Origin of the sequence: Streptomyces sp. DI166, assembly GCF_900091315.1 — a bacterium.
GTDB classification, from domain to species: Bacteria; Actinomycetota; Actinomycetes; order Streptomycetales; family Streptomycetaceae; genus Streptomyces; species Streptomyces fuscus.
The window spans coordinates 1-86543 of sequence record NZ_FLSP01000029.1 but is presented as its reverse complement, the minus strand read 5'-3'; the positions used below and the strand labels follow the sequence as shown (position 1 = coordinate 86543).

General features: G+C 71.6%; 72 protein-coding genes, 1 tRNA gene, 1 pseudogene and 1 riboswitch. Of the genes and pseudogenes, 43 read left to right on the top strand and 31 right to left on the bottom strand.

Annotated features, from left to right (window positions below; genetic code table 11):
- The first annotated feature begins 137 nt into the window (after window positions 1-137).
- From GA0115233_RS16630 to GA0115233_RS16565, 14 genes are all read left to right on the top strand, one after another.
- Window positions 138-1631: a serine/threonine-protein kinase gene (locus GA0115233_RS16630; RefSeq protein ID WP_255310228.1), complete on the top strand. Its 1494-nt coding sequence runs from the start codon at window positions 138-140 to the stop codon at window positions 1629-1631.
- Window positions 1624-2013, top strand: coding sequence for a hypothetical protein (locus GA0115233_RS16625; RefSeq protein ID WP_093721004.1), 390 nt, complete (start codon window positions 1624-1626; stop codon window positions 2011-2013). Before GA0115233_RS16630 ends, GA0115233_RS16625 begins: the two co-directional genes overlap by 8 nt.
- 124 nt (window positions 2014-2137) lie before the next feature.
- Window positions 2138-2794, top strand: a complete 657-nt coding sequence (locus GA0115233_RS16620; RefSeq protein ID WP_093721003.1) for a SurA N-terminal domain-containing protein — start codon at window positions 2138-2140, stop codon at window positions 2792-2794.
- A 232-nt stretch (window positions 2795-3026) separates the two neighbouring features.
- Complete coding sequence (locus GA0115233_RS16615; protein ID WP_093721002.1) at window positions 3027-4013, top strand: nucleoside triphosphate pyrophosphohydrolase; 987 nt, start codon at window positions 3027-3029, stop codon at window positions 4011-4013.
- Window positions 4014-4175: 162 nt separating this feature from the next.
- Window positions 4176-6284 (top strand): hypothetical protein, encoded by a 2109-nt coding sequence (locus GA0115233_RS16610; RefSeq protein ID WP_176711807.1) that lies wholly within the window; start codon window positions 4176-4178, stop codon window positions 6282-6284.
- Window positions 6281-7624, top strand: a complete 1344-nt coding sequence (locus GA0115233_RS16605; RefSeq protein WP_093721000.1) for a cytochrome P450 family protein — start codon at window positions 6281-6283, stop codon at window positions 7622-7624. Before GA0115233_RS16610 ends, GA0115233_RS16605 begins: the two co-directional genes overlap by 4 nt.
- A 207-nt stretch (window positions 7625-7831) precedes the next feature.
- Window positions 7832-8809 carry a LysM peptidoglycan-binding domain-containing protein gene (locus GA0115233_RS16600; protein WP_093720999.1) on the top strand — a complete coding sequence of 326 codons (978 nt, stop codon included), beginning with the start codon at window positions 7832-7834 and terminating at the stop codon, window positions 8807-8809.
- Between the two features lie 176 nt (window positions 8810-8985).
- A riboswitch (cyclic di-AMP (ydaO/yuaA leader) is annotated at window positions 8986-9166 on the top strand.
- 4 nt (window positions 9167-9170) lie between these two features.
- Complete coding sequence (locus GA0115233_RS16595; protein WP_093720998.1) at window positions 9171-9857, top strand: LysM peptidoglycan-binding domain-containing protein; 687 nt, start codon at window positions 9171-9173, stop codon at window positions 9855-9857.
- Between the two features lie 315 nt (window positions 9858-10172).
- Complete coding sequence (gene eno, locus GA0115233_RS16590) at window positions 10173-11459, top strand: phosphopyruvate hydratase (protein ID WP_093721013.1); 1287 nt, start codon at window positions 10173-10175, stop codon at window positions 11457-11459.
- Between the two features lie 95 nt (window positions 11460-11554).
- A complete protein-coding gene (locus GA0115233_RS16585; RefSeq protein WP_093720997.1) occupies window positions 11555-12031 on the top strand; it encodes an FtsB family cell division protein in 477 nt (158 codons plus the stop codon).
- Window positions 12032-12058: 27 nt separating this feature from the next.
- Complete coding sequence (locus tag GA0115233_RS16580) at window positions 12059-12589, top strand: DUF501 domain-containing protein (RefSeq protein ID WP_093720996.1); 531 nt, start codon at window positions 12059-12061, stop codon at window positions 12587-12589.
- Window positions 12586-13527 (top strand): Ppx/GppA phosphatase family protein, encoded by a 942-nt coding sequence (locus tag GA0115233_RS16575; protein WP_093720995.1) that lies wholly within the window; start codon window positions 12586-12588, stop codon window positions 13525-13527. The genes GA0115233_RS16580 and GA0115233_RS16575 overlap by 4 nt, the downstream gene beginning before the upstream one ends.
- 444 nt (window positions 13528-13971) lie before the next feature.
- Entirely contained in the window at window positions 13972-15354 is a 1383-nt protein-coding gene (locus tag GA0115233_RS16570; RefSeq protein ID WP_093720994.1) for an NAD(P)/FAD-dependent oxidoreductase, read from the top strand.
- A 193-nt stretch (window positions 15355-15547) separates the two neighbouring features.
- Window positions 15548-16837, top strand: coding sequence for an SAM-dependent methyltransferase (locus GA0115233_RS16565; RefSeq protein ID WP_093721012.1), 1290 nt, complete (start codon window positions 15548-15550; stop codon window positions 16835-16837).
- Window positions 16838-16890: 53 nt separating this feature from the next.
- Here the strand turns inward: GA0115233_RS16565 and GA0115233_RS16560 are convergent, their stop codons facing one another.
- Window positions 16891-19419 carry an ABC transporter permease gene (locus GA0115233_RS16560; protein ID WP_093720993.1) on the bottom strand — a complete coding sequence of 843 codons (2529 nt, stop codon included), beginning with the start codon at window positions 19417-19419 and terminating at the stop codon, window positions 16891-16893.
- Entirely contained in the window at window positions 19419-20189 is a 771-nt protein-coding gene (locus tag GA0115233_RS16555; protein ID WP_093720992.1) for an ABC transporter ATP-binding protein, read from the bottom strand. Before GA0115233_RS16555 ends, GA0115233_RS16560 begins: the two co-directional genes overlap by 1 nt.
- A 391-nt stretch (window positions 20190-20580) precedes the next feature.
- Here GA0115233_RS16555 and GA0115233_RS16545 point away from each other — a divergent pair.
- The 3 genes from GA0115233_RS16545 (at window position 20581) to GA0115233_RS16535 (ending at window position 23126) form a co-directional block, all read left to right on the top strand.
- Window positions 20581-20663 (top strand) — tRNA-Leu (locus tag GA0115233_RS16545).
- Window positions 20664-20852: 189 nt separating this feature from the next.
- The gene (locus GA0115233_RS16540) at window positions 20853-22028 is read left to right on the top strand and encodes a 4-hydroxybenzoate 3-monooxygenase (RefSeq protein WP_093720991.1); all 1176 of its coding nucleotides are present in this window, start codon (window positions 20853-20855) and stop codon (window positions 22026-22028) included.
- A 189-nt stretch (window positions 22029-22217) separates the two neighbouring features.
- On the top strand, window positions 22218-23126 hold the full coding sequence (locus GA0115233_RS16535) for a Bax inhibitor-1/YccA family protein (protein ID WP_093720990.1): 909 nt from the start codon (window positions 22218-22220) through the stop codon (window positions 23124-23126).
- A 68-nt stretch (window positions 23127-23194) separates the two neighbouring features.
- Here the strand turns inward: GA0115233_RS16535 and GA0115233_RS16530 are convergent, their stop codons facing one another.
- Entirely contained in the window at window positions 23195-23425 is a 231-nt protein-coding gene (locus GA0115233_RS16530) for a DUF4287 domain-containing protein (protein WP_093720989.1), read from the bottom strand.
- A 104-nt stretch (window positions 23426-23529) separates the two neighbouring features.
- Here GA0115233_RS16530 and GA0115233_RS16525 point away from each other — a divergent pair, with 104 nt between their 5' ends.
- The gene (locus tag GA0115233_RS16525) at window positions 23530-23841 is read left to right on the top strand and encodes a hypothetical protein (RefSeq protein WP_176711806.1); all 312 of its coding nucleotides are present in this window, start codon (window positions 23530-23532) and stop codon (window positions 23839-23841) included.
- A 3-nt stretch (window positions 23842-23844) separates the two neighbouring features.
- Here the strand turns inward: GA0115233_RS16525 and GA0115233_RS16520 are convergent, their stop codons facing one another.
- The 3 genes from GA0115233_RS16520 to GA0115233_RS16510 all read right to left on the bottom strand — a co-directional run bounded on the left by GA0115233_RS16520 (window position 23845) and on the right by GA0115233_RS16510 (window position 27269).
- Window positions 23845-24627 carry a hypothetical protein gene (locus GA0115233_RS16520; protein ID WP_176711808.1) on the bottom strand — a complete coding sequence of 261 codons (783 nt, stop codon included), beginning with the start codon at window positions 24625-24627 and terminating at the stop codon, window positions 23845-23847.
- Window positions 24628-24901: 274 nt separating this feature from the next.
- On the bottom strand, window positions 24902-26122 hold the full coding sequence (locus tag GA0115233_RS16515; protein WP_093720987.1) for an acetyl-CoA C-acetyltransferase: 1221 nt from the start codon (window positions 26120-26122) through the stop codon (window positions 24902-24904).
- Window positions 26123-26231: 109 nt separating this feature from the next.
- Window positions 26232-27269: an SGNH/GDSL hydrolase family protein gene (locus GA0115233_RS16510; RefSeq protein ID WP_093720986.1), complete on the bottom strand. Its 1038-nt coding sequence runs from the start codon at window positions 27267-27269 to the stop codon at window positions 26232-26234.
- A 157-nt stretch (window positions 27270-27426) separates the two neighbouring features.
- On the opposite strand from GA0115233_RS16510, the gene GA0115233_RS16505 reads away from it, so the two are divergent.
- A complete protein-coding gene (locus tag GA0115233_RS16505) occupies window positions 27427-28815 on the top strand; it encodes a cystathionine beta-synthase (protein ID WP_093720985.1) in 1389 nt (462 codons plus the stop codon).
- 312 nt (window positions 28816-29127) lie between these two features.
- Here the strand turns inward: GA0115233_RS16505 and GA0115233_RS16500 are convergent, their stop codons facing one another.
- The 10 genes from GA0115233_RS16500 to GA0115233_RS16455 all read right to left on the bottom strand — a co-directional run bounded on the left by GA0115233_RS16500 (window position 29128) and on the right by GA0115233_RS16455 (window position 41939).
- Window positions 29128-29559, bottom strand: coding sequence for a hypothetical protein (locus tag GA0115233_RS16500; RefSeq protein ID WP_093720984.1), 432 nt, complete (start codon window positions 29557-29559; stop codon window positions 29128-29130).
- A gap of 100 nt (window positions 29560-29659) precedes the next feature.
- Entirely contained in the window at window positions 29660-30967 is a 1308-nt protein-coding gene (gene dpgC / locus GA0115233_RS16495) for a (3,5-dihydroxyphenyl)acetyl-CoA 1,2-dioxygenase DpgC (protein WP_093720983.1), read from the bottom strand.
- Window positions 30967-31725, bottom strand: a complete 759-nt coding sequence (gene dpgB, locus GA0115233_RS16490) for an enoyl-CoA-hydratase DpgB (protein WP_255310225.1) — start codon at window positions 31723-31725, stop codon at window positions 30967-30969. The genes dpgC and dpgB overlap by 1 nt, the downstream gene beginning before the upstream one ends.
- Window positions 31726-31837: 112 nt before the next feature.
- Window positions 31838-32896, bottom strand: a complete 1059-nt coding sequence (gene dpgA / locus GA0115233_RS16485) for a 3,5-dihydroxyphenylacetyl-CoA synthase DpgA (protein ID WP_093721009.1) — start codon at window positions 32894-32896, stop codon at window positions 31838-31840.
- Window positions 32897-33028: 132 nt separating this feature from the next.
- Entirely contained in the window at window positions 33029-36964 is a 3936-nt protein-coding gene (locus GA0115233_RS16480) for a non-ribosomal peptide synthetase (protein WP_093720981.1), read from the bottom strand.
- A gap of 56 nt (window positions 36965-37020) precedes the next feature.
- The gene (locus tag GA0115233_RS16475) at window positions 37021-38265 is read right to left on the bottom strand and encodes an aminotransferase-like domain-containing protein (protein ID WP_255310224.1); all 1245 of its coding nucleotides are present in this window, start codon (window positions 38263-38265) and stop codon (window positions 37021-37023) included.
- Window positions 38266-38348: 83 nt separating this feature from the next.
- A complete protein-coding gene (locus tag GA0115233_RS16470; protein ID WP_093720979.1) occupies window positions 38349-38552 on the bottom strand; it encodes an MbtH family protein in 204 nt (67 codons plus the stop codon).
- Between the two features lie 223 nt (window positions 38553-38775).
- Window positions 38776-39510: a helix-turn-helix transcriptional regulator gene (locus GA0115233_RS16465; RefSeq protein WP_141689515.1), complete on the bottom strand. Its 735-nt coding sequence runs from the start codon at window positions 39508-39510 to the stop codon at window positions 38776-38778.
- A gap of 493 nt (window positions 39511-40003) precedes the next feature.
- A complete protein-coding gene (locus GA0115233_RS16460; protein WP_176711805.1) occupies window positions 40004-41290 on the bottom strand; it encodes an MFS transporter in 1287 nt (428 codons plus the stop codon).
- A 118-nt stretch (window positions 41291-41408) separates the two neighbouring features.
- Window positions 41409-41939, bottom strand: coding sequence for a PadR family transcriptional regulator (locus tag GA0115233_RS16455; protein WP_093720976.1), 531 nt, complete (start codon window positions 41937-41939; stop codon window positions 41409-41411).
- Between the two features lie 315 nt (window positions 41940-42254).
- Between GA0115233_RS16455 and GA0115233_RS16450 the strand changes: the two genes are divergently transcribed.
- The 5 genes and pseudogenes from GA0115233_RS16450 to GA0115233_RS16430 all read left to right on the top strand — a co-directional run bounded on the left by GA0115233_RS16450 (window position 42255) and on the right by GA0115233_RS16430 (window position 52525).
- On the top strand, window positions 42255-48533 hold the full coding sequence (locus tag GA0115233_RS16450; RefSeq protein WP_255310227.1) for a non-ribosomal peptide synthetase: 6279 nt from the start codon (window positions 42255-42257) through the stop codon (window positions 48531-48533).
- Window positions 48534-48536: 3 nt separating this feature from the next.
- The gene (locus GA0115233_RS16445; RefSeq protein ID WP_093720974.1) at window positions 48537-49373 is read left to right on the top strand and encodes a methyltransferase domain-containing protein; all 837 of its coding nucleotides are present in this window, start codon (window positions 48537-48539) and stop codon (window positions 49371-49373) included.
- Between the two features lie 150 nt (window positions 49374-49523).
- Window positions 49524-50998: pseudogene (locus tag GA0115233_RS16440) on the top strand (aromatic amino acid ammonia-lyase).
- Window positions 50995-51855, top strand: a complete 861-nt coding sequence (locus tag GA0115233_RS16435) for a MurR/RpiR family transcriptional regulator (RefSeq protein ID WP_093720973.1) — start codon at window positions 50995-50997, stop codon at window positions 51853-51855. Before GA0115233_RS16440 ends, GA0115233_RS16435 begins: the two are co-directional and overlap by 4 nt.
- An 88-nt stretch (window positions 51856-51943) precedes the next feature.
- Window positions 51944-52525 (top strand): hypothetical protein, encoded by a 582-nt coding sequence (locus GA0115233_RS16430; protein ID WP_093720972.1) that lies wholly within the window; start codon window positions 51944-51946, stop codon window positions 52523-52525.
- Window positions 52526-52540: 15 nt separating this feature from the next.
- On the opposite strand, the gene GA0115233_RS16425 is transcribed toward GA0115233_RS16430, so the two are convergent.
- The 5 genes from GA0115233_RS16425 to GA0115233_RS16405 form a co-directional block, all read right to left on the bottom strand.
- On the bottom strand, window positions 52541-52915 hold the full coding sequence (locus GA0115233_RS16425) for a hypothetical protein (RefSeq protein ID WP_093720971.1): 375 nt from the start codon (window positions 52913-52915) through the stop codon (window positions 52541-52543).
- Window positions 52916-52928: 13 nt separating this feature from the next.
- On the bottom strand, window positions 52929-53408 hold the full coding sequence (locus tag GA0115233_RS16420) for a roadblock/LC7 domain-containing protein (protein WP_093720970.1): 480 nt from the start codon (window positions 53406-53408) through the stop codon (window positions 52929-52931).
- A 19-nt stretch (window positions 53409-53427) separates the two neighbouring features.
- Window positions 53428-54282, bottom strand: coding sequence for a hypothetical protein (locus GA0115233_RS16415; RefSeq protein WP_093720969.1), 855 nt, complete (start codon window positions 54280-54282; stop codon window positions 53428-53430).
- The gene (locus GA0115233_RS16410; protein ID WP_093720968.1) at window positions 54279-54674 is read right to left on the bottom strand and encodes a hypothetical protein; all 396 of its coding nucleotides are present in this window, start codon (window positions 54672-54674) and stop codon (window positions 54279-54281) included. The genes GA0115233_RS16415 and GA0115233_RS16410 overlap by 4 nt, the downstream gene beginning before the upstream one ends.
- Window positions 54675-54843: 169 nt before the next feature.
- Window positions 54844-56256: a diaminopimelate decarboxylase gene (locus tag GA0115233_RS16405; protein ID WP_255310223.1), complete on the bottom strand. Its 1413-nt coding sequence runs from the start codon at window positions 56254-56256 to the stop codon at window positions 54844-54846.
- A gap of 122 nt (window positions 56257-56378) precedes the next feature.
- On the opposite strand from GA0115233_RS16405, the gene hutU reads away from it, so the two are divergent.
- From hutU to hutI, 4 genes are all read left to right on the top strand, one after another.
- On the top strand, window positions 56379-58043 hold the full coding sequence (hutU, locus tag GA0115233_RS16400; RefSeq protein WP_093720967.1) for a urocanate hydratase: 1665 nt from the start codon (window positions 56379-56381) through the stop codon (window positions 58041-58043).
- Between the two features lie 80 nt (window positions 58044-58123).
- Window positions 58124-59326, top strand: coding sequence for an allantoate amidohydrolase (locus GA0115233_RS16395; protein ID WP_093721007.1), 1203 nt, complete (start codon window positions 58124-58126; stop codon window positions 59324-59326).
- Window positions 59317-60657, top strand: coding sequence for a formimidoylglutamate deiminase (locus tag GA0115233_RS16390; protein WP_093720966.1), 1341 nt, complete (start codon window positions 59317-59319; stop codon window positions 60655-60657). Before GA0115233_RS16395 ends, GA0115233_RS16390 begins: the two co-directional genes overlap by 10 nt.
- 20 nt (window positions 60658-60677) lie before the next feature.
- The gene (gene hutI, locus GA0115233_RS16385) at window positions 60678-61850 is read left to right on the top strand and encodes an imidazolonepropionase (protein WP_093720965.1); all 1173 of its coding nucleotides are present in this window, start codon (window positions 60678-60680) and stop codon (window positions 61848-61850) included.
- A 12-nt stretch (window positions 61851-61862) separates the two neighbouring features.
- On the opposite strand, the gene GA0115233_RS16380 is transcribed toward hutI, so the two are convergent.
- A complete protein-coding gene (locus tag GA0115233_RS16380) occupies window positions 61863-63356 on the bottom strand; it encodes an RICIN domain-containing protein (RefSeq protein WP_093720964.1) in 1494 nt (497 codons plus the stop codon).
- 132 nt (window positions 63357-63488) lie between these two features.
- Window positions 63489-64394, bottom strand: coding sequence for an RNA polymerase sigma factor SigF (locus tag GA0115233_RS16375; protein WP_093720963.1), 906 nt, complete (start codon window positions 64392-64394; stop codon window positions 63489-63491).
- A 236-nt stretch (window positions 64395-64630) separates the two neighbouring features.
- On the opposite strand from GA0115233_RS16375, the gene GA0115233_RS16370 reads away from it, so the two are divergent.
- The 6 genes from GA0115233_RS16370 (at window position 64631) to GA0115233_RS16345 (ending at window position 69773) form a co-directional block, all read left to right on the top strand.
- A complete protein-coding gene (locus tag GA0115233_RS16370; protein WP_093720962.1) occupies window positions 64631-65008 on the top strand; it encodes an STAS domain-containing protein in 378 nt (125 codons plus the stop codon).
- A gap of 216 nt (window positions 65009-65224) precedes the next feature.
- Window positions 65225-65758 carry an ATP-binding protein gene (locus tag GA0115233_RS16365; protein ID WP_093720961.1) on the top strand — a complete coding sequence of 178 codons (534 nt, stop codon included), beginning with the start codon at window positions 65225-65227 and terminating at the stop codon, window positions 65756-65758.
- A 122-nt stretch (window positions 65759-65880) separates the two neighbouring features.
- Window positions 65881-66570 carry an LPXTG cell wall anchor domain-containing protein gene (locus tag GA0115233_RS16360; RefSeq protein ID WP_093720960.1) on the top strand — a complete coding sequence of 230 codons (690 nt, stop codon included), beginning with the start codon at window positions 65881-65883 and terminating at the stop codon, window positions 66568-66570.
- 52 nt (window positions 66571-66622) lie between these two features.
- The gene (locus GA0115233_RS16355; RefSeq protein ID WP_093720959.1) at window positions 66623-67435 is read left to right on the top strand and encodes a COG1470 family protein; all 813 of its coding nucleotides are present in this window, start codon (window positions 66623-66625) and stop codon (window positions 67433-67435) included.
- Entirely contained in the window at window positions 67432-68520 is a 1089-nt protein-coding gene (locus GA0115233_RS16350; protein ID WP_093720958.1) for a hypothetical protein, read from the top strand. Before GA0115233_RS16355 ends, GA0115233_RS16350 begins: the two co-directional genes overlap by 4 nt.
- The gene (locus tag GA0115233_RS16345) at window positions 68517-69773 is read left to right on the top strand and encodes a hypothetical protein (RefSeq protein ID WP_093720957.1); all 1257 of its coding nucleotides are present in this window, start codon (window positions 68517-68519) and stop codon (window positions 69771-69773) included. The genes GA0115233_RS16350 and GA0115233_RS16345 overlap by 4 nt, the downstream gene beginning before the upstream one ends.
- A gap of 64 nt (window positions 69774-69837) precedes the next feature.
- On the opposite strand, the gene GA0115233_RS16340 is transcribed toward GA0115233_RS16345, so the two are convergent.
- Window positions 69838-71334 carry an oligopeptide:H+ symporter gene (locus GA0115233_RS16340; RefSeq protein WP_093720956.1) on the bottom strand — a complete coding sequence of 499 codons (1497 nt, stop codon included), beginning with the start codon at window positions 71332-71334 and terminating at the stop codon, window positions 69838-69840.
- Between the two features lie 495 nt (window positions 71335-71829).
- Between GA0115233_RS16340 and GA0115233_RS16335 the strand changes: the two genes are divergently transcribed.
- Together GA0115233_RS16335 and GA0115233_RS16330 are read left to right on the top strand one after the other, a co-directional pair.
- Window positions 71830-72507, top strand: coding sequence for a response regulator transcription factor (locus GA0115233_RS16335; protein ID WP_093720955.1), 678 nt, complete (start codon window positions 71830-71832; stop codon window positions 72505-72507).
- A gap of 56 nt (window positions 72508-72563) precedes the next feature.
- Window positions 72564-73832 (top strand): ATP-binding protein, encoded by a 1269-nt coding sequence (locus tag GA0115233_RS16330; RefSeq protein ID WP_093720954.1) that lies wholly within the window; start codon window positions 72564-72566, stop codon window positions 73830-73832.
- Here the strand turns inward: GA0115233_RS16330 and GA0115233_RS16325 are convergent, their stop codons facing one another.
- Window positions 73833-74339 carry a GtrA family protein gene (locus GA0115233_RS16325; RefSeq protein WP_093720953.1) on the bottom strand — a complete coding sequence of 169 codons (507 nt, stop codon included), beginning with the start codon at window positions 74337-74339 and terminating at the stop codon, window positions 73833-73835.
- 188 nt (window positions 74340-74527) lie between these two features.
- Between GA0115233_RS16325 and GA0115233_RS16320 the strand changes: the two genes are divergently transcribed.
- From GA0115233_RS16320 to GA0115233_RS16310, 3 genes are read left to right on the top strand one after another with little or no spacing between them, the layout of a single operon-like run.
- Window positions 74528-75667 (top strand): 5-(carboxyamino)imidazole ribonucleotide synthase, encoded by a 1140-nt coding sequence (locus GA0115233_RS16320; RefSeq protein WP_093720952.1) that lies wholly within the window; start codon window positions 74528-74530, stop codon window positions 75665-75667.
- On the top strand, window positions 75664-76185 hold the full coding sequence (purE, locus tag GA0115233_RS16315) for a 5-(carboxyamino)imidazole ribonucleotide mutase (protein ID WP_093720951.1): 522 nt from the start codon (window positions 75664-75666) through the stop codon (window positions 76183-76185). Before GA0115233_RS16320 ends, purE begins: the two co-directional genes overlap by 4 nt.
- Entirely contained in the window at window positions 76182-77387 is a 1206-nt protein-coding gene (locus GA0115233_RS16310; RefSeq protein ID WP_093720950.1) for a dipeptidase, read from the top strand. Before purE ends, GA0115233_RS16310 begins: the two co-directional genes overlap by 4 nt.
- Here GA0115233_RS16310 and GA0115233_RS16305 read toward each other — a convergent pair.
- Complete coding sequence (locus GA0115233_RS16305; protein ID WP_093720949.1) at window positions 77318-78463, bottom strand: alkene reductase; 1146 nt, start codon at window positions 78461-78463, stop codon at window positions 77318-77320. The genes GA0115233_RS16310 and GA0115233_RS16305 overlap by 70 nt on opposite strands.
- 68 nt (window positions 78464-78531) lie before the next feature.
- Here GA0115233_RS16305 and GA0115233_RS16300 point away from each other — a divergent pair, with 68 nt between their 5' ends.
- Window positions 78532-78891, top strand: a complete 360-nt coding sequence (locus tag GA0115233_RS16300) for a MerR family transcriptional regulator (protein WP_093720948.1) — start codon at window positions 78532-78534, stop codon at window positions 78889-78891.
- 84 nt (window positions 78892-78975) lie between these two features.
- A complete protein-coding gene (locus GA0115233_RS16295; protein WP_093720947.1) occupies window positions 78976-80094 on the top strand; it encodes a dipeptidase in 1119 nt (372 codons plus the stop codon).
- Window positions 80095-80368: 274 nt separating this feature from the next.
- Here the strand turns inward: GA0115233_RS16295 and GA0115233_RS16290 are convergent, their stop codons facing one another.
- Both GA0115233_RS16290 and GA0115233_RS16285 read right to left on the bottom strand, forming a co-directional pair.
- The gene (locus tag GA0115233_RS16290; protein ID WP_093720946.1) at window positions 80369-80764 is read right to left on the bottom strand and encodes a VOC family protein; all 396 of its coding nucleotides are present in this window, start codon (window positions 80762-80764) and stop codon (window positions 80369-80371) included.
- A 19-nt stretch (window positions 80765-80783) separates the two neighbouring features.
- A complete protein-coding gene (locus GA0115233_RS16285) occupies window positions 80784-81143 on the bottom strand; it encodes a VOC family protein (protein ID WP_093720945.1) in 360 nt (119 codons plus the stop codon).
- A 99-nt stretch (window positions 81144-81242) separates the two neighbouring features.
- On the opposite strand from GA0115233_RS16285, the gene GA0115233_RS16280 reads away from it, so the two are divergent.
- Window positions 81243-81743, top strand: a complete 501-nt coding sequence (locus GA0115233_RS16280; RefSeq protein ID WP_093720944.1) for a CGNR zinc finger domain-containing protein — start codon at window positions 81243-81245, stop codon at window positions 81741-81743.
- 168 nt (window positions 81744-81911) lie between these two features.
- On the opposite strand, the gene GA0115233_RS16275 is transcribed toward GA0115233_RS16280, so the two are convergent.
- The gene (locus GA0115233_RS16275; protein ID WP_093720943.1) at window positions 81912-83255 is read right to left on the bottom strand and encodes a UDP-glucose dehydrogenase family protein; all 1344 of its coding nucleotides are present in this window, start codon (window positions 83253-83255) and stop codon (window positions 81912-81914) included.
- A 212-nt stretch (window positions 83256-83467) separates the two neighbouring features.
- Between GA0115233_RS16275 and GA0115233_RS16270 the strand changes: the two genes are divergently transcribed.
- On the top strand, window positions 83468-84625 hold the full coding sequence (locus tag GA0115233_RS16270) for an acyl-CoA dehydrogenase (protein WP_093720942.1): 1158 nt from the start codon (window positions 83468-83470) through the stop codon (window positions 84623-84625).
- Between the two features lie 199 nt (window positions 84626-84824).
- Here GA0115233_RS16270 and GA0115233_RS16265 read toward each other — a convergent pair whose 3' ends face one another.
- Window positions 84825-86000: a tyrosine-type recombinase/integrase gene (locus GA0115233_RS16265; protein WP_093720941.1), complete on the bottom strand. Its 1176-nt coding sequence runs from the start codon at window positions 85998-86000 to the stop codon at window positions 84825-84827.
- A gap of 208 nt (window positions 86001-86208) precedes the next feature.
- Window positions 86209-86543 (bottom strand): hypothetical protein (locus tag GA0115233_RS16260; RefSeq protein ID WP_107406436.1); only part of this gene is annotated, 335 nt, incomplete at its 5' end.

Here is an 86543-nt window from a genome sequence, read left to right as displayed (position 1 = left end):
GCGCGCATCGACCAGGTGCGCGCCGAGCTGGACGAGCTCAGTGACTACCTGCGCCACCACGACGGCAACGGCAGCGGCGACACCGAGGGCGGAAGGTGAGCGTGGCGACAGGACGGACCGTCGCCGGCCGGTACGAACTGTCCACGCTCATCGGACAGGGCGGCATGGGCCAGGTCTGGACGGCCTACGACCGGCGGCTCGACCGGCGCGTGGCGGTGAAGCTGCTGCGCCCCGACAAGGTCGCGGGCCAGGAGGCGGAGGAACTGCGCCGCCGGTTCATGCGCGAGTGCCGGGTGACCGCGCAGGTCGACCACCCCGGGCTGGTCACCGTGCACGACGCGGGCAGTGAGGGCGAGGAGCTGTTCCTCGTCATGCAGTACGTCGACGGCGCGGACCTCTCCGACCACCTCGCCGAGCACGACCCGTACCCCTGGCAGTGGGCGGTCGCGGTCGCCGCGCAACTGTGCGCCGTGCTGAGCGCCGTGCACGCCGTGCCGATCGTCCACCGCGACCTCAAACCGCGCAACGTCATGGTGAAGCAGGACGGCACCGTCACCGTCCTCGACCTCGGTGTCGCCTCTGTCATGGACGCCGACACCACCCGCCTCACCCACACCGGCACGCCCATCGGCTCGCCCGCCTACATGGCGCCCGAGCAGGCGATGGGCGGCGCGGTCGGCCCGTACACCGACCTGTACGCCCTCGGTGTGCTCATGCACGAACTGCTCAGCGGCGACGTGCCGTTCTCCGGCTCCACCGCGCTCGGGGTGCTGCACCGGCACCTGTACGAGCCCCCGCTCCCAGTGCGCCGGCTGCGCCCCGAGGTGCCCGAGGCGCTCGAAGCGCTCGTCCTGCGCCTGCTCGCCAAGGACCCGCAGCACCGCCCGTCGTCCGCGCAGGAGGTGTACGAGGACCTGGCGGCGCTCCTGCCCGCGCGCGGGACGCCCACCGGGGCGCCTCTGGACCCCACGCGCCCCTTCTTGCGCCCGCACGCCCCCTGGCCGGACCGCGCGCGCACTCCCGCGCCCCAGCCCGCCCCCGCCACCCCGGTCGCGCCCGCCGCCGAGAAGCCGGACGTCGCCCGCGCGGTGGACGAGGTCAAGCGTCTCCTCGGCGAGGGCCGCATCACCCAGGCCGTCGACATCCTCGGCGCGATCCTCCCGGTCGCCGCCGAGCAGCACGGCGAGCACTCGCCCGTCGTACGCACCCTGCGCAAGCAGTACGCGGCCACGCTCATGGACGACGGTCAGTACCGGCGCGCGCTGCCCGTCCTGCGCTCCCTGGCCGCCGAACGCGCCGCCGAGGCCGGCCACGCCGACCCCCAGTCCCTGCGCTTCCGCTACGACGCGGCCCAGTGCCTGGAACAGCTCGGCGACCCGGCGGCGGCGCTCAGCGAGTACCGGTCGCTGCTGCCGTACTACGAGAACCAGTACGTGTCCGGGGACCCCGAGCTGGCGCACGACGTGCGCCGCCGCATCGGCCACCTCCTGCTCGCCCTCGGCGACCGGGGCGCCGCCCACGAGACCCTCGTACGTCTGCTCCACGACGTGGAGCGCATCAAGGGCCCCGCCCACCCCATGGCGGCGGAGATCCGCCGGACGCTTCAGTGGCTGGGGCAGATGCGTGGCTAGCGAGGACGACGAGCGCCCGGACCCGGCGGAGCGCCGGGCGGCGATCGAGCGGATCATCGCCCCGCTGGACGCGAACATGCCCGACGCCGGGGACTTCGGCTTCGAGGCGATCCAGCGGCTCGGCAACCCCGTGCCGATGCTCGTGCAGAACGACGGCGAGGGGTGGCTGGAGCTCTGGCTGGAGCCGTTCGGGCAGGACTACTGGCTCCGGCCGGGGGAGGCGGTGTACGTCACCTCGTACGGGGTGTGGAACGACCACCCGTTCGAGACGGTCCACGAGCCGGGCCGGCTGACCGTCTGGGCCACCTCCTGGTTCGCCACGGTCGCCGACCGCGACGGCAACGAATTCCCTCCCGGCGCCCGGAGGGACGCCGACGGCTGATGTGCCGGTGCCCGAAGTCCTGGTGAATCGTTGGTCGAATGGGTTGGCCAGAGCTTGGCCACTGCCTACCATCGATCATCGCAAGACTTTGTGCACCGTCGCACAAGCTCCTCGGGAGGTTTCCTTGCACCGCCGCAACAGCCGCCGTCGCACCGCGCTCCTCCTCTCCGCCGCCATCGCGGCGGCGCCCGTCCTGACCGCCTGCGGAAACGATGCGCATCCGGGCGCGGCGGCCGTCGTCGGGGACCAGAGGATCACCGTCTCCCAGCTGGAGAACAGGGTGAACGAGGTGCGCGCCGCCCAGCGCGCGGCCGTGGCGGACGAGGCACAGTACGCCCAGACCGTGGCCCGGACCGGCAGCCTCACCCGCGACACCCTGCACGGCATGGTGCTGGAGCGGGTGCTGCACCAGGCCGCCCAGGACGCCGGCGTCACGGTCAGCCGCAAGGAGATCCAGCGGATGCGCAGCGGCCTCGAACAGCAGGTCGGTGGCGCCGAGGCGCTGGAGACGGCCTGGCTCCAGGAGTACGGGGTAGCCCCGAAGCACCTGGACGACAACCTCCGGCTCCAGCTGGAGGCGCAGAAGCTCGCCGCCAAGCTCGGCACCGACCCCAGCCGTCCGGAGTTCTGGAAGGCCCTGTCCGTGGCGTCCAAGAAGCTCGACATCGACCTCAACCCGCGCTACGGCACCTGGGACGTGGAGAAGAGCAGCCGCGCCGACGCCAAGACGCCGTGGGTGCGCGAGGTGACGGCGGCGGGTTCGGAACAGCAGCCGACGTAGGCGATCGGGTGCGGTGGTGCGGTGACGCCGAGCTGGCGGAACGGTACGCCGCACCCGCCATCCGCCGCCCGCGGTCCGCCATCAGCCATTCGCCGCCCGCCATCCGCCATCCGCCACCCGCGGTCCGGGCAGCGCAGGGCGCATCACACTCCGCAGTCATACGATCACACCCATCCCCCTGCCTGTGGACAACCGCCCAGACCCCGTCCACGCCGTGCGTTAGCTTCGAACCGTGAACACCACCAGCCCCGAAGCCGCCCCGGCCGCCACCGGCCGGATCGTCCTGCTCACCACCAGCCACCGCGTCGCCCCCGGCCTGCTCTCCTGGCCCGCCTGGCAGGCGCTGCGCTCCGCCGACAGCGTGCTGTGCGCGGACGGCGCGCACCCCCAGCTGCCGTACCTGCGTGAGGCCGGGATACGGGTGGTCGAGGCGTCCCCGACCGCGGAGGAACTGGTCGACGCCTGCGCCGGCGGACGCACCGTCGTGGTCGTGGCGACCGGAGAGGGCGAACCGGCACTGACCGACGGCCTCGCCCGGCTCGCCGGTTCCGGCCGGGTGTCCATGCCGGAGCTGGAACTGCTGCCCGCCTCCTACGACTTGCCCGGCGCCCGGCTCCTCGACCTCGTCCAGGTCATGGACCGCATCCGCGCCGAGTGCCCCTGGTCCTCGCAGCAGACCCACAAGGGGCTGGCCAAGTACGGCATCGAGGAGGCCTACGAACTCGTCGAGGCGATCGAGGAGGGCGACCGCGACGAACTGCGCGAGGAACTGGGGGACGTGCTCCTCCAAGTGGTCTTCCACGCCCGTATCGCCGAGGAGGACCCCGACGCCCCCTTCTCCATCGACGACGTCGCGGGCACGATCGTCAGCAAACTGATCCACCGTCACCCGCATGTCTTCGGCGACGAGACCGCCAGCACCCCCGAGGAGGTCAAGCAGCACTGGCTGCGCACCAAGGCGCAGGAGAAGCAGAGGGAGTCGGTCACCGACGGCATCCCCCTCGGCCAGCCCGGCCTCGCCCTCGCCGCGAAGCTGGCTTCCCGGGTCAGAACCGCAGGTCTGGACGTACCCCTGCCGAGCACCGACGGCATCGGCTACGAACTCCTCGCCCTCGCGGTGCGCGCCGAGGCCGAGGGCGTCGATCCGGAGGCGGCACTGAGAGCCGCGGGACGGGCCTACCGGGATGCTGTGCGGGCTGCCGAGGGGCTGGAAGGTTAGTACGGTTACGCACAGAGCTGGCTCTGGGGCACGGGGGCATACATGTCGGGCGTGTTGGACGATTTGGCGGCTGCGGCGGCCGGGGTTCTGGTGTCGTCAATGTGCTCCGAGGGCTGGGAGAGCGGGGCGAAGCGGGCGTTTGTCCACCTCTACAAGCGGGCCATGAAGCAGGACGTGAGCGCGGACCTGGAGGAACACCGGGGCGGCGTGTGCGGCGGGACACTGCCGCCGCGGGACGCCGCCCGGATCTGGCGGGACAGGATCCGTGAGGCGTTCACGAAGGAGATCATCGCCGCTGACGTCAACCGCTTCATCAGGGACTTCCGGCAGAGCGACATCACCTCCTGCCCGTCCTGCGAGAGCCGGGTGGAGCACCGCGACATCTACTGCGGGGAGTGCGGCGACGTCCTCGGCGCCGGTCCGACACCGGTGAGCGCCGGCTTTGTCATCCCGGAGGGGAACGGGCATGCGCCATCGCTCGGCGACCTGTTCGCCGACCTGCTCAGCAGCCCATTACCTCCTGGCCCCGACCCCGACCCCGGCCCCGGCCCCGACTCCGGCCCGGACCCCGACCCCGCGCCCACCTCACCCGAGCCCGCCCAACCCCCGTACGCCCAGGACCACATCGACTACCGGCACGCCCATGTCAACGGCCCCGTGATCGGCGTGCAGTACAACAACAACCACTACCCGTCCTCACCGCCCGCCCTCGCGGACTTCTGGCCCCGGCTCAGCGAGTTGCGGCGCGGCGCCGTCGGCATCCACCCCGTCAGCTGCTTCGACGACGAACCCCAGTTGCCGCCGTACGTCCCGCGCGACCGGGACCCCGAACTCGACCGGCTGGTGGCGAAGGGGTTGAAGGAGGGCGGGCTGGTCGTCGTCACCGGGGAGCCGCTCGCCGGGAAGACGGCCACCGCCTGGGCCGCGCTGGAGCGCAACGCCGGCCCGGACACCCGGGTGTTCATCGCCCACCCGGGCACGGATCTGCGGGAGCTGCCCGCCGCCCTGCGCGGACGGGACCGTACGGGAACGTACGTGGTGTGGCTCGACGACCTGGAGAGGCATTTCGACGAACCGGCGCTGGTGGCGCGTCCGTTGGCGCAGCTCCCCCATGAGGGCGTGCTCGTGCTGGCGACGATGCCGGACGCGGCGTACGACACGCACCGCTTCGGCAAAGACCAGACGGCGCGTGCGTTGCGGGGCGCCCGCACCGTGGATCTGACCTGCGAGTGGAGTAAGGCGGAACTCGCGCGGCTGTCGGAGGAAAGGGACCCGCGGCTCAAAGGCGCGTTCCGGTGGCGGATGTTCCTGGGGGTCACCCGGTTCCTGTCGGTGGGCCCCGACCTGTGGGAGGAATGGCGCCGGGCGAGTCGGCCCGGTGGGCGGGCCACCGCGCATCTGTTGGTGCGGGCAGCCATCGACGCCGCCCGCTGCGGGGCCATCACCAGCGGGCTCTCGGAAGAGACCTGGGACTTCCTGATCAACGTGCGCCAGATCTACGGAAGCGACGTCAGGCTGGAACTTCCTCTCCGGCAGGAGGACCTGGACTGGGCGAAGAGACCTCGGCTGGGGGTCTGCGGGCTGCTTGTGCCCGGGGACGAGGAGGGGACCTGGCGCGCGGCAGCCCCGCTGGTGGAGGACACGACGCGCTGCCCGGACTCGCCGCCCCTCACCTTGTCGGTGTGGGAAGCGGTGGCCTGGATGACGAAGCTGTACCGCTTGCCCGACCGCCACAGGGTGTTCTGCAGGGCCCTCCGCACCGTGCAGCACTGGGCCGAGACCGGCGAGGACCCCGCCGCCCCCGCACTCCTCGCCACACTGTCGACCTGGCTCGGTGACGGTTCCGAGGCGGAGCACTGGTGGCGCAGGGTGGGGGAGGCGGACGCGAGCCAGGCCCATATGCTCGGCCGCTATCTCCTCCTGGAGAAGGGCGAGTTGACCAAAGCGCTCCCCTATATACAGACGGCGGCCGAGGCGGGGAACCCCGACCCGGCGCAGGAGCTGGGCTTCCTCCTCCTGGTGCGCGCGCTGCACTGGCTCGGCGTGGCGGCCGAGCAGGGCAATGCCTCCGCGGCGCAACTCCTCCCCGCGCTCCGGACGGCACTGAAGGACGAGAAGCTCCAGGCCGCCCTGGCACACCCCGGCGCCACCGACCTGACGACGCCCGTCATCCCCGACCCGGCCCTGACGGCCGAGCATGCCATCCACCGAGCCCTCGACATCCTCCTCGACCGAGCCCCCGCCACCCCGCCGGATACCGTCAAGGAGTGACCAACCACTCCACCCCCGACAAGCACCGCGCAACCTCCCCCGACGGCCCCGCTCCGGCCTCCCCCCACCCCGCGCCCCACACCTCACCCGGCGAAACGGCCCCCACGCTCTTCACCTGGGACTTCGCCGCCAACCCCTACCCCGCCTACACCTGGCTGCGTGAGCACGCCCCCGTGCACCGGACCACGTTGCCCAGCGGTGTGGAGGCTTGGCTGGTCACGCGTTACGCCGATGCCAAGCAGGCCCTGGCCGACCAGCGGCTCAGCAAGAACCCCGAGCACCACGACGAGCCCGCGCACGCCAAGGGCAAGACCGGTATCCCCGGTGAGCGCAAGGCCGAGCTGATGACGCATCTGCTGAACATCGACCCGCCGGACCACACCCGTCTGCGCCGGCTGGTCAGCAAGGCGTTCACGCCCCGCAGGGTCGCGGAGTTCGCGCCGCGTGTGCAGGAGCTGACCGACCACCTCATCGACGGGTTCGCGGAGAAGGGCAGCGCCGACCTCATCCACGAGTTCGCCTTCCCGCTCCCCATCTACGCCATCTGCGACCTGCTTGGCGTCCCGCGCGAGGACCAGGACGACTTCCGGGACTGGGCGGGCATGATGATCCGGCATCAGGGCGGACCGCGCGGCGGGGTCGCCCGGTCCGTGAAGAAGATGCGCGGCTATCTGGCCGACCTCATCCACCGCAAGCGCGCCGCGCTGCCCGCCGAACCCGCCCCCGGCGAGGACCTGATCTCGGGCCTCATCCGCGCCTCCGACCACGGCGAACACCTCACCGAGAACGAGGCCGCGGCGATGGCGTTCATCCTGCTGTTCGCCGGGTTCGAGACGACCGTCAACCTCATCGGCAACGGCACCTACGCCCTGCTCACCCACCCCGACCAGCGCGCACGGCTCCAGGCCTCCCTCGCCAGGAAGGAGACGGACCTGCTGGAGACCGGAGTCGAGGAACTGCTGCGCTACGACGGCCCCGTGGAGCTGGCCACCTGGCGGTTCGCCACCCGCCCCCTGACCATCGGCGGCCAGGACATCGCACCCGGCGACCCCGTGCTGGTCGTCCTGGCCGCCGCGGACCGGGACCCGGCGCGGTTCGCGGACCCCGACACGCTCGACCTCGCCCGGCGCGACAACCAGCATCTGGGATACGGGCACGGCATCCACTACTGCCTGGGCGCCCCGCTCGCCCGGCTGGAGGGACAGACCGCGCTGGCCACGCTCCTCACCCGGCTGCCGGACCTTCGGCTCGCCGCCGAACCGGCCGATCTGCGCTGGCGCGGCGGGCTCATCATGCGTGGACTGCGCACGCTGCCGGTCGAGTTCACACCGAGCCGCTGACCGCTCGACCACAACTCGCCCACGCCGCAAGCAAGGGACGATACGGGCGGTACGCAAACATGACACGCACTCAAGTTTGTGATCTTCACGTGATCTGTGCGGCATTAACTTGTGACAAGTGATCGTCTGCCTATACGTTCACTCGTCAGCGCGACGCCTCGGTTCACGGGCGGCGCGCGGTCCCTGCTGTCTCCGAAAGGTCCCCGCATGCTCTCCGGGAACGGTCGTCACCGTCGCCCCCGCCAGGCTCCGGCCCTCTTCGTCGCGGCCGGAGTGACCGGCTCCGCAATCGCCATCCCGCTGCTCGGCGCATCCGGCGCGAGCGCCGCCGACGGCACCACCTGGGACCGGGTGGCGGAGTGCGAGAGCGGTGGCTACTGGAGCCAGGACAGCGGGAACGGCTACTACGGCGGCCTCCAGGTCACCCAGGAGAACTGGGAGCAGTACGGCGGTACGACGTACGCGCCCAGTGCCGACCAGGCCAGCCGCTCCCAGCAGATAGCCGTCGCCGAGCGCATCCTCGCCGACCAGGGTCTGGCCGCCTGGCCGACCTGTGGCCCGCTGTCCGGTCTTGAGGTCGATTCGGACGCGGCCGACGTCGACACGGGTATCGCCGAGGAAGAGTCCGCTTCGCCCGGCAACTCCGGTTCGTCCGGGTCGGCTGGTTCGTCCAACTCTTCCAGCTCATCCAGCTCGTCCGATCTGCTGGACTCCGTCGACGGCGGTTCCGTGAACGAGTCCGACTCTCAGGGTGCGGACAACTCCACCAAGTCGGACAAGTCCACCGAAGAGGTGGAATCGGGCGACTCGATGGAATCCACCGACCCCTCCAACTCGTCCGAGAGTGACCCCTCCCAGGAGTCCGAGGACGACCTCACGGCAACCCCGGGCCGGGGCAACTCGGACAACTCCGGCCAAACCGAGAGTGATTCCGCCCTCATCGAGACCGAAACGGGCGCCGGAACCGGCCGCCACCGCGGTGAGCCCGCCGACGAGAGCGCCGCCGACGCGTACGTCGTGCGGGACGGCGACAGCCTCGTCGGTATCGCCGACTCCTTTGAGGTGGACGGCGGCTGGCGCGGGCTCTATGCCGCGAACAAGGAGACCATCGGCGCCGACCCGGACCACATCGTGCCCGGTCAGACCCTTGATCTTGAGGGCGAAACGGTCGAAAACCAGCAGTAGTTGACGTCACGTTTGATGCTGAATGCCCGTTTTGGCGAGACTGTGGGATGAGTCTCAGAAGCCCTGATCGTCTTTGAAATTCCGCGGATCGCGTGTCTACGGTCAGGACCGCTCGCCAACACGAGCCCCGGCTGCCGCAACGCCGAATCCTGCCAGCGGCCGTACGGGAACAGTCGTCGCGTCAAGCGCCGTAGGCAGGAGCGGGGGACCCAAGGTAAGTGCCGGAACCGGCAGTTGAGGCAACTCGACCGCCGGCACCGGCTAGGGGTGAAGCCGCGCACCGCACGAGTGCGCGGCCGGGCAACTCAACCGGCCCGAACCCGACAGCTCACCTCGCAGGCGTCGGTGAGGGGATCGATCCATGCTGTTTTCCGGCAAGGGCAAGCACCGTCGTCCGTCCAAGGCCACTCGCGCCATCGTCATCGCCGGTGTCACCGGCGCCGCCGTCGCCGCCCCGCTGATGGCGGCCGGCAACGCCTCCGCCGCCACCGCCTCCGAGTGGGACGCCGTCGCCCAGTGCGAGTCCGGCGGAAACTGGTCCATCAACACCGGCAACGGCTACTACGGCGGTCTGCAGTTCTCCGCCTCCACCTGGGCCGCGTACGGCGGCACGCAGTACGCCGCCACCGCCGACCAGGCCTCCAAGGCCCAGCAGATCGCGATCGCCGAGAAGGTCCTCGCCGGTCAGGGCAAGGGCGCCTGGCCGCACTGCGGTGTGAACCTGTCGAGCACGCCGTACACCGGCGCCGCCGCCACCACCCCCGCGCCGCGGGCCACCGAGGAGCAGCCGGCCTCCCGCACCGCCGAGCGCCCGGCCCAGAAGACGCAGAAGGCCGAGAAGAAGGCCCAGAAGACCGTCACCACCCCGACCGGCAAGAAGGTCAAGAAGGGTGACGGCGAGTACAAGGTCGTCAAGGGCGACACCCTCAGCACCATCGCCGAGGAGCACGACGTCAAGGGCGGCTGGCAGAAGCTGTACAAGCTGAACAAGGACATCGTCGCGGACGCCGACCTGATCTACCCCGGTCAGCAGCTCCACCTCAAGTGATCCGATAGCCGGACCACAGGCCGCTCATACCGGCCTCCCCCATACTGGAGGCCCCCCGTGAGGGCCACCCCCGTCCCCACGGGCTCCCCGTCCCGGTGCGTGTTCCCCCGTACGCACCGGGGCGGGGCTTTTCTCCGTACCGGGGTCCCCTTCATTGCACCCGCCACCGATCCTTTGTTCCGTGAAGAAACAATGGGTACCGTCTGTCCTTGTCCACGGGACGGTCGGTCGGCTGGCCGAAGTCCCTCAGGCGGTTAGGCTCTAGTCGCAAGGCTCACGTGCCCCGCACCTTAAGCGTCACATCCCATGAAGGAGATGCTCGTGCCGTCCATCGACGTCGTCGTAGCCCGGGAAATCCTGGACTCCCGAGGCAACCCCACGGTCGAGGTCGAGGTCGGCCTCGACGACGGCAGCACGGGTCGTGCCGCCGTTCCCTCCGGTGCCTCCACCGGTGCTTTCGAGGCCATCGAGCTTCGCGACGGCGACCCGAACCGCTACCAGGGCAAGGGTGTCGAGAAGGCCGTCCTCGCCGTCATCGAGCAGATCGGCCCCGAGCTGGTCGGCTACGACGCCACCGAGCAGCGCCTGATCGACCAGGCCATGTTCGACCTGGACGCCACCGACAACAAGGGCTCCCTCGGCGCCAACGCCATCCTCGGCGTCTCGCTCGCCGTCGCCCACGCCGCCTCCGAGGCCAGCGACCTCCCGCTCTTCCGCTACCTGGGCGGCCCCAACGCCCACCTGCTGCCCGTCCCGATGATGAACATCCTGAACGGCGGCTCGCACGCCGACTCCAACGTGGACATCCAGGAGTTCATGATCGCCCCGATCGGCGCGGAGTCCTTCTCCGAGGCGCTGCGCTGGGGCACCGAGGTCTACCACACCCTCAAGAAGGTGCTGAAGGGCCGCGGCCTGTCCACCGGCCTCGGCGACGAGGGCGGCTTCGCCCCGAACCTCGGCTCCAACCGCGAGGCCCTCGACCTCATCCTTGAGGCGATCAAGGAGGCCGGTTACACCCCCGGCGAGCAGATCGCCCTGGCCCTCGACGTCGCCGCCTCCGAGTTCTACAAGGACGGCAAGTACCTCTTCGAGGGCAAGGAGCGCTCCGCCGCCGAGATGACGGAGTACTACGAGGAGCTCGTGGCGGCCTACCCGCTCGTCTCCATCGAGGACCCGCTGTTCGAGGACGACTGGGCGGGCTGGAAGGTCATCACCGACAAGCTCGGCGACAAGGTCCAGCTGGTCGGCGACGACCTGTTCGTCACCAACCCCGAGCGCCTCGCCCGCGGCATCGAGGAGGGCACCGCCAACGCCCTCCTGGTCAAGGTGAACCAGATCGGCTCGCTCACCGAGACCCTGGACGCCGTGGAGCTGGCCCAGCGCAGCGGCTTCAAGTGCATGATGTCCCACCGCTCCGGCGAGACCGAGGACGTCACCATCGCCGACCTGGCCGTCGCCACCAACTGCGGCCAGATCAAGACCGGCGCCCCGGCCCGCTCCGAGCGCGTGGCCAAGTACAACCAGCTGCTGCGCATCGAGGAGATCCTCGACGACGCCGCGGTGTACGCCGGCCGCTCGGCGTTCCCCCGCTTCAAGGGCTGATCACCGCCCAGGGGTAGCCAGTCGTACGTACGTCCCCGTACTCGGTCCCGTACCGTGTGCGGGGACGTACGCGTGTGGAACGGGAGGCGGGGCAGATGGCCGTGAAGGACCGGGACCGGTTCTCCACCGCGACCAGGATCAGGCTGCTCGGGGAGCAGACCGCGGCCCGGGTCTACCGCTCCCAGACCAAACGGCAGGCCCGCCGCTCCCGGCTGACCGGCCGCGCCGCCCTGCTCGCCCTCGTCGTCTGCTCCCTGGTCGTCGCCCTCGCCTACCCGATAAGGCAGTACGTCGCCCAGCGCGCCGACATCGCCGATCTGGAGCAGCAGCGGGAGCAGGCCCGGCAGCGGGTGGAGGACCTGCGCGACCTCAAGGCACGCTGGAAGGACGACGCGTACGCGGAGCAGCGGATCCGGGAGCGGCTGCACTACGTCATGCCGGGCGAGACCGGGTACGTCGTGATCGACCCGGACGCCGTCAAGCGCACCCGCACCGACCAGGGCGCCGCCGACCGCGCCTGGTACGCCAATGTCTGGGACGGGGTCGACAAGTCCGACGCCGCCGACCGATAGACAGAGACGAAAGACTGTAAAGACGTTATGGAAACGCCCCCGCCCACCACACCGCGCACCGAGCCCACCGACGCGGACGTCGCGGCCTTCCAGCAGCAGCTCGGCCGCCCGCCGCGCGGGCTGCGCGCCATCGCGCACCGCTGCCCCTGCGGCCAGCCGGACGTGGTGGAGACGGCGCCCCGGCTGCCGGACGGCACACCCTTCCCGACGCTGTACTACCTGACGTGCCCCAAGGCGAACTCCGCCATCGGCACGCTGGAGGCCGAGGGCGTGATGAAGGAGATGACGGAGCGGCTGGCCACCGATCCCGAACTGGCCGCCGCCTACCGCGCCGCGCACGAGGACTACATCCGGCGCCGGGACGAGATCGAGGAGCTGAAGGGCTTCCCCAGCGCGGGCGGTATGCCGGACCGGGTGAAGTGCCTGCACGTCCTGGTGGCGCACTCGCTGGCCGCCGGGCCGGGTGTGAACCCGCTGGGTGACGAGGCGCTGGCGATGCTGCCGGAGTGGTGGCGCAAGGGCGCCTGTGTAACGGGGATTCAGGAGGACGCCCGATGAGCCGTGTCGCCGCCGTCGACTGCGGTACGAACTCCATCCGTCTGCTGGTCGCCGACTGCGACCCGGCCACGGGCGAGCTGGTCGACCTGGACCGCCGGATGACCATCGTGCGGCTCGGCCAGGGCGTCGACCGGACCGGCAGGCTCGCGCCGGAGGCGCTGGAGCGGACCTTCGCCGCCTGCCGGGAGTACGCGGCCGCCATCAAGGAGCACGGCGCCGAGCGGGTGCGGTTCGTGGCCACCTCCGCCTCCCGGGACGCGGAGAACCGGGACGACTTCGTACGCGGTGTCATGGAGATCCTGGGCGTGGAGCCCGAGGTGATCAGCGGGGACCAGGAGGCGGAGTTCTCCTTCACCGGCGCCACCAAGGAACTGACCGGGCACGACCACCTGCCCAAGCCCTATCTCGTCGTCGACATCGGCGGCGGGTCCACGGAGTTCGTCGTCGGCGACGACCACGTGCGCGCCGCCCGCTCGGTGGACGTGGGCTGCGTACGGATGACCGAGCGGCACCTGGTGCGCGAGGGCGCCGTCAGCGACCCGCCGACCGCCGAGCAGATCGCGGCGATGCGCGCGGACATCGAGGCCGCCCTCGACCTCGCCGAGCGGACCGTGCCGCTGCGCGAGGCGCGCACCCTGGTGGGCCTGGCCGGCTCGGTGACCACGGTCTCCGCCATCGCCCAGGAGCTGCCCGAGTACGACTCCGCCCGTATCCACCACTCCCGGGTCTCCCTCGACCGGGTCCGGGAGATCACCGAGTGGCTGCTGCGCTCCACGCACGCCGAGCGGGCCGCCGTGCCCTCCATGCACCCGGGGCGGGTGGACGTGATCGGGGCCGGGTCGCTCGTACTGCTGGCGATCATGGAGCGGATCGGTGCCGAGGAGGTCGTCGTGAGCGAGCACGACATCCTCGACGGCATCGCTTGGTCGGTGGCGTAGCTCCCACTTGTTACTGCTCGGTAGCGTTCGCTTGAGCAGGTCATGTAGCGTCTGAGCGGGTTCGAGGGGTCCTTGAGAGCCCGTCGTTCGCGCTCCCGCGGAAAAGTTCGTGAAGTTCTTCACAAGGAATTGGGTCCGGCAGTGCCCCGTAAAGGGGCCGGTTGGCCCTTCCGGGGGGTCAACACCCCCTTGAACATGTTCAGAAGAGGTGCAGGGGTGTCCCGTCGGGAGCGGCTCTCCGGGAGTGTTTCGGACCCCTCACGGCGCCTTCGAAAGCAAGGAGAGGCAGCTCACGCGCCCTTGACAACGGTCGGCGCCGGGCGCCGGTTCCCTCTCATCGGCATGATGTGGATCACGCGGGCCGGGGAGGATAACACACCCCCTGCCCAAGCTTGTGAAGGGGCGCACGAGCCACCCCCCTGAGGCGGGTGGATACTCGATGGCATGAGCACCACGGAGCGTCCCAGGATCCTCGTAGTAGGCGGTGGGTACGTAGGACTGTACGCAGCTCGGCGCATTCTGAAGAAGATGCGCTACGGCGAGGCGACCGTCACGGTCGTCGACCCCCGGTCGTACATGACCTACCAGCCCTTCCTTCCCGAAACCGCCGCCGGCAACATCTCCCCGCGCCACGTCGTCGTCCCGCTGCGGCGCGTGCTGCCCAAGGCGGAGGTCCTCACCGGCCGGGTCACCACCATCGACCAGGACCGCAAGGTCGCCACGATCGCCCCGCTGGTGGGCGAGGCGTACGAGCTGCCGTTCGACTACCTGGTCATCGCGATGGGCGCGGTCTCCCGCACCTTCCCGATCCCCGGCCTCGCCGAGCAGGGCATCGGCATGAAGGGCATCGAGGAGGCCATCGGCCTGCGCAACCACGTGCTGGAGCAGCTCGACAAGGCCGACTCCACCACCGATGAGGAGATCCGCCGCAAGGCGCTCACCTTCGTCTTCGTCGGCGGCGGCTTCGCCGGCGCGGAGACCATCGGCGAGGTCGAGGACATGGCCCGCGACGCGGCCAAGTACTACACCAGCGTCTCCCGCGAGGACATGCGCTTCATCCTCGTCGACGCCGCCGACAAGATCCTGCCCGAGGTCGGCCCGAAGCTCGGCAAGTACGGCAAGGAGCACCTGGAGGCCCGCGGGGTCGAGGTGTACCTGTCCACCTCCATGGAGTCCTGCGTCGACGGCCACGTCGTGCTGAAGAACGGGCTGGAGGTCGACTCCAACACCATCGTGTGGACCGCCGGTGTGAAGCCGAACCCGGCGCTCTCCCGCTTCGGTCTGCCGCTCGGCCCGCGCGGTCACGTCGACTGCCAGCCGACGCTCCAGGTCACCGGCACCGACTACATCTGGGCCGCGGGCGACAACGCCCAGGTCCCGGACCTGGTCGGCCGCAAGGCCGGCAACGAGAACGCCTGGTGCCCGCCGAACGCGCAGCACGCGCTGCGGCAGGCCAAGGTCCTCGGCGACAACGTGGTGTCCGGCATGCGGGGCTTCCCGCAGAAGGAGTACAGCCACGCCAACAAGGGCGCCGTCGCGGGCCTGGGCCTGCACAAGGGCGTCGCGATGATCGTCGTCGGCAAGTTCAAGATCAAGCTCAAGGGCCGGCTGGCGTGGTACATGCACCGCGGCTACCACGGCCTGGCGATGCCGACCTGGAACCGCAAGATCCGGGTCTTCGCCGACTGGACGCTCGGCATGTTCCTCAAGCGCGAGGTCGTGGCGCTCGGCGCGCTGGAGTCCCCGCGCGAGGAGTTCTACGAGGCCGCCAAGCCGGCCCCGGCCGCCGTCGCGCCGAAGACCGAGGAGAAGGCCAAGGCCTCCTGACCTCCTGAGGTCGCCGAAACCCCGAAGGACCTTCCGCCATCCGTGGTGCGGGAGGTCCTTCGGCGTACCCGGGCCCGTGGGACACGTGTGCTCCAAAACGCCGACGGGGGACTGCGCAGCCGCCCTGTTGGTGTTTACGTGGGTACTTGGACATCAGGTATCCCCGTTCTCCTGGGTCATGGAGGTGTGCGCCATGGCAGACGCCGCGCCGCGGCTGATGGGCCTCGTCGAACAGTTGCTGGGAGTGCCGCTCCCCGTGCGCATCCGCGCCTGGGACGGTTCGCAGGCGGGGCCGCCGGGCGCGCCGGCGCTGGTCGTCCGCAACCGCCGGGCCGTGCGTCGGCTGCTGTGGAGGCCCGGCGAACTCGGCCTCGCCCGCGCCTGGGTGGCCGGCGACCTCGACATCGAGGGCGACCTCTACACCTGCCTCGATCTGCTCTCCGGTCTGATCTGGGAGCGCGGCGAGGACGCCCGCTCGCTCACCCAGGCACTGCGCGACCCCGAGGTCCGTGCCGCGGTCCGGGGACTGGTCGCCATGGCCGGGACCCCGCTGCCGCCCGCACCCCCCGAGGAGGAGGTCCGCCGCCGCGGCCACCTCCACACCAAGCGCACCGACCGCCGCGCCATCAGCCACCACTACGACGTCGGCAACGACTTCTACGAGATCGTCCTCGGCCCGTCCATGGTGTACTCCTGCGCCTACTGGCAGGGCCCGGACGACACCCTCGAAGCGGCCCAGTACGACAAGCTCGACCTGGTCTGCCGCAAACTCGGCCTGAGACCCGGCATGCGGCTGCTGGACGTCGGCTGCGGCTGGGGCTCGATGGCCCTGCACGCCGCCAAGGAGTACGGCGTGAGCGTCGTCGGCATCACCCTCTCCCAGGAACAGGCCGCCTACGCCCGCAAGCGCGCCGCCGACGAGGGGCTCACCGACCGCGTCGAGATCCGCGTCCAGGACTACCGCGACCTCAAGGACGGCCCCTTCGACGCGATCTCCTCCATCGGCATGGCCGAACATGTCGGCGCCCAGCGCTATCTGGAGTACGCCACCCATCTGCACGGGCTGCTGGAACCCGGCGGACGGCTGCTCAACCACCAGATCTCCCGCCGCCCGCAGCGCGACGAAACCACGTACCACGTCGACGAGTTCATCGACGCCTACGTCTTCCCCGACGGCGAGCTCCAGCCCGTCGGCGTCACCGTCGCCCAGCTGGAGCGCGCCGGGTTCGAGGTGCGGGACGTGGAGGCGATCCGCGAGCACTACGCCCGCACCCTGCGCCGCTGGGTGGCCCGCCTGGAGGCCGACTGGCCGCGCGCGGTACGGCTCACCAGCCCCGGCCGCTCCCGGGTCTGGCGCCTGTACATGGCCGCCTCCGCGCTCGCCTTCGAGCGCAACCGCATCGGCGTCAACCAGATCCTCGCGGTCCGCACCCCCGACTCCGGCGACTCCGGAATGCCCCTGCGCGCCCGCACCTGGAACTGAACGCCGAAGGGCCCCGCCTCCGTGCGGAAGCGGGGCCCCGGGCACTGCCGGAGCTACTCCGACTTGATCGCCGCCAGCATGTTCAGCCGCGCCGCGCGCCGGGCCGGCCACAGGGCGGCCAGTACGCCGACCACGGCCGCCAGCAGCAGGAACACGCCCATCCGGGTCCAGGGCAGGATCAGTTCGTACGTCGGCATCTTCGCGGCCAGCAGTTCACCGGCCGCCCAGCCGAAGAACACACCCAGACCGATGCCCAGCACCCCGCCGAACAGGGAGATCACCAGGGACTCCAGACGGACCATCCGCTTGATGCCCTTGCGGTCCAGGCCGACCGCGCGGAGCATGCCGATCTCCTGGGAGCGCTCGAACACCGACATCGCGAGGGTGTTGATGACGCCGAGGACCGCCACGATCACCGCCATGGCGAGCAGGCCGTAGACCATGTTCAGGATCAGCGTGAACATCTGCGCGATCTCGTTGGAGATGTCCTTCTTGTCCTGGACCGCGATGGCCGGGTTGTTGCCGAGGGCCTTCTCCAGCCGGTCCTTCGTCGCCTCGGAGGTGCCGTCCGCCGTCTTCACCATGACCTGCATGTCCGCGGGCTCTTCGAGGTGCGGGGTGAGGATGCGGTTGTCGATCATGATCCCGCGGATCATCTCGTTGCCCTCGTAGACCCCGGCGACGGTCAGCTTGTCCGACTTCCCGTCCTCGTAGTGCACGGTGAACGTGGAACCGGCCCGCCAGCCCTTGGACTTCGCCGTCTCGTCGTCGACGACCACCTTGCCGCCGCCGACCTCGAAGGCGCCGCTGTCCACGGGCAGCTCGGTCAGCTGGGTGATGGAGGAGCCGTCGACGCCGGTGAGGTACTCGGTCTCGCCGCCGATCCGGGAGGGCGCGTTGCGCAGCGGGCTGGTGGCGGTGACCCCGTCCAGCTCGCGCAGCGTCCGGTCGACGTCCGTGGACAGGTAGTTGCCGTTGGCCATGGAGACCACGTAGTCCGCGCGCAGCGCCGAGCTGGCCATCTTGTCGATGCCCTGCTGGAGGCTGCCCGCCATCACCGTCATCCCGGTGATCAGGGTGAGCCCGATCATCAGCGCGGAGGCGGTCGCGGCGGTACGGCGCGGGTTGCGCACCGAGTTCTGCCGGGCGAGCTTGCCGGACACCCCGAAGATCCGCATGACCGGCGTGGCCGCCGCGATCAAGGGGCGGGACAGCAGCGGCGTCAGGATGAAGACACCGATGATCAGCAGGACCGCGCCGATGCCCATCGGGGCCTGGCCGCTGGAGCCGTCCATGCCGGTCGCCGCGAGGACGACCGCGACACCCGCGGCGGAGAACAGCGCGCCGAGCGTGTTGCGCAGCACCAGCGACTTGGTGGTGGCCTGGGCGTGCAGGCTGCTCATCGCGGCCACCGGCGGGATCTTCGCGGCCCGGCGGCCCGGCAGCCACGCCGCCAGCATGGTGATCACCACGCCGACCCCGAGGGCGGTGGCGACGGTGCCGGAGGAGATGACCAGCGGGCCGTCGGGGACGGTCGCGTCGAGCGCGCCCATCAGGGAGCGCAGGCCCGCGCCGATGCCGATGCCCGCGAGCAGACCGGCCGTTCCGGCGACCGCGCCGACCACGAACGCCTCGATCAGCACCGACCGCGTCACCTGCCGGCGCGAGGCACCGACCGCGCGCAGCAGCGCCAGTTCCTTGGTGCGCTGGGCGACCAGCATGGTGAAGGTGTTGGCGATGATGAAGGTGCCGACGAACAGCGAGATCCCGGCGAAGACCAGCATCCCCTGCTTCAGCCCGCTCATCGAGGAGGAGATCATCTCGGCCTGGTCGTCGGCGAGTTCGCCGCCGGTGATCGTCTCGACCTTGTCCTTGGGCAGGGCCTTGTCCAGTGCCGCCTTCAGCTGGTCCTCGCTGGTCCCGGCCGCTGCCCGCACGTCGATCTCGTCGTACGTGCCCGCCTTGCCGAACAGCTTCTGCGCGGTCGCCGTGTCGAACAGGGCGAGGCTGCCGCCGGCGGCGACATTGCCGTCGTCGGTCGTGAAGATGCCGACCACGGTGGGCTTGAGCACCGGCCCGTCGATGGACAGCCGTACGGTGTCGCCGACCTTGTACCCGGTGCGCTTGGCGGTCTCGGAGTCGATCAGGACCTGGTTCTCGCCCTTCGGGGCGTGCCCGTCGACCAGCGGGTACCGCTCGTCCTTGGTGCCCCAGTAGTTGCCGCCCTGGGACTGGAAGCCGCCGCCGACGAGGTCGCCGTCCTTGTCGGCGATGGCGGTGAAGCCCTGGACGACGCCGATCGCGGAGGCGGCACCGGGCACCTCGGCGCTGCGCTCCAGCAGTTCGTCGGTCAGCTCGGGCGTCCGGGCGAGCTGGTTCCCCTTGGACTCCTGGGCCTCGGCGGTGACGGCGACGTCGACATGGTCGAAGCCCTTGGCGGAGCTGTTCTGCAGGGCGTTGGAGAGGGTGTTGGTGAAGACCAGGGTGCCGACGACGAACGAGACGCCGAGCATGACGGCGAGCACGGTCATCATCAGGCGGGCCTTGTGCGCGAGGACGTTGCGCAGGGCGGTGCGGAACATCAGGAGGTGCGGCCCTTCGCGTCGAACTGCTTCATGAAGTCGAGCACGGCGTCGGCGGTGGGCCGGTACATCTCGTCCACGATCCGTCCGTCGGCGAGGAAGACCACGCGGTCCGCGTAGGCGGCGGCGACCGGGTCGTGGGTCACCATCACCACGGTCTGGCCCAACTCCCGTACGGAGTTGCGCAGGAAGCCCAGCACCTCGGCGCCGGAGCGGGAGTCGAGGTTTCCGGTGGGCTCGTCGCCGAAGATGATGTCCGGCCGGGAGGCGAGGGCACGGGCGACCGCCACGCGCTGCTGCTGGCCGCCGGAGAGCTGGGAGGGGCGGTGGCCGAGCCGGTCGCGCAGGCCCACCATGTCGATGACCGAGTCCAGCCACTGACGGTCCGGCTTGCGGCCCGCGATGTCCATCGGGAGGGTGATGTTCTCCAGCGCGGTCAGCGTGGGCAGCAGGTTGAACGCCTGGAAGATGAAGCCGATCTTGTCCCGGCGCAGCTTGGTGAGCTGACGGTCCTTCAGCGAGCCGAGCTCCGTGTCGCCGATGCGCACCGAGCCGGAGGAGAAGGTGTCCAGGCCCGCCACGCAGTGCATCAGCGTGGACTTGCCGGAGCCGGAGGGGCCCATGATCGCGGTGAACTCGGCCTGCCGGAACTCGACGGAGACCCGATCCAGGGCGACCACCTGGGTCTCGCCCTGTCCGTAGACCTTCGAAAGATCCGTGGCGCGCGCGGCCACGGCGGTGGCCCGGCCGGCGATAGGTGTGGTGGTCACGTGAAGGTGCTCCTCGGCAGACGTGGACGTGTTCGGGGATGTGTTCCATCGTCCGCGCCGGGGGCGCCGGTGTAGTCAGCCGCTGTTCCGGTTCCGAAGACAGACTCGGGTCGCACCGGGCGCGGGTGTGTCATACCTGGGGATGACGCCGACCCCTGAGAGCTCTTGTGTCAAGAACAGGTGGGGCGTCCTTGTTCGGCAGGTGAAATTCCGTCATTCCGCATGCGTGGCCGAGCGTCGCCCGCAAGGCTATTGGCAAGTGCGGATGGCCCGTACCGTCGGCTGATGCCCCCTCAGACGTCAATAAAATAAGACAACATCGGGCCGTCCTTCGGCTGTTCGGGGGATGTATCCCGATAGGCTCGGAACCTCAACGCGGAGCCCATGGCCTGCCCGGATGGTGGAATGCAGACACGGCGAGCTTAAACCTCGCTGCCCCTCGCGGGCGTACCGGTTCAAGTCCGGTTCCGGGCACTTCCGACCCACGCACGGCCGCCCGATTCGCGGTCTCTTTCCGTGCATCCTCCATCGAATACTTCACCGCACGAACCGTTGACAGCGGCTTGTTGCGATCGGAGGCTCACGTCATCAACCCGGTGAAACAAACTTCACCCGACGAACACAAGCGCGACCGCCGCCTTTCGTATGTGAAGGGAGCGACCGATGCGCACCACCGTCGGCATCGTCGGAGCCGGCCCCGCGGGCCTCCTCCTGGCCCGGCTCCTGCACACCGCCGGCATCGACTCGGTCGTCCTGGAGAGCCGTGACCGCGCCTATGTCGAGCACCGCCAGCGCGCCGGGATCCTGGAGCAGGGCACCGTGGACGTCCTGCGCGCGGCCGGCGCGGGTGAGCGCATGGACCGCGAGGGGCTGCGCCACGACGGCATCGAACTGCGCTTCGACCGCACCCGCCACCGCATCGACTTCCCCGCTCTCACCGGCGGCCGCTCGGTGATGGTCCACGCCCAGACCGAGGTCTGCAAGGACCTCATCGCCCTCCAGCTGAAGGAGGGTCACCCTCTGCTCTTCGAGGCCGAGGCCCTCGCCGTGGAGGACGCCACCACCGCCCGCCCCCGAGTCCGCTACCGGCACGAGGGCCGCGATGCGGTCCTGGAGTGCGACTACGTGGCCGGCTGCGACGGCTTCTGGGGCATCGCCCGCCGCGCGATACCCGAGCGGCTCGGCCGCACCTTCGAGCGCTCCTACCCCTACGCCTGGCTCGGCATCCTGGCCGACGTCCCGCCCTCGCACGAGGAGCTCGTCTACGCCCGCCACGACCGCGGCTTCGCCCTGCTGTCGATGCGCTCCCCCTCGGTGTCCCGCCTCTACCTGCAAGTGCCCGAGGGCACCGACCCCGACGACTGGTCCGACGACGCGGTATGGACCGAGCTGGAGCGCCGCTTCGAGACCGACGACGGCTGGCGCCTCGAACGCGGCCCCGTCACCCAGAAGTCGGTCACCCCGATGCGCTCCTTCGTCCACGAGCCGATGCGTCACGGCCGGCTCTTCCTCGCCGGTGACGCGGCGCACATCGTCCCGCCGACCGGCGCCAAGGGCCTGAACCTCGCTGTGGGCGACGTCGTCACCCTCGCGCGGGCCCTGATCCACCGGCGCGACACCGGATCGGACCAACTGCTCGACGCCTACTCGGCGACCTGCCTGCGCCGCGTGTGGCAGGCCGAGCGGTTCTCCCACGACATGACGGCCCTGCTCCACCGGACCCCGGACGCCGCCCCGTTCGAGGACCGGCTCCAGCTCGCCCGGCTGGCCCGGCTCACCTCGTCGCGGGCCGCGATGACCGATCTGGCCGAGTGCTACACAGGGTTCCCGCTCGGCTGATCACCGATGGGTTCCGGCCAGGTAGCGGGTTGGTCATGAATGGGGGCCTCCGGTGTGGGGAATCACGCAGCCGCGTAGCGTGTTGCGCAGCACAGCAGGGGAAAGATCCTCCCCAAGCAGTAGGGTCTTTCCTTTGCCTTTCTATTACTCTTGAGCCAAGGCTGCGCAAGGTGGCCATGGAGGAGTGAAATGAGGAGCAGCAACCCGGTCTTCTCGCGACGGGGGTTCAGCCGCGACAACGGCTACGCGGGCTTCAACGCCCAGCCGCAGGCCGGGGGCGCCGCTGTGGGCACGCAGGGCAACCCCTACGCCCAGCCGCAGGGCGGTAACCCGTACGCCCAGAACCCGTACGCGCAGAACCCTTACGCCCAGCAGGGCCTGCAGGGCGCGCCGCCGCAGGCGCCGGCCACCACTGGCCGGATGACGATGGACGATGTCGTCCTGCGCACCGGCACGACCCTCGGCGTCCTGATCGTCACCGCCGCGCTCGCCTGGGCGCTGCTGCCGGTCGACGACGCCAACATCAACCGGTCGTACGGCATCGCCATCGGCGCCGGTCTGATCGGCATGGTCCTGGCGCTGGTGCAGTCCTTCAAGCGCAAGGCGTCCCCCGCGCTGATCCTGACCTACGCCGCGTTCGAGGGTGTCTTCCTCGGCGTGGTCTCCAGCGTCGTCGACAACCGCATCGCGGACGGCGCCGCCATGCAGGCCGTGCTCGGCACGATGGGCGTCTTCGCCAGCGTGCTGATCGCCTACAAGGCGGGCTGGATCCGCGTCAACCGCCGCTTCGCCGGCTTCGTGATGGCGGCCGCGCTCGGCTTCATCATGCTGATGGCGGTCAACCTGCTGTTCGCCGTCTTCGGCGGCGGTGACGGTCTCGGCTTCCGCAGCGGCCCGCTCGGCATCCTGATGGGTGTCATCGGCATCCTGCTCGGCGCCGCCTTCCTGGCGCTGGACTTCAAGCAGGTCGAGGACGGCATCGCCTACGGCGCCCCCCGCGAGGAGTCGTGGCTGGCGGCCTTCGGCCTGACGATGACCCTGGTGTGGATCTACATGGAGTTCCTGCGACTCATCTCGATCCTCAACAGCAGCGACTGATCCACGACCGGATCGTAGGAAGGGCCCCGGGTTTTTGACCCGGGGCCCTTCTCGTCGTCTGTGCGCGCCTAGAGGAATTTGCGCGCCGCCCTCCTCAGGTCGTACTCGTGGACGATGGCCTTCGCGTGGCCGTACGCGAGGTCGTATTCGTGGCGGAGCCAGCTGACCTTCTCCTCGAAGCGGACGAGGGCCGGTCCTTCTTCCATCGTGCGCAGCCAGTCGGCGACTTCACGACCGGTGCAGTGGGGGATGCGGGCGAGCATGTTGCGGTGGGTCTCCTCGGAGAGGACGTGGGACATCGGCGCCTCCGGACGCAAAGGGGATGTAAGCCGGTCCTACAGGTCACGGTGCCTGAGGGTTCGCCCGTTGGCAACAGTCCCGTTCCAGCGCGTACGGTTGCGCCGTGGTGGATACGACGCGTCTGACCGAGGCTGTGGATCACTTCGCCGACCGGCTGCGGGGGGCGCCGCAGAGCAGGCTCCAGCGGGGCGCCGCCGCGGAGGCGCTGGCGCTGGCCAGGGAGTTGGCCCGGCGGGCCCAGTTGCTGGAGGACCCCACCGCAGAGCCCCGGGAGATGCCGGACGCGGGGATGTTCGCCGCCGCGGACCAAATCACCGTCGCCGGACACGACTTGGGCCTCGTCCTGACGGACGAGGCCCAGGTGAACGAGGCGGTGGAGTTGGTCGCCGAGGCCCAGAAGCGGGCCGGGGTCTGAGCCCTACAGGCTCGCTATGACCCGGTCGGCCAGGATGTAGACGTTCTCCTCGCCGCAGGCGAAGGTCAGCGTGTACGCGCCGGAGATGCCCGAGCCGCCCAGCAGCACCGGGGTCTCGCCCGCGCGCAGCGCCTCGGCCAGCCGCTCCGCCGTCTCCCGGTGGCCCGGGGTCATGCACAGCGTGGTGCCGTCGGCGAAGACATAGACGTCGAGGGTGCCGAGCGGACCCGGGCGGACGTCGGTCAGCTCGGTCGCGGAGGCGGCCAGCTCCTCCAGGGCGGCGACGGTGCGCTCATGGTCGTTCACGACCGGCGACTGCACCGGTACGAAGTCCGGGTGCGAGGGGTGCCGGCGGCGGGCCGCGGCCAGCTCCGGGGACTCCCCGGCGAACTCGTCGGCGTCCCCGCTCGGCTCGGCGACCGGCTCCAGCGGCTCCAGACCGACGAAATCGGCCTGCCGGGGCAGGAACAGCTCGCTGTCGCCCAGACCCAGCAGGGTCGGGGCGTCGGAGGCGTCACGGGCCTCCTGGGCCGCCCAGAACGCGCGCGCCTCGGCCAGCTCCCGCTCCCGCTCCTCGGCGAGGGCGGCGGCGACGGCGGCGCGTATCTCATCGGCCTCGGCGGCCGCGCGTGCGGCCGGGACCCGCCCCCGGGCCGCGGCCGCGTTGCTCGCGGCCAGCTCGGTGTGCAGAGCCGCGACCTGTCGACGCAGCACCCACAGGGTGCGCAGGACGGCGACGCCCACGGCGCCGGTGGCGGCCGTGGTGAGCAGCAGGGCGATCGGCATGGCGCTCACTGACGTACTCCCGGTTCAAAGTCGACCCCCGACTTCCTACATCAGCTTGAAGGGTGGACTAACCAGCTGTCAGTGCGTAACGTCACGAATCGGACAGGAACTTGCCTCTGGCGTTACTGGTGGAACACCCCTGACCTGCGGAAATCCCTCAACCGAGGGAGATAGGTCACATCCTGGGGGAGATTGGATCACAAAGCGGCCCGGAACCCGGGCGGTTGCCGGGTTCCGGGCCGATGTCTCACTCAGGGTCGTGCGGTGGTCACGGTCAGCTCAGGCGCTCGATGACCATCGCCATGCCCTGGCCGCCGCCGACGCACATCGTCTCCAGGCCGAACTGCTTGTCGTGGAACTGCAGGGAGTTGATGAGCGTGCCGGTGATCCGGGCGCCGGTCATGCCGAAGGGGTGGCCGACGGCGATGGCGCCGCCGTTGACGTTCAGCTTCTCCAGCGGGATGCCCAGGTCCTGGTAGGAGGGGATCACCTGGGCGGCGAACGCCTCGTTGATCTCGACCAGGTCGATGTCGTCGATCGTCAGACCGGCGCGGCGCAGCGCCTGCTGGGACGCCTCGACCGGACCGAGACCCATGATCTCGGGGGACAGGCCGGAGACGCCGGTCGACACGATCCGGGCGAGCGGGGTCAGGCCCAGCTCGCGCGCCTTGGTGTCGCTCATGATGACGAGCGCGGCGGCGCCGTCGTTGAGCGGGCAGCAGTTGCCGGCGGTGACCAGTCCGTCGGGGCGGAAGACGGGCTTGAGGCCCTCCACGCCTTCCAGGGTGACGCCCGCGCGCGGGCCGTCGTCCTTGCTGACCACGGTGCCGTCGGGCAGGGTCACCGGGGTGATCTCCCGCTCCCAGAAGCCGTTCTTGATGGCTTCCTCGGCGAGGTTCTGCGAGCGGACGCCGAACTCGTCCATCTCCCGGCGGCTGACGCCCTTCCAGCGGGCGAGGTTCTCGGCGGTCTGGCCCATCGCGATGTAGGCGTCCGGCACCAGGCCGTCCTCGCGCGGGTCGTGCCAGGTGGTGCCCTCCTGCTGGGCGACCTCGGCGGTACGGGCCTCGGCCTCGGCGAAGAACGGGTTGTGCGTGTCGGGCAGCGAGTCGGAGTTGCCCTTGGTGAAGCGCGAGACCATCTCGACACCGGCCGAGATGAACACGTCGCCCTCGCCGGCCTTGATGGCGTGCAGGGCCATGCGGGAGGTCTGCAGCGAGGAGGAGCAGTACCGGGTGATGGTGCAGCCGGGCAGGTGGTCCATGCCCATCTGCACGGCCACGATCCGGCCGAGGTTGTTGCCCTGCTCGCCGCCGGGCAGACCGCAGCCGAGCATCAGGTCGTCGATGTCCCGCGGGTCCAGCTCGGGGACCTTGGCGAGGGCGGCCTGGATGATCGTGGCGGTCAGGTCGTCCGGGCGCAGGTCCTTCAGGGAGCCCTTGAAAGCGCGGCCGATGGGGGAGCGGGCGGTCGAGACGATCACGGCTTCGGGCATCACGGCTCCAGACGACGACGGAGGAGGGTTCAGGGGGCAAGTTACCGGTACGTAAGACCGTGGTCACCGGCATCGGGGTGTGATGCGGACCTCTTTTCCAAGCGCTTGCTTAGGGTGTGGAGGGTGCCTCCGAGGGGCTGGCCTGCGACGGCTCCGCCTCCCGGACCCGGCGCCTGCGCCGACGCTTGAGCAGCGCCCACGGGCCCCGCGGTCCCGTGGGCACGGCGGCCGTGACCTCGGTGCCCGCCTCGGACGCGGCCTCCGCGGCGGCCCGCGCCACCGGCAGGAAGCCCTCGCGGCGGGAGACGTCCGGGCGCTCCTCCTCCGCGGGCCACAGGCCCAGCGCCGCGCACACCGTGGGCAGGACGGCCATCGCCGCGGTGGCGTAGCCCTCCGCCGAGGGGTGGTAGCTGTCCGGCCCGAACAGCTCGCGCGGGTTCGCCGCGAACTCCGGGCCCAGCAGGTCGCCCAGCGACACCGTGCGGCCGCCCTGCTCGACCACGCCGATGGTCTGGGCGGCGGCGAGCTGGCGGGAGGTGCGGCGGGCCAGCCAGCGCAGCGGCTGCTGCACCGGCTCGATGGTGCCGAGGTCCGGGCAGGTGCCGACCACCACCTCGGCACCGGCCGTGCGCAGCCGCCGTACCGCCGTGGACAGACAGCGCACCGAGCGGGTCGGGGGCATGCGGTGGGTGACGTCGTTGGCGCCGATCATGATCACGCAGATGTCGGGCACCCGATCGGAGTCCGCGAGCGCCAGGGACACCTGCCGGTCCAGATCGTCGGAGGTGGCCCCGGGCACCGCCACATTGCGCAGCCGCACCGGCCGCTCCGCCACCGCCGCGAGCCCCGACGCCAGCAGCGCGCCCGGCGTCTGCCCCGCCCGCCGCACGCCCTGGCCGGCGGCCGTGGAGTCGCCCAGCATCAGCAGGCGCAGCGGAGGCTCACCGGTGACCGTGAAGCCGTTGCCGTACAGGCCGTCCGCGCTCGGCGGCTGCGGGGTGCCGTTGCCCACGGCGCGCTTGGCCAGCTGGACCTCGGCCAGCAGCACACCCACCACGGCCGCCCCGGCCAGGCCGATCCCGCCGCCGCCGTACGCGGCGCCGGCCGCGATGCGCCGGGCCACTCTCGCCCTCGACATGCTCGTCATGCCTCGCCGCCACCTCCTCGAACCCGTACACCCACTCCTTGCCCCGCACGGACCGTGGCCCAATCCCCACGGGGAGTGAACGACCGTCATGGAGGCGCCGGAGCCCATAGGCTGGCAGCACCACTGACGACATCTTTTGCAGCATCCGGAGACAACGGTGCAATTCCACGACTCGATGATCAGTCTCGTCGGCAACACCCCGCTGGTGAGGCTCAACAGCGTGACCAAGGGGATCAAGGCGACCGTCCTGGCCAAGGTCGAGTACTTCAACCCCGGCGGGTCGGTGAAGGACCGGATCGCCCTGCGCATGATCGAGGCCGCCGAGGAGTCCGGCGCGCTCAAGCCCGGCGGCACCATCGTGGAGCCGACCAGCGGCAACACCGGCGTCGGCCTTGCCATCGTGGCCCAGCAGAAGGGCTACAAGTGCATCTTCGTCTGCCCCGACAAGGTGAGCACCGACAAGATCAACGTGCTGCGCGCCTACGGCGCCGAGGTCGTGGTCTGCCCGACCGCCGTGGACCCCGAGCACCCGGACTCGTACTACAACGTCTCCGACCGGCTGGTGCGCGAGACGCCGGGCGCGTGGAAGCCCGACCAGTACTCCAACCCCAACAACCCGCTCTCCCACTACCACTCCACCGGTCCGGAGCTGTGGGAGCAGACGGAGGGGAGGATCACCCACTTCGTGGCGGGCGTCGGCACCGGCGGCACCATCTCCGGCACCGGCCGCTACCTGAAGGACGTCAGCGACGGCAAGGTCAAGGTCATCGGCGCCGACCCGGAGGGCTCGGTCTACTCCGGCGGCTCGGGGCGGCCGTACCTCGTCGAGGGCGTCGGTGAGGACTTCTGGCCGACCGCCTACGACCGCACGGTCGCCGACGAGATCGTGCCGGTCTCCGACAAGGACTCCTTCCAGATGACCCGCCGCCTGGCCAAGGAGGAGGGTCTGCTGGTCGGCGGCTCCTGCGGCATGGCCGTGGTCGCCGCGCTGCGGGTCGCCGAGCGCCTCGGCGAGGACGACGTGGTCGTCGTACTGCTGCCGGACAGCGGCCGCGGCTACCTCAGCAAGATCTTCAACGACGAGTGGATGGCCGACTACGGCTTCCTGGACGACGAGGGCACCAGCGCCCGCGTCGCCGACGTGCTGGCCGACAAGGAGCACGGCGCGATCCCGTCCCTCGTCCACATGCACCCCGACGAGACCGTGGGCCAGGCCATCGAGGTGCTGCGCGAGTACGGCGTCTCGCAGATGCCGATCGTCAAGCCGGGCGCGGGCCACCCGGACGTGATGGCCGCCGAGGTCATCGGCTCGGTCGTCGAACGCGAGCTGCTGGACGCCCTGTTCACCAAGAAGGCCTCGCTGGACGACCCGCTGGAGAAGCACATGTCGGCCCCGCTGCCGCAGGTCGGCTCCGGTGAGCCGGTCGGCGACCTGATGTCCGTGCTCGGCAAGGCGGACGCGGCGATCGTGCTGGTCGAGGGCAAGCCCACCGGGGTGATCGGCCGTCAGGACCTGCTCGCCTTCCTCGCCAAGGGCGGGAAGTAGCGGCGAACCTGCGGTGAACGGACCGTGGCGGCGGCGAACTTGCGGTGATCGGCGCCTTCGCTTCGCGGAAGTGGTACGAGCGTGTCACGTCCGCGCAGCACTCGCTTAACACGCGTCCGGCACATTAGTGGGTGTCGGCAGGGCGGGAGCGGCTCCCCGCCCCGGCCGGCGCCGAACGTCCACGGACCTCCGGAGCGGCTCCCGGACCTCCTGGACGCCGGACGTGAGACGGGTCCTGACCCGGTCCACGTCCCTCGCGGGGACCGCCGTCGTCCCGCCCCCCGGCAACGGGGGTGCGGCGGTCCCCGCGCATCACTTCTCCCAGTCGTCGTCGTGGTGCCGGTGCCGGCGGCGGAACAGATCCGGCTGCGTACGGACGGCCTGCACCACGTTCACGCCCACGATGCCCGCCCAGGCCACCAGCAGGCCGGGCAGATGGGCCACCCCGGCGCCGATACCGGACAGCGGGATCGCCAGCACCAGCGAGACGATGCCGAAGCCGTAGCGCTCGCCGAAGGAGTCCGTCGGCTTCGGTGACCGCTCACCGCGGGCCACCACCATCTGCTGCTCGGCCATCTGCCGCCGCACCCGGCGCTCGACCGCCGTGTCGATGCGCTGATCGACCTTCTCCAGGAACGAGTCGACCAGCGCGGACTCGTACTCCTCGCCCAGTTCCCTGCGGGCGTGCAGGGTGGCGTTGAGTTCCTTCTTCAGCTCGGTGTCCCGCGCATCCATTCCGGTCATGTCACCCACGGTAGGAAGTCCCGCCGCGGGCCGCACTGGGGTTAGCCCCCGTGTTGGCCCGGGGGCCTCCCCGGGCCACGGCGGCGGACCGCGGTCCCGCTCAGTCGCGCCGCGAGAAGCGCGTCACCTTCCCGATCACGTCCTCGCTGTACAGCCGCAGCGCCTGCTGCATCGCGAACTGCGCCAGGTACGCGCGCAACGCCTCCGGCGGCTCCTCCGACAGCCGCAGCATCCGGCGGTTGGTCACGACCGCCGCGCTGTCCAGCCGCTCGGCCGCCGTCGCCACCGCCCGGTCCATGTCGGCGGTGTCCACCACCTCGTCCACGAACAGCCGGGCGTCCGGCTCCGTCGCCCAGATCCGCCGGCCCCACAGGACGATCTGCCGGGAGATCCGCGCCCCCGCCGACTGCTGCAGCCGGAAGTTGGAGACGCCGGGGATGATCCCCTCCTGGGCGGCGGGCAGGCTCAGATACGCGTCCGACGCCGCGATCACCCGGTCGAAGACGAGCAGCAGCTGGGCCCCGCCGCCGATGGCGAAGGAGTCCACGGCGGCCACCCACGGCTTGACCACGGTCGGGGAGTGCCATGCCCCGGCGTGGTCCACCATCAGTCCCCGCGAGAGCTTCGCGATGTAGCCGAGCTCGCGGCGCAGCAGGAAGTCGACCAGGGAGATATCTCCCGCGTGCAGCGCCTTGAGGTTGATTCCGGCGCTGAACACGCGCCGGCCGCGGTAGCGCGGGTGCGCCATCTCACCGCCCCGCAGCACCCCGACGCCCACCGCCGGATCGAGCAGCGCCAGGTCGACGGCCGTCTCCATGTCGTCGACCTGCCGGTTGTCCTCGGCGTTGAGACTGTCCGTCCGGCACATGGTCAGGTACGCGGCCGTGCCGCGGCGTTCGACCCGGACCGAGCCGAGGTCCGCCAGCCCCGTGCGCCGGAACTCGGTCAGGGCGGCCAGTGCCCGCGGTGTGGGCAGCAGCATCGAGTCCATCAGGTGCGGGCCCGCCACCGGCGACTCCAGGAGCCGCGAGAACAGCAGCCCCTGGTCGATCTCCCGGCCCTCCTTGTTCTCCTGAGGCCGTCCGCGCTCGACGGCCATCTGTTCCGCCGTCGGCGCCAGCCCGGGGAAGGCGACGGCGGCCGCGTCCGCCAGCTCCGCGAGCCGGGGACGCCGGGTGCGCCCCTCCGTCAACTCGTCGTAGACCGCGTCCGCGTGCGCGGCCAGGAAGCGGGCGCGCACCTGACGGGCCGCGTTCTTCGCGGCGGCCGCCGCCTCCCGTTGCGCGGGCGTGCGGTCGGCGGGGCCGGGCAGCGCGGCCAGGACCTCCTCCGCCTCCTCCGCCCCGGTGAGCAGCGCCTTCCGGGCGGTCGACAGCTCGCCGGTGACGTCCTCGAACGAAACGGCCATCAGACCTCCACCTCCCACTCCGAGCCCTGCGCCCGCTCGCGTTCGCGCCGCAGCGAGCGGTCGCAGGCCGACAGATGGCTGCCCAGCGCTTCCTCGAAACTGACACTCGTGGCGTCGATCAACAGCCGCCGGCGCACCGCCAGCTCGGGCCCGGGGAAGGCGGTCAGCAGCTCCACCGCCGCTCGCGCCGACTCCTCGCGCCGGGCGTCCTCGACGACCTCGTCGAGCAGGTCCAGCCGCAGCGCCTCGGCGGCGGTCAGGGGCGCCCCGAACAGCACCGCGCGCCGCACCCGGGCCGCTCCCGCGTGGCTGGCGAGCCGGAACACCGCCATGCCGGGCCACATCCCGTCCGGCCGCGCGTGCAGGCGCAGCACCAGGTCGGGGGCGGCGATGCGGTAGTCCGCCGCCAGCAGGGCGTCCAGGGCGACGCCGCCGCACTCGCCCCCGGCCAGGGCGAGCGTGGGGGCACCGAGCCGCTCCATGCGGCGCAGCACCCGCTCCCACTTGCTCACCAGGTGCACATCGACTCCTTCGTCCAGCAGGCCCGGCTCCCCGGCCCCGCCGGTCAGGCGCAGGACGCCCACGGCCCTCCCGGTGGCTGCCGAGGCTTCGAGCCGGTCGCAGAAGGCGTCCAGCTCGGCGACGAGGGCGGGGGACAGGACGCGGCCCGCGTCGACGCCCAGCTCCAGGACGTCGAGGGGTGGGTTGCTGGTGCTGGTATCCGTACCGGCCGTGGCGGCCGTGGTGCGAGCGGACAATGCCGTATGCCTCTCCGTGTGTGATGGGTGCCGTGGCATGCGTGAACCACCGGGTGTGACGGGTGACGTCGCACGGGAGCGGGGCGGGGACCGCCGGCCGCCCGGCGGCGGCTCACCAGCGGACGAGCGCCGTCTCGATCGTCGAGCCCGGGCCCATCGTCATCAGCACCCCGTACTCCCCGGGCCTGACGAGCCCCTCGTCGAGCAGCCGCTCGTAGGAGAAGAGGAAGGAGCCGCTGGAGAGATTCCCGTAGTCGCGCAGCACGGCGGTGGTGTGCCGTACGTCGTAGCGGGTCAGGCCGAGGTTCACCATCACCGACTCGACCACCTTCTTGCCGCCGGAGTGCACCAGCCAGTGCCCGATGTCGCTCCGCCGCAGCCCGGTGCCGTCGAGCAGCCGGCCCACCACGGTCTCCACCCGCCCGCCGACCACGTACGGGATGTCGCGGTCGAGGAAGAAGCTGAAGAGGTTGGCGTCGTCGTCCCAGTCGTAGCGCATCGCGCCGATCGCCTCGGGGATGATGCCGCTCGCGAACTTGAGCAGCTCCGGCCCGCATTCCGGCCGCGGCGTGGCCGCCGCCTCCCCGCTGACCACGCAGATCGCCGCGGCGCCGTCCCCGAAGAGGCTGTTGACCACGGCCGTGCGCATCGTGCCGTCGAACACGTACGCGGCGGAGCACACCTCGATGCACACCATCACGGCCAGCTCACCGGGGTGCGCGTGGGCCCAGCCGGCCACGGCGTTCAGGGCGTTGAGGCCCGCGTTGCAGCCCATGCCGACGACGTCCAGGCGGCTGCAGTGCGTGTCGATGCCCATCTCGCGGATCAGATGGGCGCTGAAGCCCGGCGCCATGAACCCGGTGGTGGTCACACAGGTCAGGTAGCGCACGTCGGCGAGTTCCCGGCCCGCGCGCTTGAGGGCCGCCTCGACGGCCTGCGCGCCGATGGCGATGCCCTCGGCCCGGTGCTTGGCGAGGAGCTGCCCCTGCGACTCCTGCGCGCGGGTACCGTCGGGACGCTGCGGCGGGAGAGTGAGGGAGCGCCGCTCGATGGCGCTGTTCAGGAAGACGGAGCGGATCCGCCGGTCCTTGATGTCGAAGGCGTCGAGCAGTTCCCGCTGTGTGTAGGAGTTCTCCGGGGTGGCCGTGCCGACCCCGGTGATCCGGGCCATGGGCGACTCGGCCAGCGGGATCGCTCCCGCCGTGCGCAGCGCGCCGGGACTGGGGAGGCTCAGTGCGGTGGTCACCTGTACGTCCACCCCCACCTCCGACGGGCGCTCCTGATGAGCACCTTGACCTGTTCCTCAGCCAATGTCGTTCACCTCGTTCCGCAGAATCGGTCCGATCGTGTGCATGGCTCGGCTCTTGACGATCTCGAAGTGTCCGTAGGGCACTTCATGGGTCAGCACGTCTCCGGTGAGGTACCGCTTCCAGACCACCGAGGGCGCCGGGCCCGGCCGGCCGGGTTCGGCCGCGTCGAAGAGCAGCGTGCGGGCCCGCACCGGGCGCGGGCGGTGCGCGGCGGCCGCGACGAGGTTCTCGTACGCGACACGCGGCAGCCGCCGCAGGACCCGGTCGGGCAGGTCGGCGAGCGGGTGACCGGCGGGCAGCGCACCGCGCAGGGCCCCCGCGGACGGGTACGCGGAGGTGTCGGCGGGCCACACGGCCGCGCCGTCCACGGCGACGTACACCGCCTCCGCCACCCCGGCCGGTGGTGCGTCGGGGCCGCCCGCCGGAGCGTCCACCAGCACCAGCAGGGCCACGGTCTCGCCCTGTTCCTCCAGCGCGGCGGCCAGTTCCTGAGCGACGGTCCCGCCCATCGACCAGCCCATCAGCACGTACGGTCCGCTCGGCCGGAGCGCGGTCAGTTGCTCCAGGTACGCCGCCGCGAGCTGCGGCACGCCCAGGGCCGCCACGTCGCCCGTGCCGTCCAGGCGCGGGTCCTGCAGCGCGTGCACCGGGCAGGTGCGTGGCAGGTGGGCGGGGAGCGTGGAGTACGCCCAGCCGAGGCCGTTCGCGGGCGGCAGCAGGAACACCGGGCACCCGGCGGCGTCGGCGTTTCCGGCGCTTCCGGTGCGGAACGTCAGGACCGGGCCGACGCCCTCGTGCGTGCGGGACACGGCGGACTCCGCGTCGAGGAGCCGCTCCAGGCGCTCCACGGTCGGCGCCTCGAACACCGTGCGCACCCGCAGTTCCACACCCAGCGCCTCGCGGATGCGCCCGACCAGCCGGATCGCGAGCAGCGAATGCCCACCCAGGTCGAAGAAGCCGTCGTCCACGCCGACCTCGCTCACCCCGAGCACCTCGGCGAACAGCGCGCACAGGTGCCGCTGACGCGCGGTCACCGGGGCCCGGCCGCCCGCCCTCGCCCTCCGTTCGGGCTCCGGCAGCGCGGCGCGGTCGAGCTTGCCGTTCGCGTTCACCGGCAGGGCGTCCAGCTCCACCAGGTGGGGCGGCACCATGTAGTCGGGCAGCCGCGCCGCGAGACGGTCGCGCAGCGCGGCCGTGTCCACGGCGCCCGCGCTCGCGGCGACGAAGTAGCCGACCAGTCCGTGGACTCCGGAACGGTCCGGGCGGGCCACCACCGCGGCCCGTACGACACCCGGGCAGGCCATGAGGGCGGCCTCGACCTCGCCGGGCTCCACCCGGTACCCACGGATCTTGACCTGGAAGTCGTCGCGCCCCAGATACTCCAGCACCCCGTCCCGCGTCCAGCGCGCCCGGTCGCCGGTGCGGTACATGCGCGCCCCGGGCGGGCCGAACGGGTCCGCCACGAACCGCGCCGCGGTGAGGCCCGGCAGCCCCAGATAGCCGCGGGCCACGCCGCGCCCCGCGAGGTACAGGTCGCCCGGCGAGCCCGGAGGCACCGGCCGCAGACCCGGGTCGAGTACGTAGGCGGCGGTGTTGGCGAGCGGCCGGCCGATCGGCACCGTGCGGGCGTCGGCCGGGACGTCCTGGAGCGTGGAGTACACGGTGGTCTCGGTGGGCCCGTACTGGTTGACCACGACCGTGCCGAGGGCCGCCAGGTCCCCTGCCAGATCGGCCGGAAGCGCCTCACCGGCGTTGAGCACGCGCAGCCCGCGGAGCGCGTCGGGCACCTCGGCCACCAGCGACCGCCACAGACTCGGCGTGGCCTGCAGCGCGGTCACCCGGTGGCGGCGCAGCAGCGCGGCCAGCTCGGCGGGGTCGCGTGCCGCGTCGCGCGGGGCGAGGACCAGACAGGCGCCGGAGACCAGCGGCAGATACAGCTCGGCCACGGACGCGTCGAAGGCGACGGTGGTGACCGCCGCGAGCCGGTCGTCGGGCCCCAGCCGGTGGTGGTCACGCAGTGCGAGTGCCAGGTTGAGCAGACCGGCGTGGGTGATCACCACGCCCTTGGGGCGGCCCGTGGAGCCCGAGGTGTAGATGACGTACGCGACCGAGTCGGGCGGTACCGCGCCGCCCGACTCCGAGTCGGACAGACGGGCGGACGGCACGGCGGCGATCCGGGCCGCTGTCCCGGGGTCGTCCAGGCACACGGTCGGGCAGTCCGCGGGTACGAGCGGCGCCGTCGCCGAGTCCACGAGCAGCAGCGCCGGTCGCGCGTCGGCCAGCGTCCCGGCCAGGCGCTCGGCCGGATGCGTGACGTCCAGCGGCAGGTACGCGGCACCGGTCCTCAGCACGGCGAGCATGGCCACGACCACCTGCTCCGAGCGCGGCAGCGCCAGCGCGACCAGGCGCTCCGGGCCCGCCCCGAGCCCCTGCAGGTGCCTCGCCAACCGGTTGGATGCCTCGTCGAGTTGGCGGTACGTCAGGGTGACCGGGCCGGACACCACGGCGGGCGCGTCGGGGGTACGGGCCGCACACTCCTCGAAGACGTGGGTGACCGAGCCGCACGGGAGCGGCGTCGAGGTGTCGTTCCAGTCGACGATCAGGCGCCGCCGCTCGTCCGCGTCCAGGATGTCGAGGTCGCCGATCCGCGACTCGGGCGCCGTGGCGACCTGCCGGAGCACGCGTTCCAGGCGGCGTGCCACCGCATGGGCGGTGGCGCGGTCGAACAGGTCGGAGCTGTACTCGACGAACCCGTCCAGACCCGCGGCCTCGCCGTCCTTGCCCCAGCACTCGCTCAGGAAGAAGGACAGGTCGAACTTGGCGATGTCCGCGCGTGCCGGATCGTTGCGGCAGGAGAGTCCGGCCAGCTCGAAGTCCGCGATACCGCCGCTCTGCATGGACAGGTAGACCTGGAAGAGGGGGTGGTGGGCGAGGGAGCGGGCCGGGGAGAGTTCTTCGACGAGGCGTTCGAAGGGGAGGTCCTGGTGGTCGTAGGCGGCCAGGGAGACGGCCCTGGTGCGGTCGAGGAGTTCGGTGAAGGTGGGATCGCCGGAGGTGTCGTTGCGCAGGACGAGGGTGTTGACGAAGAAGCCGACGAGGTCTTCGAGTGCTTCGTCGCCGCGTCCGGCGACGACGGTGCCCAGGGGGATGTCGGTGCCCGCGCCGAGCCGGGTGAGCAGGGCGGCCACGGCCGCCTGGACGACCATGAACACTGAGGCGCCTCTGGAGGCGGCCAGTTCGCGGAGGCGGGTGTGGGTGTGGGCGTCGAGGGTGAGGGTGGTGCTGCCGCCCCGGTAGGAGGCGCGGGCGGGGCGGGGGCGGTCGGTGGGCAGGGTCAGTTCCTGCGGGAGTCCGGCCAGTGCTGCGCGCCAGTGGGCGAGTTGGCGGGGGCCTTCGAGGTCGAGGAGTTCGCGTTGCCAGAGGGTGTAGTCGGCGTACTGGATGTCCAGGGGTGGCCAGTCGGGGGCTGTTCCGGCCAGCCGGGCGGCATACGCGGTGGACAGGTCCGCCGAGAGGGGGGCCATGGACCAGCCGTCGGCGGCGATGTGGTGCACCACCAGCACCAGCACCGTCTCCTCGGGACCGGTCTCCAACACCCGCACCCGCAACGGGACCTCGGCGCCCAGGTCGAAGCAGTACCCGGTGGTCTCGGCGACCCGGGTGTCCACCTCACCCGGCGGACAGGACACGAACTCCACCGGCACGTCGGCCTGTTCCAGGATCCGCTGGACCGGCTCACCGCCGCTCTCGACGTACACGGTGCGCAGCACCTCGTGCCGGGCGACCACGTCCCGCACCGCCGCCGTGAACGCCTCCCGTTCCAGCGTGCCCGCGATCCGCGTCACCACCGGGATGTTGTACGTCGCCGAAGGGCCCTCAAGCCGGTACAGGAACCACAGACGACGCTGAGCAAACGACAACGGCAGCATCAAGCCCCTCCCATCTCGGTCCTGGCCCGCGCGTCTCCGGGCCCGCGCGGGTGGATTCAGGTGTCCCGCTCCGCCACGAACCGCGCCAGCCGGTCCAGACCGGTTTCGATCTCCGCCGGTGTCAGATGGCTCACCGACAGCCGGATCTCACGGCGGGCCTCGTCACCCGCGTAGAAGTGGTGCATCGGCGTCCACAGCACCCCGTACTCGCGGGCGCACACGGCCAGCAGGTCGTCACCCGCCACGAAGGGCAGGGCGCAGACCACGAAGAAGCCCCCCGAGGGGCGGTTCCACGTCACGTGCGGGCGCCGGTCCGCCGGGAAGCGGCGCGCCAGACCGTCCAGGACCAGGCGCAGGTTGCGGCGGTAGACCGCCCGCTCCCGCTCGTTGGCCGTGCGCAGGCTCCCGTCGTACTCCAGGAGCTTGCCTCCGATCACGGCCTGGGCGATCGGCGACGTGTTCACCGTGAGCATGCTCTTGAGCTCGCCGAGCCGGTCCGCGAGCAGTTCCGTACCGCCGTCGGCACCCGTGCCCACGCGCTGGTCGGCCACGACGTAACCCACGCGCGCACCCGGGTTGCCCGTCTTGGCGAAGGAGCCGAGATAGACGACGCCGCGCCCGGTGTCGAGGGACTTGAGGGTGGGCAGCGGCGTGTTCCCGGCGGGTCCGGCGTCGAACAGGCCGTACGGGTTGTCCTCCAGGAGCAGCAGGCCGATGTCGTACGCGGCCTCCAGGAGCCTCTTGCGGACGTCCAGGTCGAGGCTGATGCCGGACGGATTGCCGAAGTCGGGCACGATGTAGCAGGCGCGCGGCCGCAGCCCCTGTTCCCGTGCCCGACGCGCCACGGCCACCAGGTCGTCGATGTCGATGCCCGCGTCGGACTGGGCGACCGGCAGGACCGGCATGTCCGCGAGGTGGGCGGCCCCCGCGGCCCCCACGTAGGTCGGCATGACGGCGAGCAGTACGTCACGGTCGTCGCGGCGCAGCGCGCGCAGGGTCAGGAAGAGGGCCTCCTGGCAGCCCACGGTGACCACGACGGCCTCCGGGTCGACGAGGATGCCCTCGTCCGACTCCAGGTGGCGGGCCACGAGTTCGTGGATCACGCCCTTGGTCCTGCCGTACTGGAGAAGCGTTCCCCGCACCCGCTGCTCGTCGCCGCCGAACTTCTCGCGCAGATGGGCCGCGAACAGGTCGAGGTGACGGTGCACCGCGGCCAGATCGAGGAAATCCTCGCAGGGGCGGCCGGCCGCGAAAGAGATCGCGTCGGGGTAGTGCTGGGCCACCTCATTGAGGAAGTTCATGGACCTGGCGGTCGGCGAGGAAAGAGACGCGTGCAGTTCGTCGGGCCGCAGGTCCGGTTTCGGCGGGCTGCTCGGAACACCGGTCACGAAGAGCCCCGGAGGCTCGCCGGACGGAGATCGGTCCAGTGCTCCTCCACAAAAGCGAGGCATGTGTCCCGCGGGGCGTCGTCGAGAACCGTTGTCCAGCCCTGCGGAATATCGATTCCGGAGGGCCAGAGGGAATGTTGTTGCTCCGCGTTCACCAGGACCTTGAAAGGGCGTGACTCGTCGTCGAAGGGATTCGACATTCCGACCCCTAGGGATATGAGGGGAAAGCAACCGAGAAGGGGAGCGGACATCGTGTGCCGGTCCGCTCCGCCTTTGACGTGCGTGCTGCGCCGCAGCCTATGGAGGCGTCCTCGGCGGCAGCAAGGAGCACCGGGCGAATTCCGGCGTCATCTACCGGTCACTCGGCCCCGGCCGCGGGAACCCACGGTCCGTTTGTGGACACGGTGTGCGGGCGGCCCGCCCTCAGGATGTGCTGTGGGCCACCAGTCCCAACTCCGCCGCCCTGATCCCGGCCTGGAAGCGGGAGGTGACGTCGAGGCTCTTGAGAATGCGGGCGACGTAGCGCCGGTAGGTGCGCACGCACACTCCCATCTGCCGGGCCGCGGCCTCGTCCTTGACGCCGGAACACAGCAGCCGGAGCACCTGACTCTGCACCGCGTCGGCGGTGATCCGGCTCAGGGCACCCGAATGCCGCTCGGCGGTCGGCCCGAAACCGGGCGGGGCCGCGGGCGGCGGTGGGGGAGGAGGTGCGGAGGGTAAGGGCGGCGCCGCTGGTGCCGGGGAGGCGGCGGCCTGCTCCCAGAGGGCGCTGTACATACGCCGGAACGGTTCGACCACTTCGGCGTGCTGGAACAGCAGGGCCCGCCGCTCCCCGGGCCGACCCTCGGTCCGCACGACTCCGGTCTCTCCCCCCAGCATGATCATGTTGGGCGGCGGAGCGGAGGCGAACCGGACGACGGCGCCGGCGTCCAGGAGCCGGCGCAGCAGATGGCGGCCGGCGGCACTGCGGGCCGCCTCACGGTGCCACAGCAGACGCAGCTCACGGCCCGTGCCAACGATGTCCTCGCTGCACAGCTCGGAGAACTCGGAGTCGGCACTCCCGCACCACGCGACCCGTACGACGCCGTGTCCCTTCAGGGCGAGCGATGCCTCGCGCAGGATGTCCCGTACCGCGCCCATGTCTACGCGGCGGATCAAACGGCCTTCGCCGGTACGGTAGTTCGTCAGTGCTTCTTGAATGATTCGTTCGGCGTTGCTGATGGCGGCGTCCGTCGGCGGGGATATGCCGACCGACCTGACGGCGTTTCGAGGATCCCTCTCCAAACGCCGGCTGATATCTAACACGTTCACCCCCGTGACTTCGCACGTTGCGGCCAGATCTAACCGGGTCGGGGCACGAGGGCAGAACTACTGTGTTCCGGACTTTGTTCGCCGGCACCGAGGCGTCGTCGGATTCAGAGCCGTATTCCCCCGTTCTGACCGTCAACCACGTCGAGTTGACTGGTGGTGGGGCCGCTGCCATTCCCGGCCGACGTTCGGACAGCTCAGTACGTTTGCCGACGGCCAAGCCCCTTGAACCGGGCAACATCCTGGGAACCGCCCATCGGATTGTCAATGAGCGGTCCTCGCGGTGACCGGATGGGGTAGGCGATTGGCCGTAACGCAGCGGGGCTCGATGCGATGCGGTCCCTCAGGCCTCCTGCTCCTCGGGCCACTTCGCCCTGCGCAGCTCCCGCGTACGCAGGCCCACACACCACGCCGCCGCCAGTACCGAGGCCAGCACCAGGACGGTGACCGCGGCCGAGAAGTGCTCCAGGAGCTGGCCCGCCAGGAACACCCCCAGGGACGCTCCCGCGCCGAACACCGTCATGCAGGCGGCGACCGCCCGGCCCCGTTGCTCGTCCGGAACCTGACGGAAGATCAGGATGTCGACGAGGACGCGCATCGACGGCCCTCCCAGCCCCAGCAGGAACAGCGCGAGAGCCGGCCACCACCGGCCCCAGGGCGCCGCGAGCGAGCCGATCAGCAGGGCCGCCGTACCGCCCAGCCACAACATCAGGACCCCCGGCGCGAGCAGCTTGTGCAAAGGTGCCACCAGTACCGTCCCGGCGAGCCCGCCGACGGCCAGGGCCATGGTCGTGCAACCGATCGCCGTGCTGGTCAGGCCCTGCTCGCGCAGGTGCACCACCACGCTGAGGATCACCGGCGCGGTCACGGTGTTCATCGCGGCGGCGAACAGCATGCCCGTGCGCAGCGTGGGGTGCCCCCACAGCGCGCGCAGGCCCACCGTCATCCGCGACAGCAGCGGTTCCCTCTCGGCCGCGCGCATCGGCGCGTGCGGGGCCTCGGCCGGCGGCCGTACGAACAGGGTGAGCACCAGGGACGCGGCGAAGGAGCACGCGGTCACCACGAACGGCACCACCTGCGCGACCGCGTACAGCGCGCCGCCCAACGGCGGACCCGACGTCGCGGCGGCGTGACTGCGGACCTCCTCCTGGGTCAGCGCGGCGGTCAGCTGCCGGGGCGGCACCAGCGAACGCACCAGCAGCATCCGGGTCGACCCGCCCAGCGGCTGCACGGCACCCACCACCACGGCCACCGCGAGCAGGTGCGGCAGCGACACCGCGTCGAGCAGGAACGCCACCACCACGCTGCCGGTGGCCAGGGCGCGCGCCGCCTCCACGCACAGCAGCAGTCGGCGCCGGTCGTAGCGGTCCGCCAGCTCGCCCGCGGGCATACCGCACAGCAGCGAAGTGAAGATCTGCACGCCGCCGAAGGCACCCGCCCAGCCCGGCGAACCCGTCACCGCCAACACCACCAGCGGATACGCGAGTTCGGCTATCTCCTTGCCCAGGAAGGCGAAGACCGAACCCGCCCACAGGAGTTGGAAGCCGCGGTTGCGCCGCAGCGGGACATTCGGGGCGGCGGGGCGCTCCTGGACCGTGTCGTGCCGGGAATCGGCCGACCTGTTGGACAAGACCCCTCCTGACGTCGTGAGCCTCTCGTGGAGCCCGGCGACTGTACGGTGCCGGGCGCCGCGACCGCACCGGGTGGCGCAGTCCGCATGTGGACAGCCGGGAGTCCGGCGAAGGGACTTACTGCGCCTCTTCCGCCCCGCCCTCCGCGCCCTTCTCGTCGTCCTCCGCCAGCAGCAGGTACAGCTCGCGCCGGGTCCGGGCCAGCAGCCGGCTCGCCCGCTCCACCTGCGCGCCGGAGCCCACGGCGCCCACTTGCTGGACGCAGCCGGTGAGCTGGGTGAGCTGCCGGTACAGCTCGGGCACACCCTCGTGGGCCGTCTCCCGCCACGCGTCCCAGGGCTCGCCCCACTCCCGCGCTCCCTCGTCGCAGTGCCGGACGCCCTCCTCGGTGAGGTGGAACAGCCGCGAGCCCTGGCGGCCCGTCGCCCGCACCAGGCCCTGCTCCTCGAACTGCTGGAGCACCGGGTAGACCGACCCGGGCCTGGGCCGCCACATGCCGAGGCTGCGGCGCTCCAGCTCCTGGACGATCTGGTGGCCGCTGTATGCCCGTTCCCGCAGCAACAGGAGAACGGCGGCACGCAGGTCAGGGCGCACCGGAGGCGGCGGCGGTGGGGGCGCGGGCGGGGGAGGCGGAGGTGGCAGATGCATGGCTCGTCCTGGTGGATCGGGGCGGTGGCCCTCGGAAGGGATGACGGAACTTCGTTAACGATATATCTGTAACGTCGAGTGAAGTAGACGATAATCGGCCACCCCTGCACGCTCCGAGATCTCCGGGGACGGTCGCCGATCGGGGCCGGAGCGGCGGACTGTCATCTTGCTGACAGAGGTTCGCTCGAAGGTCCGTGGAGGGCGTGGGGCTCCCTAGGATCGAGCGCATTCAGGCCTGTCGCTCACATGTTCCGTTTCTGGGGCGCGTTCACGGCCTCGGGGAGTTCCCCCAGGCGCGACGATCCGGAGGGCACCGTGCTGCCGTTGTCGTTTGCTCAGCGTCGTCTGTGGTTTCTGTACCGGCTTGAGGGCCCTTCGGCGACGTACAACATCCCGGTGGTGACGCGGATCGCGGGCACGCTGGAACGGGAGGCGTTCACGGCGGCGGTGCGGGACGTGGTCGCCCGGCACGAGGTGCTGCGCACCGTGTACGTCGAGAGCGGCGGTGAGCCGGTCCAGCGGATCCTGGAACAGGCCGATGTGCCGGTGGAGTTCGTGTCCTGTCCGCCGGGTGAGGTGGACGCCCGGGTCGCCGAGACCACCGGGTACTGCTTCGACCTGGGCGCCGAGATCCCGTTGCGGGTGCGGGTGTTGGAGACCGGTCCCGGGGAGACGGTGCTGGTGCTGGTGGTGCACCACATCGCCGCCGACGGCTGGTCCATGGCCCCGCTCTCGGCGGACCTGTCCACCGCGTATGCCGCCCGGCTGGCCGGAACAGCGCCCGACTGGCAGCCCCTGGACATCCAGTACGCCGACTACACCCTCTGGCAGCGGCAGCTCGTCGAAACCAAAGGGCCAGCCCAACTCGCCTACTGGGCCGATGCGTTGGCCGGGCTTCCGCAGGAGCTGGCCCTGCCCACCGACCGGCCCCGCCCGGCCCGCGCCTCCTACCGGGGCGGCAGTGTCAGCGTGAAGCTCGGTGTGGACGACGAGTTACGGGAGCTGGCGGCTTCCCGGGGCGTGTCGGTGTTCATGGTCGTCCAGGCGGCCGTGGCCGCCCTGCTCACCCGGCTCGGCGCAGGCACCGACATCCCCCTGGGCACCGTCGTCGCCGGACGCGGCGACGAAGCACTCGAAGACCTCGTCGGCTTCTTCGTCAACACCCTCGTCCTGCGCAACGACACCTCCGGCGATCCCACCTTCACCGAACTCCTCGACCGCACCAGGGCCGTCTCCCTGGCCGCCTACGACCACCAGGACCTCCCCTTCGAACGCCTCGTCGAAGAACTCTCCCCAGCCCGCTCCCTCGCCCACCACCCCCTCTTCCAGGTCGCCGTGGCCGTCGAGGAGACCGACCTCGCCGTCGACCTCGCCGGACTGCGCACCGAGGCCGCCAGGCCCGAGGAGCGCACCGCCAAGTTCGACCTGTTCTTCGCCGTACGGGAGGAGGGCGGCGACGGGCTCCACGTCGTCGTGAACTACGCCGACGACCTCTTCGACCGCTCCACCGCACGCGACCTCGGCCGACGCCTTGTCCGTCTCCTGGAGCGGGCCGTCCGCGAACCCCTCACCCGGGTCCACGCGTTCGACGTGCTGCTTCCCGAGGAACGCACCCGCCTCTTCGGCGGGTGGAACACCGGCCCCGAGGTTGAGTTCGCCGCTCTCCCCGAGCACTTCCGCGCCCGGGTCCGCGAGACCCCGGACGCGCCCGCCGTCGTCGACGGCGACCGCACCCTCACCTACCGGGAGCTCGACGAGTGGACCGACCGCGTCGCGGGCGGCCTGCGCCGCCGTGGCGTGGGCGCCGATGTGCCGGTCGCGGTCTCCATGGGACGGTGCGCGGAGCTGGTCGCGGCCTTCCTCGCCGTCTCCAAGGCGGGCGGCGTCTATCTGCCGATCGACCCCGACTACCCGGCCGCGCGCATCAGTTACATGCTCGACGACACCCGGCCGCCGCTGATCCTGGTCGACCACGCCGCTCGGCTGACCGCCCCCGGCCACGATCCGGTCGTGTTCGGCGAGCTGACCGACGAGCCCCTGGCTCGGGACGTGCCCCCGCCCGGCGCACACGACGGTGCCTACATCATCTACACCTCCGGCTCGACCGGTCAGCCCAAGGGCGTGCTCGTCCCGCACGCCGGTATCAGCCGGCTCGTCGCGCGCTTCCGCCAGTTCGGCGCGGGCCCCGGCGCCGGGGTGCGGCTGCTCGCCTCGATCGGCTTCGACGGCTCGGTGTGGGAGATGACGATGGCCGTGCTCACCGGCGGCACCGTCGTCACCGGCGATCCCGAGCATCTGCTGACCCACGGCCTGCCACCCGGCAGCGGTGTCACCCACGTGACCGTGACCCCCTCGCTCCTGTCGGCGCTGCCCGAAGAGGCGTTCCCGCAGGGCACCACGGTGATCACCGCCAGCGAGGCCGCCTCGCAGCAACTGGTGGACCGGTGGGCGACCCGGTGCCGGGTGGAGAACTCGTACGGACCGACCGAGACCACCGTCTGTGCCAGCGGCGGGCCACTCGTGCCGGGCGAGCCGGTCACCATCGGCCGGCCGGTGCCCGGAACCGAGCTGTACGTCCTCGACGACGGGCTCGCACTCGTGCCGGTCGGCGTGCCGGGCGAACTGTACGTGGCGGGTCCGGGGCTCGCCCGGGGCTATGTGAGCAGGCCCGGAATGACCGCCTCGCGGTTCGTGGCGAACCCGTTCGGCGCGCCGGGCACCCGGATGTACCGGACCGGCGACGTCGTGCGCTGGGACCGCGAGGGCCGCCTGGTGTTCGTCGGCCGCGCGGACGACCAGGTGAAGATCCGGGGCTTCCGGATCGAACTCGGCGAGGTGGAGGCCGCCCTGGGGCGCGACCCGCGCATCGCCCGGGCGGCGGCGGTCGTACGCGAGGACGTGCCGGGCGACCGGCGCCTGGTCGCCTACGTCGTCCCGGCCGACGGACCGCTCGACGTGGCCGCCGTACGGGCCGCGCTGGCCGAGGAACTGCCCGAGTACATGGTCCCGGCCGCGTTCGTCGAGCTGGACGAGCTGCCGATGACCGCCAGCGCCAAGCTCGACCGCGCCAGGCTGCCCGCACCCACCTACGCCGGGACGGGGACGCGGCGCGCGCCCCGCACCCCGCAGGAGGAGCTGCTGTGCCGGCTCTTCGCGGAAACCCTGGGAGTGGAGCAGGTCGGCATCGACGACGGGTTCTTCGCACGCGGCGGGCACTCACTGCTGGCGGTCCGCCTGGTGAACCGGTTGCAGGCCGAGTTCGGCGTCGACCTCGGCGTACGGGCCCTGTTCGAAGCGCCGACGGTCCTGCAGCTGGCGGAGCATCTGGGGCGGCTCGACCCGGTTCGGGGGAAGGGCGCCGGTTCGGGCAGGCCCGCGGTGGTGGGTGGCCGTACGCGGCCCGAGAACCTGCCGCCTTCGTTCGCCCAGCGCCGTCTGTGGTTCCTGCACCGGCTTGAGGGCCCTTCGGCGACGTACAACATCCCGGTGGTGACGCGGATCGCGGGCACGCTGGAGCGGGGCGCGTTCACGGCGGCCGTGCGGGACGTGGTCGCGCGGCACGAAGCTCTGCGGACCGTGTTCACGGAGCTGGACGGCGAGCCGGTCCAGCGTGTCCTCGAACGGCCTGACGTGCCCGTCGAGTTCGTCACCTGCGCTCGTGAGGAGGTTCCCGGCCTGGTCGCGGAGGCAGGAGGCCATCCGTTCGACTTGGGCACCGAGATCCCGTTGCGGGTGCGGGTGTTGGAGACCGGTCCCGGGGAGACGGTGCTGGTGCTGGTGGTGCACCACATCGCCGCCGACGGCTGGTCCATGGCCCCCCTCTCGGCGGACCTGTCCACCGCGTATGCCGCCCGGCTGGCCGGAACAGCCCCCGACTGGCCACCCCTGGACATCCAGTACGCCGACTACACCCTCTGGCAACGCGAACTCCTCGACCTCGAAGGCCCCCGCCAACTCGCCCACTGGCGCGCAGCACTGGCCGGACTCCCGCAGGAACTGACCCTGCCCACCGACCGCCCCCGCCCCGCCCGCGCCTCCTACCGGGGCGGCAGCACCACCCTCACCCTCGACGCCCACACCCACACCCGCCTCCGTGAACTGGCCGCCTCCAGAGGCGCCTCAGTGTTCATGGTGATGCAGGCGGCCGTGGCCGCCCTGCTCACCCGGCTCGGCGCGGGCACCGACATCCCCCTGGGCACCGTCGTCGCCGGACGCGGCGACGAAGCACTCGAAGACCTCGTCGGCTTCTTCGTCAACACCCTCGTCCTGCGCAACGACACCTCCGGCGATCCCACCTTCACCGAACTCCTCGACCGCACCAGGGCCGTCTCCCTGGCCGCCTACGACCACCAGGACCTCCCCTTCGAACGCCTCGTCGAAGAACTCTCCCCCGCCCGGTCACTGGCCCACCACCCCCTCTTCCAGGTCGCCGTGTCGGTCAAGGACGTGCGCGTGGAGCCGCCGCGGCTCGGCGGAGCGGTCTGCACCGACGACGGCTACATGCTCGACATCGCCAAGTTCGACCTGGAGTTCACCTTCGAGGAACACCACCGGCCCGACGGCGGCTGCGCGGGCCTCGGCCTCGCCGTCGGCTACGCCCGGGACCTCTTCGACCCGGAGTCCGCCCGGCTGATCGGCGAGCGCCTGGTCAGGATCCTCGAACAGGCCGCCGCCCGGCCGGAGACGGCTCTCGGGTCACTCGTCCTCACCACCCCGCAGGAGCGCGCCGAACTCCTCGCCCTCGGCCGCGGCCCCGACCTGCCCCGCACACACGCGTCGCTCGTGGAGGCCTTCACGGCCCAGGCGACCCGCACCCCGCACGAGGTGGCCGTAGAAGCGAACGGCGCCCGGCTCACCTACCGCGACCTCGACAGCGAGAGCGGCGCCCTGGCGGCCGAACTCGCCGAGGCGGGCGTCGGTCCGGAGACCGTCGTACCCGTGCTGATGGAACGCTCGGCGGAACTCGTCGTGTCGCTCCTCGCCGTGCTGAAGGCGGGCGGCGCCTACATGCCCGTCCACACGGCCTACCCGCTCGCCCGTATGCGCGAGGTCGTCGCCCGCGCCACCGGCCCCGTCCTCCTGGTCGACGCGGCACACCGCACGCACACACTGGTCACCGACCGGGACCCGGACGGGCCCGTGCCGGTCGAAGTGGTGCTCGGCACGCGTGATCCCGGCGGGTGGCGGCCGGTGCCGACGGCGCCCGAGGCGGCGGCGTACGTGATGTTCACCTCCGGTTCCACCGGCGAGCCCAAGGGCATCACCGTCACACACCAGGGCGTCGTCGATCTGGCCCTCGACCCGTCCTGGCAGGTCGGCCCGCGCGACCGGGTGCTCTTCCACTCCCCGCACGCCTTCGACGCCTCGACGTACGAGATCTGGGCACCGCTCCTCAACGGAGGGCGCGTGGTCGTCGCCCCGCCCGGCGAACTGGACGCGCACGCCCTGCGCGAGCTGATCGAGCGCCACGGCATCACCCATCTGTCGCTCACCGCGGGCCTGTTCCGGGTCGTGGCCGAGGACCTCGCCGAGGGCCTGGCCCGGCTGAAGGAAGTCACCACCGGCGGCGATGTGATCTCCCCGCAGGCGGTGGCCCGCGTCCTGGAGAACTGCCCGGACACTGTCGTCCGCACGACCTACGGGCCTACCGAGATGACCCTGTGCGTCACCGGGCACCCCTACACCCACGCACAGCGCGGGGACATCGGTACCACCGTCCCCCTGGGCGAGGCACTCGCCCACACCCGGATGTACGTCCTCGACGAGCGCCTCCTGCCCGTCCCGGTCGGCGTTCCCGGCGAGCTGTACCTCGCCGGCGCCGGTCTCGCCCGCGGCTACGCCGACCGGCCGGGCCTCACCGCCGGCCGCTTCGTCGCCGATCCCCACGGCGCCCCGGGCACCCGTATGTACCGCACCGGCGACGTCGTGCGCTGGGACCGCGAGGGGCGGCTGGTGTTCCTCGGCCGGGCGGACGACCAGGTCAAGATCCGCGGCTTCCGCATCGAGCCCGGCGAGGTCGAGAGCGCGCTGACCCGCGCCGAGGGCGTGGCCCAGGCCGCGGTGGTGGTGCGCGAGGACACCCCCGGGGACCGGCGCCTGGTCGCGTACGTGGTGCCCGACGGGCCGCCGCTCGACAGTGCCGCCCTGCGCGCGGGGCTGGCCAAGGTGCTGCCGGACTACATGGTCCCGGCCGCGTTCGTCGAACTCGCCGCGCTCCCGGTCACCCCCAACGGCAAGCTCGACCGGGCCCGACTGCCCGCGCCCTCCTACACGGTGACGGCCGAACACCGCGCACCCCGCAGCGCCCGCGAGGAGGTCCTGTGCGCGCTCTTCGCCGAGACGCTGGGCGTGGAGAAGGTCGGTATCGACGACGGGTTCTTCGACCTCGGCGGACACTCGCTGCTCGCCATCCGCCTGGTGAACCGGGTGCGCACCGCCCTCGGCGTCGATCTCGGGGTGCGGACTCTGTTCGAGACACCCACCGTCAGGGGCCTCGCCGAGGCCGTGGAGAGCACGACGATCCCCGCCGCACGACCGGTGCTCCGACGCCGGCCTCGAACCCCGGACAGCGGTTTCACGAAAGCGAGGAGTTGAAGGATGACCGTGCCGCCCGTGCTGCTCAAGGGTGACGACCTCTTCGAGGACGACCCCACCCTCGGCCCGTACGAGAACACGCGCGACCTCTCCAAGTACCTGCTCATGCACTACGGGCGCATCGACGACGTCTTCGAGCGCCCGCACCATCCGCTGGCCACCTCCCACGGGTACCCCCAGCGCCTGTCCGATCTGCTCGAACTGTGCGCCCTGCGCAGCGGTACGCGGGTGCGTCGCGCCCTCGACGTGGGGTGCAGCGTCGGCGGTGTCGCCCACGCGCTGGGCGGCTGGGTCGAGGAACGGGTCACCGGCATCGACGTCAGCCCGCGCTCCATCGATGTCGCCCGGACCCTGCACAGACACGGCTGCGGCACTTTCAGCGTGGTCCAGCAGGGGCCGTACACCCGCGAGGTCCATGTCCGGGTCCCGGTACCGGGTGAGGGGCGTGCCCGGGTCGACTTCGAGGTGGGTGACGCCTGCGACCTCGGTCTCCTCGGGGAGACCACGCGCGGTGTGGACGCCGCGGTGCTGTCCAACGTCCTCGACCGGGTCGCCGATCCGGAGCGGTGCCTGCGCCAGTTCACCGACTCCGACGCGTTCCTGCGCCCCGGCGGACTGCTCATGGTCGCCTGCCCGTGGTCCTGGTACCCGGCCTACAGCGACCCCGAGCGCTGGCTCGGCTCCAGCAGCGACCACACGCCCAGTGAGGAGGCGGTCAAGCAACTGCTCGGCACCGCCTTCGACCTGCTGGCGGAGAGCGACGAAGGCGCCGTGCTGCGGCAGAACCCCCGCGAGTACGACTACTTCGAGGCGCATGTGACGGTGTGGCGCAAGCGCTGACCCGTGGGTCATGCGCACGGTACGACCCGGGCTGTATAACGTCATGCAGATTTTCCGTCGGCTGAATATGGTCGACGGGCAGGACGGTCGGTCCGTGTCGAGGGGAGTGCGCGCGTGAGGTCGTCCCGGATCGTGGCCGGGCCCCCGGTCGTGGACGCCGGGCCCGTGGTGCTCGACGGCCGTGGGCTCACCGTCGCGGACGTGTTGCGCCTCGCCGACGGGACCGCGCGGCCGGTGCCGGACGACGCGGCGATGAAGCGGGCCGGGCGGTCCTGGGACGCGGCCCGGCGCATCGCCGCGACCGGCAGGGTCTACGGCCGTTCCACCGGCGTCGGCGCCAACCGCACCGAGGACGTGCCCACCGAGGCCGCCGCCGGGCACGGCCTGCGCCTGCTGCGCAGCCACGCCGGGGCCATCGGGGAGGAGCTGCCCGCCCGCCAGGTGCGGGCCATGCTCGCCGTCCGGGCCAACCAGATCCTCGCGGGCGGCGCCGGGCTGCGGCCGTCCGTGGTGAGCGCGCTGTGCGAGGCGCTGATCGGCGGCGCCCATCCGGTCGTCCACGAGTTCGGCTCCGTCGGCACGGGCGACCTCGCCGCGCTCGCCCAGATGGGGCTGGCCCTGGCCGGGGAGCACCCGTGGCGGGGGACCGGCGCCCCGCGCCGCAGCCGCTGGACAACAACGACGCGCTCGCCCTGATAAGCAGCAACGCCCTCACCCTCGGCCAGGCCGCCCTCGCCCTGCACGAACTGCGCGGGCTGCTCGGCGCCACCGAGGTCGTCGCCGCGCTCTCCCTGCTCGCCGTCGACGGCTCCCACGAGCCGTTCGCCGCCCCCGTCCACCAGGCCCGCCCGCACCGCGGCACCGCCGAGGTGGCCCGCCGCATGCGGGAGCTGACCGGCGCCGCCGACCGGCCCACCCCGCCGCTCGGCCGCATCCAGGACCCGTACGGCTTCCGCTGCCTGCCGCAGATCCACGGCCCCGCGCACGACGCCGCCGACGCGCTGGAGGCGCTGCTCGCCGTCGAGCTCAACGCCGCCGCCGAGAACCCGCTGATCTCGGCCGACGACCTCGCCGCCTACCACCACGGCGGCTTCTACCAGGCCGGGCTCGCCCTCGCCCTGGACCACTTCCGGCTCGCCCTCACCCAGGTCGCGCGGCTGTCCACCTCCCGCCTGCACACCCTCAACGAGCCCGCCTACACCCGGCTGCGGCCCTTCCTCGCCGACCACGAGCCCGCCGCGTCCGGGGTGATGATCCTGGAGTACTCCGCCGCGGCCGCCCTCGGCGACCTGCGCGCGTTCTCCGCCCCCGCCTCCCTCGGCCACGCTGTACTCTCCCGGGGCGTCGAGGAACAGGCCAGTTTCGCCTCGCTCGCCGCCCGGCAGACGCTGCGCGCGTGCGGCGCGTACCGTCTCGTCGTCGGCTGCGAACTCGTCGCCGCCGTACGGGCGCTGCGCCAGCGCGAACTCAGGCCCGAACCGGGACTCCCGGTGGGCCGCGCGCTGGAGCTCGCCGAGGCGGTGCTCGACGAGGACCAGGCCGACCGGCCGCTCACCGACGACGTGACGGCGGCCGCCCGGTTGCTGGACCGGTTCACGGAGATCTGGAGGGGGAACGGCGCATGAGCGCGGAGGGCAACACGAGGGCCGCGGACACCCCGGCCGCACGGCTGCAGGCGCTCTTCGAGGGGCACCGGCTCACCCCGACCCAGCGGCGCATCGCGCACAGCATGGTGCGCCGGGCCGCCGACGTGCCCTTCCTCTCCAGCGTCGAACTCGCCGAACTGGCCGGGGTCAGCCAGCCGTCGGTGACCCGTTTCGCCGTCGCCCTCGGCTTCGACGGCTACCCGGCGCTGCGCCGCCATCTGCGCGAGGTGGCGCCCGTCGAACCCGCCGACACCGAGCGCACCTCCAACGAGTACCAGCAGGCCGTCGAGGCCGAGATCGAGAACCTGCGGCACCTGGCCGAACTGCTCGCCGACCCGCGTCCGGTGCGCAAGGCGGGCCGGCTGCTGGCCGCCTCCCGCCCGCTGCCGGTGCTGGGCCTGCGCGCGGCGGCCGCCCAGGCGTACGGCTTCGCCTACTTCGCGGCCAAGGTCCACCCGGACGTCCGGCTGCTGAACGAGGGCGGCACGATGATCCACGACCGGATCGACGCCTGCGTCCGGGCCGGCGCCTCGGCGCTGCTCTGCTTCGCGCTGCCCCGGCATCCGCGCGAGGTGCTGGACACCCTCGGCTACGCGAGGGAGGCCGGACTCACCGTGGTCACGGTCGCCGACTCCGCCTTCGCGCCGGTCGCCAAGGCCTCCGACCTGCTGCTGCCCGCCGCCGTCGGCACCGGGCTCGCCTTCGACACCGCCTGCGCCCCGATGCTGCTGGGCCGAGTGCTGCTGGAGGCCATGTGCGACGACCTGCCCGACGCGCAGGCGTGGCTGGAGGAGTTCGACGCGAAGGCGGCGGCCCGCGGGCTGTTCGTGGAGTGAGACGCCCTCCCGGACGTTCTCAGACAGGTCTCACACAGGTCCGCTAACCTCCCCGCCACTGGTACTCGACGTTTCGAGGAGGCGGAACGTGACACGCGGAGGTCATGGACTGGCGAGAGTGGCCGTGGTCGTACGGGCCGGGGCGGCACCGCTGTTCTGGCTCGGGGGCCTGGCAGCCGGGCTCGGCGTCCTGGTGCCCGGCATCACCGGGCGGCGGATCGGGGTGATGGCCGGGGCGGCCCTGTTCCTCATCACCGCGGCCGTGGTGGCGTACCTGCGGCGGGGGCGGTACGGCGCCCTGACGCGCGGTGCCTCGCGCGCCGGGCGGCACGACGTCCTCCAGGACCGCGCGGTGACGCTGCGGGTGTGGCGGCGCGGCCACCGCTGGTGGCTGCTGCTGGCCTTCGCCGCCGCGTTCGGCAGCGCGTTCGCGGTGCCCGCGGCGGGCGGCATGCTGCTGGCCGGGGCGGGTGTCGGGCTGTGGCTGAAGTCGGCCTGGATCGGCCGCCGCGAGCGGGCCGAGGAGACGCTGTGGTGGGTGCGCGTGGACTGGCTGCGCGCGGGCGGACGGCCGGTCGGCAAGGCGGTCAAGGCCTACCGCGGCACGGGCATCGCGGCGGGCGACGCGGCCCCCGGCGGGGCCCGCCGCCGCACCGCGGCACTCGTCTAAAGCGCGGTCAGGCCGTCAGACCTCCAGATCCTGCTCGATCTTCTTCAACTGGTGCCGGGCCATCGCCAGGTTGGAACGCTTGGCGTCGAGCACCAGGTACAGGAAGAGGCCGTTGCCGCCACGGCCGCTGAGCAGACGGATCAGGTGGTACTGGTCGCTCAGGGAGATCAGGATGTCCTCGATCTCGCCCTTGAGCCCGAGGTGCTCCATGGTGCGCATCTTGGCCCGGACGACATCGGTGTTGCCGGCGGCGGCCACGCTCAGGTCGAAGGTCTTGCTGCCGCCCATGGTGCCCAGCGCCATGCCGCTCGTGTAGTCCACGAGCGCGACGCCGGTCGCACCCTCGATGGAGGTCAGCGCCTCTTTCAGCGAGGTCTCGGTGTTCGCCATGATGAATTTCCTCTCAACTCTCCGCGCTGGTGCGCGGTTGGGTGGACGCGGTGCGCCGGTCGCGCGGGGCTTTCGCCCGGGCGGCCGGGGCCCGCGCGGGCGTTCGGCTCTTGGTCTCCTCGGCCGCCCCGTCGACCAGCTCCCCGATCCGGGCGGCGGCGCGGCGGCCCTCCAGGTGCAGCCGTCCGACGCTGACGTCGTCCTTGGCGAGCAGGGTCAGTACGGCAGCCTGTCCCGCCGCGTAGGTCGCCACATAGCCGCCGTGGCCGCGGACCAGCAGTTCGCGCAGGTCACCGCGGCCGGTGGCGTCGGCGAGGCGGACGGCGACGCCGAGCGCGGCGGCGGTGAGGGCGGCCACGCCGTCCGGTTCGGTGTCCGGCGCGTCCGCGGCGACGACGAGGCCGTCGACGCTGGCCGCGAGGGAGCCGGTCAGCTGGGGGATGCGGGCTCGGAGCCGGTGGAGCTCGTCGAGTATCGGCGCCTCGGCGGCCATCAGGTTTCTCCTCTGTCGGTCAAAGGGCCTCCAGCGCATCCCGGACTCTCTTCAGCAGGGCGACGTCGGGGTCGTTGGGTGCGGGCCGCTCCCCGGGCGGCCGGGGGGCCGACCGGGTGGGGAGCGGGGGCGGGGCCGGTTCCTGCGGGCGTGGGCTGAGGACTCCGGCCGCCGCCAGCCGCCGTATGTCCACCAGGGTGTGGAAAGTGGGGCGGCCCAGGGCGCGGGCGATGTCCGGTGCGGTGCGGACGCCGTCCAGGAGGGCCAGTACGGCCTGCTGGCGGCCGGTGAGCGTGGGGGGCCGGGGCGGGTCGGCGCGGGCGAGCGGCGCGCTGTCGGCGGCGTGGTCCGGCCAGATGCGGTCCAGCAGGACGCGGCGGCGCAGGGTCTCGCGCTCCAGCGAGGTCACCGGCACCGGGCGCACGGGGCCGAGCCAGTGCCCGGTGCCGTAGCGGAAGCGGCCCGGGGTGCTGCTGGGCGCGAGGGCGAAGTAGGCGGCGTCGTAGAGGGCGCCCAGGTGGCAGAGCTCCAGGGTGCCCGGGGCTATGCGGCCGCTGTCGAGCAGCAGGCGGGCGGCGCCGTGCCGTTCGTCGGCCTGGTTGACGGCGTCCATCCAGGCGTCGGCGGAGAGCGTGCCGTGCGCGGTGAGCAGGACGTCGAGTCCGGGGGCGGCGGGGCTCTCGGCGTGGACGATCTGCCCGTCGGCCAGGTAGAGCGTGCCGCGCTCGCGCAGCAGGACCCCGGTGGCCCGCTCGGCGGCGAGCCGGCTCAGCATCGGTGACAGACCCCTCGGCACCCGCTCGGCGGCGGTGCTGCGGTCCCGCACCGGCAGCCGGGGCGGCAGGCCGGCCGGGGTGGCGTGCAGCGCGGTCATCCCAGCACCAGCCGTCCGGCCAGCTCGCCGAGGCGGATCCGGGCGAGCGCGAGGTTTCCCTCCTCGCGGCCCAGCCACACATGCAGGAACACGCTGCTGTCGAACGAGGTCCACACGAACCTCAGCACGTGATAGCTGTCCCGGTTGCTGAGGATCAGGTCCTCCAGGGGCGGCTCGGTCTCGTCGCCGGGTTCCCGCGCCGGGGCGAACACCCGGTGCTCGGCGGCCAGCCGGGCCAGCTCGGCGGCCTCGGCCGCGCTCGCCTCCGCGTCGCCGCCCGGGGACTCGCCGACCGTGCCCAGGGTCAGTCCGCTGGTCCAGTCGACCAGCGCCGCGCCGCGCGCGCCGGGCAGCTGCATGGCCTCCAGCAGACACTCGTCGATTCCGGGCACGGTGACTCCCCTCCCGCCTCTGGGTTCGGCTGAGTGACCACGAAGCTACGCAACGTGTGGGCGAGGGGTGAGGGTTCTGGCATTTTCCGGCGGAACATGCGCCGGACGGCTAGGGTGGGCAACTTGCCCTGGGTTCAAGGCTGTTGAACCGCAGCTCCGCCGGGGTGCGTCAAGGGCGCCCGGGGGTGCGCAGGGTGGTGAGCGCGGACGCGTGCGCCCCTCCGGATTCGGCCACGATCGCGTCGAGCCCCTGTGCCTCCCGCACGGTCGCGAAGGCGACCGAGCCGGTGCCGTCCGGCACGAAGCCGTGAATGCCGGGCCGGGCAAGGGAGTTGTAGGCGTAGTGGTGGGCGAACGCGTACGCGCCCGTGTCCAGCGCCGCCACCACGTCACCCGGCTCCAGCGGCGGCAGCGACCGCGCCTCGGCCAGCAGGTCACCGGCAAAACAGGCCGGCCCGGCCACGTCCTGCACCACCTCGCCGCCGGTCTTCGGCCTCCCCTTGGCGTCGTACGCCGCCAGCCGCAGCGGCCACGCCGCCGGCGCGTACACCGTCCGCGTCGCCACCTGCACGCCCGCGTGCGTCACCGCCACCGGCCGCCCGCCCGCGCTCTTGGCGTACTCCACCCGGGCCAGCAGCGTCCCGTGCTTGGCCAGCAGCGACCGCCCGAACTCGGTGACCAGCCCGTAGCGCCCGCCGAACAGCCCCGGCACCGCCTCGCTCAGCAGCCGCGCGTACTGCGCGTACGTCGGTGTCGTGACGTCCGAGGAGAAGTTCACCGGCAGCCCGCCGCCGATGTCGACGGTGTCGATCTGCCGCCGCCCGGCCCGCTCGTTGATCTCCTCCGCCAGCGCGTACGTCTCCGCCACGCCCCGCGCCATCAGTGACAGCGGTATGCCCTGGGAGCCGGTGTGCGTGTGCAGCCGGGTCAGCCACGGCCGTTCCAGGTACGCCCCCACGACCCACTCCCGCGCCCCCTCGTCGCGCAGCGGCACCCCGAACTTCGAGGTCGCGGTCGCCGTCGACGTCGCCTCGATGGAACCCGAGCCCATCTGCGGATTGACCCTGAGGCCGAGCGGAGAGCGGCTCGGCGCCGACCGCATCAGGGCGTCGATCCGGGCCAGCTCCTGCGGATTGTCGGCGTTGACGGCGATCCCGAGCTCCAGCGCCTCGCGCAGCTCGGCCTGCGTCTTGGCGGGCGAGTCCAGCACCGTGCGCTCCGGCGGCAGCCCCGCCGCCCGGGCCAGCGCCAGCTCCCCGGGGCTCGCCACCTCCGCGCCGATCCCCGCCTCGCTCAGCAGCCGCAGCACCGGCACCAGCGGGGTCGCCTTGACCGCGAAGGCGTGCAGCACCGGGGTGCCGGGCGCGGTCACCGCCTCGAACGCGGCCCGCAGCGCCGCCGCCGACTCCCGGATGCCGGTGACGTCCAGCAGGCCCACGATGGGGGAGTCCGGCCCCAGCAGCCCCTGCTCCACCGCGGCCCGCACCGCCTCGTCCCGGCGCGCCACCCGCTCCTCGTCCGTCCGTCCGTCACTCACGATGTCCACCGCGTCCCCCGCTGTGTCGTTCCCGAGACCACTCATCCAGACAAACATCCGCGGCGCGGTCGCGCTGGCGCACCGACGTATTGACTAGCTCTATTCAGAGCGTCAGGATGTGAATAACAACAGCAACAATCCGGCAGCACCATCCGAGGAGGCAGACCATGTCAGGACCCCGCCCCGTACGAGCCCCGCGCGGTACGGAACTGAGCGCCCTGGGATGGCAGCAGGAAGCCGCCCTGCGGATGCTGCAGAACAACCTCGACCCCGAGGTCGCCGAACACCCCGACAAGCTCGTCGTCTACGGCGGCACCGGCAAGGCCGCCCGCGACTGGCGCTCCTTCGACGCCATGGTCCGCACCCTGCGGACCCTCAAGCAGGACGAGACCATGCTGGTCCAGTCCGGCCGCCCGGTCGGCGTCATGCAGACCCACGAGTGGGCGCCGCGCGTCCTGATCGCCAACTCCAACCTGGTCGGCGACTGGGCCAACTGGGAGGAGTTCCGCCGCCTGGAGCAGCTCGGCCTGACCATGTACGGCCAGATGACCGCCGGCTCCTGGATCTACATCGGCACCCAGGGCATCCTCCAGGGCACCTACGAGACCTTCGCCGCCGTCGCCGCCAAGCGGTTCGGCGGCACCCTCGCCGGGACCATCACCCTCACCGCCGGACTCGGCGGCATGGGCGGCGCCCAGCCCCTCGCGGTCACCATGAACGACGGCGTCGCCATCTGCATCGACTGCGACCCGCGCGCCATCGAGCGCCGCATCGAGCACCGGTACCTGGACGTGCGCGCCGACTCCCTGGAGCACGCCCTCCAGCTCGCCGTCGAGGCCCGCGACGCCCGCCGCCCGCTCTCCATCGGCCTGCTCGGCAACGCGGCCGAACTGCTGCCGCGGATGCTCGCCGAGGGCGCCCCCGTCGACATCGTCACCGACCAGACCTCGGCCCACGACCCGCTGTCGTACCTGCCGGTCGGCGTCGACTTCGACGACATGGCCTCCTACGCGGCCAAGGACCCGGCAGGGTTCACCACCCGGGCCCGTGAGTCCATGGCCAAGCACGTCGAGGCCATGGTCGGCTTCATGGACGCCGGCGCCGAGGTCTTCGACTACGGCAACTCCATCCGCGGCGAGGCCCAGCTCGCCGGATACGACCGGGCGTTCGCCTTCCCCGGCTTCGTGCCCGCCTACATCCGCCCCCTCTTCTGCGAGGGCAAGGGCCCCTTCCGGTGGGCCGCGCTCTCCGGCGACCCGGCCGACATCGCCAAGACCGACAAGGCGATCCTGGACCTGTTCCCGGAGAACGAGTCCCTCGCCCGCTGGATCAAGATGGCCGGTGAGCGGGTCCACTTCCAGGGCCTGCCCGCGCGTATCTGCTGGCTCGGCTACGGCGAGCGCGACAAGGCCGGTGAGCGGTTCAACGACATGGTGGCGAGCGGTGAGCTGGCCGCGCCGCTGGCGATCGGACGCGACCACCTCGACTGCGGCTCCGTCGCCTCCCCGTACCGCGAGACCGAGGCCATGCTCGACGGCTCCGACGCGATCGCGGACTGGCCGCTGCTGAACGCCATGGTCAACGTGGCGTCCGGGGCGTCCTGGGTCTCCCTGCACCACGGTGGCGGGGTCGGCATGGGGCGGTCCATCCACGCGGGGCAGGTGACCGTGGCGGACGGCACGAAGCTGGGCGGCGAGAAGATCCGGCGGGTGCTGACGAACGACCCCGGCATGGGTGTCATTCGGCATGTCGACGCCGGGTACGACATCGCGGAGTCGGTGGCGGACGCCAAGGGTGTGCGGGTGCCGATGCGTGAGGGTGACGACGCGTGACGGGTAGCGGCAACCCCCCGGTGGGGGCGGGCGGTTCGGCGCAGGACGCCCGTCCGTCCAAGGGCGGCTCGTTCCACGAGATGTGGCGCGAGCTGTACCCCATCGGGCGCCACCCCGACTCCCACGGCTACCGGCGCTACGCCTGGACCGGGGCCGACCTCGAATGCCGGGCCTGGTTCAAGGCGCAGGCCGAGGCGCGGGGGCTGGTTCACGAGGTGGACCGGAACGGGAACCAGTGGGCCTGGCTCGGCGACCCCGCCGCCGGGGACGCCGTCGTCACCGGGTCGCACCTGGACTCCGTGCCGGACGGGGGCGCCTTCGACGGCCCCCTGGGTGTCGTGTCGTCCTTCGCCGCACTCGACGAACTGCGCGCCCGGGGCGTGGAGTTCACCAAGCCGCTCGCCATCGTCAACTTCGGCGACGAGGAGGGCGCCCGCTTCGGGCTCGCCTGCGTCGGGTCCCGGCTCACCGCCGGACAGCTCACCGTCGAGGGCGCGCACAAGCTCACCGACGGCGACGGAATCAGCCTGCCCCGCGCCATGGAGGCGGCCGGTTACGACCCCGAGGCCATCGGCCCCGACCCCGAGCGGCTGTCCCGCATCGGCGCGTTCGTCGAGCTGCACGTCGAGCAGGGCCGGGCGCTGGACCTCTCCGGTGACTCCGTCGGCATCGCCAGCGCCATCTGGCCGCACGGACGCTGGCGGTTCGACTTCCGAGGCGAGGCCAACCACGCCGGCACCACCCGCCTGGTGGACCGCCGCGACCCGATGCTGTCGTACGCCGAGACCGTGCTCGCCGCCCGCCGGGAGGCCGAACTCGCCGGTGCCGTCGCCACCTTCGGCAAGATCTCCGTCGAGCCGAACGGCGTCAACGCCATCCCCTCCCTGGTGCGCGGCTGGCTCGACTCCCGCGCCGAGGACCAGGCGAGCCTCGACAGGGTCGTCACCGGCATCGAGCGCGCCGCGCGGGAGTACGCCGCCGCGCACGGCATCGACCTGGACGTCGTACGGGAGTCCTTCACCCCCGTCGTCGAGTTCGACCACGCCCTGCGCGACGAACTGGCCCGCATCCTCGGCAAGGACACCGACCTGAAGGTGCCCGTCCTCGGCACCGGCGCCGGACACGACGCCGGAATCCTGTCCGGGAGCATCCCGACCGCCATGCTGTTCGTACGCAACCCCACCGGCGTCTCGCACTCCCCGGCCGAGTCGGCGACCGAGGACGACTGCGTGGCCGGGGTCCTCGCACTCGCCGACGTACTGGAAGGGCTGGCCTGCGCGTGACACGGACGTACTGGCTGGAGCACGCCTGGCTCGGCACCCATGTCGAGCCGGGCGTGGCGATGGACGTGACGGACGGCCGGATCACGGCCGTCCGCACCGGTACCGAGACCCCGCCGCCCGGCGCCGAGATCCTGCGCGGACTCACCCTGCCCGGGCTGGCCAACGCCCACTCCCATGCCTTCCACCGCGCCCTGCGCGGCACCGTCCAGGTCGGCTCCGGCACCTTCTGGACCTGGCGCGAGGTCATGTACGCCACCGCCGACCGGCTCACCCCGGACAGCTACCACGCCCTCGCGCGGGCGGTGTACGCGGAGATGGCGCTGGCCGGCATCACCGCCGTCGGTGAGTTCCACTACGTCCACCACGCCCCCGGCGGCACCCCCTACGCCGACCCCAACGCCATGGGGGAGGCGCTGATCGCGGCGGCCGCCGACGCCGGTATCCGCATCACCCTCCTCGACACCGCCTACCTCTCCTCCGGCTTCGGCCAGCCGCCCAACCGGCACCAGCTCCGCTTCTCCGACGGCACCGCGGACGCCTGGGCGGAACGCTGTTCAGTTCTCAAGGAACGGGATCACGCGCGGATCGGGGCGGCGATTCACTCCGTGCGGGCCGTGCCCGCCGAGCAGTTGGCGACCGTCGCCGGGTGGGCCGAGGAGCGGCGCGCCCCGCTCCATGTGCATCTGTCGGAGCAGACCGCCGAGAACGAGGCCTGCCACGAGGTCCACGGCTGCACCCCGACCCAGCTCCTCGCCCTCCACGGCGTCCTGGGCCCGCGCACCACCGGCGTGCACAACACCCACCTGACGGCCGAGGACATCTCCCTGATCGGCGGCAGCGGCACCGGCACCTGCATGTGCCCGACCACCGAACGGGACCTCGCCGACGGCATCGGCCCCGCCGTGGCCCTGCAGAACGAGGGCTCCCCGCTCTCCCTCGGCTCCGACAGCCACGCCGTCATCGACCTGCTGGAGGAGGCGCGCGCCATGGAGCTCAACGAGCGCCTGCGCTCGCGCACCCGGGGTCACTGGACGGCGGCGGCCCTGCTGCGGGCTGCCTCCGCCGACGGCCACGCGGCCCTCGGCTGGGACGACACGGGCACCCTGGAGGCGGGCGCCCGCGCCGACTTCACGACGATCGCGCTCGACTCGGTCAGAACGGCGGGGCCGCTGCCGCGGCTCGGCGCCGAGACGGCCGTATTCGCGGCGACCGCGGCGGACGTACGGCACACGGTCGTGGCGGGACGGCACATCGTGCGCGACGGCGCCCACCAGCTCGTACCCGATGTGCCGCAGGCCCTGTCGCGTGCGGTCGAAGCCCTGCGCTCCTGACGACGACCCACGAGGACACGATGAGCAGCACCGTCATCAGCAACATCGCCACGCTGGTCACCAACGACCCCTCCCTAGGTGACAACTCCCCCCTCGGACTGGTCCAGGACGCGGCCGTCGTCATCGAGGGCGACCGGGTCGTGTGGACCGGTGAGTCAAGCAAAGCACCCGCCACTGACAATCGGGTCGACGCCGGCGGCCGGGCGGTCCTGCCGGGGTTCGTGGACTCCCACTCCCACCTGGTCTTCGCGGGCGACCGCACCCAGGAGTTCAACGCCCGTATGTCCGGCCGCTCCTACTCCGCGGGCGGCATCCGCACCACGGTCGCGGCGACCCGGGCGGCCACGGACGCCGAGCTGGAGGCCAACCTCACCCGCTACCTCGACGAGGCGCTGCGCCAGGGCACCACGACCTTCGAGACCAAGTCCGGCTACGGCCTGACCGTTCAGGACGAGGCCCGCGCCCTGCGCATCGCCGCCGCCCATACCGACGAGGTCACCTACCTCGGCGCCCACATCGTCTCCCCGGACCTGGCCGACGACCCGGCCGCCTATGTCGCCCTGGTCACCGGGGAGATGCTGGACGCCTGCGCGCCGTACGCCCGCTGGATCGACGTGTTCTGCGAGAAGGGCGCCTTCGACGGCGACCAGGCCCGCGCGATCCTCACCGCGGGCAGGGCCAAGGGCCTGCACCCGCGCATCCACGCCAACCAGCTCTCCTACGGCCCCGGCGTCCGGCTCGCCGTCGAGCTGGACGCGGCCAGCGCCGACCACTGCACCCACCTCACCGACGCCGACGTCGACGCCCTGGCCAGTGGGAACACCGTCGCCACGCTGCTGCCCGGCGCCGAGTTCTCCACCCGCGCCGAGTGGCCGGACGCCCGGCGGTTGCTGGACGCGGGGGTGACCGTGGCGCTGTCCACCGACTGCAACCCCGGCTCGTCCTTCACCTCGTCGGTGCCCTTCTGTATCGCGCTCGCCGTGCGGGACATGGGCATGACCCCGGACGAGGCGGTCTGGTCGGCCACCGCGGGCGGCGCCGCGGCCCTGCGCCGCACGGACGTCGGCCGGATCGTCCCGGGCGCCCGCGCCGACCTCACGCTGCTGGACGCCCCGAGCCATGTGCACCTGGCCTACCGGCCGGGCGTACCGCTGGTCACCGGGGTGTGGCGGCGCGGCGAGCGCGTGGTCTGACCGGGGGCCTGCTCACCCGGTCCGCCACCGCTGTTCCGCGTCCCCGTTCTCCTCCTCCAGGGCCAGTGCCCCGCTGCCGACCGGCGTCACCGCGTGGCCGGGGGCGATACCGGGCCGGATGAAGCCGCGGGAGTCCACCGCGAACCGCAGGTTCTGCCCCTTGTCCCCGTTCACCGAGTCGCACGCCCAGATGCCGACGCCGCGCTCCACCGAGCCCCGGCTGTCCAGGCAGAACTCGGGGTCCGCGTACGACTGCACCACGCCCCGTCCGGCATCCACCCGCCACCGCTGGGTGGGGGCGGACGAGCAGGGCGCCGTGATGACGTCGGTCCCCTTCTCGAACTCGCCGTCGCGCACGTCCAGGCACAGCCCGCTGGAGTGGTTCACCACGAGCGCGTACGAGCCGCCGGGCGGCCGGAACGGCGGCGTGGGGGAGGGGGCGGCCGAACTCCGGGTCGGGGAGGGCGATTTCGACGGCGAGCGGCCGGGGGAGGGGGAGGACGAGGGCGACGGGGTCGCGGACACCGTCGCCGTCACGGTCACCGGCGGCGCGTCCACCGGGGTGCCGGAGCCGATCGAACTCACCGGTTCCTGGCCGTCGTCGGAGGACCCCGACCGCGCCACGATCAGGACCAGCAGCGGCACCAGCGCCACTCCGAGCGCCGCCGACACCAGCACGGACCGCCGGGACGGCGACCAGGCGGCGGCCGGAGTGCGGGTGCGGGGTGCACGGGGCGCGGGCTCGTCCCGCACGTACAGGGCGCCCGCCCAGGGCAGCAGGCCCTCCGCGAGGGCGCGGCGCGGGTCGTCGCGCAGGGCGCAGAGCTCCTCGTGGGCGGTCGTACAGGTCGCGCAGCGGGCCATGTGGGCCCGCAGATCGGCGCTGACGCGGGGGTTGTCGGGGCGGACCGACTCCTCGATCAGCCGGTGGAAGTCGCGGCAGTCGGGGTCGGCGGAGGCCGTCAGGCGGGCGTGCAGCACCGCGCGGGCCAGCTGCTGGAGCGCGGCGGCGGTGTCATGGGCGACGTCCGCGCCGGTCAGGCCCAGGAAGGCGGCGGTGCGCTCGTCCGGTTCGCGCTCCACGACGGCGTACCAGAGCAGGCCCCGCGCGCGGGCGGGCAGCGACTGGAAGGCGCCCAGCAGGGGCGGCACAGGCCCGTCCGGGCCCGCCGTGCTGAGTACCAGCAGCAGCCCGGAGTCCAGCCCCGCCACCCGCTCGTCCGCCGCCCAGGAGACGGCCAGCCGCCCGGTGAGCAACAGGAGCCGGTGCCGCCAGGGCCCGCCGGGGTCGACGCCGCGGGCCGTCTCCCGGGCCGCGAGGGCGAAGACCTGGCCCGCGAGCTGCCGGGCCGCGGAGTCGGTGGTGGTGCAGAGCCGGGCGTAGGCCAGTACGGCGGGCCGGTGGCGGGCGCGCAGCTCCTGGAGTCCGCGGTAGGCGGTGGCGGAGTCGGCGCGCAGCAGTTCGGTCAGCCGTGCGTCGGTCGCGCCGTGGTCGGCCCACATCATGAACCCGCCTCCTCATGAGCCGCCGTATCCGCCGGTGATCCGGTGCTACCGGCGGGTACGACGGCTCATAGTGAAGGAAGGGGGGCCGTGAGGAAAGAGTTTCCGTGGGTAACCCATGGGACGCCGAGGGGCCTACTCCTCCAGGGTCAGTCCCTTGCGCAGACGCACCAGTGTCCGTGACAGCAGCCGTGAGACATGCATCTGCGAGATGCCCAGTTCCTCGCCGATCTCCGACTGGGTCATGCCCGCGACGAACCGCAGGGAGAGGATCTTGCGGTCCCGGGGCGGGAGCCCGGCGATCAGGGGCTTCAACGACTCGACGTACTCGATGCCTTCGAGCCCGTGGTCCTCGTAGCCGATCCGGTCGGCGAGCGCGCCTTCGGCGTCGTCCTCCTCCGGCTGGGCGTCCAGCGAGGAGGCGGTGTAGGCGTTGGAGGCGGCCATGCCCTCGACGACCTCGTCGTTGGTCAGTCCGAGGCGTTCGGCGAGCTCGGCCACCGTCGGGGCGCGGTCGAGCTTCTGGGCCAGTTCGTCGCCTGCCTTGGCGAGGTCGAGCCGGAGTTCCTGGAGGCGGCGCGGGACGCGCACGGACCAGGAGGTGTCCCGGAAGAAACGCTTGATCTCGCCCACGATGGTGGGCATCGCGAAGGTGGGGAACTCCACTCCGCGGCTGAGCTCGAACCGGTCGATCGCCTTGATCAGGCCGATGGTCCCGACCTGGATGATGTCCTCCATGGGCTCGCTGCGCGAGCGGAACCGGGAGGCGGCGAACTTGACCAGCGCGAGGTTGAGTTCTACGAGCGTGTTGCGGACGTAGGAGTATTCGTGGGTCCCTTCCTCCAGCGACTCCAGCCGCTCGAAGAGGGTCTTGGACAGGGCCCGTGCGTCCACCGGGCCGACCTCGTCGAAGGGCGGTATCTCCGGGAGTCCGGCGAGGACGTCGTCCTGCTCGATGGGAGCCAGATGTTCCGGGGGGGTTGTCGACGTCGCCTGTTCGGTATGCGGGGCGTCGAGCCGGGGTGACATGATGTCCTCCATCGTTCTCGGCATATGGCTGCCGAAGCCATCAGGTGCACTGCGGTGTGCGGCGCCTCCAAAGCCGGCCGTGTCGGTTGTGTGTCCCTACTAGCCCTACCCGCTTTCCCGAGATCACCGCAAGTGTGTTCTGTGGTGAAATGTCCGTTTGTGTGTGGATGTTCGGGTGTCGAAGGGCGGGTGGAGGGCGTAATGTGCGAGGGCGTCAGTCAGCCACGACCTCGGGAGTGAGAGACGGCATGGACCGCGGGACAGTCGGCAATGCACAGTCCGGCCGGCTTCTGGTGGAGGTGCGGGAAGAGGGCTCAAGCGCCGTGGTGACCGTGGTGGGTGAGTTGGATCACCACACCGCCGATCTGTTGCGTGAGCCACTCGACGAGAGCCTCGCCAAGGGCTTCAGCAGACTGGTCGTCGACTGCGGGCGTCTGGACTTCTGCGACTCCACCGGACTCAACGTGCTGCTCGGCGCGCGTCTGAAGGCGGAGGCCGCCGGAGGCGGCGTGCACCTCGTCGCGATGCAGCCCGTGGTGGCGCGGGTCTTCGAGATCACCGGGGCCGATGCGGTCTTCACCGTCCATGACAGCCTCGCGTCCGCCCTCCCCGACGAGGACGGCTGACCCGGCCGACGGCGGTCCGGGCACCGGCCCGTGCCGCCACATCCGGAACACCGCTCCCCGTACGCACGGGATTCGTGCCGAATACGGGGGTGTTCCACCGGACGGCCCGGGCAGGAGTCATCCTGGACATGTCGCTGTCACAGCGACGAGAACCGTGACCGGACCTGTACGGACCTCTTCCATCGTGAACTGGTGAATCGGTGAGGTGAAGCGCTGATGAGCACCACCCGGCCCTGCTCGCCGGGCGACCGCGGCCCCGAGCCCAGCGGCGCTTCCGGGACGCCCGAAGCGGACCCGGCCGCCGTCCCGCCCGCGGAACCGGTGGACCGGCCGGTGACCGGACCGCAGGTCCGCACCCTGAGCCTGGACGGGCAGAGCGGTGTCGTGCCGCTCGCCCGCGACTTCACCCGGCAGGCCCTGTACGCCTGGGGCTGGCTGCCCGCCGCCACCGCCGACCAGCGCGCGGCGGCCGAGGACGTCCTGCTCGTCGTCTCCGAGCTGGTCACCAACGCCTGTCTGCACGCCGAGGGCCCCGACCGGCTCCGGATCACCTGCGACAACAAGGTGATCCGGCTGGAGGTCTCCGACCGCGGCACCGGCCAGCCCGCGCCCCGCACCCCGCACCGCGCGGGCCGCCCCGGCGGGCACGGCATGTTCATCGTGCAGCGGCTCTGCCTGGACTGGGGTGTCGTACGGGCCCCGGGTGTCGCGGGCAAGACGGTCTGGGCGGAGCTGGGCGCTCCGGCCTGAGCCGTCCCCGGCCTCGCGCATCCCCACAGTTCCGACACGCACTGTGTCTTCCTTCCTCCGGGCCCCGGGCGTACCTTGACGGCCGATCTGATGTGCCGTCAGGAACGAGAGGGAGCGGAACCGTGTCGTACCGGAAACGAACCGCCGCGCTCGCGTCCGTCGCGGCCCTGGCCGGGTCGGCGGTGCTGATGGCCGCCCCCGCCGCCCGCGCCGAGGTCGTGGACGTCAACTACCAGTGCAAGACCCCGATCGGCGACAAGAGCGCCGTCTCGCCCATCGACATCAAGGGGGTGCCGAGCGGCGACGGCTACAAGGTCACCATGTCCTGGCAGAAGGGCGTCTCCTCCAGCCCGGTGGAGCTCGGCAAGGGCGCGATGAACCCGAGCGCCACCATCGAACTCGGCGGCGCGGACAGCGGCACGCTGCAGGTGTCGGGCCCGGCCAACCAGGAGGCCGTCCCGGCCAACACCCCCATCAAAATCAACGACCTGACGGGCACCTACACCCCGAAGAAGTCCGGCAAGGTCACCTTCACGCCCGGTGTGCTCACCATCAAGGCGCTCGGGACGACGACCACCTGCACCCCCTCCAACAGCCCCGGCCCCGCCCTCACCCTCGATGTGAAGGCCGCGGCCGGCTCGGGCGGCGGCACCCCCCAGTCCGGCACCGGCTCAGACTCCGGCGGCGAACTCCCGCAGACCGGCCCCGAGGACTCGGCGATCGCCCTGGCCACCCTCGGCGGCACCGTCCTGCTCACGGGCGCGGCGGGCACCCTGTGGCTGACCCGGCGGAACCGGACCGTACGGCACTGAGGGCGGCGCGCCCGGCGCTCTCGACCACCCCGGACCAGCGTTGGAGCCGCCCATGTCGCCGACCGCCCGTGTCCTCCTGCCCGCCCTGCTGCTCCTGCCGTGCGCCGCCCCGGCCATGGCCGCCGACGGCGGCTGGTCCGTGGCGCCCGCGGGCGGCGGGCGGCCCTCCTTCTACGCCGAGGGCGCGCCCGGGACGGCCGTGGAGGACACGGTGTCGGTGACCAACCGGGGCGGGACGCCGCTCACCGTCAGCCTGTCCGCCACCGGCGCCCGGATCGGCCTCGCCCGCTCCGAGGTCCGCGTCCCGGCCCGCACCCGCGCCGACATCCCCTTCACGGTGACCGTCCCGGACACCGACCGCTCGGCCCGCCTCGTCGCCCGCGCCCCGGACGGCACCTCCCGCACGGTCGCCCTGCACCTGCGCGCCGAGGTCCCGAGACTGTCGGCACTGACGGTCGAGCACGTACGGGTCGACGGCGGCGGCATCACGTACGAGGTCGTCAACCGCGGCACCACCGCCCTCCACCCCCGCCTGGCGATCCGCGCCGACGGTCTCTTCGGCCCGGTCCTGGACCGCCCCGCACGCCCGCTGCCCGCCGAACTCGCCCCGGGTGAACGCCTCAGGCTGACCGAACCCTGGCCCGACCGCCCGACCCTGAACGCCCTCGACATCCGCCTCACGGCAACCGCCGGGGGAGGAGCCCACGACACGGCACACACGTCGGCCCGGTTCGTCCCCTGGGAACCGGTGGCGGGCGTGACGGCCGCCGCGGCCCTCCTCGCCGTACGGCACCGCAGACGCCGTACCCGCAGGACCGCCGAACCACCCCATCAGGACGCCGAGTTGACGGGAGCGTCGAAGTGAACGGCAAGGTGCGGATCCCGGCGCTGCTCGCCCTGCTGCTCCTGGTGCTGTCGGTGGCACCGGTCGCGTCCGCCGCCGACCGGCCCACCGTGAAGCTGTCCGCCGCGCAGGCGGGCACGGGGGGCTCGATCACCGTCAGCGGTGAGGGGTGGCGGGCGCGGGCGTTGCTGATGATCCTGATCTGCGGGCAGTCGGTGCCCTCCTCCGGTGTGACCGGCGGCACCAACTTCTGTGCCAACGCCGACGGCAGGGCCGTGACGACGGACGCCGAGGGACGGTTCAGCCGGAAACTGCCGGTGGCCGAACCGCCCGTGCCCTGCCCCTGCGTGGTGCACGTGGCCACCGTGCAGGGCGCCGGGGCGGAGGCCGACGCCGCCTTCCAGGTCGCCGGGCACGCCGTGGAACCGCTGCCCGCGGACGCGGCCGGGGGACGCCTCTCCGTCCTCACCGACACCCGCCTGGACGGTTCCAGCGGCCTGCTGACCTGGTTCGGCGCCCCGCCCGTCCGCACCCTGGTCTTCACCGTCGGCAACGTCGGCACCGCGCCCGTGAAGAACCCGCTGTTCCACGTCGGCACCTCCCACGGGGTGTTCGCCCCCGAATGGCAGGAGCACCAGTGGCGCGGCACTGTCCCGCCCGGCGGCAGGGCCCGCGTCGAACTGCCCGTGGAACTCTCCGCCGGGGCCCACGGCGACTACACCGTCTCGCTGAAGTACGGCGGCAAGGTGATGGCCGAACAGCCCTGGGGCGTGGGCCGCCCCTGGGGCGTGACCTTGTTCTGGATCCTGGTCTGCCTGGTCGTCCCCGCCGCGGTGTTCCGCGTCGGCATGGCGGTGGTGGACCGGATACGGCCCCGGCCGCGCGTCCGCCGCGGCGTGCCGCGCCTGCCCGAACTCGCCCTGCGCCTGCCGGGGTTGAGGCCCCGCGAGCAGGCCAGGCACGCCATGTCCTCGACCCTGCCGTGGTTCACCCCCGACTCCGATCCGGGCACGGCGGGCCGGCTCTCCGCACCGCACGACGAAAGCCCGACGAGTCCGAAGGCTCCGACGAGTCCGTCGACTCCCACCAGGAAGGGACCCCCGTGAGCAAGCGAAGGAGAGCCGCCGCGGCCGTCGCGGCCGCACTGCTGCTGGGCCTGGCCGCGAGCCCGGCCCACGCGGCGGAGGTGTCGTACGCCACCGAGTGCGTCCCGCCCGCGATCTCGGGGCTGCCGCCGGTCAAGGGCACCACGAAGGTGGAGATCACCGCGCCCGCCACGGCCGAGGTCGGCGACGAGGTCGAGGTCGTCTGGAAGTTCGTCCAGGCCGCCTCGAAGAACCCCGACCTGATCGACCTGCCCGCCGACTCGGTGCAGCCCGGCGGCACGCTCAAGGCGTCCGGCGCGCAGAGCGCGGACCTCGCCATGCGCGGGCCGCGGGAGAACCCGCCGATTCCCAAGGGCGGCGCGATGGTGCTGTCCGACATGAGGGGCACGCTGAAGCTGACGGCGCCCGGCGAGGTGACGCTGACGCCGGACGCGTACGCCATCAACGCGCTGTCGACGGACACCAAGTGCGCGCCGGAGGAGACGGTGGAACCGGCGGCGACGATCAAGGTGACCGAGGCGGGGGAGTCCCCGTCACCGACCCCCACCCCGACTCCCACGCCGACTCCCACTCCCTCGCCGTCGCAGCCGAGTCCGACCCCCTCCGAGACCGTCGACGACCCCGGGCAGACCGACTTCACCGGCAAGGAGGTCCAGGTCCCCTACGCCTGCAAGACGCCCATCGGTGACAGGAACGCCGTCTCACCCGTGCGGATCGACGCCCGGAAGAACGGCGGGAGCTTCGACCTCACCGTGCAGTTCGAGAAGTCGGTGATGGACAGCCCCGCCGAGATCCCCGCGGGCTCGGTCAAGCCCTCGATGGAGGTGGTCCTCGGCGGCGCCGACAAGGGCACGGTCCATGTCGAGGGCCCTGTGAACGCCGAGCCGATCAAGGCGGGCGACCCGATCGAGATCCCGGACCTCAAGGGCACCTACAAGCCGGGGGCCGACGGTGAGTCGACCCTCGCGCCGGGCGTCCTGACCGTGCAGGCCCTGGGCACCACGACGACCTGCACACCGGAACGCACGGAGGTCTCGCTGACCCTGGACACGACCGAGCAGGAGGGCGGCGCGTCGGGCGGCGGGTCCACCGGGTCGGGCGGCGGCAGCGGCGGTACGACGCCGGACGGCGGCCTGGCGGAGTCGGGCGCAGCGGGCGACGGCGCGCTCAGGGCGCTGGGGCTGGTCGCGGGCACGGCGGTGCTGCTGGGCGCGGCGGTGTTCACGTTCCTGCCGGGCCGCAGGGCCCGCTGAGACGCGACGGGGCCGCCGCGACCCGTACGGATCACGGCGGCCCCGGCAGCCCGGTGGGGATACGTCAGTTGACGCTGCCCATGAGCTCCTTGACGCGCTTGCGGTACATCCACACCGCGACACCGGCGGCCACGGCGAGGGTGGCCTCCAGGGCGACGACACCCGTCTTGTTCAGGTCCACGCCCGCGATGGAGAGCAGACCGGTGGTCGCGTCACCGGCGGTGACGGCGAGGAACCAGACACCCATCATCTGGGAGGCGTACTTGGCGGGCGCCATCTTCGTCGTCACCGACAGACCCACCGGGGACACCAGCAGCTCACCGACGGTCTGCACGAAGTAGATCGCCACCAGCCACATCGCGGCCGCCTTGTGACCGCCCTCGGCGATCGACAGCGGGGCGAGGAAGAGGAAGAAGGACGCGCCGACCAGGACCAGACCCGAGGCGAACTTCACGATCGTGCTCGGCTCCTTGCCGCGCCGGTTCAGCGCGAGCCAGACCCAGGCGAAGACCGGGGCCAGGGCCATGATCAGGACCGGGTTGACCGACTGGTACCAGGAGACCGGGAAGTCCCAGCCGAGGACGCTGTTCTCGGCGGAGGAGTCGGCGAAGATCGACAGGGTCGAGCCGCCCTGGTCGTAGATCATCCAGAAGACGGCGGCGGCGACGAAGAACCACAGGTACGCCGACATCGACTTCTGCTCGCGGCTGTCCAGCTCCTTGTCGCGCTTGATGCGGACCAGGACCAGCGTCGGGATGATCACGCCGAGCAGGGTCAGCGGGACCAGGATCCAGTTCAGGGTGTAGCTGCCGGAGAAGCCGACGATCGCGTAGAAGACCACGGCGATACCGGCCCAGATCGCGGCCTTGCGCAGGGTGCTGCTCTTCTCGTCCACGGACAGCGGCTTGGGGACGACGCTGGAGCGCGGGGAGAGGTTGCGGCTGCCGATCAGGAACTGGGCGAGGCCGAGCGCCATGCCGAGCGCGGCGAGCGCGAAGCCCAGGTGCCAGTTCACGTTCTCGCCGATGGTGCCGATGATCAGCGGGGCGGCGAAGGCACCGAGGTTGATGCCCATGTAGAACACGGTGAAGCCACCGTCGCGGCGCGGGTCGTCCGGGCCGTCGTAGAGGTGGCCGACCATCGTGGAGATGTTGGCCTTCAGCAGACCCGAGCCTATGGCGACCAGGCCGAGACCGGCGTAGAAGGTGCCCGAGGAGGGCAGGGCCAGCGTGAGATGGCCGAGCATGATCACCGCACCGGCGACCGCGACGGTCCTGCGCGGCCCCCAGACCCGGTCGCCGAACCAGCCGCCGGGCATGGCGAGCAGGTACACCAGCGACAGGTACACGGAGTAGATCGCGGTGGCGGTGGCCGCGTCGAGGTGGAGACCACCCGGCGCCACGAGGTAGAGCGGGAGCAGTGCCCTCATGCCGTAGTAGGAGAAACGCTCCCACATCTCGGTCATGAAGAGAGTGGCCAGTCCGCGGGGGTGGCCGAAGAAGGTCCTCTCGGAACCGGGGGTGCCCCGGGTGGCCGAGTCCTTCGTCAGGCTGGACGCCATGGTGGTTCCTTGCTGGTCGGGACGCGCGGGTGGAGCGTTGCGCGCCCGGTGGGGGGCGGCCGGCACCGGCGGGCCGGCCGTCCACCCCACGCCCTGGGGGGAGTCCGCTCCGGATCGCGGAGCGAGGGACGCCGACCACCGGGATCCACGCCCCTGGTGAGGGGCCCGGCCACAGGTCATTCCTTTCGAGGCCGGTCGCGGTCGCGACCGGCCCGCACACAAAAGAGACCTTCAGCGTCATGTGTGTCGCCAAAGGTCCCCGTGGTGCTACAGGCGTTTGCATCACCATACGGCAGGACACTGCCTGATATGGAAGGACTTGAGACTGGAATCACAGGTGTCGCTGTAGCTGCGCACACCTATTCGAAGGCCTCGGCCCGGTCCCACCCTAGAGGTGTAGGTCTAGACCAAGGTAAGTGGCGGGTAGGGCCGAGGTGAGAATCACTCCCGGCCATCACCCTCCGGGTCCTGTCACGGGCGGACTACCATCAGCTCATGACCCGTGTACTGCTCGCCGAGGACGACGCGTCCATCTCGGAGCCGCTGGCCCGTGCACTGCGCCGGGAGGGCTACGAGGTCGAGGTGCGTGAGGACGGACCCACCGCGCTGGACGCCGGAATGCAGGGCGGCGTCGACCTCGTGGTGCTGGACCTCGGGCTGCCCGGCATGGACGGCCTGGAAGTGGCGCGGCGGCTGCGGGCCGAGGGGCACAGCGTGCCGATCCTCATCCTCACCGCGCGCGCCGACGAGGTGGACACCGTGGTCGGGCTCGACGCGGGCGCCGACGACTACGTCACCAAGCCGTTCCGGCTCGCCGAACTGCTCGCCCGGGTACGGGCCCTGCTGCGGCGCGGCGCCGCGGAACCGCAGCAGCCGCCGGCCACCCACGGGGTGCGGATCGACGTGGAGTCGCACCGGGCCTGGATGGGCGACGAGGAGCTGCAGCTCACCGCCAAGGAGTTCGACCTGCTGCGGGTGCTGGTGCGCGACGCGGGCCGGGTGGTCACCCGCGACCAGCTGATGCGCGAGGTCTGGGACACCACCTGGTGGTCCTCCACCAAGACCCTCGACATGCACATCTCCTGGCTGCGCAAGAAGCTCGGCGACGACGCGGCGAACCCGCGCTACATCGCCACCGTGCGAGGCGTGGGCTTCCGGTTCGAGAAGAGCTAGAAGAGCCGAGTGTACGAATCCACCAGCCGTAGACCGACCAGCCGTAGTACGGGTCCATGCGCCGCCGACTGATCCAGTCCACGCTCGCCGTGGTGCTCGTGGTGATCGCCGTGTTCGGGGTCTCCCTCGTCATCGTGGAGACCCGCACCATCAGCAGCACCGCGCAGGAGCGGGTGGAGTCCGAGGCGGTACGGCTCGCCTCCATCGTCGACAGCAGGCTGCTCGCGACCGGGGCGGTCACCGCGGACATGCTGAGCGACCAGGTGCCCGAGGACCGGTACGCGGTCATCCGGGTGCCCGGCGAGCGGCCCATCGCGATCGGCGAGAAGCCGGACGGCGACACCATCACCGCCACCCGCAAGGGCCGGGAGGGCGAGACGGTCACCGTCATGGAACCCCGCTCCGCGGTGACCCGTGAGGTCGGGCGGACGCTGCTGATCATCGGGGCGGTGGCGCTGCTCGCGGTGATCGCGGCGGTGCTGCTGGCGCTGCGCCAGGCCAACCGGCTCGCCTCCCCGCTCACCGACCTCGCCGAGACCGCCGAACGGCTCGGCTCCGGGGACCCCAGGCCGCGGCACAAGCGGTACGGCGTCCAGGAGCTGGACCGGGTGGCGGACGTGCTGGACGCCAGCGCGGAGCGGATCGCGCGGATGCTGACGGCGGAACGGCGGCTGGCCGCGGACGCCTCCCACCAGCTGCGCACACCGCTCACGGCGCTGTCGATGCGGCTGGAGGAGATCACCCTCACCGACGACCCGGACACGGTGAAGGAGGAGGCCACCATCGCGCTGACCCAGGTGGAACGCCTCACGGACGTGGTGGAACGCCTGCTGACCAACTCCCGCGACCCGCGCACCGGCTCCGCGGTCACCTTCGACCTCGATGAGGTCATCCAGCAGCAGCTCGCCGAGTGGCGCCCGGCGTACCGCAGCGCGGGCCGCGCCATCGTCAGCTCCGGCAAACGCCACCTCCAGGCCGTGGGCACGCCCGGCGCGGTGGCCCAGGTGCTGGCGGCCCTGATCGAGAACAGCCTCATGCACGGCGGCGGCACGGTGGCGCTGCGCACCCGGGTCACCGGCAACCAGGCGGTCATCGAGGTCACCGACGAGGGCCCCGGCGTCCCGGCCGACCTGGGCGCCCGCATCTTCGAGCGCGCGATCAGCGGCCGCAACAGCACGGGCATCGGCCTGGCGGTGGCCCGGGACCTCGCGGAGGCGGACGGCGGCCGTCTGGAAATGCTCCAGGCCACACCCCCGGTCTTCGGCCTGTTCCTCTCCCGCACCCCGACCAAGCCGTCGGACCCGGCGACCCCGACGGTGCGCTAGCTAGCGGCGGGTCGCCGCGGCGGGCTGGGCCTTCGGGGAGCGCGGCTGGTTCAGGAGCGGTTCTTCCGCCGGTTCCGGAGCCGGGAGGGCGCGGAAGACCCAGGTGCGGTACGACCAGAAGCGGAACAGGGTCGCCACGGCGATGCCCAGGAACTTGAAGACGTTGCTCTGCAGCGGGGTGTCCCAGCCGAAGCCGTACGTGGCGATGTACAGCACACCGTTCTCGATGATCAGGCCCGCGCCGCTGAACAGCAGGAACAGGCTCATCTCCCGGGTGCGGCCGGACTTGTCGCGGTCACGGTAGGTGAAGTACCGGAACCCGACGTAGTTGAAGGCGATCGCCACCACCGTCGCGATGACGCTGGCGCGGACGACCTGGAGGTCGGTGACATGGCGCACAAAGTTGAAGACGCCGAGGTTGACCAGCAGCCCGGCCCCGCCCACGGCGCCGAATTTGGCGACCTCGTGCGCGTAGCGCCGCAGCAGCCCGGAGGAACCACGTCCCATGGAGTGAAAGCCCCCGTCCGTCGGTTTGGTCAACCAAGCCATGCTAACCACCGGGGTACCCGATTGCCTGTGGACCAGCGCACAGGGCCGGCCCGGAGGACCGGCCCAGGACCGGCCCGGAGGACCGGCCCACAGGGCCGGAGCGGCCGCGAAACCGGGCGCTCCGGAACGGCCGATACCCTAGGGGCGTGACGTTCCCGGTAGTCGGCATGGTCGGCGGGGGCCAGCTCGCTCGTATGACACACGAGGCAGGCATCCCGCTGGGCATCAGGTTCAAGCTCCTCAGTGACACCCCTCAGGATTCCGCGGCGCAGGTCGTCAGCGATGTCGTCATCGGCGACTACCGCGACCTGGACACGCTGCGCGACTTCGCGCGCGGGTGCGATGTGATCACCTTCGATCACGAACACGTGCCCACCGAGCACCTCAGGGCCCTGGAGGCCGACGGCATCCCCGTCCGCCCCGGCCCCGAGGCGCTGGTGCACGCCCAGGACAAGGGGGTGATGCGGGCCAGGCTCGACGCCATCGGTGTGCCGTGCCCACGCCACCGCATCGTCGCCGACCCCGCGGACGTGGCCCGCTTCGCGGCCGAGGGCGACGGCTTCCCCGTGGTCCTGAAGACCGTGCGCGGCGGCTACGACGGCAAGGGCGTGTGGGTCGTGGACTCCGTCGAGGAGGCCGAGGCCCCCTTCAGGGCGGGTGTGCCCGTCCTCGCCGAGGAGAAGGTCGACTTCGTCCGCGAGCTGGCCGCCAACGTCGTGCGCTCCCCGCACGGCCAGGCCGTCGCCTACCCGGTCGTGGAGTCCCGCCAGGTCGACGGCGTCTGCGACACCGTGATCGCCCCGGCCCCCGACCTCGACGAGGCCCTCGCCCTCAAGGCCGAGGAGATGGCCCTGACCATCGCCAAGGAGCTGGGCGTCGTCGGCCACCTCGCCGTGGAGCTGTTCCAGACCCGCGACGGCCGCGTCCTGGTCAACGAACTGGCGATGCGCCCGCACAACTCCGGTCACTGGACCCAGGACGGCGCGATCACCAGCCAGTTCGCCAACCACGTCCGGGCCGTCCTCGACCTCCCGCTCGGCGACCCGCGCCCCCGCGCCCCGTGGACCGTGATGGTCAACGTCCTCGGCGGCGACTACCCGGACATGTACTCCGCGTACCTGCACTGCATGGCCCGCGACCCCCGGCTGAAGATCCACATGTACGGCAAGGACGTGAAGCCCGGCCGCAAGGTCGGCCACGTCAACACCTACGGCGACGAGCTGGACGACGTGCTGGAGCGCGCCCGTCACGCAGCCGGATACCTGAGAGGCACGATCACCGAATGAGCCCGGTTGTAGGCATCGTCATGGGGTCGGACAGCGACTGGCCGGTCATGGAGGCCGCCGCCCAGGCGCTGGACGAGTTCGAGATCGACTACGAGGTCGACGTCGTCTCCGCGCACCGCATGCCGCGCGAGATGATCGGCTACGGCGAGCAGGCCGCCGAGCGCGGACTGAAGGTGATCATCGCGGGCGCGGGCGGTGCCGCCCACCTGCCCGGCATGCTCGCCTCCGTCACCCCGCTCCCGGTCATCGGTGTGCCGGTGCCGCTGAAGTACCTCGACGGCATGGACAGCCTGCTCTCCATCGTGCAGATGCCGGCCGGTGTCCCGGTCGCCACCGTCTCGGTCGCCGGCGCCCGCAACGCCGGACTGCTCGCGGTGCGGATGCTCGCCGCGCACGACGAGGAACTCCTCGGCCGGATGAAGGAGTTCCAGCAGGAGCTCAACGACCAGGCCACCGAGAAGGGCAGACGGCTGCGCACCAAGGTCGAGGGGTCCAGCGGCTTCGGCTTCGGCAAATGACGGCCCCGGACTCCGCGTCGGCGGAGCGGGCCCGGGAGCTGCTGCGCGAGTTCCCCGTGGTCGACGGGCACAACGACCTGCCCTGGGCGCTGCGCGAACAGGTCCGCTACGACCTCGACGCCCGTGACATCGCCGCGGACCAGTCCGCCCACCTGCACACCGACCTGGCCCGCCTGCGCGCGGGCGGGGTCGGCGCCCAGTACTGGTCGGTGTACGTCCGCTCGGACCTGCCCGACCCGGTGCCCGCGACGCTGGAACAGATCGACTGCGTACGGCAGTTGATCGACCGCCACCCGGCCGACCTGCGCGCCGCGCTGACCGCCGCCGACCTGGAGGAGGCGCGCCGGGAGGGCCGTATCGCCTCGCTGATGGGCGCGGAGGGCGGGCACTCGATAGCCAACTCCCTCGGCACCCTGCGCGGGCTGTACGCGCTCGGCGTCCGCTACCTCACGCTCACCCACAACGACAACGTCGACTGGGCGGACTCGGCGACCGACGAGCCGAAGGCGGGCGGGCTCACCGCGTTCGGCCACGAGGTCGTGAGGGAGATGAACCGGCTCGGCATGCTCGTCGACCTCTCCCATGTGGCGGCGACGACCATGCGGGACGCGCTGGACACCTCCACCGCGCCGGTGATCTTCTCGCACTCCTCCTCCCGTGCCGTCTGCGACCACCCGCGCAACATCCCCGACGACGTCCTGGAGCGGCTGCCCGCCAACGGCGGCATCGCGATGGTGACGTTCGTGCCGAAGTTCGTCCTCCAGGCCGCCGTCGACTGGACGGCCGCCGCCGACGACAACATGCGCGCCCACGGCTTCCACCACCTCGCCACCACTCCCGAGGCGATGAAGGTGCACCGCGCCTTCGAGGAGGCCCACCCGCGCCCCGTCGCCACCGTGGCCACGGTCGCCGACCACCTGGACCACATGCGCGAGGTGGCCGGCATCGACCACCTCGGCATCGGCGGCGACTACGACGGCACCGCGTTCACCCCCGAGGGCCTGAACGACGTCTCCGGCTACCCGCGCCTGATCGCCGAACTGCTCGACCGTGGCTGGTCCCGCTCCGACCTCGCCAAGCTGACCTGGCAGAACGCCGTACGGGTGCTGGGCGCGGCCGAGGACGTGGCCCGTCACCTCCAGTCGGTGCGCGCCCCGTCGAACGCGACGATCGAGTCACTGGACGGCGCGTCCGGCGCCTGATCCGGCAGGGCGGGGTAGTCGGTGTATCCGGCCGCCCCGCCCGTGTACATGAAGTACCGCTCCCGCACCGGGTTGAGCGGCGCGCCCCGGCGCAGCCGCACCACCAGGTCCGGATTGGCGAGGAAGGGCCGCCCCAGGGCGACGAGATCCGCCCCGCCCGCCAGCATCCGCTCCGCCCCCTCCCGTACCGCGTCCGTGGTCAGCCCGGTGAGCACCGGATTGCCGATCAGCGTGCCCGGCCAGGCGCCCCGCAGCTCCTTGAAGACGCGGCTGTCCGGGTCGGCGTACCCGATGTGCAGATACGCCAGGCCCAGCCCCCGCAGCCGCTCCAGCAGCGCCGGGTACAGCTCCTCGGTCTCGCCCTCGTCGATGCCGTTGACCGTGTTGCCGGGGGAGATCCGCAGCCCGGTCCGCACGGCGCCGATCTCCGCGGCCACCGCCTCGGTGACCTCGGCGGCGAACCGGACGCGGTTCTCGACGGTGCCGCCGTAGCGGTCGGTGCGCAGGTTGGTGTTGCGGGACAGGAACTGGTGCAGCAGATGGCCGTTGGCGGAGTGCACCTCGACGCCCTCGAAACCGGCGTCGAGCGCGTTACGGGCGGCGGAGGCGAAGTCGGCGACGGTGCCTGCTATTTGAGCGACTGTCAACTTACGCGGGACAACCGATGGTTGGTGCCCGCCGGGAGTGAAGATCGTCTCGGGCAGGGCCACCGGGGAGGGCGCGACCGGGACGAGTCCACTGGTCGCCGGATGCCCGACCCGGCCGCCGTGCTGGAGCTGCAGGAACATCCGCCCGCCCGCCGCGCCGACGGCGTCCGTCACCCGCCGCCAGCCCTTCACGTGCCGGGGCTCGTGGATCGCGGTGATGTTCGGGTACGTCTGCCCGACCGCGTTCGGCGTCGACGCCTCGGCGATGATCAGCCCGGCCGAGGCGCGCTGCGCGTAGTACTCGGCCATCAGATCAGTAGGGGTGCCGTCGGGCTCCGCCCGGTTCCGGGTGAGCGGGGCCATGACCAGGCGGTGGGGGAGGTCGAGGTGGCCGAGAACGGCCGGTGCGAAGAGATCGGTCCGTGTCATGGCCGTACCGTAGAAGCTGACACCAGTGTCAGATTCAAGCCCGGCCACGACCTACGGCGGAGGCGGACGTGCGGATCGGTGAACTGGCCCGGCGCACCGGCGTGAGCGTGCGCTCCCTGCGGTACTACGAGACCCAGGGGCTGCTGCGCAGCGACCGCACCCCAGGCGGACACCGCGAGTACGCGGAGGCCGCCGTGGACCGTGTGATCCGCATCCAGGAGCTGTACGCGGCCGGACTGCACAGCGACCGCGTCCGGCAGCTCCTGCCCTGTATGCGCGACGAGGACGGCGGCCCCTCCGCGATCGCCACGCCCCGGCTGGTCGCCGACCTCACCGTGGAACGGGACCGCATCGACCGCCAGATCGCCGATCTGATCCGCTCGCGGGACACCCTGGACGAGGTGATCCGGGCCGCCGAGGACGGGTGACGTACCCCCGAACGCCGCGCCCACCAGGAAGAACCCCGGCCCTCCGTGCGACGGTGACCGTACTCACGACGTACGGAGACCGCCATGGCCGACCTCCACGACGAACTGGACGAACTGCCGCTCGCCGAGCCCTTCGAGGCGGTACTGGTGGAGGGCGCCGACCCGCCCGCGGCCGAGCCGCCGGTGCCCGCGGCGGGCGGCCCGCTGGAGCGCGCGCACGCCCTGCTCGCCGCGCACCCCGTCGCCGACGGCTACAGCGGACTTCCCTGGGCGCTGCGCCATCTGCCCTGGTACGACCTGGAACTGGGCGAGAGCGCCGTCGACACCGATGTGCCGCGGCTGCGGCGCGGCCACGTCGGGGCCCTGTTCTGCTCACTGCACCTGCCCGAGGGGCTGGCCGCCGACCGGGCCGTCGCCGCCACCCTGGAACAGCTCGACCTGGTCCGCGCGGTGATCGCCGCCCACCCCGAGGGGCTGCGGCTCGCGCGCACCGCGGGCCAGGTCCTCGACGCCCGCAACTGCGGGCGCACCGCCGTGGTGCTGGGTCCGGCCACGGCCGCCGCGCTGGACGACTCGCTCGGCATCCTGCGCGTCCTGCACGGCCTGGGGCTGCGCATCCTCACGCTGGCCGGGACCTCGTGGGCGAGCGAGGCGGGGCTGACCCGGTTCGGGGAGGAGGTGGTCCGCGAGATGAACCGGCTCGGGGTGCTCGCCGACCTCTCCGGCGCCTCCGACGAGACGGTCGCCCGCGCGCTGGCCGCCTCCAAGGCCCCGGTGGTGTGCACCCGCTCCGCCGCCCGCGCCCTGCGCCCGCACCCCGCCAACCTCCCCGACGACCTGCTCGCCGGGCTGGGCGCGGCCGGCGGCCTGTGCATGGTGCCGCTGACCGCCGAGCAGACCGGGCCGACGGTCCGCGACGTCGCCGACCACCTCGACCACGTCCGCGCCGTCGCCGGCCCCGCGAGTGTGGGCCTGTCCGGCACCTACGACTCCGGCGCCGCCCACCCCCAGGACCTCCCCGACGCCTCCGGCTACCCCCGCCTGATCGCCGAACTCCTCCACCGAGGCTGGTCCGATTCCGACCTCACCCTCCTCACCTGGGGCAACGCCCAACGCGTTCTGCGCACAGCCGACTTCACAGCGAAGGCGGCCCAGCAGCGCAGAGAGCCGTCAACGGCCCGGATCGCGGAACTGGACGCCTAGGGCCTGTCGTTTGGATCAGCCTGGCTCTGATCGACGGTCCGTCGTGACTGAGCCGAGCGGGGGCGATGGGGGTGCCCCCGCGCGAGGTTGTTCGAGCGTGGGGGAGCGTGCAGCTGCAAGGCGGAGGAGGGAGTCGACGCGATGGGGGTCCCTCCCGCGCGAGCGAAGCCGAGCGTGGGGGAGTCGGCGACCGACGACAACGCGGCTGGGGGTCCCCCCTCTGGGGGAGTGCGTGCCAGACCCCGCGACGCCGGGATGATCCAAACGACAGGCCCTAGGGGGCATCCGCGGGGATTCGGCACAGGCAGAACGGATGCCCCGCCGGGTCCGTGTAGACCCGGAAGTCGTCCTCCGGGTCCTGTTCCCGGCGCAGCAGGCGGGCGCCCAGGGCCAGGACCCTGCGTTCGGCGGCGTCCACCTCCGCCCAGGTGGGCCCGGCGTCGAGGTCGAGGTGGAACTGCTGGGCGTTGTCGCCCTCGCGGGGCCAGGCCGGGGGCCGGAAGTCCGGCTCGCGGTTGAAGGAGAGCCGGGGGACGCCCGGCGCCCGTAGGACCACCCAGTCCTCCGCCTGCGCCTCAGGGGTGCCGCCCAGGACGGCCGCGTAGAACTCGGCGAGGGCGAGCGGATCGGGGCAGTCGATCACGACGGAGCGGAAACGGGCGACGGCCACGGCGGCCCCTTCCTCCGGCTCAGCCCGCGCAGAGGCAGAACGGGTGGCCCGCCGGGTCCGCGTAGACCCGGAACGTGCGGGTGCGGTCCTCCGTGTCCAGGGGCTTCGCGCCCAGGTCCAGGACGCCCTTCTCGGCCGTGTCCAGGTCGTCCACCTGGAGGTCGAGGTGGAACTGCTGGGAGTGCTCGGCCGAGGGCCACTTCGGCGGTACGAATCCGGGCGCCTCCTGGAAGGCGAGCTGCTTGCCGTCGGGCAGCTTGAGCTCCACCCACTCTCCCTGGTCGTTGATCGTGCCGCCGAGGACAGCGGCGTAGAACTCGGCGAGGGCGTGCGGTTCGGGACAGTCCAGGACGACGACGTCCAGGGTGGCGAGAGCCATGACTTCCTCCGCGTACTCGGGATGACGCGTTACCGGCACAGAGGTTCATCCGGTAACGCCGTTACTGCATACTCCCGCATTGGAGGTAACGTCGCAACCATGAACGCGCGCTCGCCCGCCCCTGGAGGGCTGGAACTCGTGGAGTCCCTGGTCAACACGCTGGACCTGGAATCGGGCGCCGACGCGCTGGACACGCCCGACGGCCGGGCGGGCCTGGGCCTGCGCGAGGACGAGGTACCGGCCGCGAAGGAGCTGCGCGAGTCACTGCGCGCCGCGCTCCTGGCCCACGCCGGACACCCCCCGCACCGCACGGTGACCCCGCTGACCGAACTGCTCGCCGCGGCCCCGCTGCGGCTGACCGTCGACCCCGCCGACGGCTCGGCGGCCCTCACCGCTGCCGACCCCCGCCCGCTGACCTCCCGCGTCGCCGCGGCGGTCGCCGAGTCACTGGTCGCGGGCACCTGGACCCGGCTGAAGGCGTGCGAGGCGGCCGACTGCCACTGGGCGTACTACGACCGCAGCCCCGCCGGGCGGGGTCGCTGGTGCTCCATGCAGGTGTGCGGGGCGCGGGCGAAGATGCGCAGGTACCGCGCCAAATAGAAGATGCGCCGGTACCGCGCCACATAACGGACGAATGGGGTGCTTGGGGACTCCAGGGCCACCACACAGCGATGTACGGCAGAATGCGGTAAGACGCCGTTTCGGCCGACTGAGCCTCGGCCGAAACGGCGTCGCCCTGCCTTCCGGCGCCGCCCGGCCGCCGTACGCCTACGCCGTGGGCCGCCCCATCGCCCGGTACGTCCAGCCCGCCGCCCGCCACCGGGCCGGGTCGAGGGCGTTGCGGCCGTCCAGGATCAGCCGGGTCGCCGCGGCCTCGCCGAGGGCCGCCGGGTCCAGCTCCCGGAACTCGCGCCACTCGGTCAGGTGCAGGACGACATCCGCGCCGCGCACCGCCTCCAGCGCGGAGTCGGCGTAGCCGAGGGTCGGGAAGATACGGCGGGCGTTGGCCATGCCCTTGGGGTCGTAGACCGTGACCTGGCCGCCCTGGAGATGGATCTGGCCCGCCACGTTCAGCGCGGGCGAGTCACGCACGTCGTCCGAGTCCGGCTTGAAGGTGGCGCCCAGCACCGCGACCCGCTTGCCGAGGAACGCCCCGCCGCCCAGCGCCTGCCGGGTCAGCTCCACCATCTGGCCGCGCTGGCGCATGTTGATGGAGTCGATCTCGCGCAGGAAGGTCAGCGCCTGGTCCGCGCCCAGCTCACCGGCGCGGGCCATGAACGCCCGGATGTCCTTGGGCAGACAGCCGCCGCCGAAGCCGATCCCGGCCCGCAGGAACTTCGACCCGATCCGGTCGTCGTAGCCGATCGCCTCCGCGAGCTTGGCGACGTCGCCGCCCGCGGCCTCGCAGACCTCGGCCATGGCGTTGATGAAGGAGATCTTCGTGGCGAGGAAGGAGTTCGCCGAGGTCTTCACCAGCTCGGCGGTCGGGAAGTCGGTGACCACGAAGGGCGAGCCCTCCGCGATCGGCGTCGCGTACACCTCGCGCAGCAGCTTCTCGGCCCGCTCACTGCGCACGCCGACCACGATCCGGTCGGGGTGCAGGGTGTCGTTCACGGCGAAGCCCTCGCGCAGGAACTCCGGGTTCCAGGCCAGCTCCGCGTCCGCCCCGGCCGGCGCGTGCTCGGCCAGGTACGCGGCGAGCCGGTCCGCGGAGCCGACCGGCACCGTCGACTTGCCGACGACCAGCGCGGCCTGCTCCAGATGCGGGGCGAGCGAGGCGAAGGCGGAGTCGACGTAGCTCATGTCGCAGGCGTACTCGCCGTGCCGCTGCGGAGTGTTCACACACACGAAGTGCACATCGCCGAAGGCGCCGATCTCGGCCCAGTCCATGGTGAACCGCAGCCGCCCGCTGGAGCCCTCGAACCCGGCCACGTGCTTGCGCAGCAGCTCGTCCAGGCCCGGCTCGTACATCGGGACCTCACCGCGCCGGAGCATCTCGATCTTCTCCGGCACCACGTCGAGCGCCAGGACCTCGAAACCGAGCTCGGCCATGGCCGCGGCGTGCGTGGCGCCGAGATAGCCGGTGCCGATCACGGTGATCTTGAGGGCCATGGGGGACTCCCTTGAGTGGTACAGCAGAGGTGCAGCGGTAGTGCGGCGGCGGTGCCCGCCCGAGCATAGTCGGGGCTTGCCAATGCCCTTCACCGGGCACTTTTCCGTTGTCGCCAAGCTCACGTATCACGAATGTGAGCGGCCCTTTAAAATTTGAGTTACTTAACGGTAATTAGCGCCAGCATCACAGCGTCTTTGGAGCGTGAGAGACCTTGGCCGGATCGGCTGACTTCGACCTGTACCGCCCGTCCGAGGAGCACGACATGCTCCGCGACGCCGTCCGCTCCCTGGCCGAGGCGAAGATCGCGCCGCACGCCGCCGCGGTGGACGAGGAGGCGCGCTTCCCGCAGGAGGCCCACGACGCCCTCGTGGCGAACGACCTGCACGCCGTGCACGTCCCCGAGGAGTACGGCGGCGCCGGCGCCGACGCGCTCGCCACGGTCATCGTGATCGAGGAGGTGGCCCGCGTCTGCGCGTCCTCCTCCCTGATCCCCGCGGTGAACAAGCTCGGCTCGCTGCCGGTCATCCTCTCCGGCTCCGAGGACCTGAAGAAGAAGTACATGGCCCCGCTCGCCAAGGGCGAGGGCATGTTCTCCTACTGCCTCTCCGAGCCGGACGCCGGTTCGGACGCGGCCGGCATGAAGACCAAGGCGGTCCGCGACGGCGACCACTGGATCCTCAACGGCGTCAAGCGCTGGATCACCAACGCGGGCGTCTCCGAGTTCTACACGGTCATGGCCGTCACCGACCCGTCCAAGCGCTCCAAGGGCATCTCCGCCTTCGTGGTGGAGAAGGGCGACGAGGGTGTCTCCTTCGGCGCCCCGGAGAAGAAGCTCGGCATCAAGGGCTCCCCGACCCGCGAGGTCTACCTCGACAACGTCCGCATCCCCGCCGACCGCATGATCGGCGAGGAGGGCACCGGCTTCGCGACCGCGATGAAGACCCTGGACCACACCCGCATCACCATCGCGGCCCAGGCCCTCGGCATCGCCCAGGGCGCCCTCGACTACGCCAAGGGCTACGTCCAGGAGCGCAAGCAGTTCGGCAAGCCGATCGCCGACTTCCAGGGCATCCAGTTCATGCTCGCCGACATGGCCATGAAGATCTCGGCCGCCCGCGCCCTGACTTACCAGGCCGCCGCCGCCTCCGAGCGCGGCGACGCCGACCTCACCTACCTCGGCGCCGCCGCCAAGTGCTTCGCGTCGGACGTGGCGATGGAGGCCACGACGGACGCCGTCCAGCTCCTCGGCGGCTACGGCTACACCCGCGACTACCCGGTCGAGCGCATGATGCGCGACGCGAAGATTACACAGATTTATGAGGGCACGAATCAAGTACAGCGGATCGTGATGGCAAGGAACCTTCCCTAGCTGTGTTTTTGCAGGTCAGAGGCTGTTTTGAGGCTCCGCAGAGGCATCCTTGGATTTCTGCCCGCTGCGGCCTGATCAGGACTGTTCCTGGGCGTCATGCTGGGGGAATCCTGGGCAGATGTCAGGCCGGAAACGGCCACTGACCTGCACAAACAATGCAGCCCCCGGCGTAACGCCGGGGGCTGTTGTCGTAAGTGGATCACGCGACCTCTGACGCCTCCGTGGGGTCGTCGGCGCCGGGCGTCAGCATCGTTGCGATGGCGGCCCGGCCGCGCTGCTCGGCCCCTTCGAAGATGTAGTGGTAGTGCTCCCTCAGTACGTCCGTACTGCCGTGGCCCATCCAGTCGGCCACGTCGTTCTCGGGGACTCCGGCGTATAGCAGTCGCGACCCGTAGTAGTGCCGGAGTGAGTGAGCCTTGCAGTACTTCACCTGCCCCTTGCTCAGAGCCTCCATCCAGATCTTCGGGTAGAAGTACGACGCGTAGAGGTAGCCGGTCCGTGTCACGTTAGGGAAGAGAAGCTGTTCCGGCCCCCATGCGCCGTGGTTCTTGATGTGCCGCCGAAGCTCGAAGGCGACGTTCGGCGGGAGGGGGACGGTACGCCCTGGCTCGCCTTCGTCACGAGCCTTGATGTGCCGACGCTGGATCGCGCTGTTCTTCCCGGACTCGGTGTCTCCGTCCTCCGCGATCTGGAAGTCGACGCGAAGCGTCTCGGCCTTGAAGTCGATCTGATCGCGGGATACCGCCATGGCCTCACCCAGCCGCAGGCCGCACCCGGCCATGAGCCACAGCATCGCGCGGTATCGCGGAGGAGCGGCATCGAGCATCGCCAGGACTTCCCGCGTCGTGAGTCGCCGGGCGGTGCTCTTGTGCTCCCGGATCTCCTTGGCGCGGCTGCCCGCGCCTTTGACCTTCTTGCACGGGTTCCGACCGATGATCTCGTTGACGACAGCCCAGTCCATCATCCCAGAGAAGAACGAGAACCGCTGGCGTCGTGTGCGGGCCGAGAGCTTCCGGTCCCGCTCCATCCACAAGAGCCACTGCTCAACGTCGGCAACCTTCAGGGACACGATCGAACGGGCCTTGAAGAACGGCTCAATGGTCGTGTTGAGGATGGATCGATACTGCTTCTTGGTGCTGTTCTCCAGCTTCCTTTGATTGGTCCACTGCTCCCAGACGGCCGTCACCGGCTGCTTGCCCAACCGATCGTCGAGGTACGTTCCGGCGTCGAGTTCCTGTTCCTTGCGCTTGCGCTGGTCGTCTGCCCGCGTCTTGGTGGCGAACGTCTTCTGCCGTTGCTTCCCGTCAGGGTCGTACCAGAACGTCGTCCAGTTCTTCGGGTCGTCCTTGGATCGCGCGACCCATGCCCTTGCCACTGAGGCGGCCCCCCTCTGTCGATGACGCACGGACGGCCCGGCGTCGTGCCGGTTGCCCGGCGTGATCCAGACGCCTACCGCCCCGAAGCGCAGCGGGCCCCCGAGCCCGCGCCGGAATCGCTCGCGGACTCCAATCCCTTCCGCGTACTGCTCTAACCAACCAAAGGAACAGCCCCGGCCACTGGCCGGGGCTTCTTTGTTGCTTCGACTACCGTGCAGGACACGCCAGTTCAGGCTTCGATCGATTCGGCGAGCAGGTCACCACAGCCAGAGACAGGTACGAGGGGCGTTCGAGGTAGCAGCCGAGCGACACATCCGCTCCCGATTCCAGCCGCTCAGCAGCGGAGTTGACGAGCATGGCCAGGTGGGTGGTGTCGCGGTCCCTCTCGGCGGCGAACCGGTGCGCGTACTCGGCCAACTGTTCCCCGAGCCAGGCCGCCGCTTCCTTGGCCTCATCCCAGGTGCCCCGAACCGAGGAAGGCGGCTTAATGAGCCAGTACGCCGTTTCCAGGGGAGGAAGATCAGAAGTGGGGAACTCCGCCG

Excerpts from the sequence above, each read along its gene's own strand:
- GA0115233_RS16530 (WP_093720989.1), bottom strand. The coding sequence starts at position 23,425 with ATGTCCCACGTCCTCTCCGAGGAGACCCACCGCAACATGCTCGCCCGC.
- GA0115233_RS16510 (WP_093720986.1), bottom strand. The coding sequence starts at position 27,269 with ATGACGAGCATGTCGAGGGCGAGAGTGGCCCGGCGCATCGCGGCCGGC.
- GA0115233_RS16480 (WP_093720981.1), bottom strand. The coding sequence starts at position 36,964 with ATGCTGCCGTTGTCGTTTGCTCAGCGTCGTCTGTGGTTCCTGTACCGG.
- GA0115233_RS16435 (WP_093720973.1), top strand. The coding sequence starts at position 50,995 with ATGAGCGCGGAGGGCAACACGAGGGCCGCGGACACCCCGGCCGCACGG.
- GA0115233_RS16560 (WP_093720993.1), bottom strand. The coding sequence starts at position 19,419 with ATGTTCCGCACCGCCCTGCGCAACGTCCTCGCGCACAAGGCCCGCCTG.
- GA0115233_RS16470 (WP_093720979.1), bottom strand. The coding sequence starts at position 38,552 with ATGTCGAATCCCTTCGACGACGAGTCACGCCCTTTCAAGGTCCTGGTG.
- GA0115233_RS16570 (WP_093720994.1), top strand. The coding sequence starts at position 13,972 with ATGAGCACCACGGAGCGTCCCAGGATCCTCGTAGTAGGCGGTGGGTAC.
- GA0115233_RS16475 (WP_255310224.1), bottom strand. The coding sequence starts at position 38,265 with ATGAACTTCCTCAATGAGGTGGCCCAGCACTACCCCGACGCGATCTCT.
- eno (WP_093721013.1), top strand. The coding sequence starts at position 10,173 with ATGCTCGTGCCGTCCATCGACGTCGTCGTAGCCCGGGAAATCCTGGAC.
- GA0115233_RS16420 (WP_093720970.1), bottom strand. The coding sequence starts at position 53,408 with ATGGCCGCCGAGGCGCCGATACTCGACGAGCTCCACCGGCTCCGAGCC.
- GA0115233_RS16335 (WP_093720955.1), top strand. The coding sequence starts at position 71,830 with ATGACCCGTGTACTGCTCGCCGAGGACGACGCGTCCATCTCGGAGCCG.
- GA0115233_RS16565 (WP_093721012.1), top strand. The coding sequence starts at position 15,548 with ATGGCAGACGCCGCGCCGCGGCTGATGGGCCTCGTCGAACAGTTGCTG.
- GA0115233_RS16330 (WP_093720954.1), top strand. The coding sequence starts at position 72,564 with ATGCGCCGCCGACTGATCCAGTCCACGCTCGCCGTGGTGCTCGTGGTG.
- GA0115233_RS16585 (WP_093720997.1), top strand. The coding sequence starts at position 11,555 with ATGGCCGTGAAGGACCGGGACCGGTTCTCCACCGCGACCAGGATCAGG.
- GA0115233_RS16280 (WP_093720944.1), top strand. The coding sequence starts at position 81,243 with ATGAACGCGCGCTCGCCCGCCCCTGGAGGGCTGGAACTCGTGGAGTCC.
- GA0115233_RS16455 (WP_093720976.1), bottom strand. The coding sequence starts at position 41,939 with ATGCATCTGCCACCTCCGCCTCCCCCGCCCGCGCCCCCACCGCCGCCG.
- GA0115233_RS16535 (WP_093720990.1), top strand. The coding sequence starts at position 22,218 with ATGAGGAGCAGCAACCCGGTCTTCTCGCGACGGGGGTTCAGCCGCGAC.
- GA0115233_RS16365 (WP_093720961.1), top strand. The coding sequence starts at position 65,225 with ATGAGCACCACCCGGCCCTGCTCGCCGGGCGACCGCGGCCCCGAGCCC.
- GA0115233_RS16355 (WP_093720959.1), top strand. The coding sequence starts at position 66,623 with ATGTCGCCGACCGCCCGTGTCCTCCTGCCCGCCCTGCTGCTCCTGCCG.
- GA0115233_RS16305 (WP_093720949.1), bottom strand. The coding sequence starts at position 78,463 with ATGACACGGACCGATCTCTTCGCACCGGCCGTTCTCGGCCACCTCGAC.
- GA0115233_RS16340 (WP_093720956.1), bottom strand. The coding sequence starts at position 71,334 with ATGGCGTCCAGCCTGACGAAGGACTCGGCCACCCGGGGCACCCCCGGT.
- dpgC (WP_093720983.1), bottom strand. The coding sequence starts at position 30,967 with ATGGCCGTTTCGTTCGAGGACGTCACCGGCGAGCTGTCGACCGCCCGG.
- GA0115233_RS16445 (WP_093720974.1), top strand. The coding sequence starts at position 48,537 with ATGACCGTGCCGCCCGTGCTGCTCAAGGGTGACGACCTCTTCGAGGAC.
- GA0115233_RS16540 (WP_093720991.1), top strand. The coding sequence starts at position 20,853 with ATGCGCACCACCGTCGGCATCGTCGGAGCCGGCCCCGCGGGCCTCCTC.
- GA0115233_RS16275 (WP_093720943.1), bottom strand. The coding sequence starts at position 83,255 with ATGGCCCTCAAGATCACCGTGATCGGCACCGGCTATCTCGGCGCCACG.
- GA0115233_RS16415 (WP_093720969.1), bottom strand. The coding sequence starts at position 54,282 with ATGACCGCGCTGCACGCCACCCCGGCCGGCCTGCCGCCCCGGCTGCCG.
- GA0115233_RS16520 (WP_176711808.1), bottom strand. The coding sequence starts at position 24,627 with ATGCCGATCGCCCTGCTGCTCACCACGGCCGCCACCGGCGCCGTGGGC.
- hutI (WP_093720965.1), top strand. The coding sequence starts at position 60,678 with ATGAGCAGCACCGTCATCAGCAACATCGCCACGCTGGTCACCAACGAC.
- hutU (WP_093720967.1), top strand. The coding sequence starts at position 56,379 with ATGTCAGGACCCCGCCCCGTACGAGCCCCGCGCGGTACGGAACTGAGC.
- GA0115233_RS16425 (WP_093720971.1), bottom strand. The coding sequence starts at position 52,915 with ATGGCGAACACCGAGACCTCGCTGAAAGAGGCGCTGACCTCCATCGAG.
- GA0115233_RS16375 (WP_093720963.1), bottom strand. The coding sequence starts at position 64,394 with ATGGAGGACATCATGTCACCCCGGCTCGACGCCCCGCATACCGAACAG.
- GA0115233_RS16575 (WP_093720995.1), top strand. The coding sequence starts at position 12,586 with ATGAGCCGTGTCGCCGCCGTCGACTGCGGTACGAACTCCATCCGTCTG.
- dpgA (WP_093721009.1), bottom strand. The coding sequence starts at position 32,896 with ATGGCCCGGATCACCGGGGTCGGCACGGCCACCCCGGAGAACTCCTAC.
- GA0115233_RS16610 (WP_176711807.1), top strand. The coding sequence starts at position 4,176 with ATGAAGCAGGACGTGAGCGCGGACCTGGAGGAACACCGGGGCGGCGTG.
- GA0115233_RS16380 (WP_093720964.1), bottom strand. The coding sequence starts at position 63,356 with ATGATGTGGGCCGACCACGGCGCGACCGACGCACGGCTGACCGAACTG.
- GA0115233_RS16370 (WP_093720962.1), top strand. The coding sequence starts at position 64,631 with ATGGACCGCGGGACAGTCGGCAATGCACAGTCCGGCCGGCTTCTGGTG.
- GA0115233_RS16515 (WP_093720987.1), bottom strand. The coding sequence starts at position 26,122 with ATGCCCGAAGCCGTGATCGTCTCGACCGCCCGCTCCCCCATCGGCCGC.
- GA0115233_RS16600 (WP_093720999.1), top strand. The coding sequence starts at position 7,832 with ATGCTCTCCGGGAACGGTCGTCACCGTCGCCCCCGCCAGGCTCCGGCC.
- GA0115233_RS16325 (WP_093720953.1), bottom strand. The coding sequence starts at position 74,339 with ATGGGACGTGGTTCCTCCGGGCTGCTGCGGCGCTACGCGCACGAGGTC.
- GA0115233_RS16295 (WP_093720947.1), top strand. The coding sequence starts at position 78,976 with ATGGCCGACCTCCACGACGAACTGGACGAACTGCCGCTCGCCGAGCCC.
- purE (WP_093720951.1), top strand. The coding sequence starts at position 75,664 with ATGAGCCCGGTTGTAGGCATCGTCATGGGGTCGGACAGCGACTGGCCG.
- GA0115233_RS16500 (WP_093720984.1), bottom strand. The coding sequence starts at position 29,559 with ATGACCGGAATGGATGCGCGGGACACCGAGCTGAAGAAGGAACTCAAC.
- GA0115233_RS16310 (WP_093720950.1), top strand. The coding sequence starts at position 76,182 with ATGACGGCCCCGGACTCCGCGTCGGCGGAGCGGGCCCGGGAGCTGCTG.
- GA0115233_RS16395 (WP_093721007.1), top strand. The coding sequence starts at position 58,124 with ATGTGGCGCGAGCTGTACCCCATCGGGCGCCACCCCGACTCCCACGGC.
- GA0115233_RS16405 (WP_255310223.1), bottom strand. The coding sequence starts at position 56,256 with ATGAGTGGTCTCGGGAACGACACAGCGGGGGACGCGGTGGACATCGTG.
- GA0115233_RS16595 (WP_093720998.1), top strand. The coding sequence starts at position 9,171 with ATGCTGTTTTCCGGCAAGGGCAAGCACCGTCGTCCGTCCAAGGCCACT.
- GA0115233_RS16285 (WP_093720945.1), bottom strand. The coding sequence starts at position 81,143 with ATGGCTCTCGCCACCCTGGACGTCGTCGTCCTGGACTGTCCCGAACCG.
- GA0115233_RS16580 (WP_093720996.1), top strand. The coding sequence starts at position 12,059 with ATGGAAACGCCCCCGCCCACCACACCGCGCACCGAGCCCACCGACGCG.